Source organism: Pseudomonas sp. MWU15-20650 (genome assembly GCF_023242475.1).
Taxonomy (GTDB): Bacteria; Pseudomonadota; Gammaproteobacteria; order Pseudomonadales; family Pseudomonadaceae; genus Aquipseudomonas.
The window spans coordinates 1-115343 of the sequence record NZ_JALJFG010000013.1 but is presented as its reverse complement, the minus strand read 5'-3'; the positions used below and the strand labels follow the sequence as shown (position 1 = coordinate 115343).

At 62.2% G+C, this 115343-nt stretch carries 47 protein-coding genes and 3 pseudogenes (1 of these 50 running past the window's edge); 24 read left to right on the top strand and 26 right to left on the bottom strand.

The genetic code is table 11. From position 1 onward, the window contains the following. Positions 1 to 274: the 5' portion of a MarR family winged helix-turn-helix transcriptional regulator gene (locus tag M5B43_RS12960; protein WP_248750487.1), read on the bottom strand. The gene continues 191 nt to the left of window position 1, outside the view; the window shows 274 of its 465 coding nt (coding positions 1–274); its start codon is at positions 272 to 274; the stop codon falls past the left edge of the window. Between the two features lie 129 nt (positions 275 to 403). On the opposite strand from M5B43_RS12960, the gene aceE reads away from it, so the two are divergent. Continuing rightward, positions 404 to 3073, top strand: coding sequence for a pyruvate dehydrogenase (acetyl-transferring), homodimeric type (gene aceE, locus M5B43_RS12955; protein WP_248750486.1), 2670 nt, complete (start codon positions 404 to 406; stop codon positions 3071 to 3073). 84 nt (positions 3074 to 3157) lie between these two features. On the opposite strand, the gene M5B43_RS12950 is transcribed toward aceE, so the two are convergent. From M5B43_RS12950 to M5B43_RS12915, 8 genes are all read right to left on the bottom strand, one after another. After that, positions 3158 to 4576 carry an aldehyde dehydrogenase family protein gene (locus tag M5B43_RS12950; RefSeq protein WP_248750485.1) on the bottom strand — a complete coding sequence of 473 codons (1419 nt, stop codon included), beginning with the start codon at positions 4574 to 4576 and terminating at the stop codon, positions 3158 to 3160. A gap of 12 nt (positions 4577 to 4588) precedes the next feature. Further along, positions 4589 to 5629, bottom strand: coding sequence for a homoserine dehydrogenase (locus tag M5B43_RS12945; protein ID WP_248750497.1), 1041 nt, complete (start codon positions 5627 to 5629; stop codon positions 4589 to 4591). Positions 5630 to 5744: 115 nt separating this feature from the next. After that, entirely contained in the window at positions 5745 to 6182 is a 438-nt protein-coding gene (locus M5B43_RS12940; protein ID WP_248750484.1) for an Lrp/AsnC family transcriptional regulator, read from the bottom strand. Continuing rightward, positions 6179 to 7567, bottom strand: coding sequence for a threonine synthase (gene thrC, locus M5B43_RS12935; protein ID WP_248750483.1), 1389 nt, complete (start codon positions 7565 to 7567; stop codon positions 6179 to 6181). Before thrC ends, M5B43_RS12940 begins: the two co-directional genes overlap by 4 nt. 18 nt (positions 7568 to 7585) lie before the next feature. Continuing rightward, positions 7586 to 8476: a LysR substrate-binding domain-containing protein gene (locus tag M5B43_RS12930; RefSeq protein ID WP_248750482.1), complete on the bottom strand. Its 891-nt coding sequence runs from the start codon at positions 8474 to 8476 to the stop codon at positions 7586 to 7588. Positions 8477 to 8527: 51 nt separating this feature from the next. Further along, positions 8528 to 9964, bottom strand: a complete 1437-nt coding sequence (locus M5B43_RS12925; protein WP_248750481.1) for an amino acid permease — start codon at positions 9962 to 9964, stop codon at positions 8528 to 8530. A gap of 136 nt (positions 9965 to 10100) precedes the next feature. Next, the gene (locus M5B43_RS12920) at positions 10101 to 11369 is read right to left on the bottom strand and encodes a cystathionine gamma-synthase family protein (RefSeq protein ID WP_248750480.1); all 1269 of its coding nucleotides are present in this window, start codon (positions 11367 to 11369) and stop codon (positions 10101 to 10103) included. Positions 11370 to 11593: 224 nt separating this feature from the next. Beyond that, a complete protein-coding gene (locus M5B43_RS12915) occupies positions 11594 to 13720 on the bottom strand; it encodes a TonB-dependent siderophore receptor (protein WP_248750479.1) in 2127 nt (708 codons plus the stop codon). Positions 13721 to 14091: 371 nt separating this feature from the next. On the opposite strand from M5B43_RS12915, the gene M5B43_RS12910 reads away from it, so the two are divergent. The 3 genes from M5B43_RS12910 to M5B43_RS12900 all read left to right on the top strand — a co-directional run bounded on the left by M5B43_RS12910 (position 14092) and on the right by M5B43_RS12900 (position 18578). Continuing rightward, entirely contained in the window at positions 14092 to 16155 is a 2064-nt protein-coding gene (locus M5B43_RS12910) for a bifunctional diguanylate cyclase/phosphodiesterase (RefSeq protein WP_248750478.1), read from the top strand. A 251-nt stretch (positions 16156 to 16406) separates the two neighbouring features. Then, the gene (locus M5B43_RS12905; RefSeq protein WP_248750477.1) at positions 16407 to 17264 is read left to right on the top strand and encodes a LysR family transcriptional regulator; all 858 of its coding nucleotides are present in this window, start codon (positions 16407 to 16409) and stop codon (positions 17262 to 17264) included. A gap of 105 nt (positions 17265 to 17369) precedes the next feature. Then, complete coding sequence (locus M5B43_RS12900; RefSeq protein ID WP_248750476.1) at positions 17370 to 18578, top strand: MFS transporter; 1209 nt, start codon at positions 17370 to 17372, stop codon at positions 18576 to 18578. 112 nt (positions 18579 to 18690) lie between these two features. Here the strand turns inward: M5B43_RS12900 and M5B43_RS12895 are convergent, their stop codons facing one another. Next, positions 18691 to 19641: a LysR substrate-binding domain-containing protein gene (locus M5B43_RS12895; protein WP_248750475.1), complete on the bottom strand. Its 951-nt coding sequence runs from the start codon at positions 19639 to 19641 to the stop codon at positions 18691 to 18693. Between the two features lie 178 nt (positions 19642 to 19819). Between M5B43_RS12895 and M5B43_RS12890 the strand changes: the two genes are divergently transcribed. From M5B43_RS12890 to M5B43_RS12870, 5 genes are all read left to right on the top strand, one after another. After that, positions 19820 to 20710 carry a TauD/TfdA family dioxygenase gene (locus tag M5B43_RS12890; RefSeq protein WP_248750474.1) on the top strand — a complete coding sequence of 297 codons (891 nt, stop codon included), beginning with the start codon at positions 19820 to 19822 and terminating at the stop codon, positions 20708 to 20710. Beyond that, positions 20707 to 21312 carry a LysE family translocator gene (locus M5B43_RS12885; RefSeq protein WP_248750473.1) on the top strand — a complete coding sequence of 202 codons (606 nt, stop codon included), beginning with the start codon at positions 20707 to 20709 and terminating at the stop codon, positions 21310 to 21312. Before M5B43_RS12890 ends, M5B43_RS12885 begins: the two co-directional genes overlap by 4 nt. A gap of 3 nt (positions 21313 to 21315) precedes the next feature. Then, the gene (locus M5B43_RS12880; protein ID WP_248750472.1) at positions 21316 to 21540 is read left to right on the top strand and encodes a hypothetical protein; all 225 of its coding nucleotides are present in this window, start codon (positions 21316 to 21318) and stop codon (positions 21538 to 21540) included. Further along, a complete protein-coding gene (locus M5B43_RS12875) occupies positions 21537 to 22373 on the top strand; it encodes a LuxR C-terminal-related transcriptional regulator (protein ID WP_248750471.1) in 837 nt (278 codons plus the stop codon). Before M5B43_RS12880 ends, M5B43_RS12875 begins: the two co-directional genes overlap by 4 nt. 433 nt (positions 22374 to 22806) lie before the next feature. Continuing rightward, positions 22807 to 24138 carry a diaminobutyrate--2-oxoglutarate transaminase family protein gene (locus M5B43_RS12870; RefSeq protein ID WP_248750470.1) on the top strand — a complete coding sequence of 444 codons (1332 nt, stop codon included), beginning with the start codon at positions 22807 to 22809 and terminating at the stop codon, positions 24136 to 24138. Positions 24139 to 24206: 68 nt separating this feature from the next. Here M5B43_RS12870 and M5B43_RS12865 read toward each other — a convergent pair whose 3' ends face one another. From M5B43_RS12865 to M5B43_RS12835, 9 genes and pseudogenes are all read right to left on the bottom strand, one after another. Next, positions 24207 to 26165: a MacB family efflux pump subunit gene (locus tag M5B43_RS12865; protein ID WP_248750469.1), complete on the bottom strand. Its 1959-nt coding sequence runs from the start codon at positions 26163 to 26165 to the stop codon at positions 24207 to 24209. A gap of 2 nt (positions 26166 to 26167) precedes the next feature. Continuing rightward, positions 26168 to 27319, bottom strand: coding sequence for a macrolide transporter subunit MacA (macA, locus tag M5B43_RS12860; protein ID WP_248750468.1), 1152 nt, complete (start codon positions 27317 to 27319; stop codon positions 26168 to 26170). Between the two features lie 121 nt (positions 27320 to 27440). Next, a complete protein-coding gene (locus M5B43_RS12855; RefSeq protein WP_248750467.1) occupies positions 27441 to 48584 on the bottom strand; it encodes a non-ribosomal peptide synthase/polyketide synthase in 21144 nt (7047 codons plus the stop codon). A gap of 311 nt (positions 48585 to 48895) precedes the next feature. Next, a complete protein-coding gene (locus M5B43_RS27265; protein ID WP_349292370.1) occupies positions 48896 to 58921 on the bottom strand; it encodes an amino acid adenylation domain-containing protein in 10026 nt (3341 codons plus the stop codon). After that, a pseudogene (locus M5B43_RS27345) lies at positions 58907 to 60220 on the bottom strand (amino acid adenylation domain-containing protein); the annotation flags it as partial. The pseudogene M5B43_RS27345 and the gene M5B43_RS27265, both read right to left, overlap by 15 nt. A 237-nt stretch (positions 60221 to 60457) precedes the next feature. Further along, positions 60458 to 68212, bottom strand: a pseudogene (locus M5B43_RS27260) (amino acid adenylation domain-containing protein); the annotation flags it as partial. A gap of 188 nt (positions 68213 to 68400) precedes the next feature. Continuing rightward, positions 68401 to 78222, bottom strand: a pseudogene (locus M5B43_RS12845) (amino acid adenylation domain-containing protein); the annotation flags it as partial. Positions 78223 to 78233: 11 nt separating this feature from the next. Beyond that, on the bottom strand, positions 78234 to 87893 hold the full coding sequence (locus M5B43_RS12840; RefSeq protein ID WP_248750465.1) for a non-ribosomal peptide synthetase: 9660 nt from the start codon (positions 87891 to 87893) through the stop codon (positions 78234 to 78236). A 472-nt stretch (positions 87894 to 88365) separates the two neighbouring features. Beyond that, the gene (locus M5B43_RS12835; protein WP_248750464.1) at positions 88366 to 90063 is read right to left on the bottom strand and encodes a cyclic peptide export ABC transporter; all 1698 of its coding nucleotides are present in this window, start codon (positions 90061 to 90063) and stop codon (positions 88366 to 88368) included. Positions 90064 to 90383: 320 nt separating this feature from the next. Here M5B43_RS12835 and M5B43_RS12830 point away from each other — a divergent pair, with 320 nt between their 5' ends. The 4 genes from M5B43_RS12830 (at position 90384) to M5B43_RS12815 (ending at position 93895) form a co-directional block, all read left to right on the top strand. After that, positions 90384 to 91196 carry a helix-turn-helix transcriptional regulator gene (locus M5B43_RS12830; protein WP_248750463.1) on the top strand — a complete coding sequence of 271 codons (813 nt, stop codon included), beginning with the start codon at positions 90384 to 90386 and terminating at the stop codon, positions 91194 to 91196. A gap of 62 nt (positions 91197 to 91258) precedes the next feature. Next, positions 91259 to 92698 carry an AdeC/AdeK/OprM family multidrug efflux complex outer membrane factor gene (gene adeC, locus M5B43_RS12825; RefSeq protein WP_248750462.1) on the top strand — a complete coding sequence of 480 codons (1440 nt, stop codon included), beginning with the start codon at positions 91259 to 91261 and terminating at the stop codon, positions 92696 to 92698. Further along, positions 92695 to 92901, top strand: coding sequence for a hypothetical protein (locus tag M5B43_RS12820; protein ID WP_248750461.1), 207 nt, complete (start codon positions 92695 to 92697; stop codon positions 92899 to 92901). Before adeC ends, M5B43_RS12820 begins: the two co-directional genes overlap by 4 nt. An 88-nt stretch (positions 92902 to 92989) precedes the next feature. Next, on the top strand, positions 92990 to 93895 hold the full coding sequence (locus M5B43_RS12815) for a LysR family transcriptional regulator (protein ID WP_248750460.1): 906 nt from the start codon (positions 92990 to 92992) through the stop codon (positions 93893 to 93895). A gap of 1 nt (position 93896) precedes the next feature. Here M5B43_RS12815 and M5B43_RS12810 read toward each other — a convergent pair whose 3' ends face one another. The 3 genes from M5B43_RS12810 to M5B43_RS12800 form a co-directional block, all read right to left on the bottom strand. Continuing rightward, on the bottom strand, positions 93897 to 94829 hold the full coding sequence (locus M5B43_RS12810) for a cupin (protein ID WP_248750459.1): 933 nt from the start codon (positions 94827 to 94829) through the stop codon (positions 93897 to 93899). A 179-nt stretch (positions 94830 to 95008) separates the two neighbouring features. Continuing rightward, positions 95009 to 96322, bottom strand: a complete 1314-nt coding sequence (locus M5B43_RS12805; protein ID WP_248750458.1) for an LLM class flavin-dependent oxidoreductase — start codon at positions 96320 to 96322, stop codon at positions 95009 to 95011. Positions 96323 to 96345: 23 nt separating this feature from the next. Continuing rightward, positions 96346 to 97302 carry an ABC transporter substrate-binding protein gene (locus M5B43_RS12800; protein ID WP_248750457.1) on the bottom strand — a complete coding sequence of 319 codons (957 nt, stop codon included), beginning with the start codon at positions 97300 to 97302 and terminating at the stop codon, positions 96346 to 96348. 326 nt (positions 97303 to 97628) lie between these two features. Here M5B43_RS12800 and M5B43_RS12795 point away from each other — a divergent pair, with 326 nt between their 5' ends. From M5B43_RS12795 to M5B43_RS12785, 3 genes are read left to right on the top strand one after another with little or no spacing between them, the layout of a single operon-like run. Next, positions 97629 to 99254 (top strand): efflux transporter outer membrane subunit, encoded by a 1626-nt coding sequence (locus M5B43_RS12795; protein ID WP_248750456.1) that lies wholly within the window; start codon positions 97629 to 97631, stop codon positions 99252 to 99254. Between the two features lie 29 nt (positions 99255 to 99283). Further along, positions 99284 to 100471: an efflux RND transporter periplasmic adaptor subunit gene (locus M5B43_RS12790; RefSeq protein ID WP_248750455.1), complete on the top strand. Its 1188-nt coding sequence runs from the start codon at positions 99284 to 99286 to the stop codon at positions 100469 to 100471. Positions 100472 to 100480: 9 nt separating this feature from the next. Next, entirely contained in the window at positions 100481 to 103546 is a 3066-nt protein-coding gene (locus tag M5B43_RS12785) for an efflux RND transporter permease subunit (RefSeq protein ID WP_248750454.1), read from the top strand. Here the strand turns inward: M5B43_RS12785 and M5B43_RS12780 are convergent. Together M5B43_RS12780 and M5B43_RS12775 are read right to left on the bottom strand one after the other, a co-directional pair. After that, entirely contained in the window at positions 103543 to 104877 is a 1335-nt protein-coding gene (locus M5B43_RS12780; RefSeq protein WP_248750453.1) for an ATP-binding protein, read from the bottom strand. The two genes, M5B43_RS12785 and M5B43_RS12780, sit on opposite strands and share 4 nt — an antisense overlap. Beyond that, entirely contained in the window at positions 104874 to 105629 is a 756-nt protein-coding gene (locus M5B43_RS12775) for a response regulator (protein ID WP_248750452.1), read from the bottom strand. Before M5B43_RS12775 ends, M5B43_RS12780 begins: the two co-directional genes overlap by 4 nt. A gap of 120 nt (positions 105630 to 105749) precedes the next feature. On the opposite strand from M5B43_RS12775, the gene M5B43_RS12770 reads away from it, so the two are divergent. From M5B43_RS12770 to M5B43_RS12755, 4 genes are all read left to right on the top strand, one after another. After that, on the top strand, positions 105750 to 106061 hold the full coding sequence (locus M5B43_RS12770) for a hypothetical protein (protein WP_248750451.1): 312 nt from the start codon (positions 105750 to 105752) through the stop codon (positions 106059 to 106061). Further along, on the top strand, positions 106061 to 106729 hold the full coding sequence (locus tag M5B43_RS12765; RefSeq protein ID WP_248750450.1) for a DUF3313 domain-containing protein: 669 nt from the start codon (positions 106061 to 106063) through the stop codon (positions 106727 to 106729). Before M5B43_RS12770 ends, M5B43_RS12765 begins: the two co-directional genes overlap by 1 nt. A 177-nt stretch (positions 106730 to 106906) precedes the next feature. Continuing rightward, a complete protein-coding gene (locus tag M5B43_RS12760; protein ID WP_248750449.1) occupies positions 106907 to 107776 on the top strand; it encodes an oxaloacetate decarboxylase in 870 nt (289 codons plus the stop codon). 366 nt (positions 107777 to 108142) lie between these two features. After that, entirely contained in the window at positions 108143 to 109465 is a 1323-nt protein-coding gene (locus tag M5B43_RS12755; protein ID WP_248750448.1) for an OprD family porin, read from the top strand. Here the strand turns inward: M5B43_RS12755 and M5B43_RS12750 are convergent, their stop codons facing one another. After that, positions 109466 to 109948: a helix-turn-helix domain-containing protein gene (locus M5B43_RS12750; RefSeq protein ID WP_248750447.1), complete on the bottom strand. Its 483-nt coding sequence runs from the start codon at positions 109946 to 109948 to the stop codon at positions 109466 to 109468. Between the two features lie 107 nt (positions 109949 to 110055). Here M5B43_RS12750 and fabF point away from each other — a divergent pair, with 107 nt between their 5' ends. From fabF to M5B43_RS12735, 3 genes are all read left to right on the top strand, one after another. Then, positions 110056 to 111324: a beta-ketoacyl-ACP synthase II gene (gene fabF, locus M5B43_RS12745; protein ID WP_248750446.1), complete on the top strand. Its 1269-nt coding sequence runs from the start codon at positions 110056 to 110058 to the stop codon at positions 111322 to 111324. An 80-nt stretch (positions 111325 to 111404) separates the two neighbouring features. Further along, positions 111405 to 111785, top strand: coding sequence for a RidA family protein (locus M5B43_RS12740; protein WP_248750445.1), 381 nt, complete (start codon positions 111405 to 111407; stop codon positions 111783 to 111785). A gap of 80 nt (positions 111786 to 111865) precedes the next feature. Continuing rightward, positions 111866 to 113845, top strand: coding sequence for a U32 family peptidase (locus M5B43_RS12735; protein ID WP_248750444.1), 1980 nt, complete (start codon positions 111866 to 111868; stop codon positions 113843 to 113845). Here the strand turns inward: M5B43_RS12735 and M5B43_RS12730 are convergent. After that, positions 113823 to 114728 (bottom strand): DMT family transporter, encoded by a 906-nt coding sequence (locus tag M5B43_RS12730; RefSeq protein ID WP_248750443.1) that lies wholly within the window; start codon positions 114726 to 114728, stop codon positions 113823 to 113825. The genes M5B43_RS12735 and M5B43_RS12730 overlap by 23 nt on opposite strands. A gap of 109 nt (positions 114729 to 114837) precedes the next feature. Here M5B43_RS12730 and M5B43_RS12725 point away from each other — a divergent pair, with 109 nt between their 5' ends. Continuing rightward, on the top strand, positions 114838 to 115281 hold the full coding sequence (locus M5B43_RS12725; protein ID WP_248750442.1) for an Lrp/AsnC family transcriptional regulator: 444 nt from the start codon (positions 114838 to 114840) through the stop codon (positions 115279 to 115281). Positions 115282 to 115343 lie beyond the last annotated feature (62 nt).

Sequence of the window (115343 nt, the reverse complement as noted above, 5' to 3'; positions counted from 1 at the left end):
CGCGACCATCCTCAAGTGATTTTTCACGCACAACAAAACCTTCTTTTTCCAGGCGGTCCACAAGACGCGTGAGGTTGTAACGTTCAATGGCCAAAACGTCGGCGAGTTCGTTCATTCGACGAGCCCCATCTTGCCCGCTTTCGATCCCCCAGAGCGCGTCGTACCAGGCATATGGCGGCAGTTTCTCGTCGGCCAGGCGATGTTCGATTTCCCTGATCAGGCAGCGGTGAGCGCGAATGAAGTTGTACCAGAGGTCTGGCGAAGGGATGGTCATGAAATCTCCAGAACCAAGGTTTAATTGCAGTTGCAATCATAGCGCGAATGGCGCTAGATTCAATTGCAAATGCAACAAATGAGCGGGTTGAACAACGACCGGCTGATGACACATCAAGGAGATGTACCGATGGCACAGAGCTACCAGATTCGCGACGAGGATCCACAAGAAACCCGCGAATGGATTGACTCGATTGCATCGGTCGTTGAGGCTGAAGGCCGCCCCAGGGCCCACTTCCTGATCGACCAACTGCTCGATTTCGATGTTTCCATCCATGGAGACTTTCACGGTCGAGTCACTACCCCCTATGTGAACAGCATTCCTCCAGACCGCGAGTTGCCCTACCCCGGCGACCTTGACATTGAGAAGCGCCTCAATGCATACATCCGCTGGAATGCTCTGACTATGGTACTCCGCGCCGGAAAGCATTCTGGGGTCGGTGGCCACATCGCAACCTACGCCTCTGCTGCCGTTCTCTACGATGTCGGTTTCGACCATTTTTTCCGCGGACGTACCGAGACCTTTGCCGGCGACCTGGTCTACATCCAAGGCCACTCGGCCCCAGGGATTTACGGGCGGGCCTTCACCGAGGGGCGCCTGAGCGAAGAACAACTGGATAACTTCCGTCGCGAAACCGATCGCGATGGTGTGTCGTCCTACCCCCACCCTCGGTTGATGCCCGAGTTCTGGCAATTCCCAACAGTTTCCATGGGCCTTGGGCCAATCACCGCGGCTTATCAGGCGCGCTTCATGCGTTACCTGGAGAACCGCGGGCTCAAGGAGCACCAAGGTCGCAAGGTCTGGGCATTTCTGGGTGATGGTGAGATGGATCAGCCAGAATCCCTTGCCGCCATCTCCCTCGCGGGGAGAGAAAAGCTCGACAACATCATCTTCGTGGTGAACTGCAACCTTCAGCGCCTCGACGGGCCGGTACGCGGCAACAGCAAGGTAATTCAGGAGTTTGAGAGCCTATACCGTGCCGCAGGCTGGAACGTGATCAAGGTCATCTGGGGCGGTGGCTGGGACGAGCTGCTGGCCAAGGACAAGTCTGGTTTGCTTCGTCAACGCATGATGGAGTGCGTCGATGGCGAGTATCAGACCTACAAGTCGCAGAACGGCGCCTACGTCCGCGAGCATTTCTTCGGCAAATACCCCGAGTTGCTGGAACTGGTCAGCGACATGACGGATGACCAGATTTGGAAACTTGCCCGTGGCGGGCACGATCCGGTCAAGGTCTACAACGCCTACGCCGCTGCGGCACGGCATACTGGTCGCCCCACCGTGATCCTGGCTAAAACGGTGAAGGGCTTTGGGATGGGCGAGGCTGGAGAAGGTCAAAACATCAACCACCAGTTGAAGAAGATGGGCGCCGATGCAGTCAAGGCATTTCGTGATCGGTTTGGCCTGGAACTGACCGATGACCAGGTAGGCGAACTGCCTTACCTACGCCCGGACGAAGACAGTGTTGAAGCCCGGTACCTTCGCGCTCGTCGTGCAAGTCTGGGGGGGCATATTCCAGCCCGGCATGCTCAGGTGGAGCCGCTGCAGATCCCACCGCTATCGGCGCTGGAGGGGCAACTCAAGAGTACCGGCGAACGTTCGATCTCAACCACCATGGCCTTCGTGCGTATTCTGGGAACACTTCTAAAGGACCCCAATATAGGACGACTCGTTGTACCCATCGTGCCAGACGAGTCGCGCACCTTCGGCATGGAAAGCCTGTTTCGTCAGATCGGCATCCACTCCCACGTGGGCCAGCTCTATACCCCTCAGGATGCCGGTACGCTGTCCTACTACAGAGAGAGTGTTGACGGACAGATCATGCAAGAAGGCCTCAACGAGTCGGGGGCGACATCGTCCTGGATCGCAGCGAGCACCTCATATGCCAACCATGGCGTAATGACCTTGCCGTTCTACATCTTTTACTCGATGTTCGGCTTCCAACGAGTCGGCGATTTGCTCTGGGCTGCCGGTGATGCACGAGCCAGGGGCTTCCTGCTGGGCGCCACGTCAGGGCGGACTACCCTGATGGGTGAAGGCCTTCAACACGACGATGGGCATAGCCACGTCATGTCGGCAACAGTACCGTGCTGCGTCTCCTACGATCCCACCTATGCCTATGAACTCGCGGTTATCGTGCACGACGGCATGCGCCGCATGTACGTCGAGCAGGAAGATGTCTATTACTACATCACCGTGCTCAACGAGAACTACCCGCACCCAGACCTGCCCGAAGGCACCGAGCAAGGTATCCTCAAGGGCCTATACCGGTTACCTATCGAACGTGAGGCCAACAAGGATCGCCATGTTCAACTCATGGGCAGTGGTTCGATTCTTCTAGAAGTTATTGCCGCCGCGCAAATCCTGGCCAGTGATTATGGCGTGAGCAGCGAGATCTGGAGTGCCACCAGCCTCACCGAAGTGCGGCGGGAAGCACAGCAGGTCGAACGGTGGAACCTGCTCCATCCGATGGAAGAACCAAGAGTTCCGTATTTGACGCAAGTGCTTGAGGGACATGCAGGCCCGGTAGTGATCGCGACGGACTACATGAAGATCCACGCCGATCAGATCCGCCCCTGGATCGGGAACCGAAAGTTCGTCGCGTTGGGCACAGATGGCTTCGGACAATCGGATACCCGTGAAGCGTTACGCCGCCACTTCGAGGTCGATCGCCAGTTTGTGGTGTTGGCAGCATTGAAGGCATTGGCGGATGAAGGTGTACTCGGCCGAGAAGTGGTGGCCAAGGCACTGGCCGATATGCAGATCGACGTCGAAAAAGTGGATCCTATCCGAGTTTGAAGTGAGCGATAGGTTGATCGAGGAGGCAGACCTTAGCTGCCTCCTCTTCTATTGTGCTAAAAAAGCTATCAATACGTTGACGGCTCAACCCATTTCATTGATGCACACCACTTTAGGCTGCGTCATGTCCTCATACGCAAATCGAACCCCTTCACGCCCCAAACTTCCGTACTTGAACCCCCCGAAAGGCATGGCATCAAAACGATAATCGGAAGAGTCATTAATCATCACGCCACCGGCTTGAATTTGCCGCGCCAATTTCAACGCCTTGGAAAGATCACGTGTGAAGAGCCCCGCATGCAAGCTGTACTCCGGAGCGTTGGCCAGAGCAACAGCCTCATCCAGGTGGTCAAAAGGCTCCAGGATAACAACCGGTGCGAAGACTTCCTGCTGCCAAATCCGACTGTCATGGCTGACGCGCTCCAGCACGGTCGGCGCATAGCTTCCCGCTTCGCGATGGTGTCCGCACAGAAGAACAGCGCCCTCGGCCAGCGCTTCACTCACCCATTGTTCGGTGCGACGCGCCGCCTGTTCCGTAATCATCGGGCCCACATCCGTTGCTCGCTGATCAGGGTCGCCGAGCACCAATGCACGCGCCTGGCGGACAAAACGCTCACGGAAGTCCTCATAAATTGAACGATCTACCAAGATGCGTTGAGTGCCGATGCAATTCTGCCCTGCGGCCCAAAAAGCACCCGACACACAGGCCTCCACGGTCGGCTCGAGGTCGCAATCTTCAAGCACAAGAACCGGGGCGTTTCCTCCCAGATCCATGGCCAGCTTCTTCAACCCTGCACTACGAGCAATGGCCTCACCGGTGGCAAAACCACCCGTAAAGGAAACCATCCGAACTTCGCGCACCTCCACCAATGCTTTACCCAAGTCGACGCCACCCGTAGCCGGGGTAACCACAGAGGGTGGAAGACCTGATCTCACCAAGCACTCAACCAGCTTGAGCGCAGACAACGGTGCCAGTTCTGAGGGCTTCAGGATCACCGCATTACCACCGGCGATGGCCGGGCCAAGTTTATGGGCGACCAAGTTCAGCGGGTCGTTGTAGGGGGTGATCGCGACAATCAGCCCCAACGGTTCCCGCGTGAACCAGCCTTGACGCGACTCCGATCCTTCATAAGCCCCAAATGGAATCACTTCCCCGGCGTTACGACGAGCCTCTTGCGCCGATAGCTTCAGCGTGTTCACACAACGCTTCACTTCCTTCTCCGCTTGTCGCAGCGTCTTCCCCGCCTCTGCAACAATGAGTTTGGCAAACGCTTCAGTCTCAAGCTCTACGCGCCGGGCCGCCTCCTCAAGGATACGTGCACGAAGGTGACGAGGCATTGCTGCACTCTCACGCACGCCAATTCGCGCGCGCGCCAGCAAGCCAGGAACAGCGGTTGCATCCAGGCAAGGGACGCTTCCCACCAGGCGACCATCGAATGGACTGAACACATCAATCTGTTTGGCTTCAACAAGCTGGATACCGGCCATGCTGGATACGCTCATGACGATCTCCTGTTATTTGCTGAGGGCGGTATGGATGGCAACGATGTCCGACAACAATGCGAAGGCCGTTTCAATGCGCCCTGCCCCAGGCCCGGACACCGTGATAGCGCCCAGCAGTTCGGTATTGAATGACACCGCATTCGTAGCACCGCCGATTCCGGCAAGAGGATGTGAGTTCGACAGCAAGCGAGCTTCCACGCTCGCTCGCACGGAACCATCTGCTTCACGATCGGCAGAGCCAATCAGTTTCCAGCTCGCGCCATTGGCACTTGCCTGAGCAATATCTTGCGCGCTGATATTGCTGATACCCGAGCACGCTACATCGCTGACATTCAGTCGTGCGTCGAGCAGTTCGTTGGCCAGGATCACGACCTTGAGGCGCACGTCAAACCCTTCGACATCGGCGGTTGGATCTGCCTCGGCGTAGCCAAGCTGTTGGGCTTGTGCGACGGCATCGTTGAACGCCAGGCCGTCTTTCATCTGGGTGAGCACGTAGTTGGAAGTGCCGTTCAGGATGCCCTCGAAGCCTTGCACGTTGGCACCCGCCAAGGCCTGCTTGGCCAGACGAATCACGGGGGTGCCACTCATCACCGTCCCCTCGTATTCGAAAGCGACCTGGTTGCGATGGGCCAACGCCTTGAGCTCGGCACCGTGAAGCGCAACAGGCCCCTTATTGGTGGTCACTACATGAATGCCGCTTTCCAAGGCCCAGCGGCAAAAGGTTGTTGCCGGCTCGCCATCCACCGGATGGGTGAAAGTCGCCTCAGCGATGATGTCTGCACCGGAATGCTTGATCACGGTTTCGTTGAAGGCCTCCGCATGGCCACCGGGCAGTTGAGCCAATGCGCCTTTCTCAACCGGCAACGCAACCAACTGCTTTGCATCCAGACCGTCTTTAGCCACGATGGAGCCGAGGAACAGGTCGGTGACACCGACAATCTTGATTGTGAAGCCCAGGGACTCTTTCCACTGGGCATTACGATCGGCGACTAATTGCGCGAAGCCACGGTTCACGCCACCAAATCCTACCAAGGCAATTTTGTACTCTGTCATAAACGCGGTTCCTATATTGATGTTGTTCGATAGCAACATCCTAAGAACCTGGCCTTGGCAGTTGAATATGGCAGAGTGCTGTATTCGTTGAGCATTTTGCCCAAGTACGAGGTTGTCAAAACACCGCAGAAAGGACGAACGACGTCACGGTGTTTTCCACCCCAGGCATGGCCGCGATTTCCTTCCACACCCGATGGACTCGTTCAGGTGTGGCAGCATTCACACGCAGCATTAAATCGAACTCACCACTGAGTACTTCACATTGCGCGACTTCGGGAATGGAGCGCAGCGCAGTCAGTACTTCTTCGCCACGCATACGGTCGTAGCGGTAGACAAAGATCACCGCGCTGATCAGCGACGTAGGCCGCCGCGATTCACCAAGCCGTACCGTATAGCCCTGGATCGCACCGTCGCGTTCAAGACGCTCGATGCGCTGGCGCACTGCATTGCGCGACAAGTTGATCTTGGCACCCAGTTCGATATGGGCTATTCGCGCATTGGCGGTCAATTCGGCCAGAATGCGTTCGTCCAACGGATCTAGAATGCGCTTCATGCAAGCCTCTGCTGGGCCAGACGAAGCGCCTGGCACAGAGCGTCCAGGTCGCCCTTGGCCAGGTACGGTGGCCGGGGGCGCTCCTCGACAGCGCTCGGGACACTGGTTTGCCAGACGCCCAATTCGGCCAACAGCGCCGCTGATTTGGCCGGCGCAACTTGCCCAAAGGTGACCATCGGTGCACCTAGGCTGCGTCGATGAAGCCGGCCGGCCAGTACACCGACAGCGGTGTGAGGATCGATGGCCGAGCCCGTCTCTTGGAACAGCTCGACGACTTCAGCACGCACCTGGGATTCGTGTACGGCATAGGAGTCGAAGAGTACTCGAGCACGCAGCCATTGCGGGTTGCCGATGCTCATCTCTCCGCAACTTTCAAAATGCTCCATCAGTGCTTTTGTTGAGCCGCCATCGTGCTCGTAAACCTCCCAGATGAACCGCTCCAGGTTGGAAAACAACGAGAAGTCCATCGCCGGCGACACTGTTCGATCAGTCATTCGGGTGGAGTAGCGATTGCAATGAAAAAACTGGTGCAGGGCATCATTGCTGTTGGTGGAGATAATCACCTGATTGATGGGTAATCCCATTTTTTGCGCAATGTAACCGGCGTAGATTTCGGCCGAGCTGGCAGCAGGAACGCTAAAGCCAACGGGACGCGAGCCACCGCCCAGTTGCAAGGCCGCGTGGAAGTAAAAAACGATCTGGGCCAGGACACCGACCCAATTGGTCGAGTTGAAACAGATTGGCAATACCCCATCCAACGGCCAATCACGCAAGAGTCGGGAGACCAAGGTCTGGCAATCATCAAAATTACCGTCAACCGGAAGTAGCTGAACCCGCTGCGGGTCGGCTGCCTGCAAGGCACTGAGTTGCTCAGGTGCAAGCCCATCGCGCGGATACACTATCGCCATGCGGGCGGCCGGGCAGTTAGCAAAGGCCTCAAGCGCCGCGACGCCGGTATCACCGTTAGTGGCGCCGACCACCAGCGCTTCCTGACCGACCTCCTCCAGAAAATGCCCGACCAGGCGCGACTGCAATTGCGCGGCAAAATCCTTCGAAGAACCGGTCGGGCCATGAAACAGCTGGAGTATCCACTCGTTATGTCCGATCTGTTCAAGCGGCGTAATCGCGCGGTGCTTGAATTGTTGGTAGCTGTCACTGAGCAAGGCACGCAAGGTGCTTTCGTCTATGGAGGAGCCCACAAAAGGCGAAATCACACGCCAAACCAACTCATCAAACGGCAACCACGACCAGCTGGCAATCTGTTTCTCGGTGAACACAGGCAAACTGGCGGGGACGTAGAGCCCCGCATTTTCGGCAAGCCCCGACAGAACCACACTGCGAAAATCAGCGCGCCTGTCGCCGCCGCGAGTGCTTACATAATGCATGGCAACTCCCTATCAGTCTTACAAAAGGCGATGGGCTTGAGCCACCAGCCAGGTAGAAAAATGTGCGGCATCAGGCGATAGCACTTCGTTCTGTTCGTGCACCAGATAAAAGGATTCGCTTGCCTCGATTCGGTAATTGAATGGCGCCACCAGTTGCCCACTCTTGAGCAAATCCTCGACCACCGAAGACCGTGCCAGTGCAACGCCCTGCCCCAATTCAGCCATGCGGATCGTGGAAATCAGCGTGTCGAACTGAAGGCCACGGGAGTAGTCGACGTCATCTGCTCCCACACGCTTCAACCAGTACCCCCACCCCTCTTCATACCCCAATACATGAAGCAGTGAATGGTTCATCAAGTCGCGGGGCTCATGTATGGGTGAATGGGCCATGAGCGTTGGGGAGCAAACAGGCTCAAGGATGTCCCACGTCAATCGCTGAGCGTGCAAGCCCGACCACTCACCGCACCCCCAGCGAATCTCCAGGTCATCCTCACCGTCCGGTTCTTTCACCCAAACATTGCTGATATATCGAATATCAATCTGGGGATACTCCCGGCAAAAATCTGCGAGCCGGGGGGCCAACCAATAGTGAAGAAAGGAAAGGCTGCCACGCACCTTCAAGTGTCTTCGGCGGCGCTGGCCGAAAATCTCGTTGGTACCGACTGCAAGGCGACTGATCGCGTCTTGTACAACGGGCAGGTACGACTGCCCTTCCTCGGTCAAGCCAAGCCCTCGGGGCAAGCGCTTGAACAGCGCCACACCGAGGTGACTTTCTAACTGGCGGATCTGCTGACTCACGGCCCCTTGAGTCAAATAGAGTTCTTGTGCCGCGTGGGTGAAGTTTAAACAACGCGCCGATACTTCGAATGCCCTCAACCAGTTCAAGGGGGGGAGTGACTTTTGACTCATCGGCGTAACCTCATCAGGGCTTCAACTATGCTCAATCATTGCCTGAGAAACTCACACCGTGCCAGAGGAATGAACAACTGCGGCTAACGCCAAGCGCTCTGCTCTCTTGTTTCGAGTGACCCAGTGAACGAAATAACACCACGCGATGAAGGGAAGTCCGAAATAAAGCGCCACTCGCTGCTCTGGATCAAAAGCGATACCCACACAGGCCAGCAGGCAACACAACAGTGCACCGATAGGCACCCAGGGATAGCCTCGTACACGGAAATGCAAGTCTTCAACTCGTCCGCCATTCGCAACGTACTGACGGCGGAACGCGATCTGGCTTGCAGCAATGCTCATCCACACGACTACGACCGCCAGGCCGGAAATGGACACCAAGGCTAAGTAAACCGTGTCAGGGGCAAACACACTGCTGAGCAGAGAAGCCACCGCCCCCGCCATACTGAGAACGATGGCGTTCACCGGTGTACCTCGACGGGAGAGCTTGGCGTAGCGCTTAGGCATGTGCCCTTGGTCGCTCAATGTCCACAGCATGCGCGATGCGGCATACAGCCCCGAGTTAGCGGCGGAAATCAGTGCCGTGAGAATGACGAAGTTCATAATGTCGGCGGAGTATGGGATGCCTATCAGCTCAAACACCATGACGAACGGACTTTCTACGAGCCCCGCTTGCTCTCGTGGCAGTAACGTCGCAAGGACGAAAATTGTCCCCACGAAAAACAGCGCCAACCGAACCACTGTCGTGCGGATTGCCCTGGGCACGCTCGTGTGTGGATCTTGCGCTTCACCCGCCGCAATCCCGATCAGCTCAGTCCCGGAAAATGCGAAGGAAACAGCCAGGAGGGTCATTGCAATGGGGAGAAAACCGGTGGGGAAAAGTCCCTCGCGTGTGAAGTTGGACAGCCCCGATCCCTGCAAACTCTGCACTTGAATCAGACCGAAAATGGCCGCTGCGCCAATCACAATGAATGTGATAACGGTCAGCACCTTAATCAGCGAAAGCCAAAATTCGGTCTCTGCAAACCAGCGCACAGAGACAACATTGCTTGAGAACACGGCGATGGCAAATAGCGCGCTCCAAATCCAGACCGGTGTATCCGGAAACCACCGAACCATCAGTATGCCCGCCGCGGTAAACTCCGAACCGATAGCGACCGCCCAAGTGAGCCAGTAAAGCCAAGCCACTGTGTAGCCTGTTCCCGGACCTAGATATCGCGTTGCATAGGTACTGAAAGATCCGGTTTCCGGCATCTGTACCGCCAGTTCACCGAGACAGACCATGACTAAATACACCATCACGGCACCGATGATGTAAGCGATCACTGCACCGAGCGGCCCTGCCTGGTTAACCGTGTATCCGGAGGTAAGGAATAAGCCCGTACCAATCACCCCGCCCAATGCCAACATCACGATATGGCGTGTTTGCATTTCCTTTTTGAAATGTGCGTTTGGGTCGGGCTGATGATCTTCGATAGGTGTGGACATCGTTTTATTCTCATGAAATGTTCGGACAAACGTCTTATGACTGGCTGTTGGGCAGTACTCATTTGTCGTCGCTGGATTTTATTATTTTGATTCTTCATGAAGAGCTTAAGATGAAGCTCGAGCGTCCTGCCCGTATTCAGGTTTCGACCTCAATGAAGCGTTGGGCACGCTCAGCATTAACATTCGCCTCACCGTGTTGACTTCGCACTGAAGCGAACGCCTGTTTTAGGTCAGCCAATAAATCTGCTGAATCTTCAATGCCTACCGACACCCGAACCAACCCTTCAGAGATTCCAAGTGCCTGACGCTCTTCCAAGGTATTTTCCACATGACTGGTCGTCCGAGCCGGCCCATAGATGGTCTCGACAGCGCCCAGATTACCCGCCCGATGCGCATATCTGAGCAGCGGTAGCAAACGGGTCACTGTGCCCATGCCGCCTTTGAGCACGAAGCTGACGATGGCTCCGAAGCCGTTCATTTGTGAACAAGCGATGTCATGACCTGGATGTTGAGGCAACCCCGGATAGTTCACCGACTCAACCAACGGTTCAGTACAGAGGTACTCGGCCAAAAGCTTCGCGCTCGCCTGTTGCTGGCGAACACGCAAAGCCAGAGTCTTGATGCCTCGGATGATGAGATACGCCGAAAAAGGATCCAGCGAAGCACCATTGATTTCGCGGTAATGGCGAACTTGAGACATCAAATGCTCGGCGCCGCAAACTACGCCACCGAGTACATCACCATGACCGGAGAGGAATTTGGTCGCGCTGTGCACAACCACATCAACGCCTAATGCGAGAGGGTTCTGATTCAGAGGCGTCGCGAATGTGTTATCCGCAACAACCAAAGCACCCACTCGCTTGGCCGCTGCCACAAGGCGCCGAATATCAACAATTTTCAGTGTTGGGTTCGTGGGTGTTTCCAGGTACAGGACGCTGCAACCTTTAGCGATTTCCTGTTCAAGCGCCATAGTGTCGAGCGTATCGCAAAGGGTTACCTCCACACCCATGCGGGGAAGAAACTCCTCGAAAATCTTGTTCGTACCGCCGTAGCTGTCACGTGTAGATATCACACGCTGCCCACAGGATAGGAACGTGTGGAGTACACCACTGATGGCAGCCATTCCAGTACTGAACGCGACAGCCGACTCTGCGCGTTCCAGCTCACAGAGTTTATCTTCCAGGACGCAGACGGTGGGATTGCTCATCCGGCTGTAAATAAAGCCGGGCGCCTTTCCCAGCGCCACGTCATACCACTCATCGATATCGTCATAGCCATAGGCAGCACTCGCCACGATGGGTGTCTGGGTCGCATTGTAGGGATGTTGAACCTGCTCTCCTCCCCATACGACTCGAGTCCCCATCCCGACCTCTGGCGCTTGGACGGTGCGTTTCTTATTTTCCATAAAGTTGTCTCGCATCAAGGGAAACACAACCGTGTTCCAAGTGGGCTTGGGAGGACTATATGGAAGGGACATGCGGGTGAAAAATCATGATATCCGGGAGTAAGGGCTGCTTTTTTTAATAGCAGCAAGCGCCTGCCGTATGGCCAACAAAAAGGCCCGCAAAGGGCCCTTTGTATTCAAACCAGAATCACGTGGTCAGCCAGGACTCAACGGTTTCAATCGAATCACAACGTATATGAAATACCGACCTGCACCGTTCTCGGTGCCCCTGGATAAGCGTAAACGTTGCCGAACGCCCCCTCTTCATAATGTTCATCCGTCAGGTTTTTCACATCCAGATTCAGCCGGATTTTTTCATTGACCTTGTAATAGCTCAGTAGATCGACAACGGTGTAGTTGCCCATCGAAAACGCCGTGTTGGCGGTCTGCCCCGCGCGCTCATCGACGTACTTGAGACCGGTACCAAGCCCTAGTCCCTTGAGGGCACCCTCCTGGAACTCGTAGACATTCAGCAAGCTGAAGCTGTTTTGCGGAATGTTCATCAGTCGGGTTCCAGACTTTATGACGCTGTCCTTGGTCACTTCGGCATCGACATAAGCGTAGCCGCCAATCACCCGCCATTGCGGGGTCAGGTTGCCAGCAACGTTCAGATCGAAACCACGACTGCGCACCTGGCCTGCCGCCACGCTGAAAGTCGAGTCCACAGGATCGGTGGTGAGTACGTTGCGCTTTTCGATCTGGTAGAACGCCGCGTCGACACTCAATTGACTGTCCAGCGCTTCCCACTTGATACCCAGTTCATAGGATTTGCCCTTTTCCGGTTCGAATCCACCGCCCTGGCGACTGGCACCGGTATTGGGTTTGAACGAGCGAGCCGTATCGGCATAGATCGCCACAGTGTCGGTGAGGTCATAGGTCACCCCAACGCGCGGGGTCACCGCATTGCCACTGGCCTGCCAGCTTCTGCCTCCCGGCACAAAGGTCTGGTAATCATGCTCAAAGCGCTCGAAACGGGCCCCGGCCAATACGCTCAAGCGCTCGGTCAACGCCACCTGGTCCTGTACGAATGCCGCGTACGTCTTGAGGTTTTCCTCGTCATGGGTTGGGGTTCGAGTCAACGCTGGACGAGGCTGGCCATACGCCGGAGCGAAGAGGTCGATCGGGTAGGCACCCACCGCTCCACTGGAGCGTTGAATTATCGACGTGTAGTCGTAATCCTCGTACTCGACACCGGTCAGCAAGGTGTGATCGAAACCGCCTGCGTTGAAATGCCCGGTGAGGTTTAGCTGGGTGTCCTTGTCCGTCCATTCCAGCTTGCGGTAGTTGAAGTTGCGACCCAGGGTGCGGCCATCTGCGGCGACCCCGTTGGCTTCAACCGCGTTCCCCTGGAGAGTGCCGTCGAGCCATTGAAAACCGCCGCCCAGTGTCCAGTTATCATTGAGAAGGTGCTCGAAACGCAGCTGGGCCATATTGTTGTCGTTGTGCAGTTTGCCGGCGTCTTTTTCACCGAAGAAGGTGTCGCGAGAGGCGCTGCCGATTTGATTGGGAAAGTGCGTCACACCGCGATCCAGTGGGTGATTGTTGCGCATGAAGTCACCCTCGAAGATCACCTTGGTGTCATCGTTGAGCTGCCAGGCAAGTACCGGCGTGATAGCGTATCGTTCGGTTTCGACATGGTCTCGAAAGGTATCACCGCCCTCTCCCACCCAATTCAGGCGATAGGCCAAGCGGCCTTCTTCATCCAGCGGGCCGGAGGCATCCAGGGTGGCGCGTTGCATTCCCTGATCGTCGAGTTGGCTACCCAGCGTCACAGTGGGCTCGGCCAGCGGTTGTTTGGAGATGATGTTGAACGTGCCACCTGGATCGCCTCGGCCATAGAGCAGGGTCGCAGGCCCTCGCAGCACTTCGAGCCTTTCGATGGTGTTCGCATCCGGCATGTTCGGATAGCCACGGTTGATCGGGAACCCGTTGCGATAAAACTCCCCGGTGGTCAATCCACGTACGGTAAATGTGGTCAGGCCCTGGCCGCCAAAGTTGTTGGCCCGCCCCACACCACCGGCGTAATCGAGCGCATCCTGCAATCGGGTGGCACTGATGTCTTCCACGACATCCTTGGTCACTACACTGATGGATTGAGGCGTCTCGTGGATCGACGTGTCGGTACGCGTTGCACTGGCTGAACGCGTTGCCCGGTAGCCGTCCACGGGCCCTTGGGCGGTTTCAAAGTCAGCCGTGCCAACGATGTTGGTCGCTTGCAACTCCAGAATAGCGTTATCGGTTGTGGGGTCCTCTGCCCAGCAGGAAGCGGAAAACGCATGAATCACACAGATAGAAACCAGCGTACGACGCATCTTGGAAACCTTGAGAAAATAGCCAAATGGGACGGCATACGTGCCAATAAATCGCGGCATATGGTATACCGCATTTCTGGCCTTTGATACGTATTCGCATTTGTATTTTCTGAACGCAACTACGGCTGTACAAACCGCTGATGATAGACAGAGGTCAGAACGAGTCTTTCCGTTTCCAAACAACGGTACGGTGTCACCCCGAAGAAAGCCAAGACCTCGCGGCACAGCGGTAGTGGCGTCGGCGCCCAGCGGGCACGTTGGGTTCCATACCGATATGAAGCGATTCCGATGCACGGGCAGCAACTGACTCCTTCAGAAATGCTCCGCGCCGCCGATAAGCAAAAGAGTTGGACTACACGTTCGGAGGTTCAATGCTTGTAGGCAGTTATAACGGGCTGTATGTCCTGCTCTCCCTGATTGTCGCGATCTTAGCGTCCTACACTGCGCTGAACATGGCCGGTCGTGTCACGCGCACCCAAGGAAAAACCTCGGCATTTTGGCTGGTTGGCGGTTCATTCGCCATGGGCACCGGCATCTGGTCAATGCACTTCATCGGCATGCTGGCCTTCCAACTGCCGATCCGACTGGGCTATGACTTGACCCTCACGGGCCTGTCGCTAGTGATCGCCATCGCCTCCTCGGCCTTCGCCCTCTGGCTGGTCTGCCAAAAGGAAATGCCGCTGCCTTGGCTGCTGGCGGGCGCGGTGTTGATGGGTATCGGCATTGCCGCCATGCACTATACGGGCATGGCGGCACTGCTGATGAACCCCGTGGTGGAATACGTTCGGTCGCTATTTGTACTGTCGGTGCTGATCGCCATTTTCGCCTCTGGTGCGGCGCTATGGATAGCCTTCCGCCTGCGTGGAGAACGCAAGTACATCAATCGCACGCGCCTCTGTGCCTCCCTGGTGATGGGTTGCGCCATCGTCGGAATGCACTACACAGGCATGTCAGCAGCACAATTCCCGCTGGGCAGTGTATGCGGTGCAGTCAACACAGGTATCGATAGGCAATGGCTGATGATACTGGTGATCCTGGTCACCTTGGCCGTCTGTGCAATTGCCCTGATTATCTCGATGCTCGACGTGCGTACTAGCCGACTGGCCAACTCTCTTGATCGTGCCAACAGCGAGCTGGTGCAACTCGCCCTGCACGACAATTTGACACGCCTGCCCAACCGCATCCTACTCAACGACCGCCTTGCGCAGGCGATCCAGAAAGCCAGGCGGCAAAAGAGCCAGTTTGCCGTGCTGTTCATGGACCTGGACGGATTCAAAATGGTGAACGATACCTACGGCCATCACACCGGCGACCAACTGCTGATGGAAGTGGCTGCGCGTATCAATAATGCCAAGCGCGGCGAAGATACTGGGGCGCGCTTGGGGGGTGACGAATTCGTACTGCTGATCGACCTCACCGAGCCTGATGATGCTGCGACCCTCGCCCAACGCCTGGTGGAAGATATCAAGGCCCCATTCGTCTTAGGGCGGCAGACAGTGCATGTGTCCACAAGCATTGGTATTGCCATTTTTCCAGCCGATGGTCATACCAACCATGAGCTTATGGTCAACGCAGATGCGGCCATGTATCACGCCAAGGAGCAGGGGCGAAACGGCTACTATTTCTTCGAAAAAGCCATGAATATCAATGCCCACCAGCAACTGCAGTTACAGCAGGATCTACGCAAGGCCCTCGAGCGGAATGAGTTGATCCTGCACTACCAGCCGAAAATGGTTGCTCCCGACGGCCCTATGACGGGTGTTGAGGCCCTGTTGCGATGGAACAATCCAAGCTTGGGCCTAGTGCCACCCGACCGCTTTCTGCCCCTAGCCGAACGAACTGGGCTGATCGTGCCAATCGGAAACTGGGTAATAAATGAAGCCTGTCGGCAGATGGCCGAATGGCACGCCCTCGGTAAAGGGGAATGGAGTATTGCGGTCAATCTATCGACGGTGCAATTGGCCAATGCAGGGCTGGTTGACGTCGTGCGTACGGCACTGCAGAGCAATGGCCTGCCACCTCGTTTTCTGACCCTCGAGGTGACCGAGTCTACTGCCATGCGCGACGCGGAGGCCGCGCTGATCGTCCTCGATCAGTTGTCAGCGCTGGGCGTCAGCATTTCCATTGACGACTTCGGTACCGGATATTCCAGCCTGCTTTACCTCAAGCGCCTACCTGCCAATGAGCTGAAGATCGACCGAGGCTTCATCACCGAACTGGCTAAAAACAACGACGACGCGGCCATCGTTTCGTCGATAGTCGCGCTTGGCAAGACTCTGGGCCTGAGGATCGTCGCCGAGGGGGTGGAAACCGCTGAACAGCAAGAAATGCTGACCGAGCTAGGCTGCGACATCTTGCAGGGTTACCTACTGGGCAAACCGATGAGCGCACAGGGAGTGCTGGAGAGCTTTAGCAGCGCCAAGACTCAGGTGTGACCCTGCATTGATCGAACTCGCACGTGCGCGCAAGCCCTGACAGCCAGGGTAAAGACCTCCATGCCGAGAACGACCAGGGGGTAGCGCTCAATGAAGTGGAACAACAACAGGCCCCCTCCTCCCGACTCATCAACATCTTCGCGGTCAACGTCCTCATGGGTACCTTTATGCGGCAGCGCCACCTGATTTATCGGTAAGCTACGCGTTTAGCTCGCTGTAAATCCCCTCCTAACTTCACCTTGATGACCAATATGCTTGACTGGGACAGCCTCCGTTTTTTCTTTGCCTTCGTTCATGAGGGCTCCTTGGCCGCTGCGGCTCGTTCGCTGGGAGTGGAGCACGCGACTGTGGCTCGCCGAATAGCGGCCCTTGAAGCCTCTTTGGACATGAAGCTGGTAGATCGTAGGGGCCGTGTCTACCAACTGACCGAGGAGGGTGTGAAGGTAGGTGAATATGCAGCGCAGATGGAGTCTGCGTCACTTGCGCTCAGGCGATTCGCTGACGGCGGAGAAAGCCGTATAGAGGGTGCAGTGATCTTGTCTGCGCCGCCTGCATACCTCGGAACGTTGGTCGCTCGGCGACTTGGGATATTGCGCGAGCGTTATCCAAGGCTGCAGCTCACGCTCGTCGGCGCCAAGTCCACTGCATCGTTGGCGAGGAAAGAAACCGATATTGCCATTACCTTCAGCAGGCCGGATGAACAGAGTGTCGTCGCCAAGAGGTTCGGTTCCTTGCGTTTTTACCCCCATGCCAGCGAGGACTACATCAGTCAGCGTGAACCTGAAGCGTTCGAGTTCATAGGCTACGACCGTAGCATGGAGGATTCGGTACAGCAGCAATGGCTCCTGGATCGGCTGGACGGCAGACTGCTTTGCGTCACCAGCAATGACCTGCGTATCCAGGCATTAGCTGCCGTAGGCCATGCCGGCATCGTTTTCCTGCCGGATTTTTTAGGCAAAGAATATGGGCTGGCAAGGGTGGACATGGATCACACACCGCTGGAACTCCCCATCTGGCTGGCGTTTCATGAAGACTTACGCAGCTCTCTGAAAATCCGCGCAGTGCTTGATTTCCTCATAGAGGGACTAGAGCAGACACAGGCGCTGTGAATTTTTTCACATCCGGTTTGTGACTTTGATGAATGGGGCATCACGAAACCTTTCTCTACTCTGGGCTGCGAATTGAATTCCTGCCCACTGAGAGGCCCTTCACCAATGAGCAATTCCCATCCCATAAAAAGCGCGATGGCTGTGTACCGTACAGCGTGGATCGTGACCGCGATTTTTATACTTTCAAATGCCGCTACGCCACTCTACAGCTTTTGGCAGCAGTCCCTCGGCTTCGCATCGGGGGTGCTAACCGTCATTTTTGCCTGCTATATCATCGGTCTTCTTCTAACGCTCACCGTCGCTGGGCAGCTGTCCGACCACTATGGGCGCAAAGCCTTGCTTCTACCCTGCGTGGGGCTGGCTATCATTGCCGCGATCCTGTTCGACCAAGCGCACAGCGTCGGCGTCTTGATGCTCGCACGCTTCCTCACCGGCGTTTCGGTGGGCCTCGTTGTCTCTGGGGGTATGGCGAATGTCGTCGAGCATGCTCAGCCCCATCGCAAGCATATTGCTTCGCTAATGGCGTCTGTCGCAATGGTGGCCGGAGCAGGCACCGGGCCGTTATTGGCAGGGGGCGTCGCGCAGTATCTTCCGAACCCGATCCACACAGTCTTCCGAGTGGAAATCGCGATTTTGTGCGTGGCGCTCTTCGCGTTACTCAATCAAAAGAACCAGAAGCTTGGGGTTGGTACGTTTAAACCACGCTTGCCCACCGTCGCGAAGGAAAACCTCGGCATCGTGCTATTGGGGATAGCGTTCTTCGGCCCTGGAATAACGTCGACATCATTCATCCTGTCGCTCGGCCCCAAGCTCATAGCGACTTTTCTAGGCGTAAATAGTCCCCTTGTCACGGGGTGTATGGCCTTCTCAATGTTCTTCGTCGCCGTGGGCGTGCAGTTTGCGGCGAAGCGATACAACAGCCGTACCGTATTTTCGCTTAGCGGGCTCGGTACTGTCTTATCTATGATTTTCGTGTGGATCTCGCTGCAAACCGGCTCCGCTCCATGGCTGATCGTCTCTGCTCTGTTGGCAGGCGCCGGTCAAGGCTTGGGCCAGTTAGCTGGGCTGACCCTTATTGCTGAGCACGTGCCTGCGCAGCGCAGAGCCGAAGCCAACGCAGTGTTCAACATGGGCGGGTATGTGCCCGCAGGGGCGATCCCGGTGTTAACCGGTTACTTGATCGACTTTTGCGGGCTGAGCATTGGAATAAGCTCACTGGCGCTCATGATCGCAAGCCTTGCTTGTTTGGCGCTCACGCAGCTTTGGAGGCGCGTCCCCCAGCAAAATCAAACGCGTACACACAGCGAGGTTTAACGAGCCCACTGATGTAGCAGCAGATCGACAATCTGACTGGCGCACGAGGTTGGCCAATGATCCTGGAAGCCCTCAACCCCCTACTCTCTTGCGGTATTCACAGGTGCCCCGCTCAACTCAGAAACTCCAAGCCGCGCTCGTCAATCACCGGCACCGTCTCCAGCAAATGACGCTTGAAGCGCTCTAATGTCGGGTTGCTATTGCTGCGTGCGGGCCAGACCAGGTAATAGCTGTCGCCCGTGCTGACGGCCTTGTTGTAAGGCAATACCAGAGAACCCTTGGCCAACTCGTCACCCACCAGGGCCAAGTCGCCAATCGATACGCCGCGGCCCTGAATGGCCGCGGAAATACCCAACTCCAGCGTGTCGAAAATCTTGCCTGTATGCCAGGAAACCGCAGACATCAAGCCCACGCGCTCCAGCCAATGCTGCCAATCGCGGCGGTCCCGGGACGGGTGGATCAACTCGGCGGTAAACACATCCTCACCGCTCAGGTTGCGCTGCTCCAGCAACCCCGGCGAGCAGACCGGTATCAGCCATTCGTCAAACAACTTGATAAACCCAAGCTCACTGGAAAAATCCCCATTGCCCAACAACACCGCACAGTCGAATGGCTCGACATCGAAGTTGACGTAATCGACATCCATCCACTCACTGGACAATTGCGCCTGCTCTGTCGCGTCCACGGTATTGAACTCGTCAAGCACATGCAGCAACCAGCGCATTGTCAAAGTTGACGGCGCCTTGACCCGCAAGGATTTCTCCTTGCGGCTGACGGTGGTGCAGGCGTGCTCGATCAGGCGAAAGCCGATTCTCAGTTCCTGGGCCAATAATCGACCGGCCTGGGTGAGGGAAATTTTCGGGCCTTTGCGCTCGAATAACGCGCAGCCCAAATGCTCCTCCAGGGTCTTCACATGCCGGCTCACGGCACTCTGGGTGATGAAAAGGTTATCGGCAGCCTGAGTGAAAGAAGTGAAACGCGCGGCCAATTCGAAGGCCCGCAATGCGTAGAGCGGCGGCAGTCGGCGCACCATGTGATCAACAGCATCATGACTCCTACTCATCCTTACCCGTCCTTTTTTTCTGTTTTGAAATACAGGGTGCGTGGCAAATAATGATTCGCATTAAGCGACCCACTTATAAAAAAAACGAGCGCACCTGACTAAAGCTTTTTCTTTGCCTATGGCATGCACCCACCCTGTGCGGCCTCAATGTCATTAAAAACACAGCAGATAACTCACCATGCACGAATTCAATCAATTCCTGTCCGCCAGCATCCAACAAGCACGGCTCGACCAAGCCACTGAATCGGAGATATTAACCTTTCGGTTGTTTGGTAATAAAAAAGGCTTTCTGCATTTAAAAAACCTGCCCATCGGCACGATACCGCCAACACCACTTGATCGCGCCAACCTGCATAAAGACTGCACTATCAGTGAGCAAGTCATCCTAAAAGCCACGGCCATGCTGGGCGATCCGATTGGTTATATCCAAGAATCCAATGGCGATATAATCAATAACTTTTTCCCTCATGAAAAACACTCTACCAGTGCCAACTCGGACAGCTACGATTGCGAATTGGAACTGCATACCGAAAATGCATTTCACGCGGTCTCGCCCGACTATCTGGTGTTGTTTTGCCTGCGCCAGGCACCCGGTGCCGACGCCGCGACCTTCATTAGTTCCATCGATAGCATCCGCGATATCATCACCGCCCAAGACCTTGATTATTTCCATAGAGAAAACTACAACTTCCTATCGGACTACTGCACGACAGAAAAGAACTGCCGTATCGATATAAATCAGAAACAAACGGTTTTATACGGCGACCCTGAGTCGCCCTTTTTTCGTTTCGACCCTCAGTTCATGGTCGCGAGCAGCAAGCACGCGCAACTCAAGCTCGAGAGCTTGCGCAAGGCCGCCTGGGAAGTCGCCCACCCGGTCCACCTCAGTGCCGGCGACCTGTTGATCATCGACAACCGCAAGACTGCCCACGCCCGCAGCGCGTTCTCAGCCCGCCTGGATGGCAACGATCGCTGGATCCAACGCACCTTCGCGGTGGCCGGCTATCGCTACTACGCGCAACGCCTGGGTAAAAACCAACGTGTACTGGACCTGGTGACCACCCTGTGAACATGCTGCACCTAGCCTTTGCCGTCGCCGTGTTTTTCCTGATCGCCTCTCCTGGTCCGGTGGTGGCGCTGGTCATTTCCGACGCCAGGCAAGCCTGGCCCACCGCCACAATCACGGGCGGTGTGCTGTCCGCCCAACTTTTGCTGCTGATCACCCTGACACTCATCTACACCGCCATGGACGTCAGCCCTGTGCTGCTGAGCTGGGGCCAATTGGTCGGCGGGCTGTACTTGGCCTGGCTTGGGGTTTCCAGCCTGCGGGCCGGCGCCAGCGACGTCGCCCCTGAGCAAAAGAGCCGTCGTCATTTGTTCTGGCGCGCCCTGAAAGTCGGCCTGTCCAACCCCAAAGACATACTGTTCTTCCTTGCCTTCCTGCCTGGGTTTATTGAACCCGATGGCGACTTCATTAAACAGGGACTGCTGCTCGCACTGATCTGGGGTGTGATCGACGTCTCTATTTTGCTCATCTATGGCGCCATTTCGCGCCAATTGCTGCCCTTCGCGGCCGTCCAGAAAATCATGGTCAAGGCCCCCAGTATGTTTCTGCTGGGCATCGGCCTGCTCTCAGGATGCTTAGGCGCGCAACGGCTCATACAGGGATGAAACATGCGCAAAGAACACGATAAACGGCCCGGCAATATCATTATGACATCACTCGTGATCATGCTAGGGCACCCTTTTAAAACATGCAATAACACCTTGGGTTTTCTTGCCCTCTCCCTCCGTAACGCTTGGTCTTTAACCGTTTCTACTGCTGTGACTTGCGTCAATCACTCTCATCCAACCGCTGCGACAATTCTCAACCTGACACATGACGGTGAAATGAAATGATGAACTCACAAACCCTGTTCCCTCTTATCGGTAAAGTCATCGCCAGTACCGGCAGCCGAAACTTTCCACGGCTTTTGCACGACCTGGTACTCACCAAGTTGCCCGTGGATGCCACGCACATTGCGCAAATACACGTAACGGGCACCGGCGGGTCACACGCAGCCCCCCATACGATCGGCGACGAAATGCTGAGCCCTGAATGCATGTCCTCGTTAATGGGGGCCGATCAACAAACAACACCGCTATTGCTGAGCGGTCCGCGGATGAGTGAGCGCGCCCTTGCTCACCCCATGGCCGACGGTTCATCGTCGGTGAACAGCGGGGAAACGCCGGACTTGGCGCCCATTCCCTTCAGCTCCCAGTTACATCTTAAATCATGTAAAAATGAATACTTTTACATCATTTCGTTGTATCGCACGCAAGCCGATAACTTCTCAACGCAAGAACAAATAATCCTCAAGGACTTCTCGTCGCTGCTGCTGCCGTTGGTAGAGAAACACATTAACGCGATAAATCCACAAGCGGTGTTCGACAAAAATTGCAATGCTGAACAGCTTGTCCCCGAAAACGGGGACATCGAGTCCCTGCGCTACCGTTTTGAGAAGCGCCTGGCGCTGTCGGGCCTGAAACTGTCCAAGCGCGAAAAGGAAATCTGCATCGGTCTTTTGGCGGGGCGCACCGCCCCTGAACTGGCGGAGACGTTGGCGCTAAAAGTCAACACCGTGGAAAGTTACCTCAAACGTGCTGTTATCAAGATGGGCATTCGTGGGCGGCATTCGCTGATCCGTTGGATGCATGCCAATCCGGGTTCCACGTCGGTAGCCAGTTGGTAAAGGGCGTCCCTTATTCGCCCGGGCAGTGACGTCTTTTTATTCATTGAATGAAGCCGGTAGCGGCATAAGTCTTCGCCCGTCTGCCCGTCGTGGCATGCATCACTTCCAGGTTTAAACCGTTCTCGCAAATTGCTGCCGCCAATACCATGTCCATGACATGGATTTCAGGGGCATACCGCGCCTGAATCGATAGCGATCACTGCTTGCTTGCTTCACACTAAACTTGGCCATCAATGACCTCGACAGTGCGCAATTCATTGGCTGTCCAGCTAACTTTCGGCTGACTTTATTTTTCAATAGCGACCGCACGACGGTCCTGTAACCGCGCCGCCGTTTGCCGTCTTGAAAAAACTGTCGTTATTCACCCTATGCCGTCTCTTGTTTCATCAACTATCCAGCGCTGCACATTGACGCAGCCGATGAGTGCATGATTATGGAAGAGCTCAGTTATCTGAAGAAAGTTGAATCGAATGCACGCACCTATGCCGCCACTTTCCAGCGCCTGTTTGTCAGCGGAAATGGCGTGTGGATCAAGGATGCGCAAGGCAAGGAATACCTCGACTGCCTGGCTAACGCCGGTACCCTGGCCCTGGGCCACAACCCGCCTGCCGTCAAGGAAGCCGTACTGGACTTCCTGAGCACCGACCAACTGCAACAAGCCCTGGACCTCGCCACACCCGCCAAGCATGCGTTTGTGCAGGAGCTGTTTGCTCAACTGCCGGCCGCCATGCGTGCCTCCAGCAAGATTCTGTTCTGTGGCCCCAGCGGCTCGGACGCGGTGGAAGCCGCCATCAAGCTGGCGCGTCATTACACCAAACGTTCGGCGCTGATGGCCTTTCACGGCGGCTACCACGGCATGACCGCCGGTGCCCTGTCGGCCATGGGCAATCTCAACCCCAAAGGCATCCCCAGTGTCACTGCGCAAGGCACTCACTTCCTGCCCTACCCTTACCGCTTCCGCTGCCCGTTCGGCACCGACGGTGAGCAGACGGACCAACTGTCGATCGAGTACATCCGCACCGTGCTCTCGGACCCGGAAGGCGGCGTCACCCGCCCCGCCGCTGTGCTCGTCGAAGTGATACAGGGTGAAGGCGGTTGCATTCCGGCCTCGGCCGAGTGGCTGCGCGGATTGCGTCAGATCACCCAAGAACTGGGCATCGTGCTGATCATCGACGAAGTACAGACGGGCCTGGGTCGTACCGGCAGCACCTTTGCCATCGAGCATGCCGGTATCGTCCCCGACATCCTGGTCCTGTCCAAAGCCATCGGCGGCGGCTACCCGCTGTCGGTGATTGTCTACGCCGAACACCTCGACACCTGGGGCCCGGGCATGCATGCCGGTACGTTCCGCGGTAATCAGATCGCGATGGTCGCCGGGCGCGCGACCATGCGTCATATCCGCCAGGCCGGCCTGGTTGAACACGCGGCTGCACGCGGGGCACAACTGCTCGCCGGCCTGCAGGAAATTGCCCAGCGGCATGACCCGATCGCCGATGTACGTGGCCGTGGCCTGATGATTGGCGTCGAAGTCACCAAGCCGCGCGTGCACAACCGTGCGGGCCTCGGTGACGGCACGCTGGCACGGGCGATCAAGCTCAATTGCTTCGACAATGGGCTGATCATCGAAACCGGTGGGCGCCACGGTTCGGTCCTGCGTTTCCTACCGGCCCTGACCATCACCGAAGCCCAGGTAGGCAGCGTGCTCGACCGTTTTGAGGACGCGATCAACAACGCCACCGCGCACCGTTTGCAGGTGGTCGGCTAGTCAACCTGACCACCGGCAACGAAAAAAGCCCGCCAACCGTTACCGGTGGCGGGCTTTTTTTCAGGCTGTCAGTCCCTTGCGAGGGCTTCGATCGGGTCCAGCCGCGCCGCATTCCGTGCCGGTACAAACCCGAAGATGATACCAATCAGGCTCGAACACACGAATGCAGTGACAATCGACTCCAGGGAAAACACCATCTGCCATTCCTTGATCACCAGGGAAAAGACAAAGCCGATGCCAAACGATAACGAGATGCCAATCACCCCGCCGATCAGGCATACCATGACCGCTTCCACCAGGAACTGCTGGCGGATGTCCGACTGACGCGCGCCCACGGCCATCCGAATGCCGATTTCCCGTGTGCGTTCGGTCACCGACACCAACATGATATTCATCACGCCGATCCCCCCCACCACCAAGGAAATCAACGCGATCAACGACAACAGCAAGGCCAGTGACTGACTGGTCTTCTGTACCGTTTGCATGATGCTGTCGAGGTTGTAGGTAAAGAAATCCTTGGTGCCGTGGCGCTGCTCCATCAGCTTGGTCACGTTATCTTCCACCACCTTGCTCGGCTGGCCGTCTTTGATCCGCACCGTGATGCTGTCCAGGTAACGCTGGCCCAACAGGCGCCCGGCGGCGGTCTCGTACGGCACCCAGACGTTCAGGGCCTTGCTGGTGTTGAAGATGTTTTTATTATCCGCCGCCACGCCAATCACCGTGCACGGCAGGTTTCCCACCAGGATGATTTGGCCAAGGGCCTCGACATTCGGCCCGAACAGCCGGTTGCGGGTGTTGTGGTCGATCACCACCACCTGAGCCTGGCGCGTGTCGTCGTCCTGGCTGAAGGTGATGCCTTCGGCGATCTTGATCCCACGGACCTGGAACGAGCTGGCACTCACGCCGTTGACCGTGGCGTCCACGTCGATATTGCCAAAGCGCAGCAACATATTGCGCCCGGCGTTTGGCGTGGCGCTGTCGATGTAATGCAACTGGCTGAGGGCCGTGACGTCGGATAACACCAAGGTCTCGATAGCTGAGGCATGGCTGTCGCCAAAGTCGGTGCCTGGGTAGATATCGATGGTATTGCTGCCGATCGCCTGGATATCACTGAGCACATAGCGCTTGGCGCCTTCACCGATGGCCACGATCGACACCACCGAGGTAATCCCGATCACGATGCCGAGCATGGTCAACAACGTGCGCATGCGGTGGGAAATCAGCGCCACCCAGGCCATCACAAACGCTTCCTTGAATAACCCAAAACTCGCCACCAGACGCCGCCCTGGCTTGGCGCGGGTCTTGGTAGTGGCCGATGCGGCCGCTTCGACCTCGGGGCGTTCATTGAGCCGGTCACTGACAATCTCACCGTCGCGCATCTCGATAATGCGCTCGGCATGTGCGGCGACCTTGGCATCGTGGGTCACGATGATCACCGTGTGCCCTGCCGCGTGCAGTTCCAACAGGATATTCATCACCTCCTTGCCGCTGGCGGTGTCGAGTGCGCCGGTCGGTTCATCGGCCAGAATCACCTCGCCGCCATTCATCAAGGCCCGCGCGATACTCACCCGTTGCTGTTGCCCGCCGGACAATTGGCTGGGGCGGTTGACCAAGTGACTGGCCAGGCCGAGTCGTGCCAGCAGCTCCTTGGCACGGCTGTGGCGCTGCCCTTCCGGTACGCCGGAATAGATCGCCGGCATCTCGACGTTATGCATCGCGCTCAAGTGCGGTAGCAAATGGTAGCGCTGGAAGATAAAGCCGAAGTGATCACGGCGCAGTTCGGCCAGTTCCTGGTCCCCCAGGTCGCGGGTTTCGCGGCCGCTGATGGTGTAGCTACCGTCGGTGGCGTAGTCCAGGCAACCCAGGATATTCATCAGCGTCGACTTGCCCGACCCAGAGGCCCCCGTGATCGCCACCATTTCCCCGGCGTTGATGGTCAGGTTGACCTCCTTGAGGGCCATGAACGCCTTCTCACCCGCCACAAAGCTGCGACTGATGCCTTTGAGCTCCAACAATGCTTGGGTCATTGTCAGATCCCCGCCACGGCTGGCGTCGGATCACCGATGACAACCTTGTCACCTTCCACCAGGCCATCCTTGATCTGCGCCTTGACGTTGTTGTTGATCCCCACCTGCACGTTGCGCTCCTGGGCGTGACCGGTCTCATCCACCACGCGCACGACGTACGAACCGTCTGCATTGCGCTTGCCCAGCGCCGCCACTGGCATCATCAGCACATCCTTGGCGGTGTCACGCACGATGCGTACTTGGGCGGTCATCGAGATACGCAGGCGATGTTCCGGGTTAGGCACGTCGAACAAGGCGTTGTAGAACACCGCCGTGTTCTGCTTGGGGGTACCGGCGGCCTGGGTGTCCAGGTAGTTCTGCGGTGCGGGCTCGGTGCCGCGCAGTTTGCCGTAATAACGCTTGTTGGCCTCGCCCAGGATGGTGAAGTACACCTCCTGGCCCGGTTGGATATGGATCACATCCGCTTCCGACACCTGGGCCTTGATCGTCATGGTGTCCAGGTCTGCCAGTTTCAGCAGCACCGGCGCCAGTTGTTCGGCGATCACGGTCTGGCCTTCCTGGGTGACGATGCCGACCACGTCACCGTCAATCGGCGCGACGATACGGGTATAGCCCAGGTTGACCTTGGCGGTGTCGATCTGGATCCGCGCATTTTTCAGCTGTGCGTCCAGGGCCACCAGGTTGGCGCTCTGCACCAGGTAGTTGGATTCGGCGGTCTCGAAATCCTGCTTGGAGATCGCGGCATCCGATTGCAGGTTGCGGTAACGCTCCCAGACCGATTTGGTCTGGGCGACCTGGGCCGCCGTGGCCTTGCGTTGCGCCTCCAGGTTTTCTTCGTTGACCTGGGCCTGGCGCAGGGCGTTCTGCAGTACCAATGGGTCGATCTCGGCCAGCCACTGGCCCTTCTTGACCTTATCGCCAAGCTTGACCTTCAGGGACTTCAATTGGCCGGAGACCTGCGCACCGACATCGACCTGCTTGACCCCTTGCAGAATCCCGGTGGCCAGCACCGAGTTCTCGATCTCGCCCCGTTCGACCTTGGCAGTCAGATATTGGGGGGGCTCGGCCGGCGATTGCACCGAATAGACCACCAGGCCGGCGACCACCGCCAGACCCACACCCCAGACAACCTTGCGAAACTTCGACTTTTCCATAGATGACCACTAATACGTTGAAAGGTAGACCCGACCAGTTGCCGGGCTCGCGCTAAGTTGCGTGATTGCTCGCTTCAGGTAAGGGCGCAAGCGCCCGTGCCGGCTCCCCCTCTGCCACAGGTCATGAGGTCACCTTGCCGACCGGCACGACCAGCCCGTCGTGCCACCAGGACGCCAAGCTGTAAACATACGGCGCCTTGAGCAACGTGAAATGGTTACCCGGGCCATACCAGGTCTCCAGGTGATCGGTATACCGGCTCCACCCCTCGATCATGCCGGCCTGTTCGCGCTGATTGCCCTGGGCATCCAGGGTCGGATCATCGGCCAGCACCAGGCGTATCGGGCCATTGAAGCGCGAGCGTGGCTGGTACACCGTGCGCAGCGCGGCACCGAAGGTGCGCGCCGGGCCGTACATCACATCCGGGGTCGAGCGTGCCGAGAGCATGCCGACCCGCACCATGGCGCCGTGCAACGCCGCCAGTTGCGCCGTTTCGTCAAGGCTGGCAAACGCCTGCGGATCAATCCCGAAGGGTTTGCCGGCCGCCAGTTGCATGGTTTCGATCAGGCGCAGCAACACACCGGTCGCCGTGTACGGTTTGCCGGCCACGCCGGTGCCGCCAGGTGCCTCACTGTCGACCAGCGTCAGGGACAGCACTTCACGCCCCAGCGCCTGCAGGCGTAGCGCGACTTCGAACGCCACCCAACCGCCAAACGAATGCCCCAGCAGATGCACGGGCCCGACCGGGCATTGCTGCTCCAGCGCCACCCGATACGCCTGCGCCGCCGATTCCACACGGCTATGGGGTACCGTTTTGGCGTCCAGCCCACGGGGTTGCAGGCCATGGATCGGCCAATCCGGCCCGAACGCATCGGTCAGCCCGATAAAGCCGGTCACGCTGTCGCCGGCCCCCGGGATGCAAAAGATCGGTGCACGCCCGGCCTGCCCACTCTGGATCGTCAGTACCGGCTGATGCAGCGCCTGGTTCGTGGCCGCTGGCAGGGCCCCCAGGGCCGTGCCGATGGCCTGGCCCAGCGCCGCAATGTGCGGCGCCTGCATCATGCTCTGGTGATCGCCCGGTACGTCGATGCGTTGCAGCAACGCAGCCGGCACGACCTGATCCCAGCCCAGCGTCTCGCTGCTGCGTGAGGCGTCGTCGGTACGCTGTTCAGCGGTAAACAGATGCACCGGGATGTTCAGCGGGAACAGGCTGTAATGCGCCTGCGCATGGCCGTGGGCGACTTCACGATCCAGGTAAGCCCACAAGCCATCACGTGACAGTGCCGCCAACTGCGGTTGCAGCAAACCGGCGTCGCGGCAGCGTTGCAACAGGCTGTTGAAGTCCAGTTGCTCGGCTTCGCGCTCCAGCTGTGCCAGGGTCACCAGTGCGTGGCGGTCCACCGGCACCTGGGCCTGGCAGAACGCGCGGCACTGCTCCAGCAGATGCAAGCTGTGGGCATGGGCCGACGACCAACGCGCTTTGCCCTGATCCACCAGGCGCGGCACGTGGGTATCGAGCAAGCCGAGGAAGCTCACCTCCTCGTCCATGCCAATCAACTGCGCCGCTATTTCGTACGCCAGCACCCCGCCGAACGACCAACCGGCCAGGCGGTAAGGCCCGTGCGGCTGCACCGTGCGCATCAGGTCGATATGCCGGGCGGCCAGGCATTCCATGGTCTGCAACTGCGGCGCACCCCAGGTCACGCCTTCAAGGCCGTACACCGGAACATCAGCGTCCAGATGCTGGCCCAGCGCCGGGAAATACACATTCAAGCCGCTGAACTCGTGCACCAGGAACAGCGGCGCCTGCGTGCCCCCGGCACGCACGGTGACCAGGCCCTGCTCCGGCGCCGGCGCATCGGTGCGCAAGCGCAACAACGCCGCCATCGACGCGACGCTGGCGTGCTGGAACAACTCCGCCAACGTCACCTGCACCTGTGCTTGCGCCAACAGGCTGACCAGGCGAATCGCCAGCAACGAGTGCCCGCCCATTTCGAAGAAACTGTCATGACGCCCCACGCGTGGCAGTTTCAGCACCTGGGCCCATTGGCTCGCCAACCGTGCTTCCAGCGCATCCGCCGGGGCTTCGTAGTCACGGCTGAGCATCACCTGTTCCGGCGCCGGCAGCGCCTTACGGTCCAGCTTGCCATTGGGCGTTACCGGCAAGCTGTCCATCTGCACATAGGCACTGGGCATCATGTACTGCGGTAAATGAGTCAGTAGCTCCTCGCGCAGTTGCTCGATCGAAACCGGCGTCCCGCACAGGTAGGCCACCAACTGCTTGCCGCTGACCTGCCCTTCGCTGTCATCCCGGGCCATGACCACCGCCGCGCGCACGCCTTCACAAGCCAGCAGCGCACTTTCGACTTCGCCCAGTTCTATGCGGAAGCCACGGATTTTCACCTGATCGTCATTGCGCCCCAGGTACTCCAGGGTGCCATCCGGCAGCCAGCGGCCCAGGTCACCGGTTTTATACAGACGGCCCGGCGCATCGTTGAACGGGTCGGCCAGGAAGCGCTCGCTGCTCAGTTGCGGCTGGTTGAGATAGCCGCGCGCAATACCGGCACCAGCAAGATGAATCTCACCGGCCACGCCCAATCCGGTTGGATGGCCATGGGCATCCAGCACATACACGCGGGTATTGGCAATCGGGCGGCCAATCGCACGTGGTTGCGGGTTGGCCGCGCAGACCTCATTGGCGGTGGCGATGATCGTGGCCTCGGTGGGGCCATAGGTATTGAGCAAGCGTGGCGTATGCCCGCTGCGCAGGAACCAGTGCTGCACCGCTTGCGGGTTCAGCTCTTCGCCGCCGACCACAATCACCCGCACACAGGCCGGGATGGCTGTCGCATGGTCGTCCGCCAGGCCCTGCCAGAACCGCGTCGGCAGGCTGATCACCGACAAGCGCGCCTGCGCCGCCAGTGCCCAGAATTGAGCGGCATCATTCAGCCACGCAGCGCTGCGCAACACCAGGGTGGCACCGCAGGTCAGCGCCCCGAAGATCTCCTCGATGGAGGCATCAAAGTTGATGGACGCAAATTGCAGCGCGCGATCCCCCGCCGTCAAGCCGGTCAAGCCACGAATGGCGCGGATCTCGTTGCACAGGCCGGCATGCTCGATCATCACGCCTTTGGGCGTGCCGGTGGAACCGGAGGTGTAGAGCACATAGGCCAGGTGTTCGCTGTGCAGACCCCGTTCAGCCGCAAGCGGGTTGTGCTCGCTCAGCTCACGCCAGGGTTGCAGCGCACTGTTCAAGGTCACCACGTGCAACGCCGGTGGCAGTGCGCCGAGCAACGGCAGTACCGCGTACTCACTGAGCAACAGCCGCGGCGCACTGTCGGCCAGCATGAAGGCCAGGCGTTGTGGTGGGTAGGCCGGGTCGAGCGGCACGTAGGCGGCACCGGCCTTCAGGCTGGCGAGCAACGCCACCACCATCTGGGTTCCGCGTTCCAGGGCAATGGCTACACGGTCATCGGGCTGCACGCCGAGGGCGATCAAATGATGGGCCAACTGGTTGGCCTGGGCATTCAACTCGCCATAGGTGAGCGACTGACCGTCGAACTCCAGCGCGATGGCATCGGCATTGCGCAGTACCTGTTGCTCGAACACCCCATGGATCAGTTGATCCTGGGCGTCGTCGGTGCGGGTCTGGTTGAAGTCCAGCAACACTTGGCGACGCTCGACCAGCGGCAGAATCTCCAGGCTGCTCAGCGAAGCGTTCGGGGTGCGCTCCAAGGCGTCCACCAGGCTGTCCAACGCGCCGTGCATATAGGCACATACGCGCTGCGCGCCCACCTCCGGGCTGACCTGCACGGTCAAGGCAAAGGCCTGGCCAAAGTCATCGACGTCCAGCGACAGCGGATAGTTACTGCGCTCTTCACCGCCCAGGGCCTGGATACCGGCCCATACCGCAAGGTCCTCACTGGCGGCGGCGCCGACACTGTGACGGTAGTTGAGCAAGGCACTGAACAGCGGTGCCGGCGCGGCCACGCCGCTGCAACGCTGCGCCAGGGCCAGGGATGCGTGTTCATGGCTCAACAGCGTGCTCAGGCGGGCATGGGTCGCCTTGACCCCAGCCTGCGCGCTTTCGGCACCAACACTCACGCGCAGCGGCAAGGTGTTGATAAACAGCCCCAGGGCGCGTTCGCCGCCCTGCATGCCGCCCATCAGCACGGTACCGAAGACCACGTCATCCTGGCCGCAGACATGCGCCAACACCTGGGCCCAGGCCACATGGATCAGGCTCGCGGCACTCACCCCCAGTTGCCGCGCAGCACTGCGCAGACGCTGGCCGAGGCCGTCTTCCACGGGCAGTTGCGCCAGTTCCAGCACGCCACCGGCTTGCACATCGTGCAGGCCGAACGGCAGGGTTGGCTCGTCGATGTCGGCCAGCATTGCGCTGAAGAACGCTTCATGCTCCTGTTCGGTCATGCCCAGGCGCGCCTGGGCCACGTAGTTGCGGTACGGCACCGGCGCATTCAAGCGGGCTTCCTGGCCCGAAAGGAACGCCTGCAACTCGTCTTGCAGGATGTCCATGGCCACGTGGTCGAACAGCATGTGGTGGAACATAAACAGTGCAGACCAGCGCTGTTGCGGACCGTCATAGGCACACACCAGGCGCATCAGCGGGGCGTCACGCAGGTCCATGCGCAAGTGTCGCGGGTGGAAGCGCTCACGCAGTTGCGCGGCGGCGTCCCCCTCGCCTTCCAGGCTGATCTCCTCGAGGGCAAATGGCACCTGGCGCAGCACCACCTGCACCGGCTCACTCAAGCCTTCCCAGCGCATGGTCGAGCGCAGGATATCGTTGCGCTCGACCACGCCTTGCAAGGCGTGGGCAAAGGCGTCGAGGCGCTCGCGGCGGTCAAAGTTGAACGACGCCTGCTCCAGGTACACGTCGCCTTCATCCGCGAGCAAATGGTGGTAGAGAATGCCCTCCTGCAACGGCGTCATGCCGTAGATATCCTGTACGTTGGCCAGTTGGCCCGGCACGCCGGCGACCAGGCTATCGATTTCGTCCTGGCCGAGGCTGGCCAGCGGCAACATCTGCGGGGTAATCCGTTGGCACTCGGCGGTAATGCCATTGGCCGGGATCACCAGTGCACGGCGGCTGCCCACGACCTTGGCCAACCCGGCGAGGGTTGGGTGGGTAAACAAGGCACCGACGTCAACCCGAAGGTCTTCCTGGCGCATGCGCTCCACCAGTTTGACCGCCAGCAGCGAATGCCCTCCCAGCTCGAAGAAGTTGTCATGCCGACCAACCTGCTCCAGCTGCAAGACCTGCGCCCAGATCAGTGCGAGGCTGCGTTCGATACGCCCCTCGGGCGCCTGGTAATCACGGCTGGCCACCGCCAGATGATCCGGGGCCGGCAACGCCTTGCGGTCGAGTTTGCGGTTAGGCGTCAGCGGCAATGCGTCCAGGGTCACGAACGCCGACGGGATCATGTATTCGGCCAGTAACGGCGCCAGGTAGCTGCGCAGCCCGGCCGCCGTGAGGCTGACCCCGGCGTGCGGCACCACGTAGGCCACCAGGCGCTTCTCGCCGGGCAGGTCTTCGCGGGCAATCACAGCCGCTTCCTTGACTCCGGCGCAGTTGCCGAGGCGCGCTTCGATCTCGCCCAATTCGATGCGGAAACCGCGCACCTTGACCTGGAAGTCATTGCGGCCCAGGTACTCGATCGAACCATCGGCCAGGTAGCGTGCCAGGTCACCGGTCTTGTACATCCGCGCACCCGGCGCGGTGCTGAACGGGTCAGCGATGAAGCGCTCGGCGCTGATCGCGTCGAGGTTCAGGTAACCGCGTGCCACACCGTCCCCGCCGATGAAGATCTCCCCCGCTACACCGAGCGGCACCGGCTGCTGCTGGCTGTCCAGCAGGTAGATACGGGTGTTGGCCATCGGTTTGCCGATGGTCGTGTTGCCGTTGGTGTCCGCGCTATGAGTCACGTAGGCCGCGGTGCAGGACACCGTCGCTTCCGTCGGGCCATAGGTGTTGATCAGGCGGGTATGGGCCGGACGCACTTCGTCCCACAGTTTCAATTTCTGCGCCGACAACGCATCCCCGGTGACGTTGATCAAGCGCACATGCTGCAAATGCGCCTGGGCCTGGTGCGGCGTGTGGTGCCATTCGGCGGCCAGGGTGTGCCAGTGCGCGGCCGTCAGGTGCAGGACGGTGAGCGTGATCGCAGGGTCCTGCGCGGCTTCGCTGCCGAATACGTGGCGGCTCGGCGCCAGGGTTGCACCCGCCAGCAGGGCCGGGAAGATCTCCTCCACCGACAGGTCGAAGTTCAGGGTGTTCTGTTGCAACACCGTGTCCTGCGCGGTCAGGCCGAACAGGCGTGCGGCGTCCAGGCTGTAGTTGACCAGCCCACGGTGCTCGATCATCACGCCCTTGGGATTGCCGGTCGAACCCGAGGTGTAGATCACATATGCCAGGTGACGCGCCGTCAGGCCCGGCACCTGTGGGTTGTGTTCGGCGCCCGTATGCGGGGCGTCGAGCAGCACGTGGGGAATCGCCAGCGCCGGCAGGCGCTCCAGCAGCGCGCGTTGGCTCAGCACCACCGACGGCGTACTGTCGGCGATCATGTAGGCCAGGCGCTCCGGCGGGTAGTTGGGGTCCAGCGGCACATAGGCGGCGCCGGCTTTCAGCACCCCGAGCAGGCCGACCAGCACTTCGTCGCCCCGCTCGGCGCAGATTGCCACGCGGTCATCCGGGCCGACCCCCAGGCCGATCAACTGGTGCGCGAGGCGGTTGGCCCGGCGGTTCAGCTCGGCATAACTGAGGCGTTGCTGTTCGAACGCCACAGCGATGGCCTGCGGATGCGCCTCGACCTGGGCCTCGAACAACTGGTGAAGGGTGCTGTCGTGCGGATAGGCCACGTGGTTGGCGTTGAGGTCGTGCAGCAGGTAGTCGCGCTCGTCTTCATCCAGCAACGGGATATGTGCGAGCAGGGCCTGATCGTCGGCGACCATCGCCTGCAAAAGGCGCTCGAAGTAGCCCAGGTAACGTTGCATCGTGGTCTCGTCAAACAACGCGGTGGCGTATTCCAGCGCACCGGCGATATGGCCCTGCACCTCGCTGAGGTCCAATGACAGGTCGAACTTGGAAAAGCTGCTGGCCTCGCCAACCCCTTCGAACTGCAAGTCACCCATCACCAGGCTCTGGCCGTCGCTGTTCTGCCAGGTCAGCAGGGTCTGGAATATCGGGCTATGGGCCAGGCTGCGCGCCGGCTTGAGCACCTCCACCACTTGCTCGAACGGCAAGTCCTGGTGGGCCTGCGCCGCCAACGTGCGGTCCTTGGCGTGGGCCAGCAAGGCGGCCACGCTCAAGTCTGCGCCGGCGCCGATACGCACCGCCAGGGTGTTGACGAACAGGCCGATCAGCCCTTCGACTTCGGCGCGCATGCGGTTGGCGGCCGGTGAACCGATCACCACTTCATCCTGGCCGGACAACCGGCAGAGCAACGCGGCCCACGCCGCCATCATGGTCATGTACAACGTGGTGCCGTGGCGCTGGCTCAGGGCCTTGAGCCCGGCGGTCAGGTTGACGTCGAGCAGCACGCTCAGGGTGGCGCCGCTGTAGTCCTGGCGAGCCGGCCGTGGGCGGTCGGTGGGTAGCATCAGCAGCGCAGGCGCATCGGCGAGCGCCTGCTGCCAGTACTGGCTTTGCTGCTGCAGGACTTCGCCACTCAACCAACGCCGTTGCCATACGGCAAAGTCGCTGTATTGCAGGGCCAACGGCGGCAGCGGATCGGCGTGGCCAAGACGGAACGCCTCGTACAGCGCCATCAGTTCATGGGTGAGCACGCCCATCGACCAACCATCGGAGACGATGTGGTGCATGGTCAGCAATAGCACATGGTGGTCGTCGGCACGGCGCAACAGGCTTGCACGAATCAACGGCCCTTGCTCCAGGTCGAAGGGTTCCAACGCGTCGGCACTGATATGCGCCTGCAACGCGGCGTCGTTGTCGACTGGCAGGCGCAGCAGCGCGAACCCCTGCTCGACCGGGTCAATCCGCACCCGTGGTTCATCGTCGTGTTGCACAAACCGGCTGCGCAGGGCTTCGTGACGCGCCACGATGGCGGCCAGGGCGCGTTCCAGCGCCTGGGCATCCAGGTGACCGCGCAACCCGAGGGCAATCGGCATGTTGTAGGCCGTGCTGGCGCCTTCCATCTGCGCCAGGAACCACAAACGTTGCTGGGCGAACGACAGCGGCAAGTCCTGATCCCTTGGCACCGCCAAGATGGCCGGCAAGGTGCTGCGTGCCGCCTGGGCCAACACCTGGGCCAATGCGGCCAGTTGCGGCTGGGCAAACAACTCGGCCAGGCTCAACTCCACGCCCAGGCGCTGGCGCACCTGGGAGATCAGGCGCATCGCCAACAGCGAGTGCCCGCCCAATTCAAAGAAATGCCCCTGGCGCCCGACCTGCTCCAACCCCAGCAAATCCTGCCAGATCTGCGCCAGCGTGGTTTCAAGCTCGCCTTCGGGCGCTTCATACACGCCACTGACTACCGCATCGAGGCCCGGCGCCGGCAGCGCCTTGCGATCCATCTTGCCGTTGGGGCTCAGCGGCCATGCTGCGAGCTGCACATAGGCCGACGGCACCATGTACTCCGGCAGTGCGCTTTGCAGGTAGGTGCGCAGGTCTTCGACCTTTGGCGCCTGCCCTGTGAAGTACGCCACCAGGCGTTCATCACGCACCAGTACCGCCGCTTCGATGACCTCGGGGCAGGCCGCGAGCAAGGCTTCGATTTCGCCGAGCTCGATGCGCAGGCCGCGAATTTTGACCTGGTCGTCATTGCGCCCCAGGTAGTCGAGCGTGCCGTCTGGACGATAACGCGCCAGGTCGCCGGTGCGGTACATGCGCCCGCCGGGAGTGTGCGGGTCGTCGAGGAAACGCTCGGCCGTCAGTGCTTCACGGTTGAGGTAACCGCGCGCCACACCGGCGCCGCCGATGTACAGCTCACCGACGCTGCCGGTCGGCACCGGTTGCCCGTAGGCATCCAGCACGTAGAGCGTCAGGTTGCGCAACGGCTGGCCCAGGGGAATATCGCCGGCCCCGTAGCGCGACAGGTCGGCGTCAACCGCGTGCCACGCCACCACGTCGCTGCACTCGGTCGGGCCATAGCTGTTGATGAAGCGTGGGCGCGGGGCCTGCAGTTTTTCCAACTGCGACAGTTTGATCGGCTCACCGCCCAGGACCACCCGGCGCAGGCCGCTCAACACCTGTTGCGGGTCGGCATCGATCAGCGCATAGAACGCACTCGGTGCCAGGTTGATATGGGTGATCGCCTGCTCGCCGATCTGGCGCACGATGCTCACCGGATCAAACGGGCTGTCCGCCAGGTGCAAGGTGGCGCCGACGGCAAGGCTGGCGAAGATGTTTTTCTGGGTCAGGTCGAAGCTGTGGGAGGTCAGCAGCAGCACCGCATCGCTGGCGTCCAGCCCGACGTCTGCGAGGTACCAGCCAAGCATGTTGACCACGCCCTGGTGCTCGACCATCACGCCTTTGGGCTGGCCGGTGGAGCCCGAGGTGTAGATCACGTAGGTCAGGTGCGTCGGGCTCAACCCGGCCACCTGCGGGTTATCCAGGGCGTGCTCGCGCCAGTCGTCACCGTCAAGGTCGACCACTGGCAGCCCCGGCGTGCAGGCCAGCTGTGCGGTCACGCCATGCACCAGCAACGCCGCTGGAGCGCTGTCTTGCAGCATGTAGTGAATGCGTTCCAACGGGTAGTTCGCGTCGATCGGCACGTAGGCGCCGCCGGCCTTTAGTATCGCCAGCAGGCCGACGATCAATTCAGGGCTGCGCTCGACACAAATCGCCACGCGTGCATCCGGTTGTACGCCGAGCTGGCGCAGATGATGGGCCAGTTGGTTGGCGCGCTCGTTGAGTTCGCGGTAGCTCAGCGAGTGCTCACCCGCCTGCACTGCCAGCGCGTCTGGGGTGCGCACGGCCTGGGCTTCAAACAGACTGTGCACGGTGCCGGGGTTGAGCGGTGTGCGCAGGCCACTGAGCGCGGCCAGTTGCTGTTGGCGCTCCGACTCATCGAGCAACGGCACGCGCGCCAGCACACCCTGATCATCGCTGACCATGGCCTGCAACAGGCGCTCGAAATAACCCAGGTGACGCGTGAGGGTCGCCTCATCGAACAGCGCCGTGGCGTAGCTCAGGGAACCGATGATATGGCCTTGGGCTTCGCTCAATTCGAGGGACAGGTCGAACTTGGCCGCCGTGTTGATCTGGCCGCCGTCCTCCATTCTCAGGTCGCCGAATACCGGTGCTGCGCCCTCGCTGCCCTGCCAGGTCAGCATGGTCTGGAACAGCGGGCTGTAGGCCATGCTGCGCACCGGTTTGACGATATCCACCACTTGCTCGAACGGCAGGTCCTGGTGCGCCTGCGCGCCCAGCGCCTGGGTCTTGACCCGCGCCAGCAAGGTTTGCACCGTCGGTTCGCCCGAGGCATCGATGCGCACCGCCAGGGTGTTGACGAACAGGCCGATCAGGCCCTCCACTTCGACCCGGTTGCGGTTGGCTACCGGCGAGCCGATGACCACTTCATCCTGCCCGGACAAGCGACTCAGCAACACCGCCCACGCCGCCAGCAGGGTCATGTACAAGGTGGTGCCATGTCGCTGGCTGAGCGCCTTGAGGCCCTCGCTCAACGACGCATCCAGCTGCAAGGGCAGCACCGCGCCGCTGAAGTCCTGCTGCGCCGGACGCGGCCGGTCGGTGGGCAGGGTCAATACGGCCGGCGCGCCGGCCAGGGTCTGCTGCCAATACAGGTTCTGCTTGTGCAGCACCTCGCCACTCAACCAGCGGCGCTGCCACACGGCAAAGTCGGCGTATTGCAACGCCAACGGCGGCAACGGATCGGCCAGGCCCTGGCTGTAGGCGCCATACAACGCCACCATTTCGCGGGTCAGCACGCCCATCGACCAGCCATCGGCAGCAATATGGTGCACCGTCAGCAGCAACACATGGTGCTCATCGCCCAGGCGTACCAGGCGCGCCCGCAGCAACGGGCCATTGACCAGGTCGAACGGCGCCAGTGCTTCATGCTCGCTCAGTGCCTGCAATTGCTGCGGCGCGTCAGCCTGTTCGCGCAGATCATCCTGCATCAGCACGAACGAGCCTTCGACTGGAGTAATCACCAACTGCGGTTCATCGTTGTCCACCACAAAGGCGCTGCGCAGCACTTCATGGCGACTGACGATCTGCGCCAGTGCGCGCTCCAGCGCCAGGGCGTCCAGTGCGCCACGCAGGCCCAGGCCGATCGGCATGTTGTAGGCCGCTGCGGCATTGTCCATCTGTGCCAGGAACCACAGGCGTTGCTGGGCAAACGACAGCGGCAACGACTCTTCGCGGGACACCGGCACAATCGCCGGCAAGTGGCTGCGCCCGGCCTTGGCCACCACCTGCGCGAGGGCCGAGAGTTGCGGGTGCGCAAACAGCGCCGCCAGGTCCAGCTCCACGCCCAGGTGCAGGCGTACTTGGGAGATCAAACGCATGGCCAGCAACGAGTGCCCGCCCAGTTCAAAGAAGTGATCCTCGCGCCCGACCTGCTCGACCTTGAGCACCTGGCTCCAGATCTGCGCCAGGGCGATTTCCACCTCACCCTCGGGCGCCGCGTAGCCGCGACTGAGTAATGCCTCCTGATCGGGAACCGGCAGGGCCTTGCGGTCCAGCTTGCCGTTGGCGGTCAGCGGCAGGCTGTCCAGGCGCACATACACGGTTGGCACCATGTACTCCGGCAACTGCGCCTGCAACGCACTGCGCAGGGCTTGACGGTCGACCGGCTGGTGTTCGGTGAAGTACGCCACCAGGCGACCTTCACGTGCGAGCACCACGGTTTCGCTGACGTCTGGGTACTCGCTCAAGCGGCTTTCGATTTCGCCGAGCTCGATGCGAACGCCACGGATTTTCACCTGGTCGTCGTTACGGCCCAGGTAATCCAGGGTGCCCTCCTCCAGCCAACGTGCCAGGTCGCCGGTACGATACAGGCGCGCCAGCGGGTCCTGGCTGAACGGGTCACGCAGGAAACGTTCGGCGGTCAGTTCCGGACGGTTGAGGTAACCGCGCGCCACACCGGCGCCACCGACGTACAGCTCACCGACCACACCTTTAGGTACGGGTTTGAGGTGCGCATCGAGCAGGTAGACCTGGGTATTGGCGATGGGTTTGCCAATGTGCAAGAGCTGGCCGGCATTGATCAGGCCGGACGTAGCGACCACCGTGGCCTCGGTCGGGCCGTAGTTGTTGACCACCTGGAAGCGCTGCGGCGTGTTGAACTGGCGCAGGCGGTCGCCGCCGATCAGCAAGGTCTTCAGGCTCGGGTGTTGCATTTGCTGGCTGAACGCGTATTCCGCCACCGGGGTCGGCAGGAAGCTCACGTCCAGCGGCTGTGCCAGCCACCAATGCAACAGCGCGTCGATGTCTTCGCTGCCCGCCTTGGCCGGCGGCAGGTGCAGGGTCGCCCCCACGCAAAGGGCTGGCCAGACTTCCCAGGCCATGGCGTCAAAGCCAAACCCGGCGACGCTGGAGGTATGGCTGCCGGCGTGCAGGTTGAAGGCCTGGCAATGCCAGTGCACCAGGTTTTCCAGGGTGCGGTGTTCCACCATCACGCCTTTAGGCAAACCGGTGGAGCCGGAGGTGTAGATCACATAGGCGAGGTTCGCTGACGTCAGGCCCTGCACGCTTGGGTCAAGCGTCGGGCGGCGATGCCATTGATCGCTGTCCAGCTCGATCACCGGCAATGGCGTGTCGCCGAGCAATGAACGGGTACTCGATTGCGCCAGCACCAGCATCGGCGCGCAGTCCTGCAACAGGTAGGCGATGCGTTCCTGCGGGTGCGCCGGGTCGATGGGGACGTACGCCGCGCCGGCCTTGAGGATCGCCACCAGGCCGACCAGGGTTTCAAGGCTGCGCCGCGCGCAAATGGCCACTCGATCATCCGGGCGCACGCCCTCTTCGAGCAGGCGATGGGCCAACTGATTGGCGCGCTGGTTGAGCTGGCGATACGTGATGTGCTGGTCGCCCTGGCACACCGCCGTGGCGTCCGGTTGCCGCTCGACCTGTGCCTCGAACAGCCGGTGGATGGTCTGCGCCTCGGGGTAGTGCACGGCGGTGGCATTGACATCGACCAACACCGCCTCACGCTCGGCGGCCGACAGCACCGACAGTTGATTCAAGGCGCGCTGTGGCGTGTCCTCCAATGCGTCGACCAAGTGCGCCAGGGCCCTCTGCATAAAGCCGCAGACCCGTTGCGCGCCGATTTTTTCCAGCGCCTGGGCATTGAGTTGGAAGCCCGCGCCAAAATCATCGATGTTCAACACCAGCGGGTAGTTGGTGCGCTCTTCCATGCCCAGGGCCTGGATGCCGTCCCAGGCAGTAATGTCGGCGCTGGTGGCCTCGACCGCCGCGCTGTGCCGATAGTTGAGCAAGGTATTGAACAGCGCTTGCGCCGCCGGCAGGCCGCTGCACTGCTGGGCCAGGGACAACGACGCGTGTTCATGGGCGAGCAATTGTGACAGGCGTTCGTGGGTGACGCGCACCGCCTCGCGGGCGCCGTGCTCACCGACACTGACCCGCAGTGGCAAGGTGTTGATGAACAGCCCCAAGGCACGGCCGGCACCTTCACCACCTTGCAGGCGGCCGAGCAACACCGTGCCGAACACCACGTCGTCACGCCCGGCCACCTGCGCCAACACCTGGCCCCAGGCCAGGTGCATCAGGCTCGCGGCACTGACGCCGAGCAGACGCGCTTGCTCACGCAGGCGCGCGCTCAACTGACTGTCAAGCATCAGGTGGGCTTCTTCGACACCGCTGCCATCGCCCTGCACATCGCGCAGGCCGAAGGCCAAGGTCGGTTCATCGATGTCAGCGAGCATGTCGGTGAAGAAGCGTTCATGGGCCTGTCGATCAGCACCGAGGCGCGACTGTGCCACATGGTTACGATACGGAATCGACGGCGCCAAGTGTTCGGTATGGCCCTTGAGGCTGGCCTGGACTTCCTCGATCAGCACTTCAAGCGCGGTGTGGTCGAGCATCATGTGATGGAACAACAGGATGCCGACCCAGCGTTGGTTGGCGCTGTCCTGGGTGTAGGCCAGGTGCATCAGCGGCGCACGCTGCATATCCAGGCGGTAATGGCGCGGGTCGAACTGACGGTGCAATTGCCCCAGTACGTCACCGTCGGCCGCGTCGATCACCACTTCTTCCAGGCCCAGGGTTGCCTGGCGCCAAACCACCTGCACCGGCTCTTCGAGCCCGTCCCAGACCATGCTGCTGCGCAAGATGTCGTGGCGGTCGATGACGCTCTGCAGTGCCTTGGCAAACTGGTTCACCGGCTCCGGCCCGGTGAAGGCAAACAACATATGCAGCAAGTAGGCATCGCCTTGCGGCGCGGCCAAGTGATGGTAGAGCATGCCGTCCTGCAACGGCGCCAACGCGTAGATGTCCTGCACGTTGCGTGCGCCGCCCGGCACGCTGGCGACGATACGGTCGATGGCGGCCTGGTCCAGGTCGGCCAGCGGCAGCAAGTCCGGCGTGATGCGCGAGCAGTCCAGGCCGATCAGGTTGGCCGGTACCACCAGCTCTTGATGACCACCCACGGCCGCTGCCAGCGCCGCCAGGGTTGGTTGGCCGAACAACACGCGTACGTCGGCGCTCAAGTCGATCTGACGCATGCGTTCGATCAGTTTGACCGCCAGCAGCGAATGACCGCCCAGCTCAAAGAAGTTGTCGTGGCGACCCACGCGTGCCACGTCCAGCAACTCTTGCCACAGTACGGCGAGGGTCTGCTCGACATCGCCTTCAGGGCGCTCGTATTCGCGCCGGGCCAGGGCATCGCTGTCGGGGGCCGGCAGGGCCTTGCGATCGAGTTTGCCGTTGGTGGTCAACGGCAAGCGCTCGAGCATGACGAACGCGCTGGGCACCATATAGTCGGCCAGCGACACCAACAGCTCTGTGCGCAACGCCGCGGCCGATGGCTCGGCGCCCTCGCCCGCGATGACATAGGCCACCAGGCGCTTGTTGCCGGGCGCGTCTTCGCGGGCAATCACCACGGCTTCACGCACACCGTCACAGGCGGCCAGGCGCGCCTGGATCTCACCCAACTCGATACGGAAACCACGGATCTTCACCTGGTCATCGTTGCGCCCCAGGTAATCGATGCTGCCGTCCGCCAGCCAGCGCCCCAAGTCGCCGGTCTTGTACAGGCGGGCGTCAGCACGGCCGCTGAACGGGTCGGCAATAAACCGTTCGGCGTTCAATTCAGGTCGGTTCAGGTAGCCACGGGCAACCCCCGCACCGCCGACATAGAGTTCACCGACGACACCCACCGGCACGGGTTCGCGCTGGTCGTCAAGGACATACAGCTGCAAGTCCGGAATGCGCCCGCCGATGGGGCTGACGCCCACCAATTGGGCATCCGCCGCTTCAAGGGCACGGTAGGTCACGTGCACGGTGGTTTCGGTGATGCCGTACATGTTCACCAATTGCGTGCCGGCGTTGGTGGTGCGCGCATACCAGGGCTTGAGAATCCCCGGTTCCAGGGCTTCGCCACCGAAGATGACCTGCCGCAGGGAGTGCTTCAAGGCACTCTGGCCCTGGGCGGCCATCAACGAACGGAACGCACTCGGCGTCTGGTTGAGGATGGTCACGCCGGCGCTGCACAGCAGCGCATAACACTCGTCCGGCGAACGGCTGGTGAGCTGCGGCACCACCAGCAACTGGCCGCCATGGATCAGCGCACCCCAGATTTCCCACACCGAGAAGTCGAAGGCAAACGAGTGGAACAAGGCCCACACGTCCTGGTGGTTGAAGTTGAACCAGCCTTCGGTGGCGCTGAACAGTCGCGCCACGTTACGGTGCTCGATCATCACGCCCTTGGGCAGGCCGGTGGAGCCGGAGGTGTAGATCACATAGGCCAGGCTCGCCGAGGTGAGGTCGGGCACGTGTGGATTCAGCACTGGCTCGACTTGCAAGCCCGTCGAATCCAGGTCGATCACCGGCACCGACAACTCAGCCACCAAGGCATGAGTCGCCTGCTGCACCAGCACCGCAACCGGTGCGCTGTCTTGCAGGGTGTAGCTGATGCGCTCCTGCGGGTAAGCCGGGTCAATCGGTACATAGCCGGCCCCGGCCTTGAGGATGCCCAGCAGGCCGACGATCATCTCCAGCCCACGGTCGACGCAGATCGCCACGCGATCATCCACGCGCACACCCAGGCTCAACAGGCGATGCGCAACCTGGTTGGCGCGGCGGTTCAGTTCGCCGTAGCTCAGGCGCTCATCGTCAAACAGCACGGCAGTCGCGTCAGGGCGTTCAGCGGCATGCAGCTCAACCTGGTGGTGGATCAAGACCGCGTCGGCAAACAGGCTGTCGGTGGCGTTCCAGTGCTGCAACAGGTGCTCGCGCTCCAGCGCCGGCAGCATCCCCAAGCCTCGCAACGAGGCCTGCGGGGTCTGCTCCAGGGCTTGCACAAGGTTGTCGAGGACGCACTGCATGTAACTGCAGACCCGCGCGGCGCCAATCGCCCCATCGGCCATCACCGAGAGGCTGAATGCCTCGCCCATGTCGTTGACCGACAGGGTCAGCGGGTAGTTGGTGCGCTCCTTGCTGTCGAGCACCGCAATGCCTTCCCAGGCCGCTACCGCTTCTGCCGAGACGTCTGCACCGCCGAGCTGGCGATAGTTGAGCAGCGAACTGAACAGCGGTGTGGAGGCCGCGATTTTACTGCAGCGCTGCGCCAGCACCAGCGAGGCATGCTCATGGCCGAGCAAACCGGTCAAGCGCGTGTGGGTACTCTTGACCATGGCGCGCACACCGGCCTCCCCCAGGCTGACCCGCAGCGGCAAGGTATTGATGAACATGCCGAGGGCACGGTCGGAACCTTCACCGCCCTGCAAACGTCCCAGCAATACGGTGCCGAACACCACATCGTTGCGCCCCGACAGGCCGCCCAGCACCCGGGCCCATGCCAAGTGATACAGGCTGGCCGGCGTCACACCCAGTTGGCGTGACTGCGCGCGCAAACGCTGGCTGAGGCGATCATCCAGCGCCAGGACCACCTCCTCGACGCCATGCCCATCGCCCTGCACGTCTTGCAGGCCAAACGGCAAGGTGGGCTCGTCAATGTCCCCCAACATCTCGGTAAAGAACGCTTCGTGCTCCTCGCGACTCACGCCCTGGCGTGCCTGCGCCACATAATTACGGTACGGCACCGACGGCGCCAGCAACGCTTCTTCGCCACGGGTGTGGGCTTCGATCTCTGAGGTCAGCATGCGCAACGAGGTGGCGTCATCCACCAGATGGTGCAGCAGCAACACCGCGACCCAGCGTTGGTTCGGCGCATCTTCGCTGTAACCGATGCGCATCATCGGCGCCTGGCGAATATCCAGGCGGTGATGACGCGGGTTGAGGCATTCGGTCAATTGCGTGGCGATATCGCCGCCGGCCGGGTCCAGGTGAATCTCGTCGACGCCCAGCTCAGCTTCGCGCCAGACCACTTGCACCGGCTCATCAAGACGCTCCCACACCACTGCGGTGCGCAGGATGTCATGCCGGGAAATCACGCCTTGCAGCGCAGCGGCAAACCGTTGCAGGCGGTCGCGGCTGTCAAAGCTGAACGTCGCGTATTGCAGGTAGGGATCGCCTTGGGCAGCGGCGAGATGGTGATACAAGATCCCTTCTTGCAGCGGCGCCAGGCTGTAGATTTCCTGGACGTTGGCCGCACCGCCCGGCACCGTCGCGACAATGCGGTCAATGCCGGCCTGGTCCAGTTCAGCCAGGGGCAGCATGTCCGGGGTGATGTGTTCGCAACCCTCGGGCACACGGTTGGCGGGCACCACCACATCCTTGTTCGCACCGGCCACGGCGGCCGCGAGTGCGGCCAGGGTGGGTTGGCCAAACAATACGCGTACATCGGCGCCCAGGCCGACCTGGCGCATGCGCTCGATCAGCTTGACGGCCAGCAGTGAGTGGCCCCCCAGTTCGAAAAAGTGATCCTCACGCCCCACGCGCTCTACCCCGAGCAAGTCCTGCCAGATCGCGGCAATCGTGGCTTCCACCTCCCCTTCGGGGGCCGCGTACTGCCGGCGCGCCAACGCGTCGGCATCCGGCGCCGGCAGGGCTTTGCGGTCGAGCTTGCCGTTGGTGGTCAACGGCAACTGCGCCACCCGCACAAAGGCGGCGGGCACCATGTACTCGGCCAGGGACAGCAGCAACTGCTGGCGCAACTCGGCGGCCGACGGTTCGGCCCCCTCGCAGGCAATGAGGTAAGCCACCAGGCGCTGGTCGCCGGGCTCGTCTTCACGGGCAATTACCACGGCCTCGCGCACGCCGTCACAGGCGGCCAGGCGCGCTTCAATCTCACCCAGCTCGATACGGAAACCACGGATCTTCACCTGGTCGTCATTGCGCCCCAGGTAGTCGATGCTGCCATCGGCCAGGCGACGCCCGAGGTCACCGCTGCGATACAAGCGCGCCCCGGCACGGGTGCTGAAGGGGTCGGCGATAAACCGTTCGGCATTCAGTTCCGGCCGGTTCAGGTAGCCACGGGCAACGCCGGCGCCGCCGACATACAACTCGCCCACCACGCCAACTGGCACCGGCTCACGCTGCTCGTCCAGTACATACAGCTGCAGGTCGGGAATGCGCCCGCCAATCGGGCTGACACCCACCAACCGGGCATCCGCCGCTTCAAGGGCACGGTAGGTCACGTGCACCGTGGTTTCGGTGATGCCGTACATGTTTACTAGCTGCGTCGCGGCGTTGCTGCTGCGCGCATACCACGGTTTCAGAATGCCTGGCTCCAGGGCTTCACCGCCAAAGATCACCTGGCGCAGGGCGTGCTTGAGTTCGCTCTGGCCCTGGGCCGCGATCAACGAACGGAACGCACTTGGCGTCTGGTTGAGGATGGTCACGCCGGCGCTGCACAGCAAGGCATAACAGGCGTCCGGCGAACGACTGGTAAGCTGCGGCACCACCAGCAACTGCCCACCGTGCATCAGCGCACCCCAGATTTCCCATACGGAGAAGTCGAAGGCAAACGAATGGAACAGCGCCCACACGTCCTGATCATCGAAGTTGAACCACGCCTCGGTGGCGCTGAACAAACGCGCCACGTTGCGGTGTTCGATCATCACGCCCTTGGGCAGGCCGGTGGAGCCGGAGGTGTAGATCACATACGCCAGGTTCGCCGAGGTGAGACCTGCAACGTCAGGGTTATCGGTCGATTCAGCCTGGCAGTCGCAGGCATCCAGGTCGATCACCGGCACTGACAACTCAGCAACCAACGCATGTGTCGCCTGCTGCACCAGCACCGCGACCGGTGCGCTGTCTTGCAAGGTGTAGCGGATGCGCTCTTGCGGGTAGGCCGGGTCAATCGGTACATAGCCGGCACCCGCCTTGAGGATGCCCAGCAGGCCAATGATCATGTCCAGGCCACGTTCGACGCAGATCGCCACGCGGTCATCCACATGCACGCCCAGGCTCAACAGGCGATGCGCAACCTGGTTGGCGCGGCGGTTCAGTTCGCCGTAGCTCAAGTGCCGGTCTTCATAGACCAGTGCGCAGGCGTCGGGGTGTGCCGCCGCCTGCGCTTCGAATTGGGCATGGATCAACGCACTGTCGGCAAACACCGCGTCGCTGCTGTTGCAGTGTTGCAGCAGGTGTTGGCGTTCGGTCGCCGGCAGGATGCCCAGGCTGTGCAAAGGTGCCTCTGGCGTGTGTTCCAGGGCAGCCACCTGACTGTCCAATGCCGCGTGCAGGTAATGGGCGACGCGCGACGCACCGATTTCGGCGTCGGCGAGCACGGTGATGTGGAAGTCTTCCCCCAGGTCGTCGAGGTTGACGGTCAGCGGGTAGTTGGTGCGCTCTTCCGCGCCCAGGGCTTGCATGCCGGCCCAGGCCGCCTGGGCCTCGACACTGCCGCCTGAAGCACTGTGGCGGTAGTTGAGCATGGCGCTGAACAACGGCGTAGGTGGCGCCACACCGCTGCAACGCTGGGCCAGGGCCAACGAGGCGTGTTCATGCTGGAGCAAGGCGGTGAGGCGCTGGTGGGTCAGCTTCAGGCCGCTGCGTACGCTTTGCTCACCCACGCTCACGCGCAGCGGCAAGGTGTTGATGAACATCCCCAGGGCGCGGCCCGAGCCTTCCCCCGCGTGCATGCGGCCCAACAGCACAGTGCCGAACACCACCTCCTGGCGCCCGGAGACTTTGCCCAGCACTTGGGCCATCGCCAGGTGCATGACACTGGCCGCGCTGACCCCCATCTGACGCGCCTGCACGCGCAGACGCTGGCTCAAGCCGTTGTCGAGCATCAGGTGGCTTTCTTCAATGCCGTGGCCGTCACCCTGCACATCCTGTAAACCGAACGGCAGCGTCGGCTCATCGATGTCGCCGAGCATCTCGCGAAAGAACGTTTCGTGTTGCTGCTCACTGACCCCCAGGAGCGCCTGGGCCACATAGTTGCGGTACGGCACCGGCTCACCCAGGTGCTCGGTCTGCCCGAGCAGGAAGGCTTGCATCTCGTGCTGTACCACCTCCATCGCGGTATGGTCCAGGGCCATATGGTGAAACAGCAGCACCGCCACCCAGCGCTGGTTCGGCGAATCCAGGGCAAACGCCACGCGCATCATCGGCGCCTCGCGAATGTCCAGGCGATAGTGGCGGGCATCGAAGCGGGCGCGCAACTGGCCGAGCACATCGCCGTCGCGCGGATCCAGGTGCAGTTCTTCATGGTTCAACGTGGCCTTGCGCAGCACCACCTGCACCGGTTCATCCAGGCTTTCCCAGGCCACGGTGGTACGCAGGATGTCGTGACGTTTGATCACGTACTGCAACGCCTGAATGAAGTGCTCCAGGCGCGCGCGGCTGTCGAAGGCGTACTGCGACTGCAGCAAATAAGGGTCGCCCCGTTCTGCGCTCAAGTGGTGGTACAACATGCCTTCCTGCAACGGCGCCAGCGGGTAGATGTCCTTGACATTGGCCAGCCCGCCCGGCACGGCATCGACGATCTGGTCGATGGTCGCCTGGTCCAGCGTGGTCAACGGCAGCATCTGCGGGGTAATGCGGTAAGCCGGGCTCAACCAGTCACCCCCGTTGCGGGTAATCAACTCAAGCAATTGCGCCTTGTGCGCGCGCACGTTGTCGATCAACCCATCATCAAGCGCCTCATCGTCGCCGAGGATGATCAGGTCATCCTCCTCACGTTGCAGATGGATCGCGTGGGTCGAAAGAACTGCCATCAATTCGCTGAAGTGCATGTTGTGACCTGCTTAAGATTCGAAAACAGTGACGAGAAAGTCCGGTTTCAATGGCAACCTGTACATCGGGCATCGAGCAGCAGCGCCAAGCCCGTCTGGGGCAGGACACCGTTATCGTCAGGTTCAAAAAGAGAGGGATCGAATACGTGCCCCAGGGCTTTCCACAGGGCTGGAAAACTAAAACATCCACGGGGAGGTGTATGTCATGGGAAGCCGGGACAACGCGGGGGTGACAGGCCGATAACTCACCGCGACGCCAATGTGGGAGCGAGCAAGCCCGCTCCCACTTCGACCTCAGATCAGCCGCGCACTCAAATACGGCGCTTGCGCTCAAGCGTCGGCACGCTTGATTGCGGCACCACCAGGTGCTCCACCTGCCCCACCGCCGCGGCCATTGCAGCCAGCGTCGGTTGTGCGAGCAGCACCCGCAGATCGGCGTCCATGCCTTGCTTGCGCATCTGCTCAACCAGGCTGACCGCCAGCAATGAATGCCCACCCAGTTCGAAGAAGTGGTCATGGCGCCCCACTTGCTCGACCTTGAGCACCTTCTCCCACAGCAGCGCCAGGGCGACCTCCACTGCCCCCTCCGGGGCCTCGTAGACACGGCTCAGCAATGCATCCTGGTCCGGCACCGGCAAAGCCTTGCGGTCAACCTTGCCGTTGCTGGTCAGGGGCAAGCTGTCCAGGCGCACATAGGCGCTCGGCACCATGTACTCCGGCAGTTGCCCTTGCAGGCGCGTGCGCAGTACCTCGATGTCCAACGCTTGACGCTCGGTGAAATAGGCCACCAGACGCTTGTGCCCCGGCGCGTCTTCACGGGCCAGCACCACGGCGTCCTTGACCCCGGGGCAACCGGCCAGGCGGGTTTCGATCTCGCCCAGCTCGATACGGAAACCGCGGATTTTCACCTGCTGGTCGTTACGCCCCAGGTACTGCAAGGTGCCGTCGGCGCGCCAGGCCACGAGGTCGCCGGTGCGGTACATCAAGCCGGCCTCGCTGAACGGGTCGACGAGGAATTTCTCGGCGGTGAGGTCGGCACGGTTCAAGTAGCCCAAGGCAACGCCTTGCCCGCCGATATACAGCTCACCACTCACCCCCACCGGCACCGGTTGTTGGCGCGCATCCAGCACGTAGGCACGGCTGTTGCCGACCGGCCGACCAATCGGAATACTGCCCTCCTCGACCGAGGTGATTTCAAAGGTGGTCGAGAAGGTGGTGGCTTCGGTCGGGCCGTAGCCGTTGAGCAGGTGCTGCGGCGCGCCGTCCTTGAGCACCCGGGCAATCACGCTCGGATCGAGCACATCGCCGCCGACAATCAGGTAGCGCAGCTGCTTGAACACCGGCAGCAGCCCCTCGGCGTACTGATGGAACAGCCCGGCAGTCATCCACAGCACACTGACGGCCTGCTGCTGCAACAGCGCGGCAAAATCGGCCCGGGACAACAGCGTGTCCTGGTCGACCACCACCACTGCACCGCCGTTGAGCAACGGCGCCCACACGTCCAACGTACTGGCGTCGAACGCCGGGTTGGAGGCAAACGCCACACGATCCTGCTGATTGAAATCAGCATAACCGTTGTTGATCACCAACCGCGTGATCGCCCGGTGCGGTACCACTACGCCCTTCGGCGTGCCGGTGGAGCCGGAGGTGTACATGATGTACGCCGCCGTTTCGGCCGGTTGCTCAAGCTCAGGGTTACACGCAGGCTGGTCGCCAAGCTTCAGAAGGTCCAGGTCGATGCGCGGCACATCGAACGCCTGCGCCTGATCCGTGTTGCTCAACAGCCACGCGGCGTGGCTGTCCTCCAGCATGAACACCTGGCGTTCGACAGGCGCATTGACGTCCAGCGGCACATACACCGCCGCGCACTTGCTGATGGCCAGTTGGCTCACCAACAGGTCGATCGAGCGTTCCAGCAGCACCGCCACGCTGTCGCCCGCTTGCAGCCCCAGGCCGATCAGGTGATGGGCCAGGCGGTTGGCACGTGCGTTCAGCTCGGCATAGCTGACCTGCTGTTGGCCATGCACCGCCGCAACGGCTTGCGGTTGCGCCTGTACCCAAGCTTCGAACACTTGATGGACCGGTTGCTGATGCGGGTAGTCCCGCGAGGTGCCATTGAAGGTCTGCAACAGCCGCCGGCGTTCATCCTCGGCCAGCAACGACGTGCGGTTGGCTGGCGCATGCGGCGCTTGTTCCAACGTGTCGACCAAGCCGACCAACGCCGTGCACACATACCCCAGTACCCGTTGCGCGCCCACCGAACGTGGAGCCAGGGCACTGATGCGGAAGTCCTCGCCGACATCGTCCACCGAGAGGATCAGCGGGTAGCTGTTGACCCCTTCGTTGGCGAGCATCTGGATACCTTCCCAGGCCACACGGCTGGCTTCGCTGACCGTGGTCGACGCATGACGGTAATTGAGCAAGGCACTGAACAACGGCGCCGGGGCCGCCACGCCGCTGCAACGTTGGGCCAGCGTCAGCGAAGCATGCTCATGGGCCACCAACTGGCTCAAGGCGACATGGGTGTGCTTGACCGCCGCACTCAGGCTGTCGTCGCTCAGGCGCACGCGCAGCGGCAAGGTGTTGATGAACATCCCCATGGAGCGGTCAGCACCGTCACCGGCCTGCAAGCGGCCGAGCAGAACCGTGCCGAACACCACGTCATCGCGGGCCGACACCGCACCGATGACCTGGGCCCAGACCCAGTGATACAGCGCAGCGGCACTGACCCCCAGGTGCCGCGCCTGCCGACGCAGGCGCTGGCTGAGCACCGCGCCCAGCCAATGATCAACCTCTTCGGTGGCATCGCGCTCGCTGTCGATACGTTGCACACCAAACGGCAAGGTCGGTTCGTCGACATCACCGAGCATGTTGCGGAAGAACGCTTCATGAGCCGCCAGGTCATTGCCCTGGCGGGCCTGGGCCACATAGTTGCGGTACGGCACCGAGGCCCCCAGTTGCTGCGCACGCCCGCTCATGTGTGCCTCGATTTCGCCCACCAGCACGCCCATGGACGTTGCATCGTTGACCAGGTGATGGAAGGACAGCATGCCGATCCAGCGCTGGTGCTGCGGGTCATGGGCGAACCCCAGGTGCATCATCGGCGCCTGGCGGATGTCCATACGGTGTTGACCGAGGCTGAAGTGTTCGCGCAACTGCGCCAGCACCTCACCGGCCTGTGGGATCAGCTCGTCGAGCCCCAGTGGGGCCTCGCGCCAGACCACTTGCACCGGCGCCTCAAGCTGCTCCCAGAACAGCCCGGTACGCAGGATGTCATGGCGGCCGATCACGTGTTGCAAGGCTTGGGCGAATCCGTCCAGACGCTGGCGGCTGTCAAACGCGAACAGCGCATGTTGTTGGTACGGGTCGCCCTGTTCGGCGCTGATGTGGTGATACAACAGACCTTCCTGCAACGGCGCCAGGGCATAGATATCCTGCACGTTGGCGACGCCACCGGGAACATGGGCGACGATGCGGTCGATACTGGCCTGATCCAGCGTGGCCAGTGGCAGCAGGTCCGGGGTGATGTGCGTGCAGCCCGGGTCAATACGGTTGACGGGCACCGCCACTTCGTTACTGGCACCCACCGCCGCAGCGAGTGCCGCCAGGGTGGGTTGGCTGAACAGCACACGTACATCCGCCTGCAAACCGGCCTGGCGCATCCGTTCCACCAGGCCCACAGCCAGCAAGGAATGGCCGCCCAGTTCGAAGAAGTTATCGTGGCGGCCGACCTGTTCCAGCTTCAGCACATCGGCCCAGATCTGCGCGAGTGTGGTTTCCACCTCGCCCTCGGGGGCTTCATAGCCACGGCTGATCAGCGCCTCCAGCCCCGGCTCCGGCAACGCCTTGCGGTCGAGCTTGCCGTTGACGGTCAACGGCAGATGGTCCAGGCGTACATAAGCGGCCGGCACCATGTACGCCGGCAGGCACGCTTGCAGGCCGCTGCGCAACGTCTCGATATCCAGTGGCTGCGTCTCAGTGAAGTAGGCCACCAGGCGCCCTTCGCGGGCCAGTACCACGGCTTCGCGCACGTGGGGTTGTTCAGCGAGGCGGGTTTCGATTTCACCCAGTTCGATGCGTACACCGCGGATTTTCACCTGGTCATCGTTACGCCCCAGGTACTCGAGCGTGCCGTCTTCCAGCCAGCGCGCAAGGTCGCCAGTGCGGTACATGCGGGCCTGCGGGTCGCGGCTGAACGGGTCTTTGAGGAAACGTTCGGCGCTCATCTGCGGGCGGTTCAGGTAACCTCGTGCCACACCGGCACCGGCTACATACAGCTCACCCGCAACCCCCAGGGGCACTGGCTGCTGACGCTCATCCAACAGGTAGACCTGGGTGTTGGCCACCGGCTTGCCGATATGCAACACCTGGCCGGCTTCGATACGCCCGGAGGTCGCCACCACGGTGGCTTCGGTCGGGCCATAGTTGTTGACCAGATGGAAGCGCTGCGGCGTGTTGAACTGACGCAGGCGGTCGCCGCCGATCAGCAAGGTCTTGAGGGTCGGGTGCTGCAGCGCCTGGCTGAAGGCGTACTCGGCTACCGGCGTCGGCAGGAAGCTGACGTCCAGCGGCTGGGCCAGCCACCATTGCAGCAGCGCGTCGATGTCTTCACTGCCGTCATGGGCAGGCGGCAGATGCAGGGTCGCACCGACGCACAGCGCCGGCCAGACTTCCCAGGCCATGGCGTCGAAACCGAAACCGGCGACGCTTGACGTGTGGCTGCCGTGCCCCAGTTCAAACGCATCGCAATGCCAGCTCACCAGGTTTTCCAGGGTGCGATGTTCGACCATCACGCCTTTGGGCAAGCCAGTGGAACCGGAGGTGTAGATCACGTACGCCAGGTGCGCCGGGGTCAGCCCGGCGACGTGTGGGTTGCCTTTGGACGGGCCTTGCCACAGGCGCCGGTCCAGTTCCAACACCGGCACGGTCAAGGTCGGCAAGCGTTGTGCCAGCGCCGGCTGGATCAGCACGGCCACGGGCGCGCTGTCGTCGAGCAGGTAACGGAGGCGCTCGGCCGGGTGCGCCGCATCGATGGGCACATAGCACGCGCCAGCCTTGAGAATCGCCACCAGCCCCACCAGCATTTCCAGGCTGCGCTGGGCGCAGATCGCCACCCGATCGTCGGGTTGCACACCGAGTTCGATCAACTGGTGCGCCAGTTGGTTGGCTTGGCGGTTCAGCTCGCTGTAGGTCAGGCTGTGCCCCTGATACACAGCGGCCAGCGTATGCGGGTACAACTCGACCTGGCGTTCGAAACGCTGGTCAATAGTCAGGCCGTGGGCATAGTCGACCCGCGTAGCGTTGAATTCGCCGAGCACCTGTTGACGGGCGTCGGCCGGCAAGATCGACAGGCTATTGAGCGCGGTCTGCGGCGCCTGTTCGAGGGCCTCGACCAGTTGCTCGACGACGCGGTTCACGTAGGCGCAGATGCGTTGCGCGCCCATGGATGCCAGTGCCAGCGCGCTGAGGCTGAAGGCCTCGCCCACATCATTGACGCTCAAGGTCAGCGGGTAGTTGGAGCGCTCCCGTGCTTGTAACAGCTCCATGCCTTGCCAGGCGCGCAGCGACGCCTCGCTGACTTCGGCGGCGTTGGCCGGGGTATGGCGGTAGTTGAACAAGGCACTGAACAACGGCAACGATTGCGGCACGCCGCTGCAACGTTGCACCTGGGCCAGCGAAGCCAATTCATGGGCGAGCAAGCCCGACAGGCGTGCATGGGTGGCCTTGACCGCCGCTTGCACGCCTTGGTCGGTGATATCGACCCGCAGCGGCAAGGTATTGATAAACATGCCCAGGGCCCGGTCGGCACCCTCCCCGCCTTGCAGGCGGCCCATCATCACAGTGCCGAACACCACGCGCTCGGTACTGGAGATCACCCCCAGCACCCGCGCCCAAGCCAAATGGAACAGGCTGGCGGGGCTGACCCCGTTTTTGCGCGTCACGCTGCGCAAACGCCGGCTCAGGCCCGCATCCAGGGTCAGGTCGACCTCATCGATGTCGTAGCCATCGTCGCGCACGTCCTGCTGGGCGAACGGCAGGGTCGGCTCGTCGACGTCACCGAGCATGTCGCGGAAAAACGTCTCATGTTCCTGCTCGCGGCTGGCCAGGCGCGTCTGCACCACGTAGTTGCGGTAAGGCACCGAGGCGGCCAACTCACCCCCTTTGCCGAGCAGGAACGCCTCCACTTCGTGCCACACCACGTCCATGGCCATGTGGTCCATGATGGTGTGGTGGAACAACAGCGTGGCGACGATGCGCTGGCCAGCCTCATCATCGGCGTACACCAATTGCATCAGCGGCGCCTGGGTCACATTCAAGCGATGGCGGCGCGGGTCAACGTGTGCGGCCAGTTGCGCGGCGATGTCGCCACCACGCGGATCGAACTGCACCGCACGCGTGATCATCTGCGCCTGGCGCCAGACCACTTGCACCGGCTGCTCCAGACCTTCCCAGACAAACCCGGTACGCAGCACATCGTGGCGGTCGATGACCTGTTGCAAGGCCCGGGCAAATTGCTGCAGGCGTGCCAGGTTGGCAAACGCGAACTGGCCCTGTTGCACATACAAGTCGCCCTGTTCGGCGCTGATGTGGTGGTAAAGAATGCCTTCCTGCAGCGGTGCCAGCGGGTAGATATCCTGCACGTTGGCGGCACCGCCCGCGACGGTGGCGACGATGCGATCGATGCTGGCCTGATCGAGTGTCACCAGCGGCAGCAGCTGCGGCGTGATGTGCGTGCAACCGGCCGGGATAACGTTGGCCGGCACCTGGATCTCACGCCCGCTGCCCACGGCAGCGGCCAGCGCCGCCAGGGTTGGCTGGTTGAACAACACACGCACGTCGGTGTTCAGGCCGGCCTGGCGCATGCGGCCAATCAGGCCGACGGCCAGCAGCGAATGCCCGCCCAGTTCAAAGAAGTGATCGTGACGCCCCACCTTCTCGACCTTGAGCACATCGGCCCAGATCTGCGCCAGCAGGGTTTCGACCGCACCAACCGGTGCTTCATAACCGCGTGCAAGCACCGACTCCATGCCCGGCTCCGGCAGGGCCTTGCGGTCAAGCTTGCCATTGGGACTCAACGGCAAGGTCTCCAACACCACGTATGCCTGCGGCACCATGTAGGCAGGCAAGTACTGCTGCAGCTGCTCGCGCAGGGCTTCGATATCCAGGGTCGACGCCGCCTCATGCCGCGTGAGATACGCCACCAGGCGCTCGTCACGCACCCATACCACGGCTTCGCGCACATCGGTGTGCGCCAACAGGCGCGCTTGGATTTCCCCCAGTTCGATGCGCAAGCCGCGCAGCTTGACTTGATCGTCATTGCGGCCCAGGTATTCGAGGCTGCCGTCGGCCAGGTAACGCACCAGGTCACCGGTTTTGTACAAGCGTCCAGTGCCGGTGAACGGGTCTGCCAGGAAGCGCTCGGCCGTCAGGTCATCGCGCCCCAGGTAGCCACGGGCAACACCGGCGCCGCCGATATACAACTCGCCTGCGACCCCCAGCGCCACCGGTTCCAGGCGTGCATCGAGCACATAGGCCCGCACGTTGGCGATCGGTTTGCCAATCGGCACCGAGTCGACCGGCAGGTGGCCGTCGCAGGTCCACGAGGTGCTGTCGATGGTGGCCTCGGTCGGCCCATATAAGTTGACGATACCGTGGGTGGTCAGTGCCCGGGCCTGCATCGCCAGTTGTGGCTCCAGCGCTTCGCCGCCGCTGAACAGGTAGCGACACTGCACGCCGCTGGCCGGCAGTTGCACCAGCAGGCGCAGCAGGCTCGGCACGAACTGGGCGACGCTGACCTGTTGTTCCACCAGGGTCTGCGCCATCTGCTCAACGTCCCGCGAGGCGTGTGCCGGCAACAGCACCAGACGCGCACCGATGGCCAGTGGCGTCCAGATTTCCCAGACCGACGCGTCGAAAGCCACCGAGGTGCGTTGCAGGATCCGCTCATTGGCATCGAAGCCAAAGGTACGGGTCTGCCAGGTGATGTGGTTGACCAGGGAACCATGCTCGACCATCACGCCTTTGGGGCGCCCGGTAGAGCCCGAGGTGAAGATTACGTAGGCCAGGTGATTCGGCCCGGCCACGGCGGCCGGGTTGTGCAGCGGTTGCGCGGGCAACGGCGCGTCGTCCAGGTCCAGCAGCGCGATGTCGCTGTCACCCAGCACTCCACGGGTTCGGGCGTGCACCAGCACCGCCAGTGGCTGGCTGTCTTGCAGGGCCAGTGCCAGGCGTTGCGACGGGTACTCCGGGTCAAGTGGCACGTAACCGGCGCCTGACTTGAGAATGCCCAGCAGCCCGACAATCATCGCAAGGCTGCGCTCCATGCAGATCGCCACCCGTGCATCGGCCTGCGCGCCGAGGTTACGCAGGTAATGCGCTACCTGGTTGGCCTGCTCGTTGAGTTGGCGGTAGCTCAGCGCCTGGTCATCCAGCACCACCGCCACGGCGTGCGGCGTGTGCAAGGCGTGCGCCTCGATCATCTGCACCACGGTCAGGTCCCGTGGGTACTCGGCGGCGGTGGCGTTGAAGTCCACGATCAACTGGCGGGTCTGCGACGGCGAGAGCATCGACAGATGCTCCAGCGCCATCTGTGGCGCCTGCTCCAGGGCCTCGACCAGTTGCTCGAGCAGGGTCGCAAGGTAACCACAGATCAGTTGCGGGTCCACCGACGCGACGGTCAACGCATCCAGGCTGAAGTCTTCACCCAGGTCGTTGACGCTCAGGCTGACCGGGTAGTTGGTGCGTTCTTCGGACGTCAGGAAGCGCATCCCGCGCCAGGCCTGCTCTGTCTCGGCCGTCAGCGTGGTGTGCGCCGCCGGCGTGTGGCGATAGTTGAGCAGCGCACTGAACAACGGTGTCGATTGCGCCACCCCACTGCAACGTTGCACCAGGGCCAGCGACGCATGTTCATGCCCCAGCAGCCCGGTCAAGCGCGCATGGGTCGCCTTGACCGCAGCCAGCACGCCCATGCCCGTGATATCGACCCGCAGCGGCAAGGTATTGATAAACATGCCCAGCGCACGGTCGGCGCCGTCGCCCCCCTGCATGCGGCCCATCAGTACGGTACCAAACACCACGTGGCGGGCGTCGGACACACTGCCCAACACCTTGGCCCACGCCAGATGAAACACGCTGGCGGCGCTGACACCCAGGAGTCGTGCCTGTGTGCGCAGGCGCCGGCTCAACGCGGCGTCCAGGGTCAACGAGGCTTCACGGATGGCGTGCCCCTCGCCCTGTACATCCTGCAAACCGAACGGCAACGTCGGCTCGTCGATATCACCGAGCATGTCGCGGAAGAACGTCTCGTGTTCGTGTTCACTGAGACCCAGGCGCGCCTGGGCCACATAGTTGCGGTACGGAATCGCAGGCGCCAGGGGCTCGGCCTGCCCCAACAGGCTGGCCTGCATTTCCTGGCTGACCACCTCCAGGGCGGTATGGTCCAGGGCCAGGTGATGGAACAGCAGGATGGCGACCACGCGTTGATGGGCGCGGTCCTCGGCGTACACCAGGCGAATCAACGGGGCCTGGCTGACCTCGAGGCGGTAATGCCGGGCGTCAAAACGCCCATGCAGTTGAGCCAGAATGTCGCCGTCGGCCGGGTCCAGGTCGATCGCGTGCACCGGCAATTCGGCATTGCGCCACACCACTTGCGCCGGGCTGGCCATGTCCTCCCACACCACGGCGGTCCGCAGGATGTCATGACGGTCGATCACCCGCTGCAACGCCTGGGCAAACGCTTGCAGGCGCTCGACGTCGTCGAACTCCAACTGCGATTGCAGCAGGTACGGGTCGCCCTGCTCCGCGGTGATGTGGTGATAAAAAATGCCTTCCTGCAACGGCGCCAGGGCGTAAATATCCTGCACATTGCTCACGCCGCCCGGCACGCTGGCAACGATGCGGTCGATCGCCGCCTGGTCCAGCTGGGCCAAGGGCAACAGGTCTGGGGTGATATGTGTGCACGCGGGAGTGATCAGGTTGGCCGGCACGGCCACCTCACGCCCTGAGCCGACAGCGGCGGCCAGTGCCGCCAGGGTTGGTTGGCTGAACAGCACGCGCACGTCGGCGCTGAGGTCGGCGCGACGCATGCGTTCGATCAGGTTCACGGCCAGCAGCGAATGACCGCCCAGTTCGAAGAAGTTGTCGTGACGCCCCACTTGCTCAACCTTGAGCACATCGGCCCAGATCTGCGCGAGCACGTTCTCCACGTCGCCTTGCGGCGCTTCGTAGCCACGGCTGAGCAACGCGGCCTGATCGGGTGCGGGCAAGGCTTTGCGGTCGACCTTGCCGTTGTTGGTCAGCGGCAAATAGTCCAGGCGCACGTAGGCGGCGGGCACCATGTAGTCCGGCAATTGCGCTTGCAGATGGTCACGCAGCGCCTGGAGGTCGACACTGTCGCGCTCGGTGAAATAGGCCACCAGGCGTTTGAGCCCTGGCTCGTCTTCACGGGCCAGCACCGCCACGTCCTTGACCTGCGGGTGCTCACCCAGGCGCGCCTCGATCTCGCCCAGCTCGATGCGGAAACCACGGATTTTCACCTGGTCATCGTTACGGCCCTGGTACTGCAAGGTACCGTCCGCGCGCCAGGCCACCCGGTCGCCGGTACGGTACATCACGCCCGTGTCGCTGAACGGGTCGGCGAGGAATGTTTGCGCCGTCAGGTCGGCACGGTTCAGGTAGCCGAGGGCAACCCCCTGACCGCCGATGTAGAGTTCACCGGTCACGCCGACCGGCACCGGTTGTTGCTGTGCATCCAGCACGTAGGCACGACTGTTACCCACCGGCCGGCCAATCGGAATACTGCCCTCCTCGGCCTTGGTGATTGCATGGGTGGTCGAAAAGGTGGTGGCTTCGGTCGGGCCGTAGCCGTTGAGCAGGTGCTGCGGCGCGCCGTCCTTGAGTACCCGTGCGATGACGCTTGGGTCAAGGACGTCACCGCCGACGATCAGGTAGCGCAATTGCGTGAAGACCGGCAGCAGCCCTTCGGCGTACTGGTGGAACAAGCCTGCGGTCATCCACAACACGCTGATCGCTTGCTGCTGCAACAGTGCGGCGAAATCGGCCTGGGACAACAACGTTTCCTGGTCGACCACCACCACCGCGCCGCCATTGAGCAAGGGTGCCCACACGTCGAGGGTACTGGCATCGAACGCCGGATTGGAGGCAAACGCCACGCGGTCGTGCGGGTTGAAATCGGCATAGCCGTTGTTGATCACCAGGCGCGTAATTGCCCGGTGCGGCACCACTACGCCTTTTGGCGTGCCGGTAGAGCCGGAGGTGTACATGACGTACGCCGCCGTTTCGGCTGACTGTTCAAGTGCCGGGTTGTGGCTGGCACCCGTACTCAGGTCCAGGCCGTCGAGATCCACACGACGCGCGCCTTCGGGCGCCTCGATCGATGCCAACGCCAGCACCCACTGTGCCCCGCTGTCCGTAACCATGAAGCCTTGACGGTCCAGCGGTGCGTTGACATCCAGCGGCACATACACCGCCGCGCACTTGCTGATGGCCAGTTGACTGACCAGCAGGTCCACGGAGCGCTCCAGCAGGATTGCCACGCGCTCGCCGGGTGCGACACCCAAACCGAGCAAATGATGGGCCAGGCGGTTGGCACGCCGGTTCAGTTGCGCGTAGCTCAAGGTTTGCGTGCCATGCACCGCGGCCACGGCCTCGGGAACCGCCGCCGTACGCGCCTCGAACAGCGCATGAAGCGTCTGGGTATGCGGGTAGTCACGGCCGGTGGCGTTGAACTCGACCAGCACCTGGCGAACTTCGGCCGCCGGCACCACCGGCAACTGCTCGAACGGTGTGTGGGGTGCCTGCTCCAACGCCTGCACCAGCTGTTCCACGGCGTTGAGCAGGTAGCCGCAGATGCGCTGCGCCTCCAGGGGCGAGACCACCAGGGCACTGAGGTTGAATTGCACGCCCAGGTCATCGACGCTGAGAGTGATCGGGTAGTTGGTACGCTCTTCGGCATACAAGAAGTACATGCCGCGCCACGCCTCGTCGTGTGCGGCAACGTCGTCGACCACACCGCTGTGGCGGTAATTGAGCAAGGCACTGAACAACGGCGTACTCGCCGGCACCCCGCTGCAACGTTGTGCCAGGGCCAGGGACGCATGCTCATGACCAAGCAATGCGGTCAGGCGTGCATGGGTGGACTTGACCGCTGAGCGCACGCCCGCAGCATCGACATCGACCCGCAATGGCAAGGTGTTGATAAACATGCCCAGCGCGCGGTCCGCACCTTCACCGCCTTGCATGCGCCCGAGCAACACGGTGCCGAACACCACCTGTTGGCGCCCCGACAACGTACCGAGTACACGCGCCCAGGCCAGGTGAAACAGGCTGGCCGCACTCACGCCGCTCTGGCGCGCCTGTTCACGCAGACGCAGGCTCAAGTCGATATCGAGCAGGTGCGTGGCTTCGCCCACCCCATGCCCATCGCCTTGCACGTCCTGCAGGCCGAACGGCAAGGTCGGCTCATCGATATCACCGAGCATGTCACGGAAGAACCGCTCGTGCTCTGCCTCGGAACTGCCCAGGCGAGCCTGGGCCACGTAGTTGCGGTACGGCACCGCATGGCCCAGTTGCTCCGCTTGCCCCAGCAGGTGCATGCGCATTTCCTGTTGCACCACGTCGAGCGCGGTGTGGTCCATGGCCAGGTGATGGAACATCAACAAGGCGACCACACGCTGGTTAGCCTCGTCATGGGCATACACGATGCGCATCAACGGCGCCTGGGTCAGGTCCAGACGATAATGACGGGCGTCGAAACACTCACGCAGTTGGCTCGCGACGTCAGCGCCGCGGGCATCCACGTGTATCTGCTCGACCCCCAGTACGGCTTTGCGCCAGACCACTTGCACCGGGTTTTCCAGACCTTGCCAGACCAGGCTGGTGCGCAGGATGTCATGGCGATCGATCACCGCCTGCAACACCTCGGCGAACACCTGAAAACGCTCCAGGTTGTCAAAACCGTAAGTCGATTGCAGCAGGTAGGGATCACCGGTTTCGGCACGGATATGGTGGTAAAGCACGCCTTCCTGCAACGGTGCCAGCGGGTAGATATCCTGCACGTTCGGCGCACCGCCCGGGATATGCGCGACGATATGCTCGATGCTCGCCTGATCCAGTGTGACCAGCGGCAACAGTTCGGGGGTAATGCGCGTGCACTCGGGGCTGATCAGGTTGGCCGGCACGGCCACTTCACGGCCACTGCCCACGGCGGCGGCCAACGCTGCCAGGGTTGGCTGGCGGAACAGCACGCGCACGTCGGCGCTCAGGTCGGCCTGGCGCATGCGCTCGATCAGGTTGACGGCCAGCAGCGAGTGCCCGCCCAGTTCAAAGAAGTTGTCGTGCCGACCGACCTGCTCGACCTTGAGCACATCGGCCCAGATCTGTGCGAGCACGTTCTCCACGTCGCCTTGCGGCGCTTCATAGCCGCGGCTGAGCAAGGCGTCCTGATCGGGTGCGGGCAAGGCTTTGCGGTCGACCTTGCCGTTGTTGGTCAGCGGCAGGCTGGCCAGGCGCACATAGGCGCTCGGCACCATGTAGTCCGGTAACTGCGCTTGAAGGTGCTGATGCAGCGCCTGGATGTCGACCGCGTCATGCTCAGTGAAGTACGCCACCAGGCGCTTGTGCCCGGGTTCGTCTTCACGGGCGAGCAACACGGCGTCCTTGATGTGTGGATGTTCTCTGAGGCGCGTCTCGATCTCGCCCAACTCGATGCGAAAGCCACGGATTTTCACCTGGTGGTCATTGCGCCCGACGCATTCGAGCAGGCCATCCGCCGACCAGCGCCCAAGGTCGCCGGTGCGGTACAGCCGTGCACCCGTGTGCGGCGCGAACGGATCGCGCACGAACTTCTCGGCAGTCAGCTGCGGCCGGTTCAAATAGCCCAGTGCAAGCCCGTCACCACCGATACAAATTTCGCCTGTCACCCCCAGCGGCACTGGCTGCAACTGCGCGTCCAGCACATAGATTTGCGTATTGGAAATCGGCCGGCCGATCGCCACGCTTTCAGCCCCTTCGGCAACCGCCGTGACTTCATGGGTGGTGGCGTAGGTGGTGCTTTCCGTCGGCCCATAGCAATGCACCAGCCGCAGATGCGGCGCGTGCGCCAGCAGGGTTCGGAACGCCGCCGGATCAGCTCGTTCGCCACCGCATAGCAGCACGCGAAGGCCGGCCAGAGCGTCCGGAATCATCTGCACGTACTGGTTGAACAGCGCCGTGGTCACAAACAGAATGCTTGCGCCACCGGTTTTCAAGGCCAGGCCGAAGGCAGCGGGGTCGAGCAACGTGGCATGGTCGATCACCAGTACCTGGCCGCCATTGAGCAGTGGGCCCCACACGTCCATGGTACTGGCATCGAACGCCGGGTTGGAGGCAAACGCTACGCGGTCGTGTTGATTGAAATCGGTATAACCGTTGTTGATCACCAACCGCGTGATCGCCCGGTGCGGTACCAATACACCCTTCGGTGTGCCGGTGGAGCCGGAGGTGTACATGATGTACGCCGCCGTCTCGGCCGATTGCGCCAGCGCCGGGTTGCTGTCGGGACCAGCGCTCAGGTCCAGGCGGTCGAGATCCAGGCGACGCGCACCCAGCGGGGCCTCGATCGAGCCCACGCTGAGCAGCAGCTGTGCCCCGCTGTCCACGACCATGAAACCTTGACGGTCCAGCGGCGCATTAACGTCCAGCGGCACATACACCGCCGCGCACTTGCTGATTGCCAACTGGCTCACCAGCAGGTCCACGGAGCGTTCGAGCAGGATCGCCACGCGATCGCCCGGCGCCACGCCCTGGCCGATCAAGTGATGGGCCAGGCGGTTGGCCCGTGCATTCAACTCGGCGTAAGTCACCCGTTGTGCCGTGTGCACGGCGGCCAATGCCGTCGGTTGCGCGGCAGCGAGGACTTCGAAAATCCCGTGGACGGTCTGGGTCTTGGGGTACGTGCGCGCGGTGGCGTTGAAGGTCGTCACCACCTGCTCACGCTCATCGGCCGGCAGGATCGCCAGCGTGTGCAGCGCGGTCGTGGACGATTGCTCCAGTGCCTGCACCAGGTGTTCCAATGCCTGATGCATAAACGCGCACAGGCGTTGCGCCCCCACTTCCGGCAGGGTCAACACCGTCAGGCTGAAACCGTCACCCCATTCATCGACGTTCAAGCTCAGTGGGTAGTTGGTGCGTTCTTCGCAGCCCAACCCTTCCATGCCCTGCCAGGCTTGTTGAGTCTGTGCCGCTCCATCGCCCACACTGCTATGGCGGTAGTTGAGCAGCGCACTGAACAATGGCAACGGGGCCAGCACCTGGCTGCAGCGTTGCGCCAGGGCCAGCGAGGCATGCTCATGGCCCAGCAGCGCGCTCAAGCGCGAATGCGCCTGGCGTACGCCGGCGCGGGCATCGCGACTGTCCACATCAATGCGCAACGGCAAGGTATTGATGAACATCCCCAACGCCCGTTCGGCGCCTTCACCGCCGAGCATGCGGCCCATCAATACCGTGCCGAAGACCACGTCTTGCTTGCCGGTGACACCGGCCAGTACCTGGGCCCACGCCAAGTGGAACAGGCTCGCGGCACTGACGCCAAGGTGGCGCAACTGGCTGCGCAAGCGCCGGTTCAATTCGGGATCGACGTCCAGGCCGGCCTCTTCGATCGTCTGGGCATCGCCCTGCACATCCTGCAGGCCGAACGGCAACGTCGGTTCGTCGATGTCGCCCAATAACTCGCGGAAGAATGCCTCGTGTTCTTGCTCGCTGACGCCCAGGCGCGCCTGGGCCACGTAATTGCGATACGGTACCGGTACCGGCAGTTCAGCGCTCGGGTCCAGCAGGTAGGCCTGCATTTCCTGGGTCACTACCTCCAGCGCGGTATGGTCCAGGGCGATGTGATGGAACAACAGGATCGCGACCACACGCTGGTTGGCCGGGTCCTGGGCATGCACCAGTTGCATCATGGGTGCGCGGGCCAGGTCCAGGCGATGCTGGCGAGCGCCAAAACGCTGCTCCAGTTGGGCAAGTACATCACCGTTGGCGGTATCTACCACCACGTTCTGCACGTCCAGTTCGACGTTGCGCCACACCACCTGTACCGGCGCCGGCAGGCCCGCCAGCACAATCGAGGTACGCAAAATGTCATGCCGGTCGATCACGGCCTGCAACGCCTGTACAAACGCCTGCAAGCGTTGGCTGTCGGCAAAGCTGAAACGCGCCTGGAGCAAATACGGGTCGCCCTGCTCAGCGCTCAGGTGGTGGTACAGAATGCCTTCCTGCAGCGGTGCCAGCGGGTAGATGTCCTGCACATTGCCGACACCGCCCGGCACGCTGGCGACGATACGGTCGATGCTGACCTGGTCCAGGGTGATCAGGGGCAACAGGTCCGGAGTAATGCGTTGGCAATCAGCCTGGATGCGGTTGGGTGCAACCGTCACTTCACGGCCATGGCCGACGGCCGCGGCCAACGCCGCCAGCGTCGGCTGGCTGAACAGCACACGCACATCGGCGTTCAAGCCGGCCTGGCGCATGCGGCTGACCAGGCTGACCGCCAGCAACGAATGCCCGCCCAATTCGAAGAAATGGTCATGGCGCCCGACGCGCTCGACCTTGAGCACATCGGCCCAGATCTGCGCCAGGGTGGCTTCCACTTCGCCCAGCGGCGCCACATAGCTGCGGCTGAGCATGGCCTCGTGGTCCGGCTCCGGCAGGGCCTTGCGGTCCAGTTTGCCGTTGGCGGTCAGCGGCAGGTGGTCCAGGCGTACATAAGCGGACGGCACCATGTACTCCGGCAGCTGCGCCTGCATAAAACCGCGCAGGGTTTCGATGTCCAGCGCCTCGCGCTCGGTGAAATAGGCGATCAGGCGTCCGTCGCGGGCCAACACCACCGCTTCACGGACCTGCGGGTGCGCGCCCAGGCAGCTGTCGAGTTCACCCAGTTCGATGCGCACGCCGCGGATCTTCACTTGGTCATCGTTACGCCCCAGGTATTCAAGGTTGCCGTCAGGCAGCCAGCGCGCCAGGTCGCCGGTGCGGTACATGCGCGCCTGCGGTTTGGCACTGAACGGATCATTCACAAAACGTTCGGCGGTCATTTGCGCCCGGTTCAAGTAGCCCCGCGCCACCCCGCCGCCACCGACATACAGCTCACCGGTCGCGCCCAGCGGCACCGGCTTGAGTTGTGCATCGAGCAGGTAGACCTGGGCGTTGGCCACCGGTTTACCGATGTGCAGGGGCTGCCCGGCTTCAATCACACCCGACGTCGCCACCACCGTGGCCTCGGTCGGGCCGTAGTTGTTGACCAGGGTGAACGATTGCGCCTGGCTGAACTGACGCAGGCGGTCGCCGCCGATCAGCAGGGTCTTGAGGGTGGGGTGCTGCAGGTTCTGGCTGAAGGCGTACTCGGCCACCGGGGTCGGCAAGAAGCTGACGTCCAGCGGCTGCGCCCGCCACCAGGCCAGCAGCGCATCAATGTCTTCATTGCCGTGGGCCGCCGGCGGCAGATGCAGGGTCGCGCCCACGCACAAGGCCGGCCAGACTTCCCAGGCCATCGCGTCGAAACCAAACCCGGCGACACTGGAGGTGTGGCTGCCTGCGTGCAGGTCGAACGCCTGGCAGTGCCAGTTCACCAGGTTCTCCAGGGTCTGGTGTTCGACCATCACGCCTTTGGGCAGGCCGGTGGACCCGGAGGTGTAAATCACATACGCCAGGTGCGCCGGGGTCAGGCCGGCGATGTGTGGATTGTCTTGCGCAGGCCCTTGCAGCCGGCGACTGTCGAGTTCCAGCACGGGTACTTGCAGGGCCGGCAAACGCTCAGCCAGGCCCGGCTGTACCAGCACCGCCACCGGGGCACTGTCTTCGAGCAGGTAGCCGATGCGGTCCAGCGGGTGTGCCGGGTCAATCGGCACATACGCCGCGCCGGCCTTGAGGATCGCCACCAGGCCGACCAGGGTTTCGAGGCTGCGGCGCGCGCAGATCGCCACGCGATCGTCCGGCCGCACGCCCAGTTCAAGCAGTTGTAGGGCCAGGTGGTTGGCCTGCTGGTTCAGCTCGGCATAAGACAGCGCCCGCCCGTCGCAGACCACTGCGACCGCCTGCGGGTCGCGCAGCACCTGTTGTTCGATGCGCTGGTGGAGGGTCAGCCCGCATGGGTAGTCGGCCTGGGTCTGGTTGAAGCCTTTGAGCAGTTGTTCACGTTCGGCACTTGGCAACACCGGCAGTTGGTTGATAGCTATCGATGAGCCTTGCTCCAGCGCCTGCACCAGATGTTCCAGTGCGGTGAGCATGTATTCGCAAAAACGTTGCGCGCCCAGCACCGGCAACGCCTGGACGGTGAAGGCAAAACCGTCGCTCAGTTCATCGACACTCAGGGTCAGCGGGTAGTTGGTGCGCCCTTCGGTATGGAAGAACTCGATACCGCGCCATGCCGCCTGGGCCTGGGCGGTCCCAAGGTCAGGGGCACTGTGGCGATAGTTGAGCAAGGCACTGAACAAGGGGTGCGGCGCCGCCACTGCGCTGCAACGTTGTGCCAGCACCAAGGGCGCATGCTCATGCCCGAGCAACTCGGTGAGCCGCGCATGGGTCGCCTTGAGCGCGGCCGCCGGGCTGTGCTCGCCCACGTCGACGCGCAGCGGCAGGGTGTTGATCAGCATGCCCAGCGCATGCTCGGCGCCTTCGCCACTTTCCATGCGCCCGAGAAATACCGTGCCGAAGACCACCCGTTCATTGCCGGTGACCGCCGCCAGCACCTGGGCCCACGCCAGGTGACACAGGCTGGCCGTGCTGACGCCCTGCTGGCGGGCCTGGGCGCGCAGGCGCCGGCCCAACGCCGTCGGTACCGCCAGCTCGGCCTCTTGCAGTACGTGGCCGTCCCCTTGCACATCCGCCAAGCCAAAGGGCAGCGTCGGTACGTCCACGTCGCCGAGCATCTCGCGGAAAAACGCCTCGTGCTGCTGCTCACTGACACCCAGGCGTGCCTGGGCCACGTAATTGCGGTACGGCACCGGCTTGCCCAGTTGCGCAGATTGGCCCAACAGGTAGTGCTGGATTTCATGTTGCACCACCGCCAACGCGCCGTGGTCGGAGACGATGTGATGTAACATCAGCAACGCCAGCCAGCGATCATTGAGCGGATCTTGCGCATAGGCGATGCGGATCAGCGGCGCCTGGTTGATGTCCAGGCGGAAATGCTGGCTGTCGAAACGCTGCTCCAGTTGCTGGCGAATATCGCCGGCAGCCGGGTCCAGGGCGACGGCTTCCACGTGCAGGCGCGCCTGGCGCACGACCACTTGGTGGGGTTCTTCCAGGCCGTCCCACAACACGGCGGTACGCAAGCTGTCATGCCGGTCGATCACGTGTTGCACGGCCTGGTTGAAGTCGTCCAGGGATTGGCGGTTGTCCATGCGGATCGTGAATTGCAGCACGTAGGGGTCGCCCTGCTGCGCGGACAGGTGATGGAACAGAATGCCCGATTGCAACGGGGCCAGCGGGTAGATGTCCTGGATGTTGGCCGCTCCGCCCGGGATGCACGCGACGATGCGCTCGATGCTGGCCTGGTCCAGTGTCGTCAGCGTCAGCATGTCTGGGGTGATATGCGTGCAATCGGCGGGGATGCGGTTAGCCGGCACCGTGACCTGCCCGGCGCGTTCGGCACAGTACTCTCCGGCGTTGATCAAGGCGATCAGCGCGGCTTTGTGCTCACGCAGCGACGCCAATACGCTGGGTTCCTTCAACGCTTGCTTGTTGCCCTGCACCACGAGTTGGTCACCCTTGACGGCAAGCTGAACGTCTTTTTCTTTTAATGTCGCCAACAGTTCGAGAACACTCACAGGACCATCTCCATTCTTTCTGTAATTTCGGCGTATTCCCAAAGGGTGGGTTGCTTGAACAGCGCCTTGACGTTTGCATCGATGCCTTCCTGGCGTAACCGCCCGATCAGGCTGACGGCGAGTAATGAATGGCCGCCCAGTTCAAAGAAATGGTCATGTCGACCAACCTGGTCGACCTCCAGCAACTCAGCCCAGAGCCGGGCCAGTGCGATTTCGGTGTCGGTCACCGGCGCTTCATACTCACGCGTACGCAATGCCGCGAGGTCTGGTGCCGGCAGGGCCTTGCGGTCGAGCTTGCCGTTGGGGCTCAGTGGCAGCGCCTCAAGGTGCACGAACAATTGCGGCACCATGTAGTCCGGCAATCGCGCCAGCAGGTGCGTGCGCAAGGCGTCGGCCTCGGCCGGCACGCCGGTGTAATAGGCCACCAGGCGCTTGTCGCCCGGCACGTCCTCGCGGGCCAGCACCGCGGCTTCCTGGATCTGCGGGTATTCGCCCAGACGTGCCTGGATTTCCCCCAGTTCGATGCGCAGGCCGCGAATCTTGACCTGGTCATCGTTGCGGCCCAGGTACTCGATATTGCCGTCGGCCAGGAAGCGCCCGACGTCGCCGGTGCGGTACAGGCGCCCGGTATTGAAGGGGTTGTCGAGGAAGCGTTCGGCCGTCAGTTCCGGGCGGTTCAGGTAGCCACGGGCAACTTGCACGCCACCGATAAACAGTTCGCCGCTGACGCCCAGTGGCGCCGGCTGCAAGTGCTCATCGAGGACATAGAGGTAGGTATTGGCGATCGGCTTGCCGATCGGCGTGTTGTCCGGGGTCGTCGGCCCGGCGCAGTCCCAGGCGGTGACGTCCACCGCCGCTTCGGTCGGCCCATAGAGGTTGAACAAGGCGCTGGCCGGCAGTTGCTGCTTGAAGCGGCGCACCACGCTGCCCGGCAGTGCCTCGCCGCTGCACATCACCCGCACCAGCCCGGCCGCCTGGCTGACATCGCCGTGGGCGAGGAACACTTCAAGCATCGACGGTACAAAGTGCAGCGTGGTGACACGTTCGGCCTGGATGATCTCGCACAGGTACGCGGGGTCCTTGTGCCCGTCAGGACGGGCCATGACCAGGCGCGCCCCGGTCAACAGCGGCCAGAAGAACTCCCACACCGACACGTCGAAGCTGAACGGGGTTTTCTGCAACACCGTGTCGCTGGCGTCGAGGCCGTAGGCTTCCTGCATCCACAGCAGGCGGTTGACCACCGCGCGGTGTTCGTTGATGACGCCCTTGGGCTTGCCGGTGGAGCCGGAGGTGTAGATCACGTAGGCCTGGTGTTGTGGGGTCAACTCGGCGATCAGCGGGTTGCTCGCCGGCTGCTGTTGCCAGGTGAGGCACTCCACGTCGACGACCGGCACGTCGAGGTGACCCAGCAAGGCACGGGTAGCGCCTTGGACCAGGACCACGGCCGGCGCACTGTCTTCTAGCATGTAGGCCAGGCGCTCCAGCGGATAGGCCGGGTCCAGCGGCACATAACCGCCGCCGGCCTTGAGGATTGCCAGCAAGCCAACCACCATTTCCAGGCTGCGTTCGACGCAGATCGCCACCCGCGAATCCGGCACCACACCGAGCTCGCGCAGATGATGGGCCAGGCGGTTGGCGCGCTCGTTCAGCGCGCGATAGCTCAGGTGCCGGGCGTCCGCCAATACTGCGACGGCGTCCGGTGTGCGCGCCACTTGGGCTTCGAACAGGCCATGCAGGGTTTGTTGCAGCGGGTAGTCGCGGGCCGTGTCATTGAACGCCAGCAGCACGGTTTCACGCTCCGCGGCCGGCAGCACCGAGCGTTGCTGCAAGGCGCTGTGCGGGTCGGTCTCCAACGCCTGCACCACGTTGTGCAAAGCCGTCTGCACATAGTCGACCACGCGCTGGGCATCCACCGCGATGGCCTGTATGTTCAAGCGGAAGCTGTCACCTTGGTCATCCACGTTCAATGCCAGCGGGTAGTTGGTGCGCTCCTCGCTGGCCAGGGTCTCGATGCCTACCCAGGCGTCACGGGTCTGATGCATCACGCCATCGCTGGCGCTGTGCCGATAGTTGAGCATCGCGCTGAACAATGGCGCCGGCGCGGCCACGCCACTGCAGCGCTGGGCCAGGGATAACGAGGCATGCTCGTGGCCCAGCAGCGCCGACAGGCGTGCGTGGGTAGCGCGCACGCCGGCCTGTACACTGTGCTGGCCGAGGTCGACGCGCAGCGGCAAGGTGTTGATGAACATCCCCAGCGCACGATCAGCCCCTTCGCCGCCCTGCATGCGCCCGACCAGGACCGTGCCGAACACCACGTCCTGCCTGCCCGAGACCGCGCCCAGCACCTGGGCATAGGCCAAGTGGAACAGACTGGCCACGCTGACCCCAAGGGTGCGCGCCGCTGCGCGCAGACGCCGGCTGACGTCCACCGGCAAGGTCTGGGTGACTTCAGTCACCGTGTTGCCGTCGCTCTGCACGTCCTTGAGGCCGAACGGCAGCGTCGGCTCGTCAACGTCGCCGAGCATCTCGCTGAAGAAGCGTTCATGCTCCTGCTCAACCCCGCCCAGGCGCGTCTGGGCCACGTAGTTGCGGTAAGGTACCGGCGCCGGGAGTGGCTCGGTGGCGCCCAACAGGCTGGCGGCCATTTCCCAACTGACCACCTCCAGCGCGGTGTGGTCCAGGACCATGTGGTGGAACAACAGCACCGCCACGGTACGGTCGTTGCGCTCGTCGCGGGCGTAGGCCAGGCGCATCAGGGGCGCCTGGCTGACGTCAAGGCGGTAGTGCCGCGCGTCAAAGCGCGCATGCAACTGGGTCAGGATATCGCCGTCGGCCGGGTCGAGGATCAGCTCCTGCAGCGGCAACTCGGCTTTGCGCCACACGACCTGCGCCGGGGTGCTCAAGCCCTCCCAGACCATCCCGGTACGCAGGATGTCGTGGCGGTCGATCACGCCTTGCAGGGCGTGGGCAAAACGCTGCAAACGCTCGTGGCTGTCAAAGGCCATTTGCGACTGCAGCAGGTAGGGATCGCCCTGCTCGGCCGTGATGTGGTGATAGAGAATGCCTTCCTGCAACGGCGCCAGGGCATAGAGATCCTGCACATTGGCCACGCCGCCCGGAACCTGGGCAATGACATGGTCGATACTGGCCTGGTCCAGGCTGATCAGGGGCAACAGGTCCGGGGTGATGCGTTCACACGCGGCGCTGATCAGGTTGGCCGGCACGGCCACCTCACGCCCCGAACCGACGGCAGCAGCCAGCGCCGCCAGGGTCGGCTGGTTGAACAGCACACGCACATCGGCGCTGAGGTTGGCCTGGCGCATGCGTTCGATCAGGCTCACGGACAGCAACGAGTGGCCGCCCAGTTCAAAGAAGTTATCGTGACGACCGACCTGTTCGACCTTGAGCAGATCCGCCCAGATGTGCGCCAGCGCGCTTTCCACTTCACCTTGCGGGGCTTCGTAGCCGCGGCTGAGCAAGGCGTCCTGGTCCGGTGCCGGCAGGGCCTTGCGGTCGAGTTTGCCGTTGTTGGTGAGCGGTAGGCTGTCCAGGCGCACATAGGCGGCGGGCACCATGTAGTCCGGCAGCTGCGCCAGCAAGTAGTCGCGCAGCGTCGCGACCTCCACGCTGTCGCGCTCAGTGAAATACGCCACCAGACGCTTGTGCCCCGGCGCGTCTTCACGGGCCAGCACCACGGCGTCCTTGACGTGTGGGTGCTCGCTCAGACGCGTCTCGATCTCGCCCAGCTCGATACGGAAACCACGGATTTTCACCTGCTGGTCGTTACGCCCCAGGTACTGCAAGGTCCCGTCGGCGCGCCAGGCCACGAGGTCGCCGGTGCGGTACATCAAGCCGGCGTCACTGAACGGGTCAACGAGGAATTTCTCGGCGGTGAGGTCGGCACGGTTCAAGTAGCCCAAGGCAACGCCCTGCCCGCCGATATACAGCTCACCACTCACCCCCACCGGCACCGGTTGTTGCTGCGCATCCAGCACGTAGGCACGGCTGTTGCCGACCGGCCGACCAATCGGAATACTGCCCTCCTCGGCCGAGGTGACTTCAAAGGTGGTCGAGAAGGTAGTCGCTTCGGTCGGGCCATAACCGTTGAGCAGGTGCTGCGGCGCGCCGTCTTTCAGCACCCGGGCAATCACGCTCGGGTCGAGCACATCGCCGCCGACAATCAGGTAGCGCAGCTGCTTGAACACCGGCAGCAGCCCCTCGGCGTACTGATGGAACAGCCCGGCAGTCATCCACAACACACTGACGGCCTGCTGCTGCAACAGCGCAGCAAAATCGGCCCGGGACAACAGCGTGTCCTGGTCGACCACCACCACTGCACCGCCGTTGAGCAACGGCGCCCACACGTCCAACGTACTGGCGTCGAACGCCGGGTTGGAGGCAAACGCCACACGATCCTGCTGATTGAAATCGGCATAGCCGTTGTTGATCACCAACCGCGTGATCGCCCGGTGCGGTACCACTACGCCCTTCGGCGTGCCGGTGGAGCCGGAGGTGTACATGATGTACGCCGCCGTCTCGGCCGATTGCTCCAGCGCCGGATTGCAGTCGGGGGTGTCAGTGAAGTCGAGGCGGTCCAGGTCCAGACGACGGGCGCCCTCGGGCACCTCGACCGAGGCCAACGCCAGCACCCACTGCGCACCGCTGTCCGTAACCATGAAGCCTTGACGGTCCAGCGGTGCGTTGACGTCCAGCGGCACATACACGCCCGCGCACTTGCTGACGGCCAGTTGGCTGACCAGCAGGTCCAGCGAGCGCTCCAGCAGGATTGCCACGCGCTCGCCCGGTGCCACGCCCAGGCCGATCAAATGGTGGGCCAGTTGGTTGGCACGCCGGTTCAACTGCGCATAGCTCAAAGACTGCTCGCCCTGCACCGCGGCCAGTGCCAGCGGCTGCGCGGCCACATGCTCTGCGAACCGCGCATGCAGGGTCTGCGTGCGCGGGTAGTCCCTGGCGGTCGCATTGAACCCCTGCAGCACGTGCTCGCGCTCGGCCCCAGGCAGCATCGAAATGCCGTTCAGTGGCGCGAACGGCGTGTGCTCCAGGGCGTCGACCAAGTGCTCGATGACGGTATTGAAGTAAGCACAGACTTTCTCTGCACCGATCTCGGCCACCGCCAATGCACTCAGGCTGAACAGCTCGCCCAGGTCGTTGACGCTGACACTCAACGGGTAATGGGTGCGCTCATGCACGTCAATCACCTCAATGCCGCGCCACGCGCGCTGGTACTCGGCCAGCGCGGCCGCCGAGGGCTCGGCACTGTGCCGGTAGTTGAGCAAGGCACTGAATAACGGTGTGGCGGGCGCGACACTGCTGCAGCGTTGCGCCAGGGCCAACGAGGCATGCTCATGGCCAAGCAAGCCGCTCAGGCTGGCGTGGGTGGCCTTGACCGCCGTCTGCACCGCTTGCGTGTCGACATCGACGCGCAACGGCAGCGTATTGATAAACATACCCAGTGCGCGGTCGGCGCCGTCACCGCCTTGCAGGCGGCCCATCATCACCGTACCGAACACCACGCGGTCGGTCTGCGCGACCACGCTCAATACCCGCGCCCAGGCCAGGTGGAACACGCTGGCCGGGCTGACGCCCAGTTGCCGCGCACGCGTGCGCAAGCGCCGGCTCACAGTCGCGTCGAGGGTCAGGCTGGCTTCGTCGATGCACTCCCCGTCATCTTCGACGGTCGGCAGGCCAAACGGCAGGGTCGGCTCGTCGATGTCCGCCAGCATCGCGCGAAAGAACGCCTCGTGTTGCTGCTCACTGACCCCCAGGCGCGCCTGGGCCACGTAGTTGCGATACGGCACCGCCGCTCCCAGGCGGTCGGCCTGCCCGAGCAGGTGGGCTTGCATTTCATGCTGCACCACCTCCACGGCGGTGTGATCAAGCACCAGATGGTGGAACAGAAAGAACGCGGCGACCTTCCCGTTCGCCACGTCGTCGGCGTAGACCACGCGCATCAGCGGCGCCTGGCTCAAATCGAGGCGGGTATAACGGTTCTGCACGTCAGCGCGCAGCTGCTCGACGACCGGCACGTCGCCAAGGGTTGGCTTGAATGCTTCAACCGCCAGCTGTGCGTGACGCAACACCACCTGCATCGGCTGTTCGAGACCCTCCCAGAGCACCGCCGTACGCAGGATGTCATGGCGCTCGATGACCTGTTGCAACGCTTGGCAAAACGCCTGCAGGCACGCGTGGTCATCGAAGACGAATTGCGATTTGAGCAGGTAGGGATCGCGCTGCGCAGCCGACAAGTGCTGGTAGAGAATGCCTTCCTGCAAGGGTGCCAGCGGGTAGATGTCTTGCACGTTGGCCACGCCACCGGGCACGGCAGCCACGATCAGGTCGATGTTGGCCTGGCTGAGCGGTGCCAGCGGCAGCAGGTCCGGAGTGATATGGCGCAGGCCCGGCACCAGCAGGTTGGCCGGCACCTGCACTTCGTGGCCACTGCCCACTGCCGCCGCGAGCGCGGCCAGGGTGGGTTGGCTGAACAGCACGCGTACGTCGGCATTGAGCCCGGCCTGGCGCATGCGTTCCACCAGGTTGACGGCCAACAGCGAGTGCCCGCCCAGCTCGAAGAAATGGTCATGGCGCCCTACTTGCTCGACCTTGAGCACATCCGCCCAAATGTACGCGAGGGTGGTCTCCACCTCGCCCTCAGGTGCGGCATAACCCCGATTGAGCATCGACTCCGGACCCGGCTCCGGCAGGGCCTTGCGGTCGAGCTTGCCGTTCGCGGTCAGTGGCAGGCTGTCCAGGCGCACATAAGCGCTCGGCACCATGTACTCCGGCAACTGCGCCTGCAAGGCGCTGCGCAGGGCCTCGATGTCCACGGCGGATGGTTGATGCTCAGTGAAATACGCCACCAACCGACCGTCGCACGCCAGCACCACCGCTTCGCGGATCTGCGCCTGCTCGCCCAGGCGGCTTTCGATTTCACCCAGCTCGATGCGCACGCCGCGGATTTTCACCTGGTCGTCATTACGCCCCAGGTACTCCAGGGTGCCGTCTTCACCCCAACGCACCAGGTCACCGGTGCGGTACATGCGCGCCTGCGGGTCGCGGCTGAACGGGTCCTTGAGGAAGCATTCGGCGTTCATTTGCACGCGATTGAGGTACCCGCGTGCCACCCCGGCACCGGCCACATACAGCTCACCGGCCACCCCTTGGGGCAACAGCTGCTGGTGCGCATCCAGCACGTAGACCTGGGCGTTGGCCACCGGTTTGCCGATGTGCAGGGACTTGCCGGCTTCGATCAGGCCAGAGGTCGCGACCACCGTGGCTTCGGTCGGGCCGTAGTTGTTGATCAGTTTGAAGCGCCGCGGCGTATTGAACTGGCGCAGGCGGTCGCCGCCGATCAGCAAGGTCTTGAGCGTCGGGTGTTCCAGCGGTTGGCTGAAGGCGTACTCGGCCACGGGCGTGGGCAAGAAGCTGACGTCCAGCGGCTGTTCCCGCCACCATTGCAGCAACGCCTCAATGTCTTCATGGGCTTGATGGGCGGGCGGCAGGTGCAGGGTCGCGCCGACGCACAAGGCCGGCCAGACCTCCCAGGCCATCGCATCAAAACCGAAGCCGGCGACGCTGGAGGTATGGCTGCCGGCGTGCAAGTCGAACGCATCGCAATGCCAGTTCACCAGGTTTTCCAGGGTCTGGTGTTCGACCATCACGCCTTTGGGTTGGCCCGTGGAGCCGGAGGTATAGATCACATAGGCCAAGTGCGCCGGGGTCAGGCCGGGCACTTGGGGGTTACCGGTCGATGCGGCGGGCCAGGTCTTGGCGTCGAGGTCGATGATCGGCACCGACAGCCCGGCGACGCACGCGGCGGTGGCCGACTGCACCAGCACCGCAACAGGGGCGCTGTCCTGCAACAGGTAGGCAATGCGTTCCTGTGGGTGTGCCGGGTCCACCGGTACGTAGGCGGCGCCGGCCTTGAGGATCGCCACCAGGCCGACCAGGGTGTCGACGCTGCGCCGAGCACAGATCGCGACGCGGTCATCGGGGCCGACGCCCAATTCGATCAGCTGATGGGCCAGTTGGTTGGCCCGCTCGTTGAGGTGCTGGTAGCTCAGGTGCTGCTCGCCCTGGCACACGGCCAACGCCTGGGGCTGCGCCAGCGCGCGGGCCTCGATCAAGGCGTGAAGGGTCTGGCCGCGTGGGTAATCCCTTGCGCTGCGATTAAACCCGAGCACCTGGCGGGCACGCTCGTCAGCGGGCACGATCGGCAACGCCTGCATCGGTGTGGCGTGGCCCTGCTCCAAGGCGTCGACCAGCGTGTGCAGCGCGGTGAGCAAATAGCCGAGGATGCGCGGCAACGGCATGCTGGCCACCCCTTGCAGGGTCAGGTTGAAGTCCTCACCGACGTCATCCACCGACAGCACCAGGGGATAGTTGCTGCGCCCCTCGCCGCCGAGCAACTCGATACCGTCCCATTGCGCCACGTTTGTCGTCGGCGCCAGGCTCTGGCGATAGTTGATCAAGGCGCTGAACAACGGTGTGGGCGCGGCCACGCGGCTGCAACGCTGGGCCAGCGCCAACGGTGCGTGCTCGTGCCCCAGCAGGCGCGTCAAGCGCGCATGGGCGGCCTTGGTCGCGGCCTGTACGTCCAGCGCCCCGACATCCAGGCGCAGCGGCAAGGTATTGATAAACAGCCCCAGCCCGCGCTCACTGCCTTCAGCGCCGCCCATGCGCCCCATCAGCACGGTGCCGAACACCACGTCGTCGCGCCCGCTGATCCGCCCCAGCACCTGGGCCCAGGCCAAATGATGCAGGCTGGCGACGCTGACCACCTGTTGCCGGGCCTGGGCACGCAGGCGCCGGCTCAAGTCAGCGTCCAGCACGTGAGCCAGCTCGTGCACCTGCGCGTCGCCCTGGACATCCTGATGACCGAACGGCAAGGTCGGCTCATCCAGGTCACCAAGCATGTCGCGGAAGAACCCTTCGTGCTCCTGCGCCGTCGTGCCCAGGCGCGCCTGGGCCACATAGTTGCGGTACGGCACCGGCGCGCCAAGTTGCTCGACACCGCCGTACAGACACGCGTGGATCTCCTCGTACACCACCTGCATGGCGACGTGGTCAATGGCGATGTGATGGAACAGCAGCATCGCCACCCAGCGCTGGTTGGCCGGGTCTTCGCTGAAAACCACCCGTAGCAGCGGCGCCTGGCCCAAGTGCATGTGCAGGGCGCGGGCGTCGAAGCGCCGGTACAACTGCTCGGTAATCGGCCCCTCGGCCGGGTCCAGTGCCACCTCGTTGATCACCAGTTGCGCCTGGCGCCAGACCACCTGCACCGGCTCATCCAGGCCCTCCCAGACAATGCTGGTACGCAGGATGTCGTGACGATCGATCACCTGCTGCACAGCCTGGGCAAACGCCTCCAGGCGTGGCCGCGTGGTGATCGCGAACTGTGAGCGCATCAGGTAAAGGTCCCCTTGGCGCGCCGTCACGTGGTGATAGAAGATCCCTTCCTGCAGTGCCGCCAGCGGGTAGATATCCTGCACATTCGCCACGCCACCCGGGACCTGGGCGACGATATGGTCAATGCTCGCCTGGCTCAGGTTCACCAGTGGCAGCATCGACGGGCTGATATGGGTGCAATCGAGCGCGATGGCGTTGGCTGGCACGTCGACCTGCCCGGCGCGCTGCGCCGAGTAGTCGCCGGCGTTGATCAAGGCAATCAGCGCGGCCTTGTGTTCGCGCAGCGAAGCCAGCACACCCGGCTCGCTCAAGGCCAGCTTGTTACCCTGCAACACCAGTTGATCGCCTTTGACGGACAGCTGCACATCCTTTTCTTTCAGTGTCGCCAACAGTTCGATAACACTCACAGGACCATCTCCATTCTTTCCGTAATTGCGGCGTATTCCCACAGCGTGGAGTGTTCGAACAGCGCCTTGATGTTGGCTTCGATGCCTTCCTGGCGTAAGCGCCCGATCAGGCTGACCGCCAGCAATGAATGCCCGCCCAGTTCAAGGAAGTTGTCATGGCGACCGACGCGCTCGACGTTTAACAACTGCGTCCACAGCCGGGCCAGGGTGGTTTCGATTTCGCCCTGGGGCGCTTCGTAGGCATGGGTGCGCAGCGCGCCCAGGTCCGGCGCCGGCAGGGCCTTGCGGTCGAGCTTGCCGTTGGGGCTCAGCGGCAGCGCGTCAAGGTGCACGAACACCTGCGGCAACATGAACTCCGGCAATTGCACCAACAGGTGCGCACGCAGGGCCTCGGTGGCGGCCGGCACGCCGGTGTAATAAGCCACCAGGCGTTTGTCGCCCGGCACGTCCTCGCGGGCCAGCACCGTGGCGTCCTGGATGCCGGGGAATTGGCCCAGGCGGGCCTGTATTTCGCCCAGTTCGATGCGCACGCCGCGAATTTTCACTTGGTCATCGTTGCGGCCCAGGTACTCGATATTGCCGTCGGGCAAATAACGCGCAACGTCACCGGTACGGTAGATCCGCCCGGCGCTGTGCGGGTCCTTGAGGAAACGTTCGGCGTTCAGCTCGGGGCGGTTCAGGTAGCCCCGGGCGACCTGCACGCCGCCAATGAACAGTTCGCCGCTGACGCCCAAGGGCACCGGCTGCAAGTGCGCGTCGAGCACGTACAGGCGCACGTTGCCGATGGGCTTGCCGATCGGCGTGTTGTCCGGCGTGACGGCGCCGTTGCAATCCCAGGCCGTGACTTCCACTGCGGCTTCGGTCGGGCCGTAGTGATTGAACAACGCACTGCCCGGCAATTGCGCCTTGAAGCGCCGCACCAGGTGGCCCGGCAAGGCTTCACCGCTGCACATGACCCGCACCAACCCGGCCGCCTGGCTGACATCGCCATGGGCCAGGAATACATCGAGCATCGACGGCACGAAGTGCACCGTGGTGATCTGTTCGGCCTCGATCACCTCACACAGATACGCCGGGTCCTTGTGCCCACCCGGGCGGGCCATGACCAGGCGCGCACCGGTGAACAGCGGCCAGAAGAATTCCCACACCGACACGTCAAAGCTGAACGGGGTTTTCTGCAACAGCGCGTCCGAGCTGTCCAGGCCATAGGTGTCCTGCATGCACAGCAAGCGGTTGACCACCGGGCTGTGTTCGTTGATCACGCCCTTGGGCTTGCCGGTGGAACCCGAGGTGTAGATCACGTAGGCCTGGTGTTGCGGGGTCAGCTCGGCAATCAACGGGTTGCCGGCAGGCTGGTGCTGCCAGGTGACGAGTTCCAGGTCGATCACCGGCACGTCGATGTCACCCAGCAAGGCGCGGGTGGCGCCTTGCACCAGGACCACGGCCGGCGCGCTGTCTTCAAGCATGTAGGCCAGGCGATCCAGCGGGTAGGCCGGGTCCAGCGGTACATAACCGCCGCCGGCCTTGAGGATCGCCAGTAGCCCGATGACCATCTCGGCGCTGCGCTCGACGCAGATGCCGACCCGCGACTCCAGCACCACGCCCTGCTCGCGCAGATGATGGGCCAGGCGATTGGCGCGCTCGTTCAGCTCGCGGTAGCTCAGGCGCTGGGCGTCCGCCAGCAACGCAACGGCGTCCGGCGTGCGTTGCACCTGGGCTTCGAACAGGCCGTGAATCGTCTGCTGCAGCGGGTGATCCTTGACGGTGTCGTTAAAGTGCTCCAGCAGGGTTTCACGCTCGGCCGCCGGGAGCACCGAGAGTTGCTCAACGGCGGTGTGCGGCGCGGTCTCCAGCGCCGTCACCAGGTGTTGCAAGGCGGTCTGCATATAGGCCGCCACGCGCTGGGCATCCACGCCACTGGTTTGCACGCTGAGCAGGAAGCCTTCGCCTTGGTCATCCACCGACAGCATGCACGGATAGTTGGTGCGCTCGCGCACCTCCAGCACGTGCGCCCCCGACCAGTACTGCGGCCCTTCACTGTCCTGCAACGGGCTGTGGCGGTAGTTGAGGATTGAACTGAACAGCGGCGAAGAAGCCGGCACCGCGCTGCACCGCTGGGCGACCACCAACGGTGCATGCTCGTGGCCCAGCAGCGCGGAGAGCCGGGCGTGCACGGCACGTACCCCAGCCCGCACGCCTTGTTCCCCTACGCTGACTCGCAGCGGCAAGGTATTGATGAACATGCCCAGGGCGCGGTCGGCGCCATCGCCACTTTGCATGCGACCGAGCAACACGGTGCCGAACACCACCTCATCACGCCCACTGACGCTGGCCAGCACCCGCGCCCAGGCCAGGTGATGCAGGCTGGCGGCGCTGACGCCCAGATGCCGCGCCTGCGCACGCAAGCGCCGGCACAGCGGTGCATCCAGCTGGAGCTTGGCCTCCTCGGCCGACAGCCCATCGCCCTGCACTTCCTGCAAGCCAAACGGCAGGGTTGGCTCATCAATGTCACTGAGCATCTCGCGGAAGAACTGTTCGTGGTCGGCCTGGCTGACACCCAACAGCGCCTGTGCCACGTAATTGCGGTACGGCATCGCCGCGTCCAATTGTGCGAAGCCACCGCTGCGGTAGGCGAGCACTTCTTCGCTGATCACATCCAGTGCGGTGTGGTCCATGGCGATGTGGTGGAACAGCAACATCGCCAGCCAGCGTTGGTTGGCTTCATCGTGCACATAGGCCAGGTGCAGCAGCGGCGCCTGGCTCAGCACCAGGCGCACCTGGCGTGGGTCGAAGCGCGCGTGCAACTGCTCCAACATACTGCCCTGGGCCGGGTCGAACTGCAGGGCTTCGCGAGGCAGTTCGGCGCGGCGCAGCACAACCTGCACCGGCTGTTCGAGGTCGTCCCAGAGGATCGCCGTGCGGGTGATGTCATGGCGGTCGATCACCGCTTGCAGGGCCTGGGCAAAGCTGTCGAGTTGCGCACGGGTTTCCAGGCTGAACGTGGCCTGCAACAGGTAAGGATCACCCTGCTCGCTGGTGACGTGGTGATACAGGATGCCCTGCTGCAACGGCGCCAGCGGGTAGATGTCCTGCACATTGCGCGCGCCGCCCGGCACCCGCGCGACGATGCGGTCGAGGGTGTCCTGGCTGAGGTCGATCAGGCTGAGCATGTCGGCACGGATGTGCGCGCAGTCGGCCGGGATACGGTTGGCCGGCACCTGGATTTCACTGCCACCGCCCACCGCTGCGGCCAGGGCCGCCAGTGTCGGCTGGCCGAACAGCACGCGTACATCGGCGCTCAGGCCCAACTGGCGCATGCGCTCGATCAGCTTGACCGCCAGCAGCGAGTGGCCGCCCAGTTCGAAGAAGTTGTCCTGGCGCCCTACCCTGGCCACGCCCAACACCTGGCTCCACAGCTCGGCCAGGGTGGTTTCGATGGCGTTGTGCGGCGCTTCGTATTCACGGCTGGCAAAGGCCTCGACATCCGGCACCGGCAAGGCGCGGCGCTCGAGTTTGCCGTTGGGCGACAGCGGCAGTGCGTCCAGTTGCACATAGGCCGCCGGGATCATGTAGTCGGGCAGCAGCGTTTGCAGGTGCGCGCGCAGTTCGTCGACAGCGCTTGGCGCCGCCTCGGCGTGGGCAGTGAAATAGGCCACCAGGCGTTTGTCGCCGGGGCTGTCTTCGCGCACCAGCACCGCCGCATCGCGGATGCCCGGGTGCTGGGACAGGCGCGCTTCGATTTCGCCCAGTTCCACACGGAAGCCACGGATCTTGATCTGGCCATCGTTGCGGCCCAGGTAGTCGATCTCGCCGTTGCGTTGGTAGCGGCCCAGGTCACCGGTTTTATACAGGCGGCTCTGGGGCACGAACGGGTCGGCCAGGAAGCGCTCGGCGGTCAGGTCATCGCGGTGCAAGTAGCCACGGGCCACGCAGGCGCCGCCAATGTAGATCTCACCGGCGACACCCAGCGGCACCGGCTGCAGGTGTTCGTCGAGCAGGTAAATGCGCGTGTTGGCCACCGGCACGCCAATCGATGGCAACACCGGCCAGGACGCCGCATCACCGTCCAGGGTCAAGGCGGTGGTGACGTGGGATTCGGTCGGCCCATAGTGGTTGTGCAGGCGGCAGTTGGGCAGGCGCTCGAACAGCGCACGCATCGGTTCGCTGATACGCAGTTGCTCGCCGGCGGTGATCACATCGCTCAGCACGCAGGGCAAACGCCACAGTTCAGGCGTCTGGGCCACGGCTTCGGCCAGGGCTTGCAGGGCAATGCACGGCAGGAACAAACGCTGCACGCCTTGCTCGCAGATGTGCCGGAACAGTTCGCGGAAATTGAGCCGCAAATCGCCCGCAATCAGCGACAGTTCACCGCCAGCGCACAGGGTGCTGAAGACTTCCTGGAAGGCCACGTCAAAGCCCAGTGCGGCGAACTGCAAGGTGCGTTGGGCCGGGCGGCCGTCGGCCAGGGTTTGCGCAATCTGCCAGTGCATCAGGTTGACCAGCGGCCCGTGGGGCATGGCCACACCCTTGGGCTGGCCGGTGGAGCCGGAGGTGTAGATCACGTAGGCCAGGGCCTCGGCGCCCAGATCACTCACCTGCGGGTTGTGCGCAGGGTAACCGTCGCTCACGTTGGCGGCATCGAGCAGCAAGATCGACACGCTGGACGGGCTGAAACGCCGGGCCAGGCGCTGCTGGGTCAGCAGGGCCTTGGGCGCGCTGTCTTGCAGCATGTACGCCAGGCGCTCATCCGGATAGGCCGGGTCCAAGGGCACGTAGCCGGCGCCCGCCTTGAGAATCGCCAACAGGCCGGCGACCATCTCCACGCTGCGTTCGGCGCAGATCGCCACGCGGTCATTGGCGCCGATACCGTCAGCGATCAGGCGGTGGGCAATCCGGTTGGCCAGGGTGTTCAGCTCGCCGTAGCTCAGGGATTGGCCTTCGTAGGTCACAGCCATGGCGTCAGGCTGACGCTGCGCCTGCGCTTCGAACAGCGCATGCACCGTCGCAGTGGCCGGGTAATCGACCGCGAAGGCGTTGAAGCCAGCGAGTACTTCCCGGCGCTCGGCATCCGGCAAGATAGCGAGGTCATGCAGGGCTTGGTGTGGCTGGTGCTCCAGGGCGTCGGCGATGGCCTCCAGCACCCGGTGCATGTAGCCGCAGACGCGTTGCGGATCGACGCCGGCCACGGCCTGGACGCTCAGGCCAAACGCGTCACCGAGGTCGTCCACCGACAACATCAGCGGGAAATTGGTGCGCTCTTCGCCACCGGCGATTTCCACCCCGGCCCAGGCCAGCGCCTTGCCGGCATCCTGCGCCGATTGTGCGCCGACCGCGGCATGCCGGTAGTTGAGCAGTGCGCTGAACAACGGTGTCGGGGCTGCCACGCCGCTGCAGCGTTGCGCCAGGGACAGCGGCGCATGTTCATGGCCGAGCAAGGCGGCCAATCGTGCGTGGGTGGTTTTAAGTGCGCTTTCAACGCCTTGGTCGCCGGCTTCAACGCGCAGCGGCAAGGTATTGATGAACATGCCGAAGGCACGGTCGGCGTCCTCGCCACTGCTCAGGCGGCCCATCAACACCGTGCCAAACACCACGTCGCGGCGCGCGGCCAGATGCCCGACCACCTGGCCCCACGCCAAGTGATGCAGGCTGGCATTGCTGACCCCCAGGCGTCGGGCCTGGGCACGCAGGCGCTGGCCGAGCAGGGGCGCCACGGGCAGGCTGGCCTGCGTGATGCCTTGGCCATCACCCTGCACATCCTGCAGGCCAAACGGCAAGCTCGGCTCGTCGACATCGCCGAGCATCTCGCGGAAGAACGCCTCGTGAGCGGCCTGACTGATGCCCAGGCGGGTCTGTGCCACGTAGTTGCGGTACGGCACCGATGGCGTCAGTTGATCGCCACGGCCTTGCGCCAGCGCCTCGATTTCCTGGCCCAGCAGCGCCAGTGAGGTGGCGTCATCGATCAGGTGATGGAACTGCAGCACAGCCACCCAGCCGGTGCCCGGCCGGTCTTCGGCAAAATGCAGGGCCATCAGCGGTGCGCGCGTCAGGTCCAGGCGCGTGTGACGCGGGTCCAAGCATGTGGACAGTTGCGTGGCAACATCACCCAGTGCCGGGTCGAACTGCACGTGCTGCACCGGCAGCTGCGCTGCGCGCCAGACCACTTGCACAGGTTCGTCCAGCCCCTGCCAAGCCATCGAGGTGCGCAAGATATCGTGGCGGTCGATCACCTGCTGCAAGGCGTCGGCAAAGCCCTGCACCTGCTCGCGACTGTGCATGCGCAACACCACCTGTAGCAGGTAGGGATCGCCGTCGGTGCTGGCCTGGTGATGGAACAGGATGCCTTCCTGCAACGGCACCAGCGCATAGATGTCCTGTACGTTGGCGACCCCACCGGGGATGGCGGCGACAACGCGGTCGATCTGTTCCTGTGGCAACTGCGCCAGGGGCAGCATGGCCGGGGTGATCCGCGTGCAACCGGCCGGGATCGCATTGGCCGGCACGTGCACCTGGTGTCGGCTGCCGGCGGCAGCGGCCAACGCGACCAGGGTCGGTTGACCGAATAGCACGCCCACATCCGCGTTCAGGCCGACCTGGCGCATGCGCTCGATCAGCTTGACCGCCAACAGCGAGTGACCGCCCAGCTCGAAGAACTGGTCGTGGCGCCCTACCCGCTCGACACCCAGCAGTTCGCTCCAGAGGCGTGCCAGGGTGGTTTCCAGTTCACCCTGCGGCGCTGCGTATTCGCGCCGCGCATAAGCCTCGGTATCCGGCGCCGGCAGGGCCTTGCGGTCGAGCTTGCCGTTGGTGGTCAGCGGCAAGCGCTCCAGCACGACGAACGCGCTGGGCACCATGTAGTCGGCCAGCGACGCCAACAACTGCGTGCGCAACTCGGCAGCCGACGGTTCGGCGCCCTCGCAGGCAATGAGGTAGGCCACCAGGCGCTTGTCGCCGGGCTCGTCTTCACGAGCAATCACCACGGCTTCGCGTACACCGTCACAGGCGGCCAGGCGCGCTTCGATCTCACCCAGCTCGATGCGGAAACCGCGGATCTTCACCTGGTCGTCATTGCGCCCCAGGTAGTCGATGCTGCCGTCCGCCTGCCAGCGGCCAAGGTCACCGGTACGGTACATGCGCGCGCCCGGCGTGCCATCGAACGGGTCGTTGAGGAAACGCTCGGCATTCAACTCCGGCCGGTTCAGGTAACCGCGCGCCACCCCTGCCCCACCCACATACAACTCACCTTCCACGCCATGCGGGACGGGCTGGCCCCGGGCATCGAGCAGGTACACACGCAGGTCCGGGATCCGCCCGCCAATCGGGCTGGTGCCGACCCGGTAGGCGTCTGCGGCGGCCAGCGCGCGATAGGTCACGTGCACGGTGGTTTCGGTGATGCCGTACATGTTCACCAGTTGGGTACCGGCGTTGGCCATGCGCGCATACCAGGGCTTGAGAAGCCCGGGCTCCAGGGCTTCGCCACCGAAGATCACCTGGCGCAGGGCGTGCTTGAGCTCGCTCTGGCCCTGGGCAGCGATCAACGAGCGGAAGGCACTCGGCGTCTGGTTGAGGATGGTCACACCCGCGCTGCACAGCAAGGCATAACAGGCGTCCGGCGAACGGCTGGTAAGCTGCGGCACTATCAGCAACTGCCCGCCATGGATCAGCGCACCCCAGATTTCCCATACGGAGAAGTCAAAGGCAAACGAGTGGAACAGCGCCCACACGTCCTGATCATTGAAGTTGAACCACGCCTCGGTGGCGCTGAACAGGCGCGCCACATTGCGGTGTTCGATCATCACGCCCTTGGGCAGGCCGGTGGAGCCGGAGGTGTAGATCACGTACGCCAGGTTCGCTGAGGTGAGACCCGCAACGTCAGGGTTATCGGTCGATTCAGCCTGGCAGTCGCAGGCGTCCAGGTCGATCACCGGCACCGACAATTCGGCGACCAGGGCGTGAGTCGCCTGCTGTACCAGCACCGCGACCGGCGCGCTGTCTTGCAAGGTGTAGCGGATGCGTTCCTGCGGATAGGCCGGGTCAATCGGTACATAAGCGGCACCCGCCTTGAGCACGCCCAGTAGACCGACGATCATCTCCAAGCCACGTTCGACGCAGATCGCCACGCGATCATCCGGGCGCACACCCAGGCTTAACAGGCGATGCGCAACCTGGTTGGCACGGCGGTTCAGGTCGCCGTAGCTCAGGCGCAGATCTTCGAACATCAGTGCCGTCGCATCAGGGTGGGAAGCCGCCTGAGCCTCAAACAGCCCATGGATCGTCTCATGGCTGGGGTAACTGCCCACGCCGGCATTCCAGTGCTGCATCAGCGCATGGTCGGTTTCGGTGATCAACGAGAACTCACTCACCGCACGCTCGGCATTCTCCAGCGCTTGCTCCAGTACATAGGTAAAGCGCTCGGCCAATGCCTCGATTTCACCGGCGTTGAAATACGCCTCGTTATAGACGTAGTGCGCCCATGCCTTGTCCTTGTGATTGCTCGCCCGCAGGTGGAACGCCAGGGGCATCTGCTCGTGGTTGTTGGTGACTTTGACCAAGTGCCCACGCTGCTCGGCGAACTGGTACAGGTGATCATCCTGTTCGTAGGACAACGTCAGGTCGAACAGCGAGCCGCCTTCCGCCCGCGTGCTCATGCCGCTCAGCGGGAAACGCTGGTGGCGATAATCCTGCTTGAGCGCATCGCGTACGGCGCCGACCAGGGCGCTGAAGGTCAGCTCGCGACCAAGGCTGAAGCGCACGGCACTGACCTGGGTAAACATGCCCACCGTGGACTTGAACTTGGCCGAGCGGTTGAGCAACGGCAGGCCCACCACCCACTCATCGCGCTGGGTCACGCGGGTGAAGTAGACATACATCGCCGCCAGCAACACATGGAACGTCGAGGCCTGGCAGGCTTTCGCCAGCTCGCCCATGCGCTCGTGCAACACCACCGGGAACGGCCGGATGTAATGCCGGCCAGGGGCCTTGCCATGGGCGTACTGGTCCTGGTGGCGCGGGGCGAACAGGGGCTCGGGCAACGTCTGATATTTGTGCTGCCAGTACTCGCGGTCCTTTTCATAACGGGCCGACTCGCGGTAGCGCGCGTCGTCATGGATGAAGTCGACATAAGAACTGGTCTCCATATCGGGCTGCCGGGCCTTTGCCAGGTCGCTGTAAATGCCGCCCAACGATTGCAGCATTTCACCGAAGGCCCAGCCGTCGAGAATGACGTGGTGGGCCTGGCTGGCTAAGTAGTAATGCGCCTCGCCCAGCTTGATCAGGAAGAAGCGGAACAGTGGCGCCTGGGTCAGGGAAAACGCCCGACTCATGTGCGCCTCCATCAACGCCAGCGCAGCGCTGAAAGGATCGGCCTGTTCAGACACGTCAAACAGCGGCACCGCCACCGGCACGCTTGGCGCAATGAGTTGCAGTGGCACCCCCTCGGCATCGGTAGCGTCCAGCAGCGAGAGACGCAAAGCGTCGTGCTTGTCCACCAGGACTTCGACAGCACGTTGCATCCGCTCTGCGCTGACCGGGCCATTGAGTTCCAGGTAACTACCGATGTTGTACAGCGGCGACTCGCCCTGGCTGATCTGGTCCAGCCAGATCGCTTTCTGCGCGGCGGTCAGGGGAAATGTCTGCGGTGGCTGCAGGGACGCATTCATGCGGTCACCTGCGCGACAAAACCTGCAACGGCAAGGTTGCATGACGGGATTTTTTTCGCGACAAAGTCGCCCATGGCCACTGCAGAAAAACGTTTCATAAATGCCTTCTCAGAGATTTGTCAGTGCCACCTGGGTCACAGCGCAGCAGCGAGGGAAGTTGAGGCGAACACGATCTAGAAGTGTTGAAAACGTCAGACTCAAGATTGATTAAAGTCGCGTACCCGACATTTTCATTCCGATAAAAACAGCCGCCCACCCGTCACCTGACGACCGTATTGGCAAATTTAAGCACCGGCGCTTTGGGCTGTATGTCACCTGAAACCCGGACAATCAACGGACATTGAAATATTTCGCAATGTCGACTTTATCTACATGATCTATAAGCATTTTTTAGAAAACAAAAAAGCACGCCACCCCTAACTTTAGACGCTATGGGTGGCGTGCCTGGGGACACGTTTGGACGATGTATGGATCAGGCGCGACGGTCTTGGGCGACCAGGTTTACATCGGAGACAATATGGCCATCGACCAACTTGACGATTCGATCGGCTAACTGGAAGTATTGATCATCATGAGTAATGATCAGCACGGTCTTGCCACGCCGTTTAAGTTCCGGCAGCAGTTCTTCGTAGAAGAAGCGTTTGAACGGTGGGTCTTGGTCCGCCGCCCATTCATCGAGGACATACACCGGGCGGTCTTCCATGTAGGCACACACCAGCGCCAGGCGTTTCTGTTGACCGTAGGACAGCTCTTTGGTGGTGGAATACCCCAGCCCTTCGATCTTGATTTTGTCGGCCAACCCCAAGGCGGCGAGGTACTTCTGAGCCAGTTGCGGATTAACCTCCTCGCCTTCCGGGCCAATCAGCCGGTTGAACAAATGGAAATCGCTGAACACGGCAGAAAACAGGTCGCGGTAATCGCTGCGGGTCTCATCGTTGACGGCGACGCCATCAAGCAAAATCTGCCCGGCCTGCGGTACATATAACCCGCACAACGCCTTGACCAGGGTGCTTTTGCCACTGCCGTTGCCACCGATGATGTAGATCAACTCGCCGCTGTTGATGGTCAGGTCGACCGGCCCCAGCGCAAAGCCGCTCTCGGTATCTGCGCCGCGATAGTTCATCACCACGCCTTTGAGCGCGATCTGGTGCCAGGGCTTCTTGTGCTCCAGGCGCAGCACATTGGTGTTATCCGGCTCGCCCTGTTCGGCATGGTGTTCGTTGATAAAGAAGCCAAACTCGGCAAGACGGTTGATCGCCACCCGCCCTTGGGCCATGACCGGCATGGTGCTGATCAACAAGCCCAGCGGCCCGAGGATGTACAGGACGGTCAGGACGCTGGCGGTCAGCACCTGACTGCTGGTGACCATCAGCAATGGCAACACGAACACCAGGCTGCCGATCAGCAATGACTGGGTGACCAACCCCATGTTTTCGGCACCGAGGTACCACAGGTGTTCGATGAAGTTGAACCGCGCCACCCGCGTGGATGACTCCTTGATGGCGGAGCGGCCGAACCAGCGCCGGCGAATGCCGTTGAGCTTGAGCTCCTTGAGGCCGAACACCAGGCCGTGCGTGTGTTCGTTGAAGGCAGTGAATTCATCACGCACGCGGCTGGTGAACTTAACACCGCCAAGGAACAGGAGGATGTACAGCATTGCGCCAACCGCCAGCAGTGCCAGCGTCAAGGCAAACACCGTCCATGACAGGTACGCCAGGTAAGCCAGACCGAGCATGAACACCGTAGACTCCACCAGCATCACCGGCATCACCAGCAGCGTTGCATTGAGCTGCGGAATGTCGGTAGTCAACAGCGTCAGCACGTTGGGCGGGCCACGCCGATCGACTTCTTCGAGGGGCGAAGAGAGGATTTTCTGGCACAGCGCGATGCGCAAGCGTGTCATCAACTGCATGTTGGCGTACGCGGGAAACAAGGTCGCCCCATTGCGAAACGCCAGCGCCACCACACTCAAACCGACGAACCAATACAGCAAGTGCAGCCGCGATCCCTGCTCATAGATCGCCAGGTTGATCACGTTGACCACCGCGATCGCCGCCACGCCGCTGACGATGCCGGTGACCAGTGAAAAGAAGGCTAGCCAGGGATGATTTTGCCAAAGCAGGCGCAAGACCGAGCCCGGCTTGGGCGGCTTCTCATGCTCTTTGTTCATGGATTAACTCCTTAAATACACTCAAGACCGGGCATTGCCCGTCAGGCAAACCGCTGCAACCGGCCAGGGTGCCGGAGCCGCCAAGTGTACGGATTGCCCGCAAATCGGCTGTCCCAGAAAGCCTGTACAAAACACTGACCGAGGCAAATACGCGGTCGTGAAGCGGGCGTGGCCTGAATGTCCCCGCTTTCCATTACAGACCGGCACACAATGAATGGGCCTAATACGGACCCGAGCTAGACCCTTCAGGAGTGGACGATGGCAGCGTTGATCGCTCACCCACAACTTATAAAAACGTGGCTATCAAGGACGATTGCACTATGGATCTGAGCGGCATTCGAAATGCGGACAGCCCGCACTTCTACTTCATCCTCGGTGAGTTGATTTCCAGCACCGATCAGGATCACTTCGCACTCAACATGCTCAAGCTCATCGACAAGCTCTTGCCGGTCACGGCGTTGACGCTCAGCGAATGGACCTTCGATAAGTCAAACACTCACGTGGTCGATATCAAGGCCCTGGGCAGCGCCGGCGACCCTGCCGACATCCCCGCGCCCGACGCCCCCCGCCCCGCCGCCAACGACTCGCTGCTCAAGGAAATGTTGGACATGGAAGGCTCGCTGCTGATCCGGCAGAAAACACGCACGAGAGGCGCGGCAGGCAAGGTCTCGCGGATTGCCGCGCACCAGTGTGCGCTGGTGTCACGCGACGGCAACCGGCGCTGCGTGGTGAACCTGTATCGATCGCACACGCAAAAAGACTATTCCCTGAGCCAATTGTCGCTGCTCAAGAATCTCTCCGACGCCCTGCTGCCGCTGATTGAAAGCTATGCCCAGTTCAGTCGCCAGAGCACGCTGCGCAAAATGGGCAGTTGGATGGCGACCCCGATTGCCGATCAGGAGCCGACGCATATTCAACGCGAGTTTCAAAAGCGCCTGACCCTCTGCGACATCACGTTGTCGACCCGCGAACAGGAAGTTTGCCTGGGCTTGCTCAATGGTGGAACGGTGCCGGAAATAGCGGAAAAACTGCAGCTCAAAAACAGCTCTATCGAAACCTATCTCAAGCGTGCAACCGCAAAGCTTGGGGTCAGCGGCCGACATGGATTGACCAAATGGATGGTCGGCGCCTAGCACCACTCAAGAAACGGGTTACTGCGCTGTAACCCCTGCTCCCTTTCAAATGAGGCTGGCCAATGAACAAGTTTGCTTTCTCCCTGGTGACGGTTGCAGTGGCGTTGGGGGGATGCTCACTCATCCCCGATTACCACCAGCCTGCGGCGCCAGTGGCGACCCAGTACCCACAGGGCCCGGCCTATGCCGCTGGCACAGGCGCGGTCAGTCAAGACGCTGCCCGCCAGGCGTGGCGTACGTTGTTTCACGACCCGGCCTTGCAGCAACTGATTCAGACTGCCCTGACCCAGAACCGCGACCTGCGTGTGGCGGCCCTGAACGTCGAGGCTTACCGCGCGCAATACCAGATCCAACGTGCCGACCTGTTCCCGGCTATTTCCGCAAATGGCAGCGGCAACCGCCAGCGGGTACCGGCGAGCATCACCCGGACAGGCAAGTCGGCGATCACCTCTACCTACTCGGCAACGCTGGGCATCAGTTCGTACGAACTGGATTTCTTCGGGCGCGTGCGCAGCCTCAGCGAACAGGCAATGCAGGAATACCTGGCCACTGAGCAAGCCCAGCGCAGTGCGCAACTGAGCCTGGTGGCCAGCGTCGCCAATGCCTACCTGACCTGGCGCGCCGACCAGGAGCTACTGGAATTGACGCGCCAGACCCTGGCCTCCTACGAGGAAAGCCTGCGCCTGACCACGCGCAGCCTGGATGAGGGCGTGGCGTCCTCGCTGGACGCCGCACAGGCGCAGACCAGCGTCGAGAGTGCCCGTGCCAACCTGGCCCGCTATGAACGCCAAGTCGCGCAGGACCGCAACAGCCTGACACTGCTGGTCGGCACCACGTTGCCCGAATCCTTGCCGGCCCGGCCGCTGGCCAGCGACCTGATCGCCCAAGTGCCTGCGGGCCTGCCGTCTGACCTGCTGCAACGCCGACCCGATATCCTGCAAGCCGAATATAAGCTCAAAGCCGCCAACGCCAATATCGGCGCCGCCCGCGCGGCATTTTTTCCCAGTGTCAGCCTGACCGCCAACGCCGGTGCGTCCAGCGCTCAACTGTCCAGCCTGTTCAAGGGCGGCTCGGGCAGTTGGACGTTCCAGCCGCAGATCAACCTGCCGATCTTCAATGCCGGTAGCCTGCGCGCAAGCCTCAACTACGCCAAGCTGCAAAAGGACATCGGCGTCGCCCAGTATGAAAAAGCCATCCAGACGGCGTTCCAGGAAGTGGCCGATGGCTTGGCGGCCCGCCAGACCTATAACGACCAACTGCGCGCGCAGCGTGATTTGGTGCGGGCGGACCAGACGTATTACGACCTTGCGCAACGCCGCTATCGCCTCGGCATGGACAGCAACCTGGTCTTCCTCGACGCACAACGCTCGTTGTTCGCCTCGCAACAGGCGCTGATCACGGACCGCTTGGCGCAGCTGGTGAGCGACGTCAACCTGTACACCGCGCTGGGCGGCGCCTGGGAGAACCCGCCCGACCTGGCCGTGGTCGAGACGCGCCCGTGAGCACCTTCGAGCCTGGGCAATATGTACGCCTGCGCTCGGGGGGCAAGAAAATGCTGGTAAAACCGGCACTCGACAGCGCGCAACTGCCCAACACTGCGCTGGTGTTCTGTGAGTATGTAGAGAAAAAACGCACAATCCTGGGGCTGTATATCGCCGCCAACCTGAGGTTGGTGGACGCCCCGCCGAACGCGAAAAGACGTTGACCGCGCAGCACTGAGCATAAATGGGTGGAGATGCAGCAACCCGACGCCTACAGTAGCTTCGTCATCAGTCACGTTGTGCAGGCCGCACTTGGATTACTTCACCGCCCTCACCGCCTTCGTCGAGGCCGCCAACGGCAACAACTTCTCCCGCGCAGCCGAACGCCTGGGCATCAAGGCGTCCACCGTTTCACGCTACGTAAAGGACCTTGAGCAGGACCTTGGCATCGCGTTGTTCAACCGTTCGACACGCACGTTACACTTGACCGAAGGCGGCCAGACGTTTCTGGTGCATGCCCGTGGTGTCCTGGATGCGCTGGAACACGCCAAGGCGGCCACGTCTGCGTTGAACCAGCATCCCCGGGGCGTCCTGAAACTCAACTTGCCGCCGGCGTTTGCGCGCCACCATATCCTCCCGGCCTTGAACGATTTTCTGGCGCGTTACCCGCAAATCAGCGTTGAGCTGGTGCTGGATAACACCCAGGTCAACCTGATTCATTCCGGCGTCGACCTGGCCATTCGGATTGGCGAACTGGCCGATTCCACGTTGAAGGCGCGCAAACTCTGCGACGGGCAGTATCACGTGGTGGTCAGTCCGGCATTTGCCCAGCAGTACCGTGCTCCATCAACACCCGCCGATCTCGCGGGCGTGCCTGCGGTGCTGGGGACGAGCGCCCCTGGCGAAATCACCTTTGTGTCCGGGAGCCAGGTGTCAGCACGGGTGCATGACCGCTGTATGCGCATCAATGACCTGGACGCACAGTTGATCGCCGCACGCCAAGGTTTGGGCTTTGCCCTGTTGCCAGACTGGCTGGTGGCCCGAAGCATCGAGGCCGGTGACTTGCTGGTGTGGTTGCCGCAATGGCACCTGCACGGTGTTGAGCGGGCCTTTGCTGTTTGGTTCGTCTACCCGCCCAAGCGCATTGTGTCGTCCAAGGTCAGGTGTTTCATCGATTTTATCGTCGAGCGACTGGGCGAGGCACCTGCTTGGAAATGACTCAACTGAAGCGAATATCCAACGAGCGCAAGTAAGTTTGCAGCCCGGCGTCCTGAATCGGGATCAGGAACGCCTCGGTATCCGCTTCGTTGAAGTGCGCATGCCAATACCCAGGCGGTGTCACGAATGCCAGGCCGGGCGACCAGTCCACCCGTTGCGCATTTCGGATGTGCCCATCCGCATCCAGCTCGGTCCCCACCAGGGAATAACACCCCACCGGGCAATCAATGATGAAATCCAGCGCAATCGACTGATGCCGATGGGGTTTCTGCACCGATCCCGCCGGCAAAATCCCATACATGGCCCATAGCACATGGGTCACGGTGCGCGTCTGGGGAAAGTTGCGATTGCCCAGCAGGATACTGATGCGACTGCGGTCCTGCGCACGGGGATCATCGGCGGCCTCACGTAACTTCGCGTTCGCCAATGCGGCGGGGTACAGCGTCGGGGCAAAGCGGTCGGCATTGCGTGTCACGCCGAGGTAACGCAGCAGCGGCTCATCGTGCACATAGTAAAGGCGCGCATCCTGGGTGGCGCTAAAGTGCGCCGCCTGCAACCCGGGCAGAGCGATAAAGCAGCCCTTGGACCATTGGATCTCATATTCGCCCTGAATCACGCGGCCCTCCCCGGCGATCACGTAGAACACCTGCGAAGTCGCGTTGGGTTGCACGGCCAGCGTATCGCCGTTGTTCAAGCGCATGAAGTTCGCGCACAGCCCCGGCCCTGTCGCCGGGCCTTCACACTCCAAGGCATCGCTGAGGTCCAGTGGGACGATACGCGAGGGGCCGCTGTCGTACAGCGAGGCGGGAAAGCTGTGGTAGGGAATCCGGGGGATCAGATTCGCACTGATGGGGTTGGCCGCTTTGCTGTACTCGAAGTACTCGGCGTCCACTTGGTTGATATCGCTCAGTGCGGGCTCGAATGCACGGTTCATCAGGCTCACCTCGGTTGTTGGCAGGATCGCGCAGCGCCCTTGAGTGCGCTGCGCGGGTGAGTGAACTATAGGCATTGCTCCCTGGCGGATTAATCCCCGGGCCTGCACAGCAGTTATGCGAAACGGGGCACTTAACGCAACGCAAACCGAGTGGCCGGCGTACGTCAGCGCGTGGGCCGCTAAAACCGTGGAATCGCCAAGCCCAGGCTTTCACGCAGGGTCGTGCCTTCATACGCGCTGCGGTAGACACCACGCTCTTGCAGCAAGGGGATGACCTGCTGGGTGAACCGCTGGAACTGCACCGGGTGCCCGATGTAGAGGTTGAAACCATCCACGGCCCGGGCTTGGAGCCAGTCCGCCATTTTCTGCGCGACCGTATCCGCCGTGCCAACGAAAGTGCCTGGGCGCAGTTGCCGGCCGAACTCGACGGCCTGGCGCAGGGTGAAGCCTTTCTCGCGTGCCTGGTCGGCGATACGTTTGGCGGCGGTAAAAAAGCTGCTGCGCGCAGCCTCCAGGCTCTGCTGGGGGAACGGCGCATCGAGGTCGTACTGGCTGAAATCATGCCAACCGAAATGACGCCCGAACTCTTTCAACGCGAGCTCAAAACTATGATCGGCCTGATGGTAGTGATGCTCGATTTCACGGGCATGCTCATCGGTGTCGCCCACATAAACTTCGGCGCCGGGCATGATCAGCAGTTGCTCCGGGTCGCGACCGCGTTGCACCGCCCTGCCCTTGATATCCCGGTAAAACGCCTGGCCCTGCTCGATGCTGGCGGCATGGGTGAAGATCACATCGGCCGTGGCGGCACCCAGGTCGCGACCTGGCTCCGAATCCCCGGCCTGGAATATCACCGGCTGGCCTTGCGGTGAGCGTTGGATATTCAGCGGGCCGGCCACCGCAAAGTGCTCGCCCTTGTGATGGAGACTGTGCAACTTGCTCGGGTCGAGAAACCGACCGGTGGCCCGGTCGCGCACAAACGCATCGTCCTCGTAAGAGTTCCACAACCCCTGCACCACCTGGACGTGTTCCGCCGCCCGGGCGTAGCGCGTGGCGTAATCATAATGTTCATCGCGGCTGTAATTGCCGGCGGTCCCGGCATCGCCGCTGGTAACCACGTTCCAGCCCGCGCGGCCGTTGCTGATCAGGTCCAGGGAGGCCAGGCGCCGCGCCACGTTATAGGGCGAGTTGTAAGAGGTGGTCAGCGTACCGACCAGGCCCAGGTGCCGCGTGCTCACGGCGAGCGCCGATAACAGCGTCAGCGGTTCCAGGCGGTTGAGGTAGTGGGAGGGTGAGCCCGGCGTGATGAACTGGCTGTCGACGATAAACATCAAGTCGAACAGGGCGGCCTCGGCCTGGCGCGCAATGTCGATATACCAGTCGATGTTGACGCTGGCATCGGCCGGCAGTTGCGGGTCAAGCCACAGATTGTGGCGGCCCGGCCCACCGCACCCCATCGTCAGGGCGCCCAGTTTGAGTTGTCTTTGGGTCATTTCGAATGAGTTCCTGCAAGCGTTCAGGGCTGGGTTTGCGCGACGGCGGGCTGCAAGGACGCCGCGAATGAAGGGTCGAACAGGCTGGCCGCCGGGTAAGACTTGACCAGGCCCTGGCGGGCAAAAAAGTCCACGGTCTTTTGCGCTTCCACAGGCGACTGGGCGGTGATCGGCTCCACGGTGGCGCGCGCACGGGCAAACCAGGCGCGCGCGATGTCGGCGTCTGCCCGCGTGCGTTTAGCCCAGGCATCGGCATACGCATCGGTGTTGGCCGGGCTTTGGCCGGTCCAGTCACGGGCTTTTTTCAGACGCTGGAGAAAGTCACTGATTTGCGCACGCTTGGCAGTCACCGCCTTGGCGTTGGCCGCCACGAAACTCTGGGCCGGGATCAACCCATCCGCAGTTGCGAGTACGCGCGCGCCCTGGCGTTCCTGCTGTGTGACGTAGGGTTCCCAGGTGGCGATGACGTCAACCGAGCCGCCTTCCAGCGCGTGGGAGGCGTCCAGGGCACTGAGGTAGCGCCACTCCAGGCTGTCCGGTGGCACGCCGGCTTTATCCAGCGCGGTCAGCAGCAGTTGCTGGCTCCACGAGCCTTTCCAGATGGCTGCGCGCTTGCCCGCAAGATCCGCCAGGCTGTGGATCGATGAATCCTGTTTCACCAGGATGGCCACGCCGTCGAGATTTTGCCGGCTGACGGCAATCACCTTGATCGGCGCGCCCAGGGCGCCCAGGAACAACACAGGCGCATCCCCGAGCAAGCCGATATCCAGGCTGTTGGAATTGAGCGCTTCGGCAACCGGTGAGCCGGCGGTGAATTGCTTCCACTCCAGGGTGTAAGGCAGATCGTCCAGCACGCCTGCGGCTTCCATCACGGCTTGGGCGTTGTAGCTTTGGTCGCCCACCACCAGGGTTTGCGCACTCGCCGTCAGGCATAGCACTGCGGCGGCCAGCCCGGCCGCCAGTTTTGTCAGGTAACGCACGTTCGCTCCAGATGCCGTTGCGGGCATTTCAAGTCGATCCGCGCGCGCGGTCTCGGCAATGGGTAAGGGCACCTAAGATGAGGTTATAAGCATCGCGTGTAAAATACTTATTACGCATAACCTAATTCAATATTAATGCGAAATGCGCATTTTTATGTGCGACCGCCCTGCCCTGGAAATCGGCTGACATTGCGTAGTGCCCGACACCACCTACACTGACTTGAATCTGCTCTGCGTCGAGCCACTTCCCAGCCGCCCGGCCCGATGTACCTGCATGTATTGCTCAACAAAAAAAGCAGTTAACCAACTGATTAATTAGAGTAAATATGAAAGAGCAGCCTCGGCAGCGTGCACCCGGCCCGCAACAGGCAGCACACCTGAGCGTCTTTTTTCGCTCCACTCACCTGCTGGCTCCGTTGAGCCTGCTGTGCATCGCCCTTGCCGGCTGTACCGTAGGGCCCGATTTTGCACGCCCCGATGTACCTGCGAACGCCGACTACTCGCGCGAAAAACTTACCCGCACCGCCCAGGCAGACATCGATGCCGGCGGCGCCGCGCAACGGCTGATCGCGGGCATGGATATTCCCGGGCAATGGTGGACGCTGTTCCGCTCGCCCGCGCTCAATGCCTTGGTCGAGGAAGCCCTGCGCGCCAACCCGGATGTGAGCGCCGCACAAGCGGCCTTGCGCCAGGCCAACGAGCGGGTGTATGCCGACCAGGCATCGTTGTTCCCTGCGGTGAGCGGCAATGTACAGAAAGCCCGCGAGAAGGTGTCCGGGGTCACGACGGGGGCACCCTCGTCACCGATTCTTACGGTAAGTTCTGCGTCGCTGAGCGTGTCCTATGCCCCGGACGTGTTCGGAGGTACGCGCCGGCAAATCGAATCCGCCACCGCGCAAGCCGACTACGAACGCTTCCAGCTGGAAGCGACGTACCTCACCTTGACCGCCAATGTGGTCAATACCGCGATCAGCCTGGCCTCGGTGCGCGATCAGGTCGCCGCCACCGAAGAGATTATCCGGCTGCAGAGCGGCCAGTTAGACCTTCTGCAAGCGCAGCGGCGGTTGGGCGCCATCGGCGATACTGACGTGCTCACGCAGCAGACTGCGCTGGCACAAACCCGCGCCACCTTGCCGCCCCTGCAGAAGCAGTTGGCCCAGACCCGTAACCAGTTGATGGCCTACCTCGGTCGTTTTCCTAACCAGGACCGGGATGAACGGTTCAACCTGGCCTCCCTGCACCTACCGGAAGAACTGCCGGTCAGCCTGCCTTCGGCCATCGTCGGCCAGCGTCCGGATGTGCGTTCGGCCCAGGCGCAACTGCATCAGGCCAGTGCCAACATCGGCGTGGCCGTCGCCAACCAGCTACCCCAGTTCAGCATCACCGGCTCCCTGGGCTCCACGGTGGCGGGCGGGACCCAGCTGTTTTCGTCGGGCTCCGGGGTCTGGAGCCTCGCCGGGGCGATCACCCAGCCGATATTTGATGCGGGCGCACTTGAACATCGTAAACGCGCGGCCGTGGCGGCTTATGACGAATCGGCGGCGCGTTATCGGGGCACCGTGGTGACGGCGTTCCAGGACGTGGCCAATGCCTTGCGGGCACTGGAGGCCGACGCCGACGCGCTCAACCAGCAGGTCGCGGCTGAACGCTCCGCGCAAGCCAACCTGGACCTGGTACAAGCCCAATTCCGCCTCGGGGCGGTGGCGTACATCAACTTGCTCACCGCCCAACAAACCTACCAGAACACCGTGTTGGCACGCGTCAAGACCCAGGCCGCGCGCTACAGCGACACCACCGCGCTCTTCCAGGCCCTGGGTGGCGGCTGGTGGAACCGCACGGACGTTGACCCCGCCACCCAGGGCCGGCCTGACCGTTTTGGCCTGCCGTCGTGGCACGAAATCCTGCCGCCCCGCACGCAGGCCGCGCCCAGCGATGCGGCGAAGCTCGACTGAACTGAATCATTGATACAGTGAGAACCTCCATGGCTGACGTCCAGACCGCCTCCCCCCTGCCTCCCCAGCCCAGCCCACCGCGCAAGCGCCGGCTGTGGCGCCCCATGCTCATCATGGTCGTGGTGGTCCTGGTGATTGTCGCGATCATCGCCGGGGTAAAATTTGTGCAGATCTCGGCGCTGATCGCCCAGTCAAAAGTACCCTTGCCTGCCGCCGTGGTCACGGCCATGCAGGTGCCGTACGCCGAATGGCAACCGAGTGTCTCCGCGGTGGGATCGATGAAGGCCGTCAGAGGCGTGGATGTGACCACTGAAGTGGGCGGCATCGTACGTACGATTGGCTTCAAGCCTGGCCAGAACGTTGACGCCCAGGCGCTGCTGGTGCAGTTGAATGCCGATTCCGACATCGCCCAACTTCACTCCCTTGAAGCCACGGCCGACCTGGCCGGGATCGTGCTCAAGCGCGACAAGGCCCAATTGGCGGTGAATGCCATCTCCCAAGCCCAGGTTGACACCGACACGGCGGATTTGAAGGCCAAGCTCGCCGCCGCCGAACAACAGCGCGCGCTGGTGGCGAAAAAAACCATCCGCGCACCGTTTGCCGGGCGCATCGGGATAACCAGCGTCAACCCCGGCCAATACCTCAACCCCGGCGACAAAATCGCCACGCTGCAGACCTTCGACCCCATCTACATCGACTTCACGGTACCGCAGACCCAACTGGAGGCTATCGCCATCGGCCAAAGCGTCTCCGTCAGCGCTGACGGTCTCGCCAACCAAACCTTCACGGGCCGGATCAGCACCATCGACACGCAATTCGACTCGACGACCCGCAACGTCACCATTGAGGCGACCGTCGAAAACCCCAAGCAGAACCTGGTGCCCGGGATGTTCGCTCGCGCCGTGGTCAATTCCGGTGCAACCCAGCGCTACCTCACCGTTGCGCAGACGTCAGTCACCTATAACCCTTACGGCACCACGGTCTTCATCGCTACCTCGAGCAAAAACGACAAAGGCGAGGACGTGCTCACAGCGCAACAAACCTTTATCAAGACCGGGCCGACCCGGGGCGACCAGGTTGCGATCCTGTCTGGGGTGAAAGAAGGCGATCTGCTGATCACCAGTGGCCAGATGAAGCTCAAGAATGGCTCGCCGGTGCAGGTCAATAACAGCGCCGCGCCGCTCAACGACCCGGCTCCGACGCCCCAAGAACATTAAAGGTGTCCCATGAAACTCACCGATACCTTTATTCAGCGTCCGGTCTGGGCCGTGGTCGTCTCGCTGTTCATCCTGATCCTGGGGCTGCGCTCGATCTTCGAGCTACCCGTCAACCAATGGCCACGCACGGAGAATACGGTGGTCACCATCACCACCGCCTACTACGGTGCAGACGCGTCCACGGTTGCCGGCTTTATCACCCAGCCACTTGAGTCGGCCATCGCCCAAGCCCAGGGCATCGACTACCTGTCCTCGTCGAGCATCACCGGTATCTCGACCATTACCGCCACGCTGCGGCTGAACTACGACGCGAGCAAGGCACTCACCGAGATCAACACCCAGGTCAACTCGGTCAAGAACCAGCTTCCGGCACAGGCCCAGGAGCCGGTGCTCACGATTGCCGTCGGGCAGACCACAGACGCCATGTACCTGGGTTTCTACAGCGACACACTGCCCACCAATAACATCACCGATTACCTGGTGCGGGTGGTCAAGCCCAAGCTGGACTCGCTCCAGGGCGTGCAAACCGCAGAAATCCTGGGCGGGCGCCAGTTTGCCCTGCGTGCCTGGCTGGACCCGGACAAACTGGCGGCCCATAACGTGACGGCGCAGGACGTGTCCACGTCCCTGGCCAACAACAACTACCTGTCGGCCGTCGGCTCCACCAAAGGGCAAACAGTCACGGTCGATTTGACGGCCGGCACCGATTTGCACACGGTGGATGAATTCAAACGGCTGGTGGTCAAGCACAAAGGTGACGCACTGGTGTACCTGGAGGACGTGGCGACGGTCACCCTGGGCGCCGAAAGCTACAACAGCAGCGTGGCGTTTTCCGGCAAGCGTTCGGTGTTCATCGGTATCAAAGTCGCGCCGACGGCAAATATCCTGACCGTCGCCACCAGCGTGCGCGAAGCGTTCCCCGAGCTGCAATCGCAACTGCCCACCGGCGTGCGCGGCGAGATCGTGTATGACTCCACCGAGTTCATCAACACCTCGATTTTCGAGGTGGTGAAGACCTTGGTCGAAGCGATGATCATCGTCTCGGTGGTCATCTACCTGTTCCTCGGCTCGTTCCGCGCGGTGATCGTGCCGTTGGTGGCGATCCCGCTGTCGCTGGTCGGCACCTTCTTTGTCATGTACCTGCTGGGGTATTCGATCAACCTGCTGACCCTGCTCGCCCTGGTCTTGGCGATAGGCTTGGTGGTGGACGACGCGATCATTGTGGTGGAGAACGTCGACCGCCATATCAAGGAGGAAGGTAAAGGCGTCTTGGAGGCCGCGTTGATTGCGGCGCGGGAATTGGGCGGGCCGATCATCGCGATGACCGTGGTGTTGATTGCTGCGTACGTGCCCATCGGGTTGCGCAGCGGGCTCACCGGCGCCCTGTTCAAGGAGTTCTGTTTCTCGTTGGCGGGCGCGGTGACCGTGTCGGCCGTGGTGGCGTTGACGCTGTCACCGATGATGACCTCGCGGCTGTTCAAGTCCGGGCAGGAAGAAGGTCGTTTCGCGCGGCGGCTCGATCAGTATTTCGACTGGCTGCGGCGGCGTTACCACCGTGTACTGTCAGGCGGCCTGAACGTCTGGCCGGTGCTGGTCACGTTTGGCTTTGTGCTGTTCCTGTTGGTGGCCGCCAGTGGCATGACCGCCAAAAGCGAACTGTCCCCCACCGAGGACCAGGGGCTGGTCTTCATGCAAATCAAAGGCCCGCCGACGGCCTCGCCGCAGCAGATGGAGCGCATTGCCGACCAGGCGTTCCAGATCGCCAACAAAGAACCTGAATACGCGCAGATGTTCCAACTGACCGGCCTGCCTGCACTCAACCAGGGGCTGGGCGGCGTGTTGCTCAAGTCCTGGGGCGACCGGACGCGCTCCCAGGCCCAGTTGATCCTGGACCTGCAGAAAAAGTGGAACCAGGTACCCGGGGCAACCATCGCCGCCTTCCCACTGCCATCGCTGCCAGGCGCCCAGGGTTTGCCGGTGCAATTTGTGATTACCACCACCGACTCGGTGGAAAACCTCAATGAAGTCGCACAAGCGGTGATGGCAGAGGCCCAGAAGCAACAATTGTTCTGGTTCGCCGACATGGATTTGAAACTGGACAAGCCCCAAGCCAGGCTGGTGGTTGACCGTGAAAAAATTGCTGCGCTGGGCATGACCCAAGCGGACGTGGGGGCCGCCCTGTCTGCGGCGTTAGGCGGCAACTACGTGAACTACTTCTCGACCGCCGGGCGTTCGTACAAAGTCATTCCCCAGGTGTTGCAGGTTGACCGCCTCAACCCGGATCAAATCCTCGATTACTACATCCGCACGCCTTCGGGGGCGATGATCCCGGCGCGTACGGTGGCGCATATCGAGACCTCGACGCAGCCGGAATCGATCAACCACTTCCAGCAACTCAACTCGGCAACCCTGTCCGGTGTCAGTGGCGTGGCCCAAGGGGAGTTGCTGGCGAAACTGAACACGATCCTGCACAACGTGGCGCCCTCGGGCTACACCTCGGACTTTTCCGGCGAGTCGCGGCAGTTCATGCAGGAGTCCGGCGGGTTCTTCGGGCTGCTGATGTTCTCGATTCTGATCGTCTACCTGGCCCTGGCCTTCCAGTTCGAGAGCTTCCGCGACCCGGTGGTGATTCTGTTCTCGGTGCCGCCGGCGCTGTTTGGCGCGCTGGCCTTCATCACCATGGGCTACGCCTCCATCAACGTGTACACCCAAGTGGGCCTGGTGACGTTGCTGGGGTTGATCACCAAGCACGGGATCCTGATCGTGCAGTTTGCCAACGCGTTGCAACGCGCAGGCCGCAGCAAGCGTGAGGCGATTGAAGAGGCCGCCGCCGTGCGCTTGCGCCCTATCCTGATGACCACGGCCGCGATGGTCCTGGGCGTGGTGCCACTGGTCTGGGCCTCGGGTGCGGGCGCTGCGGGGCGGCATGACATGGGCCTGGTGATCTTCGCCGGGCTGTCGATCGGCACGATCCTGACGCTGTTCATGGTGCCGGCGATGTATATGTTCATTGGCAGCACCCACCATCAGGAAGCCCAGCCACTCACAGGCCCGGAGCCCGTGGGCACGGCCTAGCAGGCCCGGGGTAACTCGACCCGGGCCATCAACCCTTGGCCGTGGCGATTGCTCAGCGTCAGATCGCCTCCCTGTTCGCGAACAATGGCGCGTGCCGCCGAGAGCCCGAGCCCTACCCCGCCGGTATTGCGGTTGCGCGAAGCTTCGAGGCGAAAGAACGGATCGAATACGCGCTCCAGGGCCGTTTCGGGGATTCCCGGGCCTTCATCGCTGACCTCGATGCAGATCGCGTGAGGGCCCACGCTCAGCGTGATGCCCGGGTGCTGGGCATATTTGGTGGCGTTTTCCAGCAGGTTGACGATCACCCGTTTGATCCCCAGCGGACGGCCGTGATAGACCACATGCGACGGGCCGCTGAAGTCGACGTCAATGTGCTGGTCGCGGTAGTCATCGATGATGGTTTGCAGCAATTCCGACAGGTCGAATGCCGTGCTGGGCTCCGGGTCGGTGTCTTCGCGAAAGAACGCCAGCGCGGCGTTGATCATCGACTGCATTTCCTCGACATCGCGAATCAGTTTGCGCTGGTGGTCAAGGTCTTCCATGAACTCGCTGCGCAGCCGCATCCGGGTCAACGGCGCGCGCAAGTCATGGGAAATGGCGGCCAGCATGTGCGTGCGCTCGCCGATGAAATGCTGAATCTGTGCCTGCATGGTGTTGAACGCGATGATCGCCTGGCGTATCTCGTGGGGCCCTTCAATGTCGATGGGCGGCGCCCGCAGGTCGCCACCGAAGCGCCTGGCGGCGCTGGCGAAGCGTTGCAACGGCATGGCCAACTGCCGGGTGGCGACCCAGGCAACCAACAGCGTCGCGATCAACCCCAGGGCGATGATCACTGCGATCCGCGTGCTTGCGCTCAACCCCCAGCTACGTTCAGAAGGCGTAAACGACAACCAGCTGCCATCGTGCAGCTGGATGAGCGCCATATAGCGTGCCTCGGCGCTGCCACTGGGCCAATCGTCCGGGTTGAACACCTGGATGTTTCGATCAACACCGAACAATTCCTGCAGCCCTGGCACACTGCCGGCTTGTAAATGGCTGCCGCGAGTGGGAAGCCCGAAATCCGCTGGCTGGGCGCTCCAGGTGACGTGCAGGCTGGCACTGCTGGCCGCTTGCGCCAGTTGCGAGCGCAACGGCACAGGCGCGGCCTCGATGACTTTTGACGTCGCGGCCAATTGCTCCAGTAAGCCAGTGCGGTCGATGGGCGGACGCGCCCAGACGCCGGCAACCTGAACGAACAAGGCATTGAGGGCCAGTGAAGCCAGCATCGCCGCGACGATGGTCAGGGCTATCCGACGGTTCAGGGTGTCGCGGCGCAAGAGGCGGCGGATCACGACCGGGTGACCTGGGCGGTGAACATATAGCCGCCATTGCGTACCGTACGGATCAGGTCCGGGCGCTTGCAATCCGGTTCGATCTTGCGCCGCAGCCGGCTGACCTGCACATCAATGCTGCGGTCGAAGGCGTCGTGGCCCTGGCCGTGGGTCAGGTCGATCAATTGTTCGCGGGTGAGGATGCGCTGCGGATGTTCGAGAAACACCACCAGCAAGTCGAACTCGCCACCGGACAGCGGAATCATCACGTTCTCGGGGGAACGCAGCTCGCGGCAGGTGACATCCAGATGCCAACCGGCGAAGGCAATCACCGGCCGTGAGCGCTCGCCTGGGACGCTGACTGGCTGGCCCGCGCGACGTTGTACCGCGCGTAGGCGGGCCAGCAATTCTCGCGGGGCAAACGGCTTGGTCAGGTAGTCGTCGGCGCCCAGTTCCAGGCCGACAATGCGATCACTCAACTCGCCCATGGCCGTCAGCATGATGGTGGGAATCCCCAGCTGGGCCTGCACTTTCTGGCACAGGCTAAGGCCGCCTTCGCCGGGCAGCATGAGGTCGAGGATGATGGTGTCCGGCCGATGCTGTGCGATCGCCGCCCACATGGCTTCACCGTCCGGGGCCACGTCTACGTCATAGGCATGCTGGACGAAGAACTTCTTCAGCAATGACAGAATTTCCACATCGTCATCGACGATCAGCAGTCTGCTCACGTTCACATAGCTCCCCAGGCCAAAAAGGAAGACATCTAAAACCATTCCGGCGCCCGGGTCATTTATTTCAATCGAGCAACATTGCTTCGTGGCGGACATCAGCCGGACATCTTCGGGCAACGCCCCTCAGGCATCCTGCTGGCCGTCGATTCAAAGGGGGCTTTCATGAAGACGTTGCACAGCAGGTATACCACGCAAGAGCAAGACGCCAAACGGCCATTGGTCCTGAGCCAGCACACCACGGCACCGGAACAGGACAGCCCGATCCTTTTCCAGGAAGCATGCCTGGCGCTGGCGGTTGACCAAGACCGGATCGTGCTGCGCCGCTACTTCGAGCATTACAGCCCTGACGCCGCCCGCTGGGTCGAATACGCCCACTCCATTCCCATCGCCGAACTCATGCACTGGATCATGACCCATGGCCAGCTGCACATCGAGTGCTCGGAAAACGCCCCGAAAACCAAGGAATCCCATTGATGCGAAACCACTGCTCACTGCCGCTGTTATTGGCTGCCACCTTGAGCCTCTCGGCCTGTAGCAGCAAAAAGGTCGAACCCGAGATGTACACCGGTTTCTTGCACGATTACAGCGTACTCAGCGAACAGCAGTCGCCCTCGGGGCAGACCGTGCTGAGCTGGGTCAGCCCGGCCTTGAAGCGCGGCCGCTACAAGCAGGTCTACCTGGCACCCAGCCAGTTCTACCCCGCCATCAAGCCGAGCGCGCGGATTCCACACAGCACACTCGCCAACATCACCGGCTATTACGACTCGGCCCTCAGGTCCGAACTGGGCAAAGTCGTGCCACTGGCCACCCAACCGGGACCCGGTACCCTGACGGTAAGGCCCGCCATTACGCGGGTTGCCACCAGCACCCAGGGCCTGCGGTTTTATGAGTGGTTGCCGATCACCTTGGTCGCAGCGGGCGTGAGTACCGCCGCCGGCATCCGTGACCAAGACAGTGAAATCGCCACGGAGCTGTCGCTTGAGGATGGTTCAACCGGCGATGTAGTGGCCGCGGTGGTGCGCAAGGGCACGGGCGTCCCGCTGGACAACGACAAGCAAGTCATGACCGCCGACAACGTCAAGGCAGTGCTTGACGGTTGGGCCAGCGACCTGGGCACATCGTACACAGCCATCGGTCAATAACACGCGGCGGGCGATGCACTCGGCAGGTGCATCGCCACACCGTGAAGCGCAGAACCCTGGGCTAGCCCCCTGCGCCAGCTCAAACGTCACAATCCCCTGTGCGTGTGCATGGTAATCTCGCGTAACCATGAATAGACATTGATCGTCACTCGACGATGACCAAAGCCAGGAAATACCATGCCGAAAATTTCTCACTCAGCGCTGCGCCGCAATTTCCGTAACCTGCTTGCCCAGCCAATCTGCGTTGAAACCGCTTCCGTCTTCGACCCCATGTCTGCCCGGATCGCGGCAGACCTGGGCTTCGAGGTCGGCATCCTGGGTGGTTCGGTCGCCTCGTTGCAGGTGCTGGCGGCCCCTGATTTTGCGTTGATTACCCTGAGTGAGTTTGTGGAGCAGGCGACCCGTATCGGCCGCGTGGCCCAATTGCCCTTCATTGCCGACGCCGACCACGGCTACGGCAATGCCCTGAACGTGATGCGCACGGTCGAAGAACTGGAACGTGCCGGCGTTGCGGCGCTGACCATTGAAGACACCCTCTTGCCCGCGCAGTTCGGCCGTAAATCCACGGACTTGATTTCGGTCGAGGAAGGCATCGGCAAGGTCAAGGCAGCCCTTGAAGCCCGTGTCGACCCGGAACTGTCGATCATTGCCCGCACGAACGCAGGCGTGTTGCCGACCGCAGACGTCATCGCACGTACCCAGGCGTATGAAAAGGCCGGTGCCGACGGGATCTGCATGGTGGGCGTCAAGGACTTCGAGCACCTTGAGCAGATCGCACAAAACCTCACGGTGCCGCTGATGCTGGTGACCTACGGCAACCCAAAGCTCAACGACAGCGAGCGCCTGGCCAGCCTGGGCGTGCGCATTGTGGTGGCCGGCCATGGCGCCTACTTTGCGTCAATCAAGGCCACCTACGACAGCCTGCGTGCCCAGCGCAAGCTGACTCACAGTACGTCCAACCTCAGTGCGACCGAACTCACCCACACGTACACGTTGCCTGAGAGCTACGTGGCCTGGGCCGAAGAGTTCATGGATGTAAAAGAGTAACTGGCGTAGAAATATTCATTTGCCCATGTATCAATATTGATAGAGAGCCTTCCAACTAAGCATTAAAAAATCCGCCGCAGAGCCTGCGGCGGCAAACCAAAGGTTTTTGTCGAAGCAGAGCGGCTAAGACCCGATCAACGCTACACCTTCACTCTATTAAACAACGTGAAGTTTAATTAATTGAGTTTAATCAGGCGCCCGGCTACGCCCCCCGGAAAATATGATAAAAATCAGCCTCGACAACCACGTCGAGCACAATAAAAACGCCATTACGCTCACCTGTAAACACCTGCCCATAACCTTGTATTCACTGTCCAATAAGTGCGGTGTTTCTGCGCGCGCGTTAATGATTCCGGGGAAATAAACATGAACAAACAGTGGAACCTGTTAACACTGGCCATCTGTGCCAGTATCAGCCACGTGGCCTTCGCCGAGTCGGTAACGGATCAGGCAGACGCCAAGGGTTTTATCGAAGGCAGCAGCATCACGGGCCTGTTGCGTAATGACTACTTCGATCGCGACCGGCAAAGCGACAAGGCGGACAACCGCGATTGGACCCAAGGCGCCATGCTCAACTACGCCTCGGGCTTCACCCAGGGCACCCTCGGTTTTGGTGTGGATGCCTACGCCTACGGCGGCCTGAAACTGGACGCCACCCACGGGGACGCCGGCACCGGCGACCTGCCGACCGACCGGCATGGCGACCCTGAAGACGCCTACGGCTCAGTGGGCGCCGCAGTGAAGGTCAAGATTTCCAAGACCCAGTTGAAATTCGGTGACATGCAACCCACTGCGCCGGTCTTTGCCACGGGCGGTACCCGCCTGCTGCCACAGACCGCCACGGGTTTTGACCTGACCAGCAGCGAAATCGCCGGGCTGGACCTGGAAGCCGGGCACTTCACCAGCACCAACAGCGGCATGACCAGCAACCATGACCACGATATCTATGCCACCTACGCCAATGTGGCCGCCAACAGTGCGAGCTTCATCGGCGGCAAATACACCTTCACGCCGTCGTTGAGCGCAACCGTGTACGCCGGCGAACTGGAAGATATCTGGCGCCAGTACTACACCAACCTCAACTACGTCATTCCACTGGGGCATGACCAGTCGCTGGCGCTGGACGGCAACCTGTATCGCACCCTCGACACCGGCAGCGCCAAGGCCGGGGCCATCAACAACACCACGTATTCGTTGGCGGCAGCGTATTCCTTCCTCGCGGCCCACACCCTGACGCTGTCGTTCCAGAAAGTGCATGGCGACACGCCGTTCGACTACATCGGCACCGGCAACAACGGCGCGGGCGAAGGCGGCGACTCGATCTACCTGGCCAACTCCGTGCAGTGGGGCGACTTCAACGGCCCGGGCGAGCAATCCTGGGGCATTCGCTACGACCTGAATATGGCCAGCTACGGTGTGCCGGGCTTGAGTTTCATGGCCCGCTACATCAACGGCTCGGACATCAACGGCACCCACACCCCCGCCAACAGCGCCTATGTGGGCGACTACGGCGCCGATGGCGACCACCACGAAACGGACGTAGAAGCCAAATACGTGATCCAGAGCGGCCCGGCGAAAAACCTGTCGCTGCGGGTGCGCGACGCGATGGTTTCATCGAATGCCGACCAAGGCGATGGCAAGTTGAACGAACTGCGGGTGATCGTCGACTACCCGTTCACCCTGTTGTAATCACTGCGGGATCGACTCCAGCCGTTGGCGCATTCCCGTGCTGGCGGCTGGGCCGGCCTGCACCACGCACTGATCCAACGGAATCAGTTGCCCCTCGGCAGTGGCCATCATCGGCTGCACCGCCCGACCCGTCTGGCGCTCCACCACTTCGACACTCGTGCCCTCCTCGGCGTAATGCCGATTGCCCCACGCCACCAACGACATCAGCACCATACGGAAATCCTCGCCCTTGGCCGTCGGCACATATTCGTAGCGCAGTGGCCGCTGGCTGTAGGGGCGACGCTCCAGCATGCCCACCTCCACCAGACCATTGAGGCGCCGCGTCAACATATTCGGCGCAATGCCCAGGCTGCGCGAGAACTCATCGAAGCGGCGCAAGCCGTGTAATGCGTCGCGCATGATCAGGATGCTCCACCACTCCCCTACTCGCTCAAGGCTACGGGCGATCGGGCATTCATCACTGATGAGGGACTTACGTTGCATAAGGGTTCCTAGGTGTCGGTACACACTTGTGTAATGTCATGTTACTTTCATGATGATAGTGACGTCCACAGCTGTGTATCCCTAAACGCAACCGGAGTCGATGGATCATGAGTAAACGTATCGTTGTGACGGGCATGGGTGCGCTGACACCGTTGGGCGCCAATGTGGAAGCCACCTGGCAACGCCTGCTGAACGGGCAATCGGGCATTCGCCGCCTGCCTGAAGCATTGATCGGTGACCTGGCGATCAGCATCGGTGGCCAGGTGCAGAGTGTGCAGCAAGACCCGGACGCCGGTTTTGACCCGGATCGACTGCTGGCGGCCAAGGAACAGCGCAAGATGGACCGCTTCATTCTGTTTGCCCTCGCCGCGGCAGATGAGGCATTGAAACAGGCCGGCTGGGCGCCAAAGACGCCGGAAGAACAGGAACGCACCGCCACTATCATCGCGTCTGGCGTCGGCGGCTTCCCGGCGATTGCCGAGGCGGTGCGTACCACAGACAGCAAGGGCCCACGCCGCCTGTCGCCGTTCACGATTCCGTCTTTTCTCAGCAACATGGCTGCCGGGCATGTGTCGATCAACTACGGCTTGAAAGGCCCGCTGGGCGCCCCGGTAACGGCCTGTGCAGCAGGCGTACAGGCCATCGGCGATGCCGCGCGGATGATCCGTGCCGGGGAAGTCGATGTGGCGGTCTGCGGCGGCGCGGAAGCCGCGATTCACCGGGTCAGCCTGGCCGGTTTTGCGGCGGCGCGCGCGTTATCCAGCGACTTCAATGAAACCCCGGAGCGCGCCTCGCGGCCGTTCGACCAGGCGCGTGACGGCTTCGTGATGGGCGAAGGCGCCGGCATTCTGGTGATTGAAGAACTGGAGCACGCCCTGGCGCGCGGTGCGCACCCCATTGCCGAACTGGTTGGTTACGGCACCAGTGCCGATGCGTATCACATGACCGCCGGGCCAGAGGATGGCGATGGTGCGCGTCGGTCGATGGCCCAGGCGTTGCGTCAGGCCGGGATCGGCGCCGCGCAAGTGCACTACCTCAACGCCCACGCAACTTCTACGCCCGTCGGCGACAAAGGCGAACTGGCCGCCATCAAGGCGGTATTCGGTTCCAGCGGCAGCCCGGCCATCAGCTCGACCAAATCCGCCACCGGGCATTTGCTCGGCGCAGCCGGTGGCATCGAAGCCATCTTTACCGTACTCGCCCTGCGTGATCAGGTGGCGCCGGTAACGCTGAACCTGGAAAACCCGGACACGCTCGCCGACGGCCTGGACATGGTGCGCGGTCAAGCGCGGCACATGCCGATTGAATACGCGCTGTCCAATGGCTTCGGCTTTGGTGGCGTAAATGCCAGCGTGCTGTTCCGACGCTGGCAGTAAGCACTGCCGTCAACGGTTTGCCCCGAGCGTTTATTTCGGGGACCATGGGCACCTTTCGATCCCGCCAACCAGAGGCGCCCATGGCCAACCACGACCTGTCCTACACCCCCGACCCGGATGCCGACTCGATTTCCTCCGACGTCGTCGGCTTCAACGGCATCCTCGTCTCCACCCAGATCCCCACGCGTGCCGACGGCAGCCTGGAGCTGGGCGATATCACCCTGCAAAGCGAATGCACCCTGCAAGCCCTCAAGGTTGCACTGGAGAAAGCCGGCAGCGCCATGGACCGGGTGATGCACTTGACCATCTACCTGACGGACATGGCCGATCGCGCCGCCTTCAATGAAGTCTACAAGCGCTTTTTCGCCAAGCCGTGGCCTGTGCGCGCCGCCGTCGGCGTTGCGGCCTTGGCCGTGGAAGGCATGCGCGTGGAGGTCACTGCCATGGCCGCCAAAGCCTGACAGCCCTGTGGTAGATGCCGGTCAGGCATTTCACAGCTACAATGCGCGCCTCAACCGTGACAAGCCTGACTAAAAAAACTATGTCCTTGCCCAAGCATCACCTTGAATTGCTCAGCCCTGCCCGCGATGTTGCCATTGCGCGCGAGGCGATCCTGCATGGCGCCGACGCCATCTACATCGGCGGGCCAAGCTTCGGCGCCCGCCATAACGCCTGCAACGAAGTGAGCGATATCGCTCAACTGGTGGAATTCGCGCGCCGCTACCACGCCCGCGTCTTCACCACCATTAACACCATCTTGCATGACAACGAGCTGGAACCCGCACGCAAGCTGATCCATCAGCTCTACGATGCCGGTGTCGATGCGTTGATCGTGCAGGACCTGGGTGTGATGGAGCTGGATATTCCACCCATCGAGCTGCACGCCAGCACCCAGACCGACATCCGCACCCTGGGCCGCGCCAAGTTTCTCGACCAGGCCGGGTTCTCGCAGTTGGTATTGGCCCGTGAGCTGAACCTGCAAGAGATCCGCGCGATCGCCGACGAGACCGATGCCGCCATCGAGTTCTTCATCCACGGCGCCCTGTGTGTGGCGTTCTCCGGGCAGTGCAATATCTCCCACGCGCAAAATGGCCGCAGCGCCAACCGTGGCGACTGCTCCCAGGCGTGTCGCCTGCCGTACACCTTGAAAGATGATCAGGGCCGTGTCGTGGCCTTTGAAAAGCACCTGCTGTCGATGAAAGACAACAACCAGAGCGCCAACCTGCGTGCGCTGGTCGAAGCCGGTGTGCGTTCGTTCAAGATCGAAGGCCGCTACAAGGACATGGGCTATGTGAAGAACATCACGGCCTACTACCGCCAGCGCCTGGACGAAATTCTTGAAGACCGCCCGGACCTGGCACGCGCGTCCAGCGGCCGTACCGCGCACTTCTTCCTGCCCGACCCGGAAAAAACCTTCCACCGTGGCAGCACCGACTACTTTGTCAGCGACCGCAAGATCGACATCGGCGCCTTCGACACCCCGACCTTCACCGGCCTGCCGGTGGGTGTGGTGGAAAAAGCCGGCAAGCGTGACCTGCAAGTGGTCACCCATGAGCCGCTGTCCAACGGTGACGGCCTCAATGTGCTGGTCAAGCGCGAAGTGGTGGGTTTCCGCGCCAACATCGCCGAGCCTAAAGGCGAGTTCGAGGAAGACGGCGAGAAACGCTACCGCTACCGCGTCGAGCCGAACGAAATGCCGGCCGGCCTGCATCAGTTGCGCCCCAATCACCCGCTCAACCGCAACCTGGACCATAACTGGCAACAAGCGTTGTTGAAGACTTCGGCCGAACGCCGCATTGGTCTGTCCTGGGTCGCGCGCCTGCGTGAAGATCAGTTGCACGTCGTCGCTACCAGCGAAGAAGGCATCAGCGCCAGCGTCACCCTGCCCGGCCCGTTCGGCGTGGCCAACAAACCGGAACAAGCGCTGGACACCCTGCGTGACCTGCTTGGCCAACTCGGCACCACTGAATACCACGCCACGCACACCGAGCTGGATGCGCCGCAAGCGTTCTTCATCCCCAACTCGCAGCTCAAGGCATTGCGCCGCGAAGTGATCGAAGCGCTGACCGCTGCTCGCGTTGCAGCGCACCCACGGGGCGGGCGCAAGGCCGAGACCTCACCGCCACCGGTGTACCCGGAAGCGCACCTGTCGTTCCTGGCCAACGTCTACAACCAGAAGGCCCGCGACTTCTACCACCGTCACGGCGTGAAGCTGATCGACGCGGCCTTCGAGGCCCACGAAGAAACCGGCGAAGTGCCGGTGATGATCACCAAGCACTGCCTGCGCTTCTCGTTCAACCTGTGCCCTAAACAAGCCAAGGGTGTGACCGGCGTGAAAACCAAGGTGGCACCGATGCAATTGATCCACGGCGACGAAGTGCTGACCTTGAAGTTCGACTGCAAGCCCTGCGAGATGCACGTGGTGGGCAAGATCAAGGGGCATATCCTTGGGTTGCCGCAGCCGGGCAGCGCCGTGGAGCATTTCAACCCGGAAAATATCATCTATCAGGGTACGCACTAACCCTGTGGGAGCGGGGCCACCACCAGCCCCGCTGCAACCCCGCCGCCGCCAGCAGAATGGCCGCCACCCCCAGCCATTGCAGCCAACCCAGGCGATGCCCGAAGGCAATCCAGTCCACGAAGATCGCCGCAATCGGGTAGATAAACGACAGCGCGCCAGTAATGGCTGTCGGCAGTTTCTGGATCGCTCCGTACAACAACACATACATCAAACCCGTGTGCACCACGCCTAGCGTGATCAAGGCCGCCCAGGCATTGGTCGCTGCGGGCAAGCTGTGCCAAGGCACCAAGGGCGCCAGCAGTACGGCCCCGGTGACCACCTGGATCAACGCCATCAAGTGCGGTGGCACGGCTTTCAGGCGCTTGATGATCAGCGCGGCAATCGCATACAAGAACGCTGCGCCCAGCGCCAATGCGATACCCGCAAGGTAATCCCCGCCGCCCGCCTGCTGCTCACCATGGGCGGTGACAATTGCCAACATCCCCAGGAACGCCACGCTCAACCACGCGAGTTTCTGCACGGTGATTTTTTCACCCAGAAAGACGGCTGCCAGCATCACCAGCATGAACGGTTGCACGTTATACACCGCCGTACTGATGGCGATGGACGCACGGGAGTAGGATTCGAACAGCAGCAGCCAGTTACCGACAATGGCCACGCCGCTGAGCATCGCCAGCCCGAGCGTTGCCCAACTGAGCAGATCCAGCCGCAGGTAACCCAGCACCGCACACACCAATAACAGCGTCAGCGCACCGATCACACAGCGCCAGAACACCACTTCGATCACCGACACGCCCGACACCAGCACAAACCAGCCGATGGTGCCCGAGATCAGCATGGCGGCGACCATTTCCCACGACCCGCGACGAATGGATGAATCCATGATTGAGGCTCCTCAAGTGAGGCTCAATTATGGCAATCTGCTGGTTGGCCGCTCCAGCGACTAAAAAAGGCAAAACATGCAAATTACCTTTTCTTATTAGGCGGACACCATGATTGACACCATCGACCAGCAACTGATCGCCGCCTTGATGGACGACTCGCGGCTGTCCCTCAAGGCCCTGGCCGGCCTCACCGGGCTGTCTTCTCCCAGCGTCGGCGAACGCTTGCGTCGCCTGGAAGAGCGCGGCGTGCTGACCCACTACACCGTTGATATCGACCCCAAGCACTTCGGCTACCTGCTGCAAGCCATCGTGCGCATCCGCCCGTTACCCGGCAAATTGCAGGAAGTGGAACGCCAGATCCAGGCGATCCCCGAGTTCACCGAGTGCGACAAAGTCACCGGCGAGGACTGCTTCATTGCACGCCTGCATGTGCGCACCATGGACCACCTCGACACCCTGCTCGACCGGATCAACGCCTATGCCGAAACCAACACAGCCATCGTCAAGAAAACCCCGGTAAAGCGACGCCTGCCGCCGCTGTCCGATCAATAGCCAGGCTTTCTGTGGCAATCGGGCTTACTGTGGTTTGCGGGCTTGTTGTGGCGAGCGGGCTG

What these genes read in the sequence shown, in the direction of transcription:
- aceE (WP_248750486.1), top strand. Translation starts at nt 404, where the DNA reads ATGGCACAGAGCTACCAGATTCGCGACGAGGATCCACAAGAAACCCGC.
- M5B43_RS12950 (WP_248750485.1), bottom strand. Translation starts at nt 4,576, where the DNA reads ATGAGCGTATCCAGCATGGCCGGTATCCAGCTTGTTGAAGCCAAACAG.
- M5B43_RS12945 (WP_248750497.1), bottom strand. Translation starts at nt 5,629, where the DNA reads ATGACAGAGTACAAAATTGCCTTGGTAGGATTTGGTGGCGTGAACCGT.
- M5B43_RS12940 (WP_248750484.1), bottom strand. Translation starts at nt 6,182, where the DNA reads ATGAAGCGCATTCTAGATCCGTTGGACGAACGCATTCTGGCCGAATTG.
- thrC (WP_248750483.1), bottom strand. Translation starts at nt 7,567, where the DNA reads ATGCATTATGTAAGCACTCGCGGCGGCGACAGGCGCGCTGATTTTCGC.
- M5B43_RS12930 (WP_248750482.1), bottom strand. Translation starts at nt 8,476, where the DNA reads ATGAGTCAAAAGTCACTCCCCCCCTTGAACTGGTTGAGGGCATTCGAA.
- M5B43_RS12925 (WP_248750481.1), bottom strand. Translation starts at nt 9,964, where the DNA reads ATGTCCACACCTATCGAAGATCATCAGCCCGACCCAAACGCACATTTC.
- M5B43_RS12920 (WP_248750480.1), bottom strand. Translation starts at nt 11,369, where the DNA reads ATGGAAAATAAGAAACGCACCGTCCAAGCGCCAGAGGTCGGGATGGGG.
- M5B43_RS12915 (WP_248750479.1), bottom strand. Translation starts at nt 13,720, where the DNA reads ATGCGTCGTACGCTGGTTTCTATCTGTGTGATTCATGCGTTTTCCGCT.
- M5B43_RS12910 (WP_248750478.1), top strand. Translation starts at nt 14,092, where the DNA reads ATGCTTGTAGGCAGTTATAACGGGCTGTATGTCCTGCTCTCCCTGATT.
- M5B43_RS12905 (WP_248750477.1), top strand. Translation starts at nt 16,407, where the DNA reads ATGCTTGACTGGGACAGCCTCCGTTTTTTCTTTGCCTTCGTTCATGAG.
- M5B43_RS12900 (WP_248750476.1), top strand. Translation starts at nt 17,370, where the DNA reads ATGAGCAATTCCCATCCCATAAAAAGCGCGATGGCTGTGTACCGTACA.
- M5B43_RS12895 (WP_248750475.1), bottom strand. Translation starts at nt 19,641, where the DNA reads ATGAGTAGGAGTCATGATGCTGTTGATCACATGGTGCGCCGACTGCCG.
- M5B43_RS12890 (WP_248750474.1), top strand. Translation starts at nt 19,820, where the DNA reads ATGCACGAATTCAATCAATTCCTGTCCGCCAGCATCCAACAAGCACGG.
- M5B43_RS12880 (WP_248750472.1), top strand. Translation starts at nt 21,316, where the DNA reads ATGCGCAAAGAACACGATAAACGGCCCGGCAATATCATTATGACATCA.
- M5B43_RS12875 (WP_248750471.1), top strand. Translation starts at nt 21,537, where the DNA reads ATGATGAACTCACAAACCCTGTTCCCTCTTATCGGTAAAGTCATCGCC.
- M5B43_RS12870 (WP_248750470.1), top strand. Translation starts at nt 22,807, where the DNA reads ATGGAAGAGCTCAGTTATCTGAAGAAAGTTGAATCGAATGCACGCACC.
- M5B43_RS12865 (WP_248750469.1), bottom strand. Translation starts at nt 26,165, where the DNA reads ATGACCCAAGCATTGTTGGAGCTCAAAGGCATCAGTCGCAGCTTTGTG.
- macA (WP_248750468.1), bottom strand. Translation starts at nt 27,319, where the DNA reads ATGGAAAAGTCGAAGTTTCGCAAGGTTGTCTGGGGTGTGGGTCTGGCG.
- M5B43_RS12855 (WP_248750467.1), bottom strand. Translation starts at nt 48,584, where the DNA reads ATGCACTTCAGCGAATTGATGGCAGTTCTTTCGACCCACGCGATCCAT.
- M5B43_RS27265 (WP_349292370.1), bottom strand. Translation starts at nt 58,921, where the DNA reads ATGGTGCCCGCCGCCTACGTGCGCCTGGACTATTTGCCGCTGACCAAC.
- M5B43_RS12840 (WP_248750465.1), bottom strand. Translation starts at nt 87,893, where the DNA reads ATGAATGCGTCCCTGCAGCCACCGCAGACATTTCCCCTGACCGCCGCG.
- M5B43_RS12835 (WP_248750464.1), bottom strand. Translation starts at nt 90,063, where the DNA reads ATGAACAAAGAGCATGAGAAGCCGCCCAAGCCGGGCTCGGTCTTGCGC.
- M5B43_RS12830 (WP_248750463.1), top strand. Translation starts at nt 90,384, where the DNA reads ATGGATCTGAGCGGCATTCGAAATGCGGACAGCCCGCACTTCTACTTC.
- adeC (WP_248750462.1), top strand. Translation starts at nt 91,259, where the DNA reads ATGAACAAGTTTGCTTTCTCCCTGGTGACGGTTGCAGTGGCGTTGGGG.
- M5B43_RS12810 (WP_248750459.1), bottom strand. Translation starts at nt 94,829, where the DNA reads ATGAACCGTGCATTCGAGCCCGCACTGAGCGATATCAACCAAGTGGAC.
- M5B43_RS12805 (WP_248750458.1), bottom strand. Translation starts at nt 96,322, where the DNA reads ATGACCCAAAGACAACTCAAACTGGGCGCCCTGACGATGGGGTGCGGT.
- M5B43_RS12795 (WP_248750456.1), top strand. Translation starts at nt 97,629, where the DNA reads ATGAAAGAGCAGCCTCGGCAGCGTGCACCCGGCCCGCAACAGGCAGCA.
- M5B43_RS12790 (WP_248750455.1), top strand. Translation starts at nt 99,284, where the DNA reads ATGGCTGACGTCCAGACCGCCTCCCCCCTGCCTCCCCAGCCCAGCCCA.
- M5B43_RS12785 (WP_248750454.1), top strand. Translation starts at nt 100,481, where the DNA reads ATGAAACTCACCGATACCTTTATTCAGCGTCCGGTCTGGGCCGTGGTC.
- M5B43_RS12775 (WP_248750452.1), bottom strand. Translation starts at nt 105,629, where the DNA reads ATGGTTTTAGATGTCTTCCTTTTTGGCCTGGGGAGCTATGTGAACGTG.
- M5B43_RS12770 (WP_248750451.1), top strand. Translation starts at nt 105,750, where the DNA reads ATGAAGACGTTGCACAGCAGGTATACCACGCAAGAGCAAGACGCCAAA.
- M5B43_RS12765 (WP_248750450.1), top strand. Translation starts at nt 106,061, where the DNA reads ATGCGAAACCACTGCTCACTGCCGCTGTTATTGGCTGCCACCTTGAGC.
- M5B43_RS12760 (WP_248750449.1), top strand. Translation starts at nt 106,907, where the DNA reads ATGCCGAAAATTTCTCACTCAGCGCTGCGCCGCAATTTCCGTAACCTG.
- M5B43_RS12755 (WP_248750448.1), top strand. Translation starts at nt 108,143, where the DNA reads ATGAACAAACAGTGGAACCTGTTAACACTGGCCATCTGTGCCAGTATC.
- M5B43_RS12750 (WP_248750447.1), bottom strand. Translation starts at nt 109,948, where the DNA reads ATGCAACGTAAGTCCCTCATCAGTGATGAATGCCCGATCGCCCGTAGC.
- fabF (WP_248750446.1), top strand. Translation starts at nt 110,056, where the DNA reads ATGAGTAAACGTATCGTTGTGACGGGCATGGGTGCGCTGACACCGTTG.
- M5B43_RS12740 (WP_248750445.1), top strand. Translation starts at nt 111,405, where the DNA reads ATGGCCAACCACGACCTGTCCTACACCCCCGACCCGGATGCCGACTCG.
- M5B43_RS12735 (WP_248750444.1), top strand. Translation starts at nt 111,866, where the DNA reads ATGTCCTTGCCCAAGCATCACCTTGAATTGCTCAGCCCTGCCCGCGAT.
- M5B43_RS12730 (WP_248750443.1), bottom strand. Translation starts at nt 114,728, where the DNA reads ATGGATTCATCCATTCGTCGCGGGTCGTGGGAAATGGTCGCCGCCATG.
- M5B43_RS12725 (WP_248750442.1), top strand. Translation starts at nt 114,838, where the DNA reads ATGATTGACACCATCGACCAGCAACTGATCGCCGCCTTGATGGACGAC.